At 71.1% G+C, this 115,343-nt stretch carries 99 protein-coding genes (2 of these 99 running past the window's edge); 45 read left to right on the forward strand and 54 right to left on the reverse strand.

All coding sequences use genetic code 11. The features are described from left to right. Positions 1-1,301 carry the 5' portion of an MFS transporter gene (locus tag ACQPZF_RS11550; RefSeq protein ID WP_433271099.1) on the reverse strand. The gene continues 37 nt to the left of window position 1, outside the view, so 1,301 of the gene's 1,338 nt are visible here — the first part of the coding sequence; it begins with the start codon at positions 1,299-1,301; its stop codon lies off the left edge, out of view. A 378-nt stretch (positions 1,302-1,679) separates the two neighbouring features. On the opposite strand from ACQPZF_RS11550, the gene ACQPZF_RS11555 reads away from it, so the two are divergent. From ACQPZF_RS11555 to ACQPZF_RS11590, 8 genes are all read left to right on the forward strand, one after another. Next, positions 1,680-2,663, forward strand: coding sequence for a hypothetical protein (locus tag ACQPZF_RS11555; protein ID WP_433271100.1), 984 nt, complete (start codon positions 1,680-1,682; stop codon positions 2,661-2,663). Continuing rightward, positions 2,660-3,457 carry a metallopeptidase gene (locus ACQPZF_RS11560; protein WP_433271102.1) on the forward strand — a complete coding sequence of 266 codons (798 nt, stop codon included), beginning with the start codon at positions 2,660-2,662 and terminating at the stop codon, positions 3,455-3,457. Before ACQPZF_RS11555 ends, ACQPZF_RS11560 begins: the two co-directional genes overlap by 4 nt. 65 nt (positions 3,458-3,522) lie before the next feature. Further along, on the forward strand, positions 3,523-4,014 hold the full coding sequence (locus ACQPZF_RS11565; RefSeq protein ID WP_433271104.1) for a DUF1269 domain-containing protein: 492 nt from the start codon (positions 3,523-3,525) through the stop codon (positions 4,012-4,014). A 46-nt stretch (positions 4,015-4,060) separates the two neighbouring features. After that, positions 4,061-4,282, forward strand: a complete 222-nt coding sequence (locus ACQPZF_RS11570) for a hypothetical protein (RefSeq protein ID WP_433271106.1) — start codon at positions 4,061-4,063, stop codon at positions 4,280-4,282. Further along, positions 4,273-4,965, forward strand: coding sequence for an AAA family ATPase (locus tag ACQPZF_RS11575; RefSeq protein ID WP_433271108.1), 693 nt, complete (start codon positions 4,273-4,275; stop codon positions 4,963-4,965). The genes ACQPZF_RS11570 and ACQPZF_RS11575 overlap by 10 nt, the downstream gene beginning before the upstream one ends. Continuing rightward, entirely contained in the window at positions 4,962-5,102 is a 141-nt protein-coding gene (locus tag ACQPZF_RS11580) for a hypothetical protein (protein WP_433271110.1), read from the forward strand. The genes ACQPZF_RS11575 and ACQPZF_RS11580 overlap by 4 nt, the downstream gene beginning before the upstream one ends. A 195-nt stretch (positions 5,103-5,297) precedes the next feature. Beyond that, positions 5,298-7,916, forward strand: a complete 2,619-nt coding sequence (locus ACQPZF_RS11585) for an AAA family ATPase (protein ID WP_433271112.1) — start codon at positions 5,298-5,300, stop codon at positions 7,914-7,916. A gap of 302 nt (positions 7,917-8,218) precedes the next feature. Next, positions 8,219-9,406, forward strand: a complete 1,188-nt coding sequence (locus ACQPZF_RS11590; protein WP_433271114.1) for a cytochrome P450 — start codon at positions 8,219-8,221, stop codon at positions 9,404-9,406. Positions 9,407-9,574: 168 nt separating this feature from the next. Here ACQPZF_RS11590 and ACQPZF_RS11595 read toward each other — a convergent pair whose 3' ends face one another. The 11 genes from ACQPZF_RS11595 to ACQPZF_RS11645 all read right to left on the reverse strand — a co-directional run bounded on the left by ACQPZF_RS11595 (position 9,575) and on the right by ACQPZF_RS11645 (position 22,391). Beyond that, the gene (locus ACQPZF_RS11595) at positions 9,575-10,585 is read right to left on the reverse strand and encodes a ketopantoate reductase family protein (protein ID WP_433271116.1); all 1,011 of its coding nucleotides are present in this window, start codon (positions 10,583-10,585) and stop codon (positions 9,575-9,577) included. Next, positions 10,582-11,319, reverse strand: coding sequence for an SDR family NAD(P)-dependent oxidoreductase (locus tag ACQPZF_RS11600; RefSeq protein ID WP_433271118.1), 738 nt, complete (start codon positions 11,317-11,319; stop codon positions 10,582-10,584). The genes ACQPZF_RS11595 and ACQPZF_RS11600 overlap by 4 nt, the downstream gene beginning before the upstream one ends. Continuing rightward, positions 11,316-13,100, reverse strand: a complete 1,785-nt coding sequence (locus ACQPZF_RS11605) for a M28 family peptidase (RefSeq protein ID WP_433271120.1) — start codon at positions 13,098-13,100, stop codon at positions 11,316-11,318. Before ACQPZF_RS11605 ends, ACQPZF_RS11600 begins: the two co-directional genes overlap by 4 nt. 20 nt (positions 13,101-13,120) lie before the next feature. Further along, entirely contained in the window at positions 13,121-14,776 is a 1,656-nt protein-coding gene (locus tag ACQPZF_RS11610; RefSeq protein ID WP_433271123.1) for a gamma-glutamyltransferase, read from the reverse strand. Then, a complete protein-coding gene (locus tag ACQPZF_RS11615) occupies positions 14,773-16,578 on the reverse strand; it encodes a dipeptide ABC transporter ATP-binding protein (protein ID WP_433271125.1) in 1,806 nt (601 codons plus the stop codon). The genes ACQPZF_RS11610 and ACQPZF_RS11615 overlap by 4 nt, the downstream gene beginning before the upstream one ends. Next, on the reverse strand, positions 16,575-17,390 hold the full coding sequence (locus tag ACQPZF_RS11620) for an ABC transporter permease (protein ID WP_433271127.1): 816 nt from the start codon (positions 17,388-17,390) through the stop codon (positions 16,575-16,577). Before ACQPZF_RS11620 ends, ACQPZF_RS11615 begins: the two co-directional genes overlap by 4 nt. Then, complete coding sequence (locus ACQPZF_RS11625; RefSeq protein ID WP_433271129.1) at positions 17,387-18,337, reverse strand: ABC transporter permease; 951 nt, start codon at positions 18,335-18,337, stop codon at positions 17,387-17,389. The genes ACQPZF_RS11620 and ACQPZF_RS11625 overlap by 4 nt, the downstream gene beginning before the upstream one ends. A gap of 4 nt (positions 18,338-18,341) precedes the next feature. Beyond that, positions 18,342-19,970 (reverse strand): ABC transporter substrate-binding protein, encoded by a 1,629-nt coding sequence (locus tag ACQPZF_RS11630; protein WP_433271131.1) that lies wholly within the window; start codon positions 19,968-19,970, stop codon positions 18,342-18,344. A 19-nt stretch (positions 19,971-19,989) separates the two neighbouring features. Next, a complete protein-coding gene (locus ACQPZF_RS11635) occupies positions 19,990-21,003 on the reverse strand; it encodes an Lrp/AsnC family transcriptional regulator (protein WP_433271146.1) in 1,014 nt (337 codons plus the stop codon). 274 nt (positions 21,004-21,277) lie between these two features. Continuing rightward, positions 21,278-21,529 carry a hypothetical protein gene (locus tag ACQPZF_RS11640; RefSeq protein WP_433271148.1) on the reverse strand — a complete coding sequence of 84 codons (252 nt, stop codon included), beginning with the start codon at positions 21,527-21,529 and terminating at the stop codon, positions 21,278-21,280. 271 nt (positions 21,530-21,800) lie between these two features. Next, on the reverse strand, positions 21,801-22,391 hold the full coding sequence (locus tag ACQPZF_RS11645) for a TetR/AcrR family transcriptional regulator (protein WP_433271150.1): 591 nt from the start codon (positions 22,389-22,391) through the stop codon (positions 21,801-21,803). A 116-nt stretch (positions 22,392-22,507) separates the two neighbouring features. On the opposite strand from ACQPZF_RS11645, the gene ACQPZF_RS11650 reads away from it, so the two are divergent. The 7 genes from ACQPZF_RS11650 (at position 22,508) to ACQPZF_RS11680 (ending at position 29,261) form a co-directional block, all read left to right on the forward strand. Beyond that, positions 22,508-22,735, forward strand: coding sequence for a hypothetical protein (locus ACQPZF_RS11650; protein ID WP_433271152.1), 228 nt, complete (start codon positions 22,508-22,510; stop codon positions 22,733-22,735). A gap of 414 nt (positions 22,736-23,149) precedes the next feature. Further along, entirely contained in the window at positions 23,150-24,583 is a 1,434-nt protein-coding gene (locus ACQPZF_RS11655; RefSeq protein ID WP_433271154.1) for an endonuclease/exonuclease/phosphatase family protein, read from the forward strand. A 206-nt stretch (positions 24,584-24,789) separates the two neighbouring features. After that, complete coding sequence (locus tag ACQPZF_RS11660; protein ID WP_433271156.1) at positions 24,790-25,179, forward strand: hypothetical protein; 390 nt, start codon at positions 24,790-24,792, stop codon at positions 25,177-25,179. A 13-nt stretch (positions 25,180-25,192) separates the two neighbouring features. Next, positions 25,193-25,345, forward strand: a complete 153-nt coding sequence (locus ACQPZF_RS11665; protein WP_433271157.1) for a hypothetical protein — start codon at positions 25,193-25,195, stop codon at positions 25,343-25,345. A 492-nt stretch (positions 25,346-25,837) separates the two neighbouring features. Continuing rightward, positions 25,838-26,257 carry a hypothetical protein gene (locus ACQPZF_RS11670; protein ID WP_433271159.1) on the forward strand — a complete coding sequence of 140 codons (420 nt, stop codon included), beginning with the start codon at positions 25,838-25,840 and terminating at the stop codon, positions 26,255-26,257. Next, positions 26,254-27,498 carry an ATP-binding protein gene (locus tag ACQPZF_RS11675; RefSeq protein WP_433271161.1) on the forward strand — a complete coding sequence of 415 codons (1,245 nt, stop codon included), beginning with the start codon at positions 26,254-26,256 and terminating at the stop codon, positions 27,496-27,498. The genes ACQPZF_RS11670 and ACQPZF_RS11675 overlap by 4 nt, the downstream gene beginning before the upstream one ends. After that, the gene (locus ACQPZF_RS11680) at positions 27,495-29,261 is read left to right on the forward strand and encodes a tetratricopeptide repeat protein (RefSeq protein WP_433271163.1); all 1,767 of its coding nucleotides are present in this window, start codon (positions 27,495-27,497) and stop codon (positions 29,259-29,261) included. The genes ACQPZF_RS11675 and ACQPZF_RS11680 overlap by 4 nt, the downstream gene beginning before the upstream one ends. A gap of 18 nt (positions 29,262-29,279) precedes the next feature. On the opposite strand, the gene ACQPZF_RS11685 is transcribed toward ACQPZF_RS11680, so the two are convergent. Continuing rightward, the gene (locus ACQPZF_RS11685) at positions 29,280-31,334 is read right to left on the reverse strand and encodes an acyltransferase family protein (RefSeq protein WP_433271165.1); all 2,055 of its coding nucleotides are present in this window, start codon (positions 31,332-31,334) and stop codon (positions 29,280-29,282) included. A gap of 374 nt (positions 31,335-31,708) precedes the next feature. After that, entirely contained in the window at positions 31,709-34,441 is a 2,733-nt protein-coding gene (locus ACQPZF_RS11690; RefSeq protein ID WP_433271167.1) for an ABC transporter substrate-binding protein, read from the reverse strand. 454 nt (positions 34,442-34,895) lie between these two features. Here ACQPZF_RS11690 and ACQPZF_RS11695 point away from each other — a divergent pair, with 454 nt between their 5' ends. Then, on the forward strand, positions 34,896-35,186 hold the full coding sequence (locus ACQPZF_RS11695) for a DUF4342 domain-containing protein (RefSeq protein ID WP_433271169.1): 291 nt from the start codon (positions 34,896-34,898) through the stop codon (positions 35,184-35,186). Between the two features lie 215 nt (positions 35,187-35,401). On the opposite strand, the gene ACQPZF_RS11700 is transcribed toward ACQPZF_RS11695, so the two are convergent. The 8 genes from ACQPZF_RS11700 to ACQPZF_RS11735 all read right to left on the reverse strand — a co-directional run bounded on the left by ACQPZF_RS11700 (position 35,402) and on the right by ACQPZF_RS11735 (position 44,251). Continuing rightward, positions 35,402-35,770 carry an STAS domain-containing protein gene (locus ACQPZF_RS11700; RefSeq protein ID WP_433271171.1) on the reverse strand — a complete coding sequence of 123 codons (369 nt, stop codon included), beginning with the start codon at positions 35,768-35,770 and terminating at the stop codon, positions 35,402-35,404. Next, positions 35,767-37,020 carry a SpoIIE family protein phosphatase gene (locus ACQPZF_RS11705; protein WP_433271172.1) on the reverse strand — a complete coding sequence of 418 codons (1,254 nt, stop codon included), beginning with the start codon at positions 37,018-37,020 and terminating at the stop codon, positions 35,767-35,769. The genes ACQPZF_RS11700 and ACQPZF_RS11705 overlap by 4 nt, the downstream gene beginning before the upstream one ends. Then, entirely contained in the window at positions 37,020-37,829 is an 810-nt protein-coding gene (locus tag ACQPZF_RS11710) for an alpha/beta fold hydrolase (RefSeq protein ID WP_433271174.1), read from the reverse strand. Before ACQPZF_RS11710 ends, ACQPZF_RS11705 begins: the two co-directional genes overlap by 1 nt. 219 nt (positions 37,830-38,048) lie before the next feature. Beyond that, positions 38,049-38,489: a hypothetical protein gene (locus tag ACQPZF_RS11715; RefSeq protein ID WP_433271176.1), complete on the reverse strand. Its 441-nt coding sequence runs from the start codon at positions 38,487-38,489 to the stop codon at positions 38,049-38,051. 87 nt (positions 38,490-38,576) lie between these two features. Further along, positions 38,577-38,951 (reverse strand): hypothetical protein, encoded by a 375-nt coding sequence (locus ACQPZF_RS11720; RefSeq protein ID WP_433271178.1) that lies wholly within the window; start codon positions 38,949-38,951, stop codon positions 38,577-38,579. A gap of 8 nt (positions 38,952-38,959) precedes the next feature. After that, positions 38,960-43,486, reverse strand: coding sequence for a DUF6531 domain-containing protein (locus ACQPZF_RS11725; protein WP_433271180.1), 4,527 nt, complete (start codon positions 43,484-43,486; stop codon positions 38,960-38,962). Beyond that, a complete protein-coding gene (locus tag ACQPZF_RS11730; RefSeq protein ID WP_433271182.1) occupies positions 43,483-43,791 on the reverse strand; it encodes a type VII secretion target in 309 nt (102 codons plus the stop codon). The genes ACQPZF_RS11725 and ACQPZF_RS11730 overlap by 4 nt, the downstream gene beginning before the upstream one ends. Positions 43,792-43,795: 4 nt before the next feature. Beyond that, positions 43,796-44,251: a YbaB/EbfC family nucleoid-associated protein gene (locus tag ACQPZF_RS11735; protein ID WP_433271185.1), complete on the reverse strand. Its 456-nt coding sequence runs from the start codon at positions 44,249-44,251 to the stop codon at positions 43,796-43,798. Between the two features lie 477 nt (positions 44,252-44,728). Between ACQPZF_RS11735 and ACQPZF_RS11740 the strand changes: the two genes are divergently transcribed. The 4 genes from ACQPZF_RS11740 (at position 44,729) to ACQPZF_RS11755 (ending at position 47,486) form a co-directional block, all read left to right on the forward strand. Then, positions 44,729-44,932 carry a DUF2795 domain-containing protein gene (locus tag ACQPZF_RS11740; protein WP_433271187.1) on the forward strand — a complete coding sequence of 68 codons (204 nt, stop codon included), beginning with the start codon at positions 44,729-44,731 and terminating at the stop codon, positions 44,930-44,932. Between the two features lie 518 nt (positions 44,933-45,450). After that, the gene (locus ACQPZF_RS11745) at positions 45,451-46,014 is read left to right on the forward strand and encodes a papain-like cysteine protease family protein (protein ID WP_433271189.1); all 564 of its coding nucleotides are present in this window, start codon (positions 45,451-45,453) and stop codon (positions 46,012-46,014) included. An 11-nt stretch (positions 46,015-46,025) separates the two neighbouring features. Continuing rightward, on the forward strand, positions 46,026-46,907 hold the full coding sequence (locus ACQPZF_RS11750; protein WP_433271191.1) for a hypothetical protein: 882 nt from the start codon (positions 46,026-46,028) through the stop codon (positions 46,905-46,907). 153 nt (positions 46,908-47,060) lie between these two features. Next, a complete protein-coding gene (locus ACQPZF_RS11755) occupies positions 47,061-47,486 on the forward strand; it encodes a hypothetical protein (RefSeq protein ID WP_433271192.1) in 426 nt (141 codons plus the stop codon). A 90-nt stretch (positions 47,487-47,576) separates the two neighbouring features. Here ACQPZF_RS11755 and ACQPZF_RS11760 read toward each other — a convergent pair whose 3' ends face one another. The 17 genes from ACQPZF_RS11760 to glgX all read right to left on the reverse strand — a co-directional run bounded on the left by ACQPZF_RS11760 (position 47,577) and on the right by glgX (position 68,577). Further along, entirely contained in the window at positions 47,577-48,764 is a 1,188-nt protein-coding gene (locus ACQPZF_RS11760; protein ID WP_433271194.1) for a BREX system ATP-binding domain-containing protein, read from the reverse strand. Beyond that, complete coding sequence (locus ACQPZF_RS11765) at positions 48,761-49,723, reverse strand: BREX system ATP-binding domain-containing protein (protein WP_433271196.1); 963 nt, start codon at positions 49,721-49,723, stop codon at positions 48,761-48,763. The genes ACQPZF_RS11760 and ACQPZF_RS11765 overlap by 4 nt, the downstream gene beginning before the upstream one ends. Positions 49,724-49,745: 22 nt before the next feature. Continuing rightward, positions 49,746-50,534 (reverse strand): hypothetical protein, encoded by a 789-nt coding sequence (locus ACQPZF_RS11770; protein ID WP_433271198.1) that lies wholly within the window; start codon positions 50,532-50,534, stop codon positions 49,746-49,748. A 227-nt stretch (positions 50,535-50,761) separates the two neighbouring features. Next, positions 50,762-52,684 (reverse strand): 1,4-alpha-glucan branching protein GlgB, encoded by a 1,923-nt coding sequence (glgB, locus tag ACQPZF_RS11775; RefSeq protein ID WP_433271200.1) that lies wholly within the window; start codon positions 52,682-52,684, stop codon positions 50,762-50,764. After that, positions 52,681-53,988, reverse strand: coding sequence for a maltokinase N-terminal cap-like domain-containing protein (locus ACQPZF_RS11780; protein ID WP_433271202.1), 1,308 nt, complete (start codon positions 53,986-53,988; stop codon positions 52,681-52,683). The genes glgB and ACQPZF_RS11780 overlap by 4 nt, the downstream gene beginning before the upstream one ends. Next, the gene (treS, locus tag ACQPZF_RS11785) at positions 53,985-55,856 is read right to left on the reverse strand and encodes a maltose alpha-D-glucosyltransferase (RefSeq protein ID WP_433271203.1); all 1,872 of its coding nucleotides are present in this window, start codon (positions 55,854-55,856) and stop codon (positions 53,985-53,987) included. Before treS ends, ACQPZF_RS11780 begins: the two co-directional genes overlap by 4 nt. A gap of 28 nt (positions 55,857-55,884) precedes the next feature. Next, on the reverse strand, positions 55,885-57,861 hold the full coding sequence (locus tag ACQPZF_RS11790) for an alpha-1,4-glucan--maltose-1-phosphate maltosyltransferase (protein ID WP_433271206.1): 1,977 nt from the start codon (positions 57,859-57,861) through the stop codon (positions 55,885-55,887). Then, positions 57,861-58,499 (reverse strand): TMEM175 family protein, encoded by a 639-nt coding sequence (locus ACQPZF_RS11795; protein WP_433271209.1) that lies wholly within the window; start codon positions 58,497-58,499, stop codon positions 57,861-57,863. Before ACQPZF_RS11795 ends, ACQPZF_RS11790 begins: the two co-directional genes overlap by 1 nt. Before the next feature lie 68 nt (positions 58,500-58,567). Beyond that, positions 58,568-59,257 carry an EthD family reductase gene (locus ACQPZF_RS11800; RefSeq protein WP_433271211.1) on the reverse strand — a complete coding sequence of 230 codons (690 nt, stop codon included), beginning with the start codon at positions 59,255-59,257 and terminating at the stop codon, positions 58,568-58,570. After that, the gene (locus ACQPZF_RS11805; RefSeq protein WP_433271213.1) at positions 59,254-59,880 is read right to left on the reverse strand and encodes a DJ-1/PfpI family protein; all 627 of its coding nucleotides are present in this window, start codon (positions 59,878-59,880) and stop codon (positions 59,254-59,256) included. The genes ACQPZF_RS11800 and ACQPZF_RS11805 overlap by 4 nt, the downstream gene beginning before the upstream one ends. Positions 59,881-59,885: 5 nt before the next feature. Next, entirely contained in the window at positions 59,886-60,311 is a 426-nt protein-coding gene (locus ACQPZF_RS11810; protein ID WP_433271215.1) for a nuclear transport factor 2 family protein, read from the reverse strand. A 29-nt stretch (positions 60,312-60,340) separates the two neighbouring features. Beyond that, positions 60,341-62,032, reverse strand: coding sequence for a thiamine pyrophosphate-binding protein (locus tag ACQPZF_RS11815; protein WP_433271217.1), 1,692 nt, complete (start codon positions 62,030-62,032; stop codon positions 60,341-60,343). 67 nt (positions 62,033-62,099) lie between these two features. Then, positions 62,100-62,933 (reverse strand): type 1 glutamine amidotransferase domain-containing protein, encoded by an 834-nt coding sequence (locus tag ACQPZF_RS11820; RefSeq protein ID WP_433271219.1) that lies wholly within the window; start codon positions 62,931-62,933, stop codon positions 62,100-62,102. 31 nt (positions 62,934-62,964) lie between these two features. Beyond that, positions 62,965-63,273, reverse strand: coding sequence for a muconolactone Delta-isomerase family protein (locus ACQPZF_RS11825; protein WP_433271221.1), 309 nt, complete (start codon positions 63,271-63,273; stop codon positions 62,965-62,967). A 25-nt stretch (positions 63,274-63,298) separates the two neighbouring features. Then, a complete protein-coding gene (locus ACQPZF_RS11830) occupies positions 63,299-64,348 on the reverse strand; it encodes an ankyrin repeat domain-containing protein (RefSeq protein ID WP_433271223.1) in 1,050 nt (349 codons plus the stop codon). A gap of 15 nt (positions 64,349-64,363) precedes the next feature. Continuing rightward, positions 64,364-66,496 (reverse strand): AGE family epimerase/isomerase, encoded by a 2,133-nt coding sequence (locus ACQPZF_RS11835; protein ID WP_433271225.1) that lies wholly within the window; start codon positions 66,494-66,496, stop codon positions 64,364-64,366. Then, positions 66,493-68,577 (reverse strand): glycogen debranching protein GlgX, encoded by a 2,085-nt coding sequence (glgX, locus tag ACQPZF_RS11840; protein ID WP_433271227.1) that lies wholly within the window; start codon positions 68,575-68,577, stop codon positions 66,493-66,495. The genes ACQPZF_RS11835 and glgX overlap by 4 nt, the downstream gene beginning before the upstream one ends. Before the next feature lie 308 nt (positions 68,578-68,885). On the opposite strand from glgX, the gene ACQPZF_RS11845 reads away from it, so the two are divergent. Further along, entirely contained in the window at positions 68,886-69,356 is a 471-nt protein-coding gene (locus ACQPZF_RS11845) for a response regulator transcription factor (RefSeq protein WP_433271229.1), read from the forward strand. 127 nt (positions 69,357-69,483) lie between these two features. On the opposite strand, the gene ACQPZF_RS11850 is transcribed toward ACQPZF_RS11845, so the two are convergent. Beyond that, on the reverse strand, positions 69,484-70,395 hold the full coding sequence (locus ACQPZF_RS11850) for a LysR family transcriptional regulator (protein ID WP_433271231.1): 912 nt from the start codon (positions 70,393-70,395) through the stop codon (positions 69,484-69,486). A gap of 123 nt (positions 70,396-70,518) precedes the next feature. On the opposite strand from ACQPZF_RS11850, the gene ACQPZF_RS11855 reads away from it, so the two are divergent. The 3 genes from ACQPZF_RS11855 to ACQPZF_RS11865 all read left to right on the forward strand — a co-directional run bounded on the left by ACQPZF_RS11855 (position 70,519) and on the right by ACQPZF_RS11865 (position 74,086). Continuing rightward, complete coding sequence (locus ACQPZF_RS11855) at positions 70,519-71,982, forward strand: DHA2 family efflux MFS transporter permease subunit (protein ID WP_433271233.1); 1,464 nt, start codon at positions 70,519-70,521, stop codon at positions 71,980-71,982. Between the two features lie 35 nt (positions 71,983-72,017). Next, a complete protein-coding gene (locus ACQPZF_RS11860; protein ID WP_433271235.1) occupies positions 72,018-72,908 on the forward strand; it encodes an aldo/keto reductase in 891 nt (296 codons plus the stop codon). Between the two features lie 116 nt (positions 72,909-73,024). Then, positions 73,025-74,086: an aldo/keto reductase gene (locus ACQPZF_RS11865; RefSeq protein WP_433271237.1), complete on the forward strand. Its 1,062-nt coding sequence runs from the start codon at positions 73,025-73,027 to the stop codon at positions 74,084-74,086. A 199-nt stretch (positions 74,087-74,285) separates the two neighbouring features. Here the strand turns inward: ACQPZF_RS11865 and ACQPZF_RS11870 are convergent, their stop codons facing one another. Genes ACQPZF_RS11870 through ACQPZF_RS11880 form a run of 3 tightly spaced genes read right to left on the reverse strand, consistent with a single transcriptional unit; the run spans position 74,286 to position 77,594 of the window. Then, a complete protein-coding gene (locus ACQPZF_RS11870) occupies positions 74,286-74,651 on the reverse strand; it encodes a hypothetical protein (RefSeq protein WP_433271239.1) in 366 nt (121 codons plus the stop codon). A gap of 19 nt (positions 74,652-74,670) precedes the next feature. Next, complete coding sequence (locus ACQPZF_RS11875) at positions 74,671-77,061, reverse strand: EAL domain-containing protein (protein ID WP_433271241.1); 2,391 nt, start codon at positions 77,059-77,061, stop codon at positions 74,671-74,673. After that, on the reverse strand, positions 77,061-77,594 hold the full coding sequence (locus tag ACQPZF_RS11880) for an RNA polymerase sigma factor (protein ID WP_433271243.1): 534 nt from the start codon (positions 77,592-77,594) through the stop codon (positions 77,061-77,063). Before ACQPZF_RS11880 ends, ACQPZF_RS11875 begins: the two co-directional genes overlap by 1 nt. 569 nt (positions 77,595-78,163) lie before the next feature. On the opposite strand from ACQPZF_RS11880, the gene ACQPZF_RS11885 reads away from it, so the two are divergent. Beyond that, positions 78,164-78,955: an SAM-dependent methyltransferase gene (locus ACQPZF_RS11885; protein WP_433271245.1), complete on the forward strand. Its 792-nt coding sequence runs from the start codon at positions 78,164-78,166 to the stop codon at positions 78,953-78,955. A gap of 149 nt (positions 78,956-79,104) precedes the next feature. On the opposite strand, the gene ACQPZF_RS11890 is transcribed toward ACQPZF_RS11885, so the two are convergent. Then, complete coding sequence (locus ACQPZF_RS11890; protein WP_433271247.1) at positions 79,105-80,328, reverse strand: serine hydrolase domain-containing protein; 1,224 nt, start codon at positions 80,326-80,328, stop codon at positions 79,105-79,107. 129 nt (positions 80,329-80,457) lie between these two features. Further along, a complete protein-coding gene (locus ACQPZF_RS11895; RefSeq protein WP_433271249.1) occupies positions 80,458-81,600 on the reverse strand; it encodes an alpha/beta hydrolase family protein in 1,143 nt (380 codons plus the stop codon). A 170-nt stretch (positions 81,601-81,770) separates the two neighbouring features. Between ACQPZF_RS11895 and ACQPZF_RS11900 the strand changes: the two genes are divergently transcribed. Together ACQPZF_RS11900 and ACQPZF_RS11905 are read left to right on the forward strand one after the other, a co-directional pair. Further along, positions 81,771-82,970, forward strand: a complete 1,200-nt coding sequence (locus ACQPZF_RS11900; RefSeq protein WP_433271251.1) for a sensor histidine kinase — start codon at positions 81,771-81,773, stop codon at positions 82,968-82,970. Beyond that, the gene (locus ACQPZF_RS11905; RefSeq protein ID WP_433271253.1) at positions 82,967-83,611 is read left to right on the forward strand and encodes a response regulator; all 645 of its coding nucleotides are present in this window, start codon (positions 82,967-82,969) and stop codon (positions 83,609-83,611) included. The genes ACQPZF_RS11900 and ACQPZF_RS11905 overlap by 4 nt, the downstream gene beginning before the upstream one ends. A 28-nt stretch (positions 83,612-83,639) precedes the next feature. On the opposite strand, the gene ACQPZF_RS11910 is transcribed toward ACQPZF_RS11905, so the two are convergent. Continuing rightward, complete coding sequence (locus ACQPZF_RS11910; RefSeq protein WP_433271255.1) at positions 83,640-84,776, reverse strand: hypothetical protein; 1,137 nt, start codon at positions 84,774-84,776, stop codon at positions 83,640-83,642. Between ACQPZF_RS11910 and ACQPZF_RS11915 the strand changes: the two genes are divergently transcribed. Together ACQPZF_RS11915 and ACQPZF_RS11920 are read left to right on the forward strand one after the other, a co-directional pair. Next, complete coding sequence (locus ACQPZF_RS11915) at positions 84,766-85,041, forward strand: hypothetical protein (protein ID WP_433271257.1); 276 nt, start codon at positions 84,766-84,768, stop codon at positions 85,039-85,041. The genes ACQPZF_RS11910 and ACQPZF_RS11915 overlap by 11 nt on opposite strands. A gap of 251 nt (positions 85,042-85,292) precedes the next feature. Beyond that, the gene (locus ACQPZF_RS11920) at positions 85,293-85,577 is read left to right on the forward strand and encodes a hypothetical protein (RefSeq protein ID WP_433271260.1); all 285 of its coding nucleotides are present in this window, start codon (positions 85,293-85,295) and stop codon (positions 85,575-85,577) included. Between the two features lie 83 nt (positions 85,578-85,660). Here ACQPZF_RS11920 and ACQPZF_RS11925 read toward each other — a convergent pair whose 3' ends face one another. Then, on the reverse strand, positions 85,661-86,509 hold the full coding sequence (locus tag ACQPZF_RS11925) for an alpha/beta fold hydrolase (protein WP_433271262.1): 849 nt from the start codon (positions 86,507-86,509) through the stop codon (positions 85,661-85,663). A 557-nt stretch (positions 86,510-87,066) separates the two neighbouring features. Between ACQPZF_RS11925 and ACQPZF_RS11930 the strand changes: the two genes are divergently transcribed. The 9 genes from ACQPZF_RS11930 to ACQPZF_RS11970 are packed head-to-tail and all read left to right on the forward strand — an operon-like array spanning position 87,067 to position 97,610. Then, positions 87,067-88,509: a hypothetical protein gene (locus ACQPZF_RS11930; RefSeq protein ID WP_433271264.1), complete on the forward strand. Its 1,443-nt coding sequence runs from the start codon at positions 87,067-87,069 to the stop codon at positions 88,507-88,509. Continuing rightward, a complete protein-coding gene (locus tag ACQPZF_RS11935) occupies positions 88,506-90,083 on the forward strand; it encodes a DUF4407 domain-containing protein (protein ID WP_433271267.1) in 1,578 nt (525 codons plus the stop codon). The genes ACQPZF_RS11930 and ACQPZF_RS11935 overlap by 4 nt, the downstream gene beginning before the upstream one ends. A gap of 13 nt (positions 90,084-90,096) precedes the next feature. After that, positions 90,097-90,810, forward strand: coding sequence for a vWA domain-containing protein (locus ACQPZF_RS11940; protein WP_433271269.1), 714 nt, complete (start codon positions 90,097-90,099; stop codon positions 90,808-90,810). Continuing rightward, positions 90,810-91,775 (forward strand): protein phosphatase 2C domain-containing protein, encoded by a 966-nt coding sequence (locus tag ACQPZF_RS11945; RefSeq protein WP_433271271.1) that lies wholly within the window; start codon positions 90,810-90,812, stop codon positions 91,773-91,775. The genes ACQPZF_RS11940 and ACQPZF_RS11945 overlap by 1 nt, the downstream gene beginning before the upstream one ends. Beyond that, entirely contained in the window at positions 91,772-92,716 is a 945-nt protein-coding gene (locus ACQPZF_RS11950; protein WP_433271273.1) for a hypothetical protein, read from the forward strand. Before ACQPZF_RS11945 ends, ACQPZF_RS11950 begins: the two co-directional genes overlap by 4 nt. 2 nt (positions 92,717-92,718) lie before the next feature. Beyond that, a complete protein-coding gene (locus ACQPZF_RS11955) occupies positions 92,719-93,552 on the forward strand; it encodes a protein DA1 (RefSeq protein ID WP_433271275.1) in 834 nt (277 codons plus the stop codon). Between the two features lies 1 nt (position 93,553). Further along, on the forward strand, positions 93,554-94,270 hold the full coding sequence (locus ACQPZF_RS11960; protein ID WP_433271277.1) for a hypothetical protein: 717 nt from the start codon (positions 93,554-93,556) through the stop codon (positions 94,268-94,270). Then, entirely contained in the window at positions 94,267-96,489 is a 2,223-nt protein-coding gene (locus ACQPZF_RS11965; RefSeq protein WP_433271278.1) for a hypothetical protein, read from the forward strand. Before ACQPZF_RS11960 ends, ACQPZF_RS11965 begins: the two co-directional genes overlap by 4 nt. Beyond that, positions 96,486-97,610: a hypothetical protein gene (locus ACQPZF_RS11970; protein WP_433271281.1), complete on the forward strand. Its 1,125-nt coding sequence runs from the start codon at positions 96,486-96,488 to the stop codon at positions 97,608-97,610. The genes ACQPZF_RS11965 and ACQPZF_RS11970 overlap by 4 nt, the downstream gene beginning before the upstream one ends. Before the next feature lie 77 nt (positions 97,611-97,687). Here the strand turns inward: ACQPZF_RS11970 and ACQPZF_RS11975 are convergent, their stop codons facing one another. Beyond that, complete coding sequence (locus ACQPZF_RS11975; protein WP_433271283.1) at positions 97,688-98,311, reverse strand: TetR/AcrR family transcriptional regulator; 624 nt, start codon at positions 98,309-98,311, stop codon at positions 97,688-97,690. A gap of 94 nt (positions 98,312-98,405) precedes the next feature. On the opposite strand from ACQPZF_RS11975, the gene ACQPZF_RS11980 reads away from it, so the two are divergent. Next, positions 98,406-98,717: a hypothetical protein gene (locus ACQPZF_RS11980; protein WP_433271285.1), complete on the forward strand. Its 312-nt coding sequence runs from the start codon at positions 98,406-98,408 to the stop codon at positions 98,715-98,717. 49 nt (positions 98,718-98,766) lie between these two features. On the opposite strand, the gene ACQPZF_RS11985 is transcribed toward ACQPZF_RS11980, so the two are convergent. Then, complete coding sequence (locus tag ACQPZF_RS11985) at positions 98,767-99,309, reverse strand: hypothetical protein (RefSeq protein ID WP_433271286.1); 543 nt, start codon at positions 99,307-99,309, stop codon at positions 98,767-98,769. Positions 99,310-99,700: 391 nt separating this feature from the next. Between ACQPZF_RS11985 and ACQPZF_RS11990 the strand changes: the two genes are divergently transcribed. Continuing rightward, positions 99,701-100,183, forward strand: coding sequence for a ricin-type beta-trefoil lectin domain protein (locus ACQPZF_RS11990; protein ID WP_433271288.1), 483 nt, complete (start codon positions 99,701-99,703; stop codon positions 100,181-100,183). 184 nt (positions 100,184-100,367) lie between these two features. Continuing rightward, entirely contained in the window at positions 100,368-100,877 is a 510-nt protein-coding gene (locus ACQPZF_RS11995; protein WP_433271291.1) for a tetratricopeptide repeat protein, read from the forward strand. 71 nt (positions 100,878-100,948) lie between these two features. On the opposite strand, the gene ACQPZF_RS12000 is transcribed toward ACQPZF_RS11995, so the two are convergent. From ACQPZF_RS12000 to ACQPZF_RS12010, 3 genes are read right to left on the reverse strand one after another with little or no spacing between them, the layout of a single operon-like run. Next, entirely contained in the window at positions 100,949-101,458 is a 510-nt protein-coding gene (locus tag ACQPZF_RS12000) for a (2Fe-2S)-binding protein (protein ID WP_433271293.1), read from the reverse strand. Further along, entirely contained in the window at positions 101,455-102,300 is an 846-nt protein-coding gene (locus ACQPZF_RS12005) for an FAD binding domain-containing protein (protein WP_433271295.1), read from the reverse strand. The genes ACQPZF_RS12000 and ACQPZF_RS12005 overlap by 4 nt, the downstream gene beginning before the upstream one ends. Continuing rightward, positions 102,297-104,645, reverse strand: a complete 2,349-nt coding sequence (locus tag ACQPZF_RS12010) for a xanthine dehydrogenase family protein molybdopterin-binding subunit (protein ID WP_433271297.1) — start codon at positions 104,643-104,645, stop codon at positions 102,297-102,299. The genes ACQPZF_RS12005 and ACQPZF_RS12010 overlap by 4 nt, the downstream gene beginning before the upstream one ends. 226 nt (positions 104,646-104,871) lie before the next feature. On the opposite strand from ACQPZF_RS12010, the gene ACQPZF_RS12015 reads away from it, so the two are divergent. Then, positions 104,872-105,495, forward strand: coding sequence for a hypothetical protein (locus ACQPZF_RS12015; protein ID WP_433271299.1), 624 nt, complete (start codon positions 104,872-104,874; stop codon positions 105,493-105,495). Here the strand turns inward: ACQPZF_RS12015 and ACQPZF_RS12020 are convergent. Further along, positions 105,431-106,303: a hypothetical protein gene (locus ACQPZF_RS12020; RefSeq protein WP_433271300.1), complete on the reverse strand. Its 873-nt coding sequence runs from the start codon at positions 106,301-106,303 to the stop codon at positions 105,431-105,433. The two genes, ACQPZF_RS12015 and ACQPZF_RS12020, sit on opposite strands and share 65 nt — an antisense overlap. A 625-nt stretch (positions 106,304-106,928) precedes the next feature. Here ACQPZF_RS12020 and ACQPZF_RS12025 point away from each other — a divergent pair. Both ACQPZF_RS12025 and ACQPZF_RS12030 read left to right on the forward strand, forming a co-directional pair. Then, positions 106,929-111,524 (forward strand): hypothetical protein, encoded by a 4,596-nt coding sequence (locus ACQPZF_RS12025; protein ID WP_433271302.1) that lies wholly within the window; start codon positions 106,929-106,931, stop codon positions 111,522-111,524. Then, the gene (locus tag ACQPZF_RS12030; RefSeq protein WP_433271304.1) at positions 111,521-112,024 is read left to right on the forward strand and encodes a FixH family protein; all 504 of its coding nucleotides are present in this window, start codon (positions 111,521-111,523) and stop codon (positions 112,022-112,024) included. The genes ACQPZF_RS12025 and ACQPZF_RS12030 overlap by 4 nt, the downstream gene beginning before the upstream one ends. 78 nt (positions 112,025-112,102) lie before the next feature. Here the strand turns inward: ACQPZF_RS12030 and rph are convergent, their stop codons facing one another. Beyond that, positions 112,103-114,703 (reverse strand): rifamycin-inactivating phosphotransferase, encoded by a 2,601-nt coding sequence (rph, locus tag ACQPZF_RS12035; RefSeq protein WP_433271306.1) that lies wholly within the window; start codon positions 114,701-114,703, stop codon positions 112,103-112,105. A gap of 250 nt (positions 114,704-114,953) precedes the next feature. On the opposite strand from rph, the gene vanH reads away from it, so the two are divergent. Beyond that, positions 114,954-115,343, forward strand: partial view of a D-lactate dehydrogenase VanH gene (gene vanH / locus ACQPZF_RS12040; protein WP_433274532.1) — the beginning only. It continues 567 nt past the right edge of the window; the window shows 390 of its 957 coding nt (coding positions 1-390); its start codon is at positions 114,954-114,956; its stop codon lies off the right edge, out of view.

Here is a 115,343-nt window from a genome sequence, read left to right on the forward strand (position 1 = left end):
AGGACCGCGACGCCGAACCCGACCACCGCGAACCCGCCGAGCACGGCCAGCGCCGAGGCGTACGGCCCGCCGCCGGCGACGGTCGACGCGACCGCCGACCCGGCCAGCGCCGTGCCCAGCGAGGACCCGAGGTTCGACACGGCCCGGGACACCCCGGACACCGCGCCCTGCGCCTCGGCCGGCCACGCCGACTGCACCAGGGTCACCGAGGCGGTGAGCATCGTGCCGACGCCCGCACCGAGCAGCAGCAGTCCGGGCAGGAATGCCGCGAACCCGGAGTCGTGGCGCACCGGCCACACCAGCAGCGCCACGCCCACGACCGTCACGGCGAACCCGGCGCGGACGATCCGGTGCTGGGGGTGCTTGCGCGCCAGGCGTTCCGCCACCGCCGCGGCGGCGAGCACCCCGGCGGTGGCGGGTGCGAGCGCCAGACCGCTGCGCACCGCGTCCAGACCGCGCACCTGCTGGGCGTAGACCGAGAGCACGATGAACGCGCCTTGCAGCACCAGCCACTGCACCAACTGCGTGGCCAGCCCGAGGACCGTGCGCGGATCGCGGAACAAGGCGGGCGGGCACAACGGGTCCGCGCGGCGGCTGATGTGCCACCCGAACCAGACCAGCACCAGGACGCCGAGCCCGACCACCGCCCACGCCGAGCGCAGGACGCCCAGCACCACCAGGAACATCGCCGCCCCCGACAGCACCGCGCCCGGCACGTCGAACCGGCTCGACCGCGGCGGCGGACCGGGGTCGCGCAGCCCGCGGGCGGCCACCAGGATCGCCGCGACCACGGCGGCCTGGAGCAGGAACGCCGACCGCCACCCGAACGCGGTGGTCAACAGCCCGCCCAGGAGCGGTCCGGCCGCCGCGCCCACCCCGCCCGCCGCGCTGACGGCGGCGAAGGACCGCGCCCGGCCGGCCACGTCGGCGAACGCCACCGTCACCAGGATGTAGATGGGCGGGATCATCAGCGCCGACCCCACGCCTCCCAGCACCGAGTAGCCCACCAGCAGCAGCCAGGGCCCGGGTGCGAGGGCGGCCAGCAGCGCGCCCGTCCCGTACACGGCGAGACCCGCGACGAAGCACGTCTTGCGGCCCCACACGTCGGTCAGCTTGCTGCCGGGCACCATGAGCGCCGCCATCGTGAGTGTGAACAGCGTGATCATCAGTTGCACACTGGACACCGAAGTGTGAAGGTCGTCGGCGATGGCGCCGATGGACACCGTCATGGTCGTCGCGGCGAAGCTCGCGATGAACTGCGCGAGCGCCAGCGGCGCCACCATTCCCCTTTTCGATCGCATATTCACCTTCTCTGGGTGATGCGGCGGCACGCGCCCGTCCACCCGTGATCCCGTCGCCGTCCGCGGTGAGCGCCCGGTCGTCGCCGACGGTCGCACCGGAGCGGTTCCGGCCGGCTCACCCGCCGCGGGTGGGGCTGCGCCGACGTTCACCCGCGGCAGGTGTCGCCGTGCCCCGCGTGCCGCCGTGACGCTGATGTCGCGGGGTGAGGGCTTCGGGGGGCTTCGCGGCCTCGGCCCTCATCCCGTGCCGGTGGCGCCGGTCCGGTCGTCGCGGAACGCGCGGTGGCGGACCAGCGGTCGGGGCGCGGTCCGAGGCGCCGCGCGCGACGGTCCGGCGCCACCGGACTCCCCATCCCTCCGGCGCGAGGAGAAGCCGCCGTGCGCACACCCGTCCTGCTCGGACCCCACCGGCTCGTCGACGTGGTCCGGCCCCTGCACCCCATCGCATCCGTCTACATAGGACGGTCAACCGGCACGCCGTGGGCGGACCGCCTGGCCGGACTGGTGGACGCGCTGCTGGCCGACGGTGCGGACGAGGCGACCATCCTGGACTTCCTGGTGGCCGCCTCCGACGAACCGGACACACCGGTGGCGGTGTTCGCGGACGGCGGGCACGTGCCCGCCGTGTACGCGACGCCCGGCCGGCGCGGCCCGGACTCCGCCCGGTTCGGCGCTCCCGCGCACGTGCTGCCCCTCATGGCGTGGGCGCAGGAACGGCCGCCCTGCGTCGTGGTCGACGCGCGGCGGGCCAGTGTCGAGGTCGTCACCGTGCCCGGTGGGCTGGAGGCCGGCGTGCGGGAGTCCGTCTGGTGCCGGCCGCGGGCCGTGGTCGACGTGTGCCGGGCGACCCTCGCCCGGTTCCCGGCGCGGTTGGTGGTCGTCCACGGCGACGAGCGGTTCGCCGAGTCGCTGCGCGCGGCGTTCACCCCGGACGCCACGGTGCGCCGGGTCCGGGAACCGGGCGGCGACAAGCTGGCGGAGGTGGCGCGGTCCACGGCGCGGCTGTGGGCGGCGCAGAGCCTCGCCGACTTCGCCGAGCGGTCCGTCACGTCCGGCCACGCCGTGCAGGGGATCGAGGCGACCATCGACGCCCTGGCGCGCGGGCGGGTGCGGGAACTGCTGGTGGGCAGCACCCCGGCCGAGTCGGCCACCGCCTGGTTCGGCGCGACGGCCCGGCACGTGCTGGACGGGAAGCGCTCCGCCCCGTGGGCGCGGCGATCCGGGCCGGCGGTCGACGTGGCCGTGCGGGCCGCTCTCCTCGGTGACGTGCCGGTGCGCATGTTGCGCCCTGGTGTGCCCGGCGCGCCCGCGGGCGGCGTCGGGGCGCTGTGCCGCTTCCCGCTCGCGGCGGTGCGGTCGTGACCGCCGAACTGGTGCCGCTGAGCACCGCGTTCGACGTGTCCTGGCGCGGGTACCGCCGCGACCAGGTGCGCCGGTACGTGGACGAGGCGGAGGCCGACATCCGGCTGCTGACCGCCGACCGGGACGCCGCGCAGCGCTGCGCGGACCTGCTCGCCGCCCGGCTGGAAGCCCAGCGCCGCGAGAACCGGTCGTTGCGGACCCGGCTGGACCTGGTGTGCCGGACGCCGCCGGACCTCGACGGCGCGGAGGAACGCGCGTGGCACGTCGTGCGGCTGGCGCACGAGGAGGCGGGCGAGATCACCGCGCGCGCCCGTGCCGCGGCCGAGCAGGCGTGGGCCGTCGAGCGTCGCGCCGAGGCATCCCGCCGCCGGCGGCACGAGGCGCTGATCGCGCAACTGGAGGCGCAGCGCCGGCACGCCGAGACCGAGCACCGCGCGCTGCTGGGCCGGGCCCGCGCCGAGATCGCCGGGCTGACCCGCGAGGCCGAACGGCGGCGGCGCGAGCTGGACGACCGCGCGACCCGTACCCGGGACCGCGTCCGAGAGGACTTCGAGCTGGCCATGTCGGTCCGGCGGGCGGAAGCGCTGCGGGCGCTGGTCGAGCAGGAGAGCGCGGCCCGCGCCGAGGCGGAGCGGATCGTCCGCGAGGCGCGGCGGCGGGTCGCCGTCCTGACCGGACACCGCGACCGCGTCGCCGCCCGGCTGCGCGCCGTGGCCGAGGTCCTCACCCGCGTCGACCCGGCGCTGAACCACGACCTGCCCGCACCCGGCACGCCGATCGCCTCCGTCGGGTGAGGCGCCGGACCACGTGCCGCCGCTGCACTGGCACCAGTTCCCCAACATGAGATCGGAAAGGTGACATGGCCACTCTGACCATTTGGAAGTTCCACTCCGCCGACGGGGCCGACGAGGCCGCGCGGACGCTGGAGTCGCTGGCCAAGAGCAAGCTGATCACCGTGCACGACGCGGCCGTCGTGTCGTGGCCGGAGGCCCGGAAGAAGCCCAAGGTCCGCCAGCTCCACAACCTCGTCGGGCGCGGCGCGTTGACGGGCGCGTTCTGGGGCATGCTCGTGGGCCTGCTGTTCCTCGCGCCCCTGGTCGGCGCGGCGGTCGGCGCGGCGACGGGCGCGGCGAGCGGCGGTCTGGCCGACATCGGCATCGACGACGACCTCATCCGCGAGATCCGGGAACGGGTCACGCCCGGCACGTCGGCGCTGTTCGTGCTCACCACCGACGCGGTGCTGGACAAGGTGCAGGACGCGTTCGCCGGCCCGGACCGGCCGGAACTGCTGTTCACCAACCTCTCGCCCGCGCAGGAGCAGGCGCTGCGCGAGGTCTTCGCCGACGACTGACGCCCGTCCCGGCGCGACCACGCCGGCTCTCCGTGGAGGTGTCCGCATGGGACGTCGGCACAAAGGCCGCCGCCTCGCCCTGTTGTGTGTCCTGATCGCCCTGGTGCCGCTGGTCGTCGAGCGGCGCGCGGGTCGGCTGCCCTGCGGCGCCGACAGCGTCGTGGTGGTGGCGGTGCTGCTCGCCGCCGCCCTCCCGCGGGCGGTGGTGCGCCTGGCCGCCGCGCTCGCGGAACCGACCGCACCGGCACCGGAGGCGTCATGTCCCTGACCGGTGTGCTCGCGCGGGAGCGGCTGTTCGCCGCGCTGGACCGGGTGGCGGGCCACGGTGGCCGGCCCGCCCCGGTAGCCCTCGTGCACGCGCCGACCGGGGCGGGCAAGACCGCCCTGGTGGCGAGCTGGGCCGCGCGGTGCGCCGACCGCGCGGCCTCCGGCGACGGCGCCGCGCCGCTGGTCGTCGTCATCCCGCTCGACGACCGGCACGGCGAGCCCGCGGCGCTGAGCGAGGCCGTGCACGACGCGGTGGTCTCCGCCGACGGGTCTCCGCTGGCGCGGCTGATCCCGCGCCCGCGGCGGACCGCCGCGCCGGTGTCGCCGCTGTGCCTGGTGCTGGACGACGCGGACGTGCTCGCCGGGCGGCCGGCGGCCCGCCTGCTGGCGACGCTGGCCCGCCACCCGTCGCTGCGGCTGGTCCTCGTCGGCCGCACGCCGCCGCCGCTGCGCCCGTGGCTGCGGGCCCGCGGCCGGCTGCACGAGATCGGCGCGGAGGACCTCGCGTTCACCGAACGCGAGGCGGCGGAGCTTCTGCGGGCGCACCGCGTCGTGCTGTCCCCGGAGGACCTCGCCGTGCTGCTGCGCCGCACCCGCGGCTCGGCTGCCGGGCTGCGCCTGGCCGCCACGTCGCTCACCGCCCGGGGCACACCGGTCGTCCGGCAGGTGGCGACCGCCCGGTGACCGGCCACAGTGGCGTGGGTTGCGTCACAGGTCTCCTGCTGGTGGACCAGTCCGGATCGGACCTCCGCGTGGTGTCCTCCGCCGGCCGGGAGACCCGTTCGGACGCCGCCGTGCGGGCGATCGCGCGGGACACGTGACCCCGTTCGCCAGATCTGGGCAACCTCCTGTGCCGGCACCACTCTCGTCACCCGCTGAGGGTGAGGAGCGCTCGTGATCCGAACCCCGATGATCGTTCCTACCGCCGCCGCCCGATCAACCGGTGGTCCACTCACGAGGCGGCCCGGCGATCGGGCACACCGGACCACCACCGGTAGAGCAGAAGGGCGTACAGCATGTCGGAGCGGCACGAACCAGCGGACACCGGCCACGAGCGGGAGCCGGGCCACCCGGTGGCGCCGCCGAAGCTGCGCGTCCCGCTCGCCGAGGCGCCGATGGTGCACCGGCGCAGGCTCGTCGCACTCCTGGACCAGCACACCGCCGCGACGACCGCCGCGCCGCCGGTCACCGTGGTGACCGGTCCGGCCGGCGCGGGCAAGACCACCGCGCTGGCGATGTGGACCCGGCGGCGCGAGACCGCGCGCGTGGCGTGGGTGACGCTCGACGCGCACGACAACACCTCTCCCTACCTGTGGTCGGCGGTGCGGGAGGCGCTGGTGGACGCGATCGGGGCGGGCGGCGACCTGCCGGACCTCCCGCCGCCGGCCGAACCGGACTTCCCGGCTCTGCTGATCGCCGTGCTGGAACACCTGCCGTCCCCGGTGCACCTGGTGGTGGACGACGTGCACCTGCTGGACGACCGGGCTGCGTTGCGGGGCCTGGAACTGCTCGTGCGGCACACACCCGGGCCGCTGCGGTTGGTGCTGGCGGGGCGGCACGTGCCGCCGTTGCGGCTGTCCCGGCTGTGGCTGGAGGGCAGGCTGCGGGTGGTGGGAGAGCGCGACCTCGCGTTCACCCGCGAGGAGGCCGAGGAGCTGTTCGCCCACCACGACCTGAGACTCGACGCGCGGGACCTCGACCACGTCCTGGGCCTCACCGAAGGCTGGACGGCCGGCCTCCGGCTGGCCGCGCTGACGGGCTCGCCGGCCGCCTTCAGCGGCGCGCTGCCCGCCGTCGCGGACTACCTCGTCGAGGAGGTGCTCGCGCCGCACGGCGAGCGGGCGCGGCGGATGCTCGTGGCGACCAGTGTGTGCGACGAGGTGTCGGCGGACCTCGCCGCCGCCGTGGCCGAGGAACCCGAGGCGGGCCGGCTGCTCCAGGACCTCCGTCGCACCCACGCCCTGGTGTCCGCCGCCGACACCGACGGATGGTTCCGCTACCACCCGCTGCTGCGCGACCACCTGGCCGCCGAACTCGACCGGACACGTCCCCGCGACCGCCCCCGCCTGCACCTGGCGGCGGCGACGTGGCACCGCGACCACGGCCGCCCGCTGGTCGCGCTGGAGCACGCCGTGCACGGGGAGCGGCCCGACCTGACCGCGGACCTCGTCGGCCGCCACGGCTTGGTGGAAGTGCTGTGCGGCAACGGACCCCGCCTGCACGAGCTGCTGACCGCGGTGGCGCAGCCGCTGTCCGAACGGCCCCTGGTCGCACTGGTGGGCGCGGTGGCCGCGCTGGACGCGGGCGACGTGGCCGCCGCTTCCTGGCTGCTCGGACACGTGGGCGAAGCCACGCTGACCTCGGACCGCACGCGGGCCCTGCACGCCGCCGTGCGCCTGCACCACGCGCGTTACCAGGGCGACCTGGCCGGGCCGCTGCTCGCCCTGTCCGCGACGCAGGCGGGCCGCACCGGCGACGCCGCCGTCGACGTGCTGGCACGGCGGGAACGCGGCATCGCCCACCTGTGGTCGGGCCGGCTCGATGAAGCCGAACAGGACCTGCGGCACACGCTGGACGCGGCCGTGCGCGGCGGCTTCGACCACGCGACCCTGGAATGCCTGGCCCACCTCGCGGCCGTGGCGGCGGCCCGCGGCGACGCGTCGGGGATGGCGCACCAAGCCGACCGGGCACTCGACGTGGCCGCAGCGCACGACTGGTTGGACCGCCCCGCCTGCGCGGTGGTCTACGCCGTGCTCGCCGCTCACGCACACCGGTGCCTGGACGACGCCACGGCCCGCGCGATGGCCACCCGCGCCGTGAACGCCCTGCCGGACGCGGCGGACCGGACGCTGGAGCTGGTCGTGGCCGCGGTGCACGCGATCACCTCGTTCGACCGGGCGGACGACCCGCACGCGGTGGTGGCGACGCTGTGGAAGCAGTGGCGCGGGTTCGCCGACGGCCACGTCGCCCCGCACGTGGTCGCCGAGGTCGCGCCCACCGCGCAGCGCATGGCGTTGCGCGTGGGGGAGGAGCAGTGGGCGGCCGACCTGGCGGGCTACGTGGAGTCGGTGATCGGCCCGTCCGGCGAACACGCCTTGGCCCAAGCCGTGCTGCTGGCCCACCGCGGCCGGGCAACCCAGGTCCACAAGCTGCTGGAACCGTTGCTGCGCGGGCAGTCCGACGCCGTCGCCCCCGGCACCCTGGTCGACGCCTGGGTCCTGGAGTCGACCCTCCTGGCCCGCGAGGGCAACGCCCAACAGGCCCACGACGCGCTGCGCAAGGCGCTGGCGGCGGCCGAACCTCTGCACGCGCTGCGGCCGTTCTACAACGCGGGCAAACCGGTCCGCGACCTCCTCGCCAGAGGCGCCGGCCGGTTCGGCAGACTGGACCGCTTCGCCACCGCGGTGATGACCACCGTCCCGACGGCGTCCACCGGCCAGCCCGAGGGCCTGACCACCCGCGAGCGCGCGCTGTTGGTGGAATTGCCGTCGATGCGCACGGCCGAGGAGATCGCCGACTCGATGTTCGTGTCCGTCAACACGGTCAAGACCCACCTGCGCGGCATCTACCGCAAGCTCGGAGTGAGCCAACGCCGGGACGCCGTCGTGGTGGCGCGCCAACGTGGTCTCATCTGATCGATCATCGGCGGACGCCGTTGTCCGATGTAGACGACCGCCATGGCCTGGCCTGCCCCCTCGCGACCCGACGATCCGGTCCTACAGGCCCTTGGCTTGACTCCAACGCCCCCAGTCAATGCGTAGTCGGTGACGGTGCGAGTCGATCGGCCCCCTGGTCGAGTGGTGTCGCTCCTCGTTCGGGTTGTGACCGGCCGGCCTGCGTGCACCTCGACCTCTGGTGGGAAGTCTCCGGTGAGCGGAGGCGTCCGCCGGGAGCGTCGGAGGCCGAGGTCGAAGCAGCTCACGGAGGGCATCGCGTGATGAGGATCGGTGACAGGCGCCGGTTGCGGCGCGATCCGCTGGAGTACGTCGAGGACCTCCGCCGGCGCAGCGCGACGGAGGTGATCCGGTTGCCCGGCGGCGGTTGGTGCCTGGGCGACCCGGAGCCGGCGCAGGTGCTGTTGCGTGCCCGGGAATTCAACGCGGGCAGGTCGGGGTTTTTCGGCGACCTGCTGCCGACGCGGGCGGTGCAGGTCGAGGTCGGCCATGCGGTGCGTGATGTCCTTCGGGCCCGCCTGCCGGATTACCGCGCGGCGTTGACCTCGGCGGTGGCCGGGCTGCCGTCGGTCAGCCGGTGGCCCGCGGCCGGGAACCGGCTGGTGTACCGCTGCCTGGCGGACCTGCTGCTGCACCCCGGCACACCGGCCGGCACGCGGCGGTGTGCGGACCGGGCCGCGGACGTGGGCGTGGTGTTCCGCGCGTCGCGGGTGTGGCGGCGGGCGCGGGCGGAGGTGGCGCGGGCCAAGGTGATCGAGGCTTTGACCGAGCAGGTGCAGCACCGCCGGCGACACGGTGTCGGCGAGCCGCGCGATGTGCTGGACGCCGTGCTGGGCGCGTGCCCGGACGATCTGGCGGACCGGACGGTGGCCAGGGTGCACCTGACGATGTTCCGCGCGGTCGCGGCGCCGGTGGCCGCGTCACTGGCCTGGTCGGTGCTGCTGGCCTGCCTGCACCACACCGCCGGTTCCTCTTGGCCGTGGCCCGCCGACCAGATCGTGCGGGAAGCGTTGAGGTATCGGCCGATACCCTGGATGCTCCGCCGCACCGTCCCCCGTCCCACCACCTTCGCGGGGACCTGTTTGCGCTCCGGCGATCTCGTCTCGGTCAGCCCTCATCTGCTGCACCACGACCCGCGTCGCTGGACCGACCCCGAGGTGTACCGACCCGAACGCTGGGCGCAGTCCGGCGGGCACGGCCCCTACATCCCGTTCGGCGCGGGCCCTTTCGCCTGCCCTGGCGCCTCGGTGGCGCAGACGCTGGTCATCGAGGCGTTGGCCGCGCTGGCCGAGGGCGCCCGACTGTCGGTCACCGGAGGTGACACGCGTGCGGTCATGTCCGAGGGCATCGTCCCCCGGCCCTTCACCCTGCACCGCACGCGGGCCGAACGAGCACCACGACACCGGGAGGAGGTGAGCGATCATGGCCGCGATGCTGCGACGCGTCTTTAACACCAAGCCGGAACGGCGTTGGTACTGGTACTAGGCAGCCGGATTCGCGACCCGGCCCCGGTGACCCGGGCGATCTTCGACATCCCCGGTCACCGGGGCCGGCGGGTGCGGGGAGCACCCAAGTGCCGGGCACTGGCCCAGTTCCACACCGCCCTCGGCACCTCGGGTTCAGCGCACGTCGGCGAGTTCGTCCAGCACGGCGGTGCCCATCGTGCTCGCATCCCGTTCGGCCCGGTGCACCGCGTCGACCACCGCGCGCACGTGCGGGACGGCGACGTCGTGCCGGTCCGCGGCGTCCAGTACCGGCCCGAGGATGTGGTCCACCTCGGTGGGCCGGTGGTGGATCGCCAGGTCTCGCCACACGCCGGTGCGGGTCTGCTGATGTGCGACCCAGTAGGTGATCTGCGCCTGCCAGGCCGCTTCGACGCTCTCCCGGTCCGCCTCGGTGTCCACGGTGAACAGGGTGGGGTCGAACCCGTCGACGGTTTCGCATCGCACGCCCGCCGCTCGGGCGACTCGCTCGACTTCCCCGACGAGACGGCCGAACAGTGGGCGGTGCTCGTGGCGGGCCAGCAGGACCGGCACGTCCTCGTCCGCCACCGCGGTGGCGAAGTACACCGCCGCGATCGCCGTCTTCGACCACAGGTGGCCGAAGATGTTGTCGGTGACCTCGGTCGGGTGGAACTCGCCGAGCAGCCGTGCCAGCTCGCGCACCCGCTCGCTGGTGGCGCCGTCGGGTTCCCCGATGCGGAAGGTGCCGGCGCCGCCGTAGACGATGTGGCCCGGTTCCTGGTAGAAGCCGCCGAACGTGACCAGTGCCCCGACCGTCCGGTGTAGACCGACGGCGCCTGCGATCGGGTACTCCTCCAAGCCGTTCTGCAGCGACACCACGTACCCGTCTTCGGCCAGCAGAGGTCCGATCACCCGCAGCGCGTCCTGCGTGTGCCGGGACTTCACGGCCAGCAGCACGGTGTGCAGCGGCTCGGCCAACTGGTCCGGACGCACCGCGCGGGGCCGCGCGACGAACTCCGCCTCGCCGGAGATCCGCAGCCCGCCGGCGGCGATCGCGGCCACGTGCTCGGCGTTGGCGTCGACCAGGACCACCTCGTGCCCGGCCCGGTGCAGGTGGGCCCCGACCAGTCCGCCGATGGCGCCCGCGCCCACGATGTGGATGGTCATGTCAGGTCCCTCGTCAACGGTAGGTGCGGGCGGCCGGTGTGCGAGCCGCCGCTGACGTCGATGATCGCCCCGGTGGTCCACGACGCGCGGTCGGACAGCAGGAACGCGCAGGCCTCGGCGATGTCGGCCGGGTCGCCGGTGCGGCGCAGCGGTGTGGCCGCGAGGGTCTGCGCGAAGTAGTCGGGCACGTCCGGGGTGTCCGGGTGGATCACCTCGTCCAACACCAGGCCTGGTGCGACGGCGTTCACCCGGATCCCGTGCGGACCGCCCTCGATCGCGCTGACGTGGGTGAACATCTCGACCGCGGCCTTGGAGGAGCAGTAGTGCCCGCCGCCGGCGCGCGCGGACCGGGCCGCACCCGAGGAGACGATGACGATCGAGCCCGCGGTGCCGCGCGGGATCCACCGCCGGAACAGCTCGCGGGTGATCAGCATGACCGACCGGACGTTCACGGCGAAGACCGTGTCCCATTCCGTCACGGTCATCTCGCTGATCGGCAGGTTCGGGTAGATGCCGTGCGCGAGCACGACCCCGTCCAGCGGCCCCGCCGCCTCCGCCTCGTCCACCACGGAGAACAGGTCGGTGCCGGCGAGGTCGGCCCGGACGTCCACCCCGGAGGCCCGGTCCTGGGTGATCACGCGTGCGCCGCGCTCGGCGAGCAGGTTCGCCGTGGCCCGCCCGATCCGGCCCGCGGCACCGGTGACCAGGTACCGCGGTCCGCTCGGCCCGGTCATGCGAGGGCGCCTTCCAGGAAGGACACGACGTCCCGCAGGCCCGCGGTGACGCGGTTGCGCTCGCGCAGCAGTCGGGTGTGCAGGAAGCGGAACGGCGCGCCGGCGGGGTCCAGTTCGGCGAGTCGGGGTGCGTCGGCCAGTCCGGGGAGTCCGCCGACGAACAGCGCGGGGTCGTGCCGGAACCGGTCCCCGCGGGTGTAGTCGAGCGGCACCAGCAACCGGGACAGCCGGTGCACGATCGAGTTGAACCGGTCCGGGTCCGCCGATTCCCGCGTGGCCCACACGCTCGCCGCCAGTTCCCGCGCACGCAGCCCCCGCTCGACGGCGACCGACAGGTCGAGCCGCCCGCCGGAGGCCGTCTGCAACTCGCGCAGCCGCTCGACGAGCGCGTCGCAGGTGCGGGTGAAGTCGAGCGGCAGCACGGGATCGGTCAGCAGGCGCCACACCGCGTGCAGGTAGATGCGGGTGTCGCGGGCCAGCAGCACCGGGTCGATCTTGTCCAGGGTGTCCTCGCGGGTGTGCCACCACCACCCGGTGCCGTTGCCCTTGCGCGGCCCGCCGCCGAACACGGCTGCCTGGGCGTTGAGCAGCGCCGGGTCGATCGGCTGCTCGCTCATGTTCGCGAAGATGGCGGGCACCCCGATGCCCCAGAACGACTGGTCGCCGGCACGGTGCATCCGGCGGCCCGCCCAGTCCTGGCCCGCCTGCGTGCTCAGCGCCTCCTGGGCCAGCTCGCCCAGTTCGGCGGCCGAGGTCGCGTCGGCGACCACCGTGTTGCCGTTCCCCCCGGTCGAGTCGATGTTGACGTGGACGACGGCCCGCGCCTCCAGCTCCTCCCAGTGCTGGTCGGCGTACCAGGCCGAACCGGAGTAGCGGCCCTGGGAGTGCCCGGACCAGAAGGCCAGGCGCAGCCCCCGCCGCCACCGGTCGCGGTGCGCGGCGGCGATCCGGGCGACCTCGACCATGGTGGCGTTCGCGGTTCCGTTGTCCATCAGGCCGTGGTGCCAGGTGTCGTGGTGGCCGGTGAAGAACACGAACGGTTCGGCCTCCCCGCCCTGCTCGCTGGGCAGGTCCGCGACCAGGATCGGGGTGGGCCGCCAGCCGGTGTCGATCTCGGTGTGCACGGTGACCTCGCCGCCCGCCGCGGCCGACTCCCGCAGACGGGCGCCGTCGGTCGCGGAGACCGAGCACACCGCGGTGCCGGGCAACTGGTGCACGGTGTCGTCGCCGGGGCTGCCCCAGACCGGGGACACGCACATCTCGTGCAGCTTGTCGTGCGGGCTGACGTGCACCTGGGCGATCGCGCCCCGTCGGCCGGCCTCGATGGTCTGATCCGGTCCGGGCACGCCGTCGACCAGCACCACGCACCCGGTGACGTCCAGACCGTCGTAGTCGTCGGCCGTGCCCCGGCCCACCGCCACCAGGCGCCCGGTCACGCCGGTCGGGGGCGTGGAGCGGGAGAACGACACGGCGAGCGCGGCGAGGGTGCCGCCCGTGACGTCCACCCGGGCCGACACCGGAAGGCTGATGTAGGCGTCGTGGCTGATCAGCCGGGTGGCGAAGCCCAGGTCGTCGAGGACGCCGCGCAGGTAGGCGAGGCTGTCCAGCTCTCCCGGGGTGCCCGCGTGCTTGGTCCAGCGCGCCATCGGCGACAGCACGGCCATCAGCCGCTCGGCGGAGACTTCGCCGGTCACCCGGAGCACGTCCGCGAGCCGGTCGGCCCGGCCGTCGTGGGCCACGAGCGTGGCCGGCGCGCTGTGCCCTGTCTCGGTGTTGTTCACTGTGGACGGTCCTTTCGGGTTCACAGGGCGGCGGCGCTGCCCGCGCGGCGCGGTCCGGCGGAGCCGAACAGCTTGCCGTCGTCACCACGCCAGCTCATCTGGTACGAGCCCAGGTGCCAGTCGTAGGCGGGCAGCGGCGACATCAGCAGCCCGAGCGACATCACTCCCCGGGTGACCTCGTCGGGCACCCGGCTTTCCATGGAGAACTGGTAGTCCTCGCCCAGCGGGTAGAGCCGGGGCGCGTCCTCGGCGGCGTAGGGGTCCATCCCGTAGTCCAGGATGTTCGACAGGACCTGCGGCACCGTGCAGTAGACGCTGCCCGGGGAGCCCAGGCCCAGGACGGGGCGGCCGTCCTTGAAGACCAGGGTGTTGCCGATCGCGCACCGCATCCGGGCGCCGCCGGTGAACCAGCCGCCCAACCACATGTCCATCCTGTTGATCCCGTTGCTGCCGATCATCGGCACCCCGCCGATCACCTCGCCCGGGATGCCCGAGCCCTGGAGGGTGTTCATCGACTGCACCCAGTTGCCGTGCTGGTCCACGATGGACAGTTCGCAGCTACCGGCGGACTGGGCCGGGGTGGGCGGGGTGAGCTGCCCGATCGCGGCCAGCCGGGCCGCGCCGCCGGTCACCTCGACGTGCTTGGCGAGGTCGACGGTGGGCCTGCTCCGGCGGATCAGCTCGGCCACCATGGCGTGGAAGTCCCGGGACATCAACACCTCGGCCGGATTCTCGAAGATCCGCGGGTCGTTGACGAGGTTCGCCTCCTTGTCGGCTCGCCGCAGCGCGTGCGCCAGGTAGTACAGCGCTTCGGCCGACTCGGTGTAGTGACCGACCGAGGTGATGTCGAGTTCGTCCAGGATGCCCAGCACCATCGAGCAGAACACCGCCTGCCGCTCCGGCGGCGAGAGCTGCACGATCTCGTGCCCGCGGTGCTCGTAGCGCAGTCCGCTGCCCCATTCGGGCCGCGAGACCGCCATGTGCTCGGCGGTGATCGGCCAGCCCAGTTCGTTGGCGCGGCGCAGGAAGTCCTGTGCCCAGCCGCCGGTGATGAAGTAGTCCGGGCCTTCCTCGGCCAGCCGCCGCATGGTGCGGTGCAGCTCCGGTTTGGGCCACCGGTCGCCGACCTGGGGCAGGTGCCCGCCGGGTGCGAAGTGGGCCCGGCCGGAGGGGGTGTAGAGGAAGAAGTCGTACGACTGGGCCATGACCAGGTGCTCGAAGGAGTCCACCACGTGGCCGACCTCGGCCCAGTGCACCGCGGGCGCGCACAGCTCCGCCCAGGGGCGGGTGGCGAACCGTTCGTAGAGCGCTTTCATGCCGGGCATGAACCCGGGGATCACCGCGTAGGGCCCGGCCCCTGTCGCCGAGTACTGGCTGCGCGGCGGCGGCACCCGGTGGAAGGGCGGCAGGTCCGGCGCGATCATGCCGTGGCTGTTGAGTTCGTGCACGGTCCCGGTGTCGGCTTCCCAGAACAGCATCGTGAACATGCCGGCGTGGTTGGTCAGGTCCTGCTGCACGACGGCCTGCACCAGCGACCCGGCGATGACGGCGTCCACCGCCGTGCCGCCGCCGGCCAGCACGTCGCGCATCGTGTCCGTGACGATCGGGTGCTGGCTGGAGCACACCGCTCGTTCGCCGGACACCGGGGTCTTGGGGCCCACACGGCCGTCGGTCACCTGGTGGCTCCTTCCTGATCGAGTCCGAGCACCGAGCCCACGAGGCGGGCGGTGTACTCGTGCCCGGGGTTGTCGAGGACATCGGCCGTGCGGCCCTGTTCGACGATTTCGCCCTGGTAGAGCACCAGGACGCGATCGGTCATCTGCCGGACGACGGACAGTTCATGGGTGATGAAGAGCATGCTCATCCGGTACTGCTGTCGCAGCAGCCGGAGCAGGGACAGGATCTCGGCGCGGACCGACACGTCCAGTGCGGCTACCGGCTCGTCACAGATCAGCAGCCTGGGGCGCAGCGCTACGGCCCGCGCGATCGCGATCCGCTGCCGCTCGCCACCGGAGAGCTGCGCGGGGCGCCGCCGCGCGTGCTGCTCGGTGAGCCCGACCTGCGTGAGCAGTTCGGCGATCTCCGCCCGGTGGTCGGCATCGCGGTCGCGGGCGGTGATCGCCTCCCGCAAGGTGGCGCCGACGGTGCGGACGGGGTTCAGCGACGAGTACGGGTCTTGGAAGACCACCTGCACGAGATGGGCGACGCCGCGCGACTGGGCACGGCTGAGCCGCTTGTAGTCGGCCAGGTCGAGCCCACCCAGCTCGATGCTCCCGGAGTCCGGGTGGACCAGCCCGAGCAGTGTCCGGGCGATGGTGGTCTTGCCCGATCCGGACTCGCCGACCAGGCCGACCGACTCGTGCGCGCCGACGTCGAAGGACACCCCCTTCAACGCCTGGGAACGTTGCCTCGCGCCGGCCAGGTCCCGGTAGGACTTGCGCAGTTCGCGCACGGTGAGCAGGACACCGGAGGCGGCCACGTCGACGTCTCCGGTGCCCTGCGTGTCCTCCTCGGCCGTGCCGAGGAGCTCCGGGCCGATCTCCTCGACACGCAGGCACGCGGTCGTGTGACCGGGCTTGGTGGCCCGCAGCGCCGGCCGCTCGGACCGGCAGGTGTCCACGGCCCAGGCGCAGCGGGACGCGAACCCGCACTGCCCGCCGACCGAGTCCGCGGGCGGCACCCGCCCGGGAATGGACTGCAACCGCTCGACCCGGCGGTCGATCGGCAGGTACGAGCGCAACAGCCCGGCCGTGTACGGGTGCTGCGGGGTGCGCCGCAGCTCGTCGGCGGGGGCCTGCTCGACCAGGCTCCCGGCGTACATGACCATGATCCGGTCGCACACCGAGAACGCCACGCCGAGGTCGTGGGTGACCAGCACCAGGGCCATTCCCCGTCTGCGCCGCAGGCGATCGAGCATGGCGAGGATCTGCGCCTGCGTGGTGGCGTCCAGCGCGGTGGTGGGCTCGTCCGCGATGAGCAGCTCCGGGTCGCCGGCCAGCGCCGCGGCCAGCGCGACGCGCTGCCGCATACCGCCGGAGAGCTGGAACGGATAGCGGTGGGCGGTCCGCGCGGGGTCCAGGCCGACCTCCTCCAGCCGCCCGTAGACCTCGGCGCGCAGCTTGGCGCGGTTGCGGCGGAGGGTCGGCAGGCCCTCCGCCACGTGCGCGAACGCGGTCTGCACGGGGTTGAGCATGGAGAACGGGTCCTGCATCAGCAGGCTGATCCGGCCGCCGCGCACGGTCCGGAGGTCGCCGTCGGTCAGCCCGAGCAGCTCCGAGCCGTCGAAGGTCACCGAACCGGTCGCGCTCACCTCGCGGGGGAGCAGGCCGACCAGGGCGCGGACGGTGAGCGACTTGCCGCTGCCGGACTCGCCGACGATGCCGACCGACGTCCCCGCCTCGACGGCGAAGGCCACGTCCCGCACCAGCCGACGATCCCGGTGGCTGATGTCCACGCTGTCCACCGTGAGCAGACTCATCGTGCCTCCCGCCGTGCCGTGAGCCGGTCGTAGACGCTGTCCCCCAGCACGGTCGCGCAGGTCGCGGTGAGCATGATCAGCACGGCCGGCGCCAGTGACAGCCACGGCTCGGACAGGATCTGCTCGCGCCCGTCGGCGATCATCACACCCCATTCCGCGCTGCCCGGCTCCCCGCCGATGCCCAGGAAGGCCAGTGCGGAGAAGGCGATCAGGGCGACGACGAAGTCCAGCAGGAACGTGGCCACCACGGTGGGCACGATGTTGGGCAGGATGTGCCGGAACATCACCGTGCGCGCGGGCAGCCGCAGGCTCTGCGCGGCCTCCACGTACGGGAGTCCACTCTGGACGCTCGCGGCGCTGCGGATCATGCGGATCGCGGTCGGCATGGACAGCAGCGACAGCACCAGCACGGTCACCGGGTAGCCGCCCGAGGAGATGCCCACCACGACGATCGCCACCAGCAGCGCCGGCAACGCGTACATCACGTCCACCAGCCGGCTGATCACCGCGTCCACGGGGCCCCGGTAGTACGCCGCGGCCAGGCCGAGGCAGATGCCCACCGCCACCGCGACCAGGGCCACCACGAGCGGGCCGATCACCGCGACCCGGGCGCCGGAGATCACCCGGGACAGCACGTCCCGGCCCAGGTCGTCGGTGCCCAGCCAGTGCTGCGGACTCGGCCCGCCGGAGCTGAGCATCAGGTCCTGCGCGTTCGGCGGGTACGGGGCGAGCGCGTCGCCGGTGACGACGCAGACCAGGATCACCGCGAGCGGCACGGCCGCGGCGATCGCGGGCAGGCCCAGCCGCCTCACGACGCCACCTGCCGGGTCCGGATGCGCGGGTCGAGCAGCCCGGTGAGCACGTCGACCGCCAGGTTGACCAGGATCACGAAGGCCGCGGCGACCAGGGCGATGCCCTGCACCATCGGAATGTCCTTGGTGTTGACCGAAACCACCAGCAGCGACCCGACCCCGGGCAGCGAGAACACCGTCTCCACCAGCACGGCGCCGGACAGCGCCGCGATCAGCACCACCCCGGAGGAGGTCACGATCGGGACCGCCGCGTTGCGCAGCGCGTAGGCGACCAGCACCCGCGCCGGCGCCACACCCCGCGCCCTGGCGAAGGTGATGTAGTCCTGGTCCATCACGTCGAGCATCGCCGCCCTCGTCTGCCGCAACACGATCGCCATCAGCGCGGTGGCCAGCGACACCGCCGGCAGGACGAGGTGCCGGATGCTGTCGCCGAAGCCCTCGCCCGCTCCGAACACGGGGAACCAGTCGAGCAGGACCCCGAACACGTACACCAGCAGCAGACCGACCGCGAACGGCGGCGCGCTCATCCCGAAAGCGGCCACAGTGGACACCACGCGGTCCGTCGTGGTGCCCCGCCGCAGGCCTGCCGCGGCGCCGAGCGGGATGCCGATCACCACCACGAGCAGCAACGCGAACAGCGCCAACTGGAACGACATGGGCAGGGTCTGGCCCAACGCGTCGATCACGTCCTCGCCCGACCGCACGGAGGTGCCCAGGTCCAACTGGACCGCCGAGGCCAGCCATCGCCCGTACTGCACCGGGAATGGGTCGTCCAGGTGGTACTTCCGCGTGGTCGCCTCGATCAGCTCCGGCGTGGTCGGCGCGGTGCCCATCAGCGTCGCCAGCAGCGACCCCGGCGCCAGCGCGAGCAGGCTGAACACCAGGAACGACACCAGCAACAGCATCCCGACCATCGCGGCGAGCCGCCGGAGGAGAAACCTGGTCATGGCATCACGCCGTCGCCCGGACGCGCTGGATCCAGGTCCCGTCCAGGATGTCGGACTGGTTCACCGGCGCCGAGAAGGTGAACCCCTTGCCGAGCGCGACCACGAAGTTCGGCGCGTACAGCGGGATGTAGGGCAACTGCTCGGAGATCTGCGTGAGCACCGACTGGGTGGCCGCCCACCGCGCGTTCCGGTCCACGGAACCGGTCAGCGCCTTGACGTCGTCCTCGATCTTCGGTGTGGTCCAGTTGGCCAGGTTCAGGCCCGGCGCGGCGATGCCGGCCTGGCCCACCACCCGCGGCAGCACCGCGTTCGGGTCCGGGATGGTGGCGATGAGCTGCATCGACTGGATGCCCGGCGTGTCGTGGGCGAACACCCGCTTCGCCCACACCTCGGGGGACTCCGGTTTCGGCGTGATCGTCACACCCAGTTCCTTCATGTTCTCCTGGAGGTTCAGGATCGTCGGCTCCGCCCACGGCGAGCTGGTGGTGTAGGGGATGGTGACGCTGAACCCGCCCGGCGTCCCGGACTGCGCCAGTTCGGCCTTGGCCTTGGCCTTGTCCAGGTCGTACTGCGGCAGGGTCGCGAGGAAGCTCTCGGCCGTCGCGGGTGATCCGGCGACCCCTTCCAGCAGGGTCTGCGGCACCAGGCCCCGGAGCACCACGCCGTTGGCGCCGTAGACCGCGCGGGACACGCCCTGCCGGTCGATCGAGTAGGCGACCGCACGCCGCGCGTGGATGTCGTCGAACGGCGGCTGCGACGTGTCCAGGGTCAGGTAGCTGGTGACGTTCGCCGGCAACTGGACGGTCTGCGCTCCGGAGATGCCGTTCCACTGCCCGATCTGCTTGACGTTGGTCACCTGGGCGCCGTTGATCGAGTTCGAGCGCATCGCCAACTGGCCGGTGTTGTCGTCCTTGATCGGAACGAACGAGACCGCTTTGGCCTTGGGCGGGTCGCCGGCGTACTTGGCGTTGCGCTCCATCGAGATCTTGTCAGGACCGCTTGACTTGAACACGTACGGTCCGGAGCCCACCGGCAGCCCGGACGGCGTGCCCAGTCCCGAGCCGGCCGCCTCGGCGGCCTTCTTCGACTGCACGTAGGAGATCACCGCGAGGTTGTCGCGCGCCGTCGGGTCGGGGAACTTCAGCTTCACGGTGACCGTCGTCGGCCCGGTCGCCGTGATGCTGTCGATGCTCTTGACCCGCCCGGCGGTCTGCGCGCCCGCCTTGGCGTCGGTCACGTGCTGAAGGCTCCACACGGCGTCTTCGGCCGTCACCGGGGTGCCGTCGGAGAACTGCGCGCCGGGCGTCAGCTCGTACACGACGGACGTCGGATCGGGCTGGGTGACACTCGCGGCCAGCGCGGGGCGGAAGGTGCCGTCGTTCGACACCCGTTCCAGCGGTTCGGTCACCAGGCTGAGCACCTGCTGGGTGTTGACCGTCGCGTCCTTCGCCAGGTCCAGTGACACCGGGAGCTGCTGCAACGCCCAGACGAAGCTGTCGAACTCGGTCTCCACACCGGCTGCGGTCCCGGTGCCGGGGCCGGGACCGGGGCCACCGGCGCACGCGGTCACGAGCAGGCCCGCGGCTGCGGCGGCCACGACCATCTTCCGTCTGCGGCTGTCGAGAATCGTCATCGTTTCTCCTTTTGCGGCATTACTCGCCGTCCGAGCCGGGCACCCCGACCGGGAGGAAGGCCCGTTTGAGGGTCCGGACGTTGATCGACACCCGGGTGCCGCGCACGCCGGGGAGGTTGCCGAGCACCTCGGTCCGGAACCGGAGCAGGTCGGCCTGGGTGGGCATGATCAGCTCCACCAACAGGTCGCTGTCCCCGGCGGTGGCCGCCACGTACCGCACTTCCTGGCGCGCGGCCAGCGCGCGCACCGCGTCCGCCAGAGCCGACGGCGCGAGGTCGACCCAGGCGAACGCCTGGATGTGGAAGCCGAGCAACCGGGCGTCCACCAGGGTCATCGGGTGCACCCGGCCGGCCGCGATGAGCGCGTCGGTGCGGCGGCGCACCGCCGACTCGCTCAAGCCGGTCGCCTGGGCCAGGTCGGCGAAGCTCATCCGGCCGTCGACCCGCAGCAGCTCGGCGATGGCCTCCTCCACCGGGTCCAGCGCCATCGGCTCCTCGTCCGGAGCCAGGTCCAGCAGCGGCAGGCGCACGCCGGGAATGTCGGCGACCAGTGAATGGCTCCAGTCCACAGTAGACTTGAACTCCCGCAACACCGGTTCCGACATCGACTCGAAGGTGGCGTCCACCCCGGTCAGCGTGTCCAGCAGGATCGTGGCCAGGTCTTCGGTGGACGGGGTGATGAACTCCGCGAGCAGCCCGTAGCGACCGGTCAGCACGGCGACCATGCGCACGTCCTGCCTGGCGACCAGGTGATCGGCCAGCGTCCGCAGCGACTTGTTGGTGACCGCGAAGTACACGGTCACCGGGAAACCGCGGCCGGTGCGGATCGAGTCCACCACGACGGTGGTGCGCAGGGCGCCGGATGTGGTCAGCGCCCGTACCCGGCGGGCCACCGTGGACTCGGAACTCTCCACGGCCCTGGCCAGGTCCCGCCAGCTCACCCGGGGGTTGGCCTGCAAGGCGGCGGCCAGGCGCGCGTCCAGGGACGCCCGCTCCCACCACCCGGCGGGCGTTCTTCCGTCTGGTGAACTCATGCGGGCACCGTACGTCCGATGACGGTATCCGTCTATAGTCGATGCGAAAGTGATGAGATCCGCAACGCCCTCTAGTGCAAGTGATGACCTTGCGGAGCGTTCCATCCGACGGAACGGTCATCAGGAGCCGGGCGCCGGCCCTTGCCGGCGCACCGGAAAGAGCGAGGCCGAGGCCGGGGTGGTGTCCCGATGGTCGGCGGCTCGCCAACTGGTGTGAGTCGGTCCGAAGGCGCAGTGCGGACGGAGAGTCGCCGCGGACCCGGCATGCGTCCGCTCAGCGCCGGTCTTCCCGGATGTGGGTGTAGCGGCCGGGCATGACGATGCAGTACAGGCCGCCGGTCTCGTTGGTCATGCAGTAGACCGGTCGTGTCGAGTCGTCGCCGGTCGTGTCGCTCTGGTCGCCGATTTTCTGGATTGTGATGCGCTGCGGGTCCTTGGGTGGCGGCGCCGGCACGGTGTCCTTGTCCCACGGGTGCCACGCCAGCAGGCCTCCGCCGATGCCGGCGACCAGGATCGCGGCTGCCAACAGGCCATTGCCGGCCCGGGGTGGTGTGGTCGTGGCCTGCGGCTGAGGCGGTGACGGCTGCGGTACAGGGGTCTCCGAGTGCGACATGCCGGACAGTCAACACCATCGCATTCCCGATCGGACAGGCTTTGCACACCGAACACACGGCCAACACAACACTGCCTGCTGATAGGTCTTTGCGGCCGGACTCGGCGTCGTAGAAGTGCGCGACGACGCAAGTACGAACCCGGACGTCGAAGTGTGCGCGTGTGGCGAAGGACGGGTAGGTGCTTCACGTGCTCGTGAAGATGCGGTCGAGTTGGTGGTCGATAAGGGCTACGGCTCGTTCGGGAGTGTGCTGCCCGAGCAGGACGCCGGCTTGCAGCCCCTCGGCGCCCGCTACGAGGAACGCGGCCTCCGCCGCGGGGTCGATGTGCTGGACTACCTCGCTGAGTTGCTGTCCCCGGGTGAGCAAGCCGGCGACGAGGTTCTCCAGTGCATCCGGTTCGTTCTGTGCCGCTTCGGCAAGGTCTGGGTCGGTCAGGAAACGGACGAAGTACGCGGCGTACACGAGATGCCGGTTCCGTCGTTCCTCGTCCAGGGGGAGCAGTTCCAGCAGCACTCCGCGCACGACGGTGCGCGTGCCGGGTGGCTCGCCGGACGTCGTCAGGCGTTCTCGGGCGCGTCGCTCGGCTTCGGTGTTCAGGATTTCGAGCGCGCCGAGCAACAACTGGCCGCGTGTGCCGAAGTAGTACTGGAGAAGTCGGGCGGAGACGCCGGCTTCAGTGGCGACCTGCCTCAGGGTCACCTGTTCCAGGCCGCCTCGGGTGGCCAGTCGCCACACGGCTTGCGCGATGTGGCGACGACGCAGGTCGTGGTCCACCTGTCGGGGCATGCCGCTCGTCCTTCCCGAGAATCCCCGTGGGGACGTTGTGGTGCGATCGTACCAAGACCTGTTATGGTTCGATCGCACCACAACATCGAGTAGGAGATGACGACATGCGAGCGCAACCTCTGGCAGGCCTGATCGTGGGCATGGTCCTGCTGGTCCTCGGAGCACAGGGCGGTATCCGGCTACTGGCTGACCGTGCCAATGCCGGACTCCTCGGCTGGGTTCCCGGTGGGTTCCCGGTGTGGCTGTCCTGCTACGTCGTGATCACCGCCGTCGGTGTGCTCCTGGCCGGCTGGGGTAGCGGCAAGGTGAAGCGGGCGGAACGTGACGGTTGATCGGCCGGAAGGTGTCACCGGCGCCGGCTCGATCGACGCTGTGGCCCGACACATCGATGCCGGCTGATCTTAGTGCCTTCGGGCGGAAGTTCCGGCCACCGCATAGTGGTGTCGTGCTCGGCATGGAGGTGCGACGATCCGACATGTTCAGGGGGTTCGCACGGGTGTCGCGCATGGTGGCGCGCATACGGTGCGCTGGGGCTTCGTGTCCTTCGTCGTTAGTGCGACTTCGTGTGCCCTCGTGCTGGACGCAATTCCAGGGGAGGGGTCATGACGAGGACTCGTCGGGGGAATCGGATGATCGTCGCAGCGACCGCTGTGGCGTTGCTTCCACTGTGGACGTTGCCGGTCTCGGCGACCCCGCAGGAGGTTGATTTCCCGAGTAGGACAGCACCGGACCTGGCTGCGGCGCGAGTGTGCAACATCGGAAGTTGCAGTGCGGAGGCGACGCTCACCGTCAACGGTTCCGGCCGCGAAATCCTCACTGTCAAGGACAACCACGCGGACGACAGCTCCGCGGTCGCGGTGTACTGGGTCGAAGGCCGCACCGGCCCACCCGTCTACGTTTGGGCCCACGGCGCCGGGACCACGACCGTTCACCAGATCGAGCCGGATGTGCCGGCCGGGAAGTACGTCAAGTTCCGCGCCTGCATCGGCGAATACGGCGCTCGGCAAGTCCTGTGGGACACCTGTGGAGAGACGCAGCAACCCGCCGGGGTGACGGCCTCGCCCGACCAGCCCGCCTCCACCTTCGCTTCGCGGTCGACCGCGCCGTTCCTGGAGGATCGGGTCAAGGTCATGACCTGGAACCTGGGCGCCGGTGCGGAATTCGAGGAGATCAACGGCTGGGCGGACACGATCGCCGCGCACCGGCCCGACATCGTCGGTGTGCAGGAGGCGTGCAAGAACGACATCGACGGGGTGGCGAAGAGGCTTCGCGAGACGCACGGACTCGACTACCAGCTCGAATACGGGATGGTGGAGAGCAAGGCCTACTGCGGCATACCGACGTCCGACTTCGGCCAGGCGATGCTGTCGCTGCGCCCCATGACCGACGTCAAGATGGTCAGGTACGCGACTCAGAGCTCCGAAGAGAAACGTGGCTACATGTACGGCACCGTCGATGTGGACGGCGCGTTGGTCCGGGTCTTCAACACCCACCTCGAAGAGCCGGGAACGCCGGAACTCACCGCGCAGGCCAAGGAGTTGGCCGAGGCGACCATGGCGGTGCCCCGAGCACTCGTCCTCGGCGACCTGAACGCGTCGCCCGAGGTGGGTCGGGAGACCACGTACCGACCGCCGGACCAGCACCTCGCCCTCGTGCCGCTGTTCAACGCCGGCTTGCGCGACATCGATCGCAACTGCAACCGCAACACCAACCCGGGTTGCGCGGGCACCCGGATCAACTCGGGCCGCAAGTACGACTACATCTTCATGCGGCTGCTGACCGAGACCGCGCGGCCTACCGTGCCGGACACCACGTTCTCCGATCACCGCCCGGTGATCGGGACCGTCCGACTCAGCCCGGACTGGGCGGAGGCGTCGGCCTGCAACTACAATAGCTGCGTTTCCAAGGTCACCTTCCAGCCGGACGGCGAACACCTGTACGTCGAGGACGCCAATGCGAACGGCCTCTCCGCCGTCGGCGTCTACTGGGTCCAGGGCAGAGGCCGCAACCACACCGTGGTCTGGAACTCGCACGGCCACGACAGCCCGGACAATCCGGTCGACGCCAATCTGGAGATCGCCGAAGGGCAGTGGGTCATGTACCGGGCGTGCAGCGGTGACGGAGGCACCCGGACCGTCTTCTGGGACACGTGCGGCAACGTCCACTTCGCGTTCGCCTGACAGGTGCTGGCCGAACTCGGGTTCGCCGGCCACGGCGGTCATCTCCGCGATTCCGGGTGCGGGCGGGATCGGCGAGTCCTGTGGATGAGCCGGATTCAGTCGGTGAGGCGGAACGCCAGCAGGGTTTCAGGTCCGTTTCAGGGCACGTGGCGATAGTGCGGCGAGCGCGGTGCTTCCGCCGCCCTGACGGTCCGTGGAGGTCGAGCATGATCAGGAAGTGGCTGACGATGGCGGTCGCCTTGGCGTTGTCCGTGGCACCACCGGTGGCGCAGGCGTCACCGGTGGTGCCCAACGCTGTCGTCGCCCTGCACTGGGCTCCGGTGCACTACCAGGACACCAACGGTACGAACTACGACGCCGACTACCTCACCAAGGTCGATTTCGACGGGGACTGGTTCGCGGACAACAACTGGGAGAACCAGGACGACGACCCGTCCCGGCTGACCGGCGCGGTGTACTACTCGGTCGTGACGACCGGGACGCACTGGTTCCTCGTCTACGGCTTCTTCCACCCTCGGGACTGGAGCAACGTTCTCGTTCCCGGCGTAGAACTCCCCGGCGACGTTCGCGCAATTCGGTGTCTTCAAAGGCGATGACGGCAAGGACGACGTGGCCAACGCGCCATGGGGTTGGGACGACCACGACGACGGTTCCGCACTGCAGAAGGGCCTGCTCGCCACCGACCCGGCCAAGCTGGTCGAACGCTACTTCGACGGCACCGGCAACTTCAGCCTGACCTACATCAGCAACGGGTACCTCTGACCGGCACGCTCGGCGCGGGAGAGCAGCCCCGCGCCGAGCAGTGTCCGGGGAGCCGCCGGCGCTTCGGTCGGCGTCAGCCGTGAAGCCCGGATCGCCGGGTAGACGCCCGCGTGGCGGCCTGGCAGGCGTGGCGTGAATCGGCGGGTGTGGTGCGAACGACCGATGCGGCCCGCTCGTCACTCGAATAGCTTGTCGGTCGCGAGTGCGGGTGCTCTGGGATGTAAGGGTTCCCGGTAAGCAGTGGACGTACCGGCACGCTCCGCTGGTCACCCGGGATTCGGTCTACCTCCATCCGTACTCGCTTGGGGCGATGGTCGTGGACGTCGTGACCGGTGAAGTCCGCTGCTTCAGCCAGCCGGGGAACCGATGGCTTGACCCGCGTCGGGTCACGTGACGGGAAGGCGCTGTGGCAGACACATCGAGTCGTGACCGCCACTGTGGACAGCGGAGCAGACGAGAGAGAACCGAATGACCAGAGACGACAACTCCGAGGTGGTCGCCGAGTTGGACCGCCTTGATGCGGCGGTCAAAGCAGCGCCCGCGGGAGACACGACGGCGCAGATCGCGCTGTGGCGGCAGGTGACCGCGTTGGAGCACTGGTTCTTCATCGCGCGGGGCTCGGCCGACCGTCCCCGTCCCTATGCCGTGGCCGCCGAGCAAGGGCCGATGATCTGCCTCTACAGCAGCGCCGCACGGGCGAATGAAGCCACCCGCACCCTCGGACTGGTCGACTCGGGGAGTGGCGCGGCGCCGTTGTTCAGCATGCCGGTGTCGGCTGCGATCGACTATGTCGCCTCGTTCGGCAAGGCCGGCGTCTTCGGTGTGACGCTGGACCATCCGCGGCTCGGTCACTACATCCCGCTGGCGAACCTGGGTCTGCTCAAGGGCTGGATCGAAGGGGCCGGGCAGTGAACGGCGCCGATCCGGGCGACAGCTTCGTCGAGGTGATCGCCCGCGAGGTGGAGGCCGACCCCGGCAATCTGGCGTTGCGTGAGGACTTCATCACCCTACTGCTGGAGCAGGACCCGGGCCGCGCCGCCACCGAACTGAAGGCGTTCGAGGCGCTCGGCGGTGATCCGGCGCGGGTCCGCCTGCTGCGTGCCCGGCTGATGGCGGCGCGGTTGCGGACCTCGAACCCGCCGCCGCCCGCCGAGACCGCGCCCCCAGCCGCGTCGTCCGCACCGACAGCACGGTCCGCGGGAAGCGAACCGGTTCCGACCCCGGCCCACCAGGACCGTCAGGACAGCAGCGCTGCCGTGTCAGAGTCGCTGTGGGACGCCGAACGCCCGGCCGTGACGCTGGCTGACGTCGCGGGCCTCGCCGAGGTCAAGCGGCATCTCGACACCGCGTTCCTGGCTCCGCTGCGCAATCCCGAGATGGCGGCGGCGTTCGGGCAGAAGCCGGGCGGGTCACTGCTGATGTACGGCCCACCCGGGTGCGGCAAGACGTTCATCGCCAGGGCGATCGCCGGCGATCTCGGTGCGTCCTTCCTCCACGTGACCCTCGCGGACCTGCTCGGCAAGTGGGTCGGGGAGAGCGAGAAGGCAATCCAGAGCGTGTTCCGCAACGCACGCGCGGCAGCGCCGTGCGTGATCTTCTTCGACGAGTTCGACGCGCTCGGCGGACGGCGTACCTCCGGTGGCGGCGGGTCGCAGACGATGCGGATGCTCGTCACCCAGCTACTGGAGGAGCTCGACGGCGTGGCCGGCGTGAACGACGGGGTCTACTTCCTGGCCGCCACGAACCGACCTTGGGACATCGACTCCGCGCTGCGCCGACCGGGCCGGATCGACAAGACGGTGCTGGTGCTGCCACCGGACGCGGTCGCCAGGGCGGCGATCGTCCAGGGCGCGCTGGAGGGCAAGCCTGCCGACGGCGTGGATGTCCTCGCCGTCGCGGCGGCCACGGAGGGGTTCTCCGGTGCTGACCTCAAGCACTTGACGACCACCGTGCTGCAGCAGGCCATGGTCGAGTCGATGAGCGGCGGTGAGCTGGTGCCGGTCACCACCGACGCGATGCTGGCCGCGGTCGGCGGCATCACCCCGTCCACGACGTCCTGGTTCGACCAGGTGGCGCCGGTGCTGGAGTACGGCGTCGACGACGGCACTTTCGACCAACTCCGGGTGTACCGGGTCAAGCGAGGCATGCGATGAGGAACTCCGGCCGCACGGCCGCCGACGACAACGACGCCGTGGAGCGAACCCTGGACCTCGCCTGGGAGCTCTTCGCGGCACAGCCGGCGCATCCCAAGGTCGCCGAGCTGGCGTTGCAGGTGCTCGCGGCCCAGCCGGAGCGGAGCAGCGTGTCGCTGTTGCTCGCCAACCACCTGGAGGTCTGCGGCCAGGCCGGCGAAGCGCGGCGTCTCTACCTCCAGGTGGCTGGTCGCCGCGACCACCAGTTCGTCAACGCGGCTCGTGCCCTTCGACATCTCGCGTTCGCCGAGCACGATCATCCCGAGGCGCTGCGCTGGGCGCGCACAGTGCTGGGCGAGGACCACGAGGAGTGGGGCGACTGGACGGAGCTGGGCTTTGCCAAGGCACTCTGCGGGGAGCACGAGGACGGGTGGCGCCAACTCGACGAGGCGGTGGCGCTGTGCTCTCGGACGGCACCGGACGAACTCCCCAACGCGCTCGGGAAACGCGCGGCGTATCTGCTGGGGAGCTTCGCACCACCCGACCGGTTCGTCCCCGCGGCCGAGGAGGCCGTCCGGGCCGATGCGGCGAACTCCTGGGTCGCTCTGATGCTCGGCTGGTCCTACCTGGTGCAGTACCGGTTCGCCGACGCCGAACAACTCGGTCTGCGACTGCTGCGCGAGAACCCGACAGAAGACCTGCTGCAGGGCCTGGTGGGGACGGCTCGGACGATGCTGCGGATCGTCGAGAACGCTCACGCCCAGGACATCACGCTGGAGGACATCCGCCGCACGGGGGCGATCGAGCTGGGGTGGCGGCAACTCCGCGACAAGATGCTCGGCACCGACCTGGCTTCCGCGCTGGCGGCGTTGGACGACGTGCTGCCCGCCGACCTGCGCGCCACTCTGCGACCAGGAGCTTCGATCTCCGATGTGCCCGAGAGCGACAAGCTCGGCTCCGTGGCCGCGGAGGACCTGGTGGCCTGGCACGACGGCCAGCAGCCGGGCTCCGGTGCCGCCTGGGGGCTGGCCGAGCCGTTCCGCCTGCTGTCAGCGGCCGAGATCATCGCCATGAGCGCCGAGATCGAGGCCGACCCGGCAGCGCACCCGGACTGGCCCGAGAACGAGGTCTGGGAACAGGTGATGACCGACGACGCCGGGGTGTACCTGGTCGTCGTCGCGCTCGGGGCGCTGGTCAAGCGTCGACCCGGACATCCCGACGAGCCCGTCGCCGAGTCGATGGCCGACTGGATCTGGGACCGGGTGGTCGACTTCGGTGGTCGGGACCTGCGACCAGCACCTCGGCGGACCGAGGCTCTGCCGACCGACCTGCCCCCTGTCCCCGGGACGTCGTTGACCGGCGTCATCGCGACGATGTACGCCGCTCTGGGTGCGTCCGAGCGCTCTGCACCGTATGCGGAACTGCGCAGGCTCTTCCCCGACTCGACCGTCCGGCAGAGTGCGCTGGACCCGGTGGACTCAAGTCCGGACGGCGTCGACATCGCCTTGCTCGACGGGCTGGTGAAGAAGATCACGGTCGATGTCGCGCTCTGCCCGAGCGCTGACCGCGTGATCTCCGGGCTCGACCTCGACGGGCAACGGGGACCGGTCGATGCCTACGTGCGGGCGCACGGCGCCCTTGCGCACAACAGTTGGGAGAACCGCGCCATCAACGAGGTCACCGTCAACTACGACCTCGCCGAGCATCGACTCGGCTTGCAGTGGGAGACAGGGAGACTCGCCCGGATCTCCGTGTCCGCCGCCGGCCGGCCGGCCGATGGCTGAGGTCGGGTTCCACCGGGGCTAGTGGTTGTCGCCCGCCTGACCGAACCGCCCGTCGAGCGCTCGTTCGAGGACCGGGGACATGGTGCTCATGTAGGTGGCGCTGACATGGCTGTCGTCGAGGTAGACGTAGACGTTGCCGACGACCGGCGGACAGGTGTCCCCGGGGCAGAAGTAGTCGCTGAAGTCCAGGAACTCCACATTGGACGGCAGGTCGGGGATGCGTGCGTACGGTGGTTCGGGGCTGAGCAGGTCGGCGCGGGGAGTGCTGCACCGGGGTGCCTCGGCACCGTGGGTGTTCGCGCACTCCGAGGGTTTGAAGGGGTGTCGGGGGTTGTCGCGCACGGCCGCGACGGCGATCCCGGCTTCCTCCAGGTTCCGCCACTGGGCGACGAACCCCGGTGGCGTCTCCTCGGTGTGCCCGTACCGGACGTCGCGGGTGCCGTTGGCCAGCACGAGGTCGGGTCGCAGGGACAGGATCTTGTCGACGGCGTCGGCGTTCCACTTGAGGCACTTGGCGTCACCGGGCATCGCGTTGGACTCGGTGGAGAACGGGCAGGCGCCCTTGTTCATGGCGATGACCTCCCAGTTCCGGCGCCGGGCGACCTGGTCGAGAGCGGCGAGGTACTGCTGCATGTGGGAGTCGCCGACGACGACGATCCGCTTGTCGGGTTCGCCGGTGACGGGGCTGTGGCAGGACGTCAGTTCCTTGTTGTGGGCGGCCGTGGTGCAGGTGCCGCCCTCGATGCCCGCGAAGTCCTTCGGCAGGGCGACTAGCGGCGGCGCGACGGGGGGATGCTCCGCACCCCAGTACTCGAAGCCCGGTTCGAGGGCCATGGCGCCGGGGTGATCGGGGTCGTCGACGACGGCGGCGTGGAGGGACGCCTTGCGCTCGGCGACCACCTGCCAGCAGCCGGCCGCCACGAGGACGGGAACCAGCGCGAGTGCGGCGAAGCGATAGGCGCCCCGACCCGTCGCCACGCCGATCGACGATCGACGGACCGGCCTCTCCACGAGGTGGTGGGTCACCACGGACAAGACCAGCGACAAAGCGATGACGGCCGCACCGCCGTGCGGACCGGGTTCGGTCTGGTCGCGGACGACGAGGTAGAAGACCAGGACCGGCCAGTGCCACAGGTACAGGGTGTAGCTGAGGTCGCCCAGGTAGCGCGCGGGACGGGTGGAGAGCAGCCGGTCGGCGCCGAACACGCTCCCGCTGCGGCCCGCGGCGATGACCGCCGCCGCGCACAGCGTCGGCCACAGCGCGGCGTAACCGGGAAAGGCGCTGCCGACGCGGAGGACGAGACCGCAGGCGACGAGGCCCGCCAAGCCGGCCCAGCCCAACGCCGGCCGCACGGAAGCGGCGGGGGTGAACGCGTTGACGCCCAAGGCGAGCAACCCGCCGAGCGCGAACTCCCACGCCCTGGTGAGCGAGTGGAAGTAGGCCAGCGGTTGGTCGGTGGAGGTGAGCACCACCGACCAGGCGAGCGAGGCGGCGAACACGACCGACAGACAGGCCGCCACGGCTCGGCGCGGCGCGTGACCACCGCGGCGGGCCACCGCGACGACCAGGGCGATCAGGAGCGGCCAGACCAGGTAGAACTGACCCTGGATGGACAGCGACCAGTAGTGCTGGACGACGCTGGCCTCGTTGTGCTGCTCGAAGTAGTCGGCCGAGTCCGTGACAAGCTGCCAGTTCTCCAGGTACAGCGCGGCGGCGACGACCTCGCGGATGGTCTGGAACCACTGGTTCTCGGGCAGCAGCACGAAGCCCGTGACCAGGACGACCGTGAGAACGGTCAGCGCGGCGGGGAACAGCCTCGTGACCATCCGCCCCCACAGCGGCCGAAACGCGATCCCGTCGCCCGCCGCCGCGCGCAGCAGTTGGCCGGTCACCAGGAAGCCGGAGATGAGGAAGAACACGTCCACGCCACCCGACACGCGGCCGAGCCAGACGTGGTAAACGACGACCAGGATCGCCGCGACGCCGCGCAGCCCCTGCAACTCCGGGCGAAATCGGCCGGCCGCGGCCTCGGACGCGTGGTTGCGGGCGCGGGCTGCGGTGAGGACGGGCACGGGCGACTCCAGGGACGGTCGGTCACGGACGCCGACCAGACTTCCCGGCACGCCAGCCGTCCGCGTGGAACACGGTTCGGCGGGCCTAACGCTACCGAGTCGGGCACGCGACGGCCAAACCGGCAGGAACGCGCCCGGCCAGGGGACAGGACCACCGCCCCTTGGATCAAGTCGTTCCTGATCGGCGCGATACTGTCCCCGACCGATCCGGTGTTCGCCGTCGGCGACTGGGCGGTCGCGGTGGTCGCGATCCTCTTGGTCCGGCCCGCCGCGGTGCTGCTGTCGCTGCTGCGAACATCTTTGCCGATCCGGGAACGGCTGGTCGCGGCGTGGTTCGGGCCCAAGGGGTTCGCCTCGGTCGTGTACGTGCTCGCTCAGCCAGCGGGCAGGACGCAGGATTCGTCGCAGGTCGCGCGGAGCGCGGGAGGGTCGCCCTGCGTGACGCGGAGGACCGAGATCCGCTTCTGGCGCGGGACCTGTCCTCCCTGGAAGTTGATCGGCCCGCTCTTGCCGTTCAGCACCGGCCGACTGCTCGGGTCGGGATCGGGGCCGGGGATCCCCGGGAGGCGGCCGATGTCGCTGATCGTCTTCCACAGGTCGCCGGATGACGGCCTGGTGACGGGGAACAGCTCCTTCATCGCGTGCGAATAGAGGTCGAGGGCGTCGTAGGCCAGTGTCGCCTGGCCGTCGACGAAGGAGCGCGGGTTGGCATCGCACTCGGCTTTGAAGATCTGCTGCATCTTCCGGTAGATGTCCTCTTTCGCGTTGCAGTACTCGGCTCCGACCGCGAAGGACAGCACGTCGTACTCGACGCTCGGGTGCTTCCCGCGGAGGTCCGCGTCCGCGGCGTGCCGCATGACGTCGTCGCCGGCCAGCAGGGCCAGTTGTTCGGGGCACGTGCCGGCGATACCGTCCAGGAGGTCGGAGAACTCGCCGGGGCGGCCCGCGTAGACGACGAGCGTGTCCGCCGTGCTCGCGCAGAGCTGCTGTCCGACGGCACGGGCGTCCGTGTGATCTTTTTCGGTGGTGGGCTGGTAGACCAGGTCGTCCACCACCTCCCTCGTCTCTCCCAGACTCTTGTCCGTGAACCGGGCGCGGAAGCTCCTGGCGAGATCGGTGGAGTAGAGGTCTTTTTCGTCCGCCGAACGCACGATCTGGACCTTGTTCTTGCCCTGGTAGTGCTTGTTCGCGTATTCGACGGCGACCAGGGCCTCCCGGTCGTTGGTCGGCGAGATCTGGAAGTACCTCGACGACGCCGCGGGGAACTGGTTCGCCGACAACGTGGCGGCTACGGTGGGCAAACCCTGCCCGCCCAACTTGACGACCGTTTCGAGGGTCGTCTGGCGGCTCTGCGCCAGGCCGAGCACACCGACGATGGTCGGGTCGCGGCGCATCCAGGTCTTCAGGTGCTCGACCAGTTGGTCGCCGTACTGCATGGCCCGGCCGGCGTTGCCCAGCAACACCCTGATCAGCGGGTGCCCGTTGCCGTTGTCGTCCAGCAACCGGGCCTGCATCGCCGCCACGCCCATGAGCCGGGCGGTGTTCGTGGCCAGCAACTCGGGCTGGCCGCTCATCGCCGACACGTACACGACTGTCGCGTAGGGCCGGTCCTGGTTGTCCTTTTTGGCCTGCTCCACCTTCTCGTTCTGCTTGGCGATCTGGTCCTGCACGTGCATGAAGCGGTCCCTGAGCCCGCTGCTCCCGCTGTCGAGCAGGGGGATCGCCCTGCTGCTCACCCCGACGCAGTCGGCGGGGTCGAGCCTGGTCAGCGTCTCGAAGTTCGAGTCGCCCGGCGACAACCCGCAGTGCCGGTCGCGTTCCTCGGCGGCGGTGGTGATCCGCCAGTACCCGCCCGCCGCCACGGCGCCCAGCAGGAGCACGACCACCACCACGAGGACCGACGTGCGCGACCAGATCGGGGCCGGCCGCACGGTCAGCGTCGCGAGCGGCGGCACCTCGCCGGGTTCGACCTCGACCGGCGGCACCCGCAGCGGCAGGAACCACGCCGTGGGCCGGCGCGCCCGGCTGTTGGTGGCGAGCTTGCGCGTCCAGGTCTCGTAGGCGCGCCCGGCGTTCTCCACCCACGCCGGGGCCCGCTCGTCGGCCGCCGCCGCGTCGGGCGGCACCTTCTCGCTGCCGCTGATGATGATCAGCGGGTCGAACGAGCCGGTGTCGTTGCGCACGTCGTTGATCAGTTTCAGCAGGGCGTAGCCGCCGTTGTCGCGGCGGATGCCGTCGAGCAGCACCACCGGATACACGGTGCGCCGGGCCGAGCGGACCCGCCACAGCGAACGCCGGTACCCCCGGCGGACGTCCTCCAGGAACGCGTTGACCAGGAGCTTGGCGAGCTGCCCGGCGTCCTCGTGCGGCTCCGAGCCCCGACCGGGCGCGAGCGTGCCGGTGAGCCGTTCGGCGAAACCGAGGAACGTGCCGGGATCGTGCGGCGCGAGGTAGGGCTGGCGCAGCAGCCACCGGTACTCCCGGCCCGGGACCAGACCGCGCAGCTTCGCCCGGAACAGGAACGCGGGCAACAACTTCAGCGCCACGCGCGCCCACCACGGCGCGGCGTCGGCGGCGGTGTCGAACGCCTCCCTGGGTATCAGGTCGTCTTCGCTGCGGCCCCGCAGGTCGCGTTCGCGCAGTCGGGTGAGGAGGCTCGTGGCCGACTCGTGCTCGCCGCCTTCGGCGTGCTGGTTCATCAACCAGTAGACGAGCCGGAAACGCGGGAACACGTGCCGCCCGTAGCGCCCGTTGGCCGCGCCGGACAGCTCGCGCGCCACCTCCGCCAGCACCGCGCCCACCTCCGCGACCTGGTTCGGCGACAGGTTCTCATCCTCGGCGTCGGGAAACTGGTGGTAGGCATGCGGAACCCGGCCCGGGTAGGCGCCGCGCAGGTGCGCGCGCAGGACCTTGAGGAGCCCGGCCGACCTGGGCTCGCGGACCAGGCAGACCAGCGGGATGCCCCGGTCGTTCCCCGGGCGGGCGCCCGGCCGCCCGCCGGGCAGTTCGCCGAACGTGGGGCGCTCGGTCAGGTCCTGCACCAGCTTCACGAGTTCGTCCATGACCTCGACGGACGACGTCGGCTCGGCGGCGTGGATTTCGGTCACCGTTCTCCTCTGACGTGAGGTCGACTCCCGAACGAGGGGAATCCGACTGTAGGCCGCGCGCCGCACCTGCGTTCGTCGAAGGAGAAGTGCGGCTCGCGAATTCCGCAGAACTGCGGAATTCGGTGTTCATGGGATCGGGTCCGTTGTCGGGATTTCGCCAGATTCCCTCCATCAGAACGGCACGTGCTCCGGTTCGCGACAGTGTGTACGGGATGTGTATGAGGTGCGACACGAGGGTTCGCAGATACATGCCCCGGGGGTGCGGCGCCCGCGCTGCGGTGAGGCAGATGCCGGGCAAAGTCGGCTTCGCGGTCCCTGGCGCAGGACCGGTGGCGGCGGTGAGCGGTCTGCTGAGGGATGAATCAGGCGGGGGTCAGGGGAAACCCTGATGGCAGGGTGTCCGACCGCGGGCACGCTGGAGGCGTCAAGGGACAGTCGCAGTTCGAGGAGAGTCATGAGCGAATCCAAGCCCGAGTCCTCCCGTGCCGCCGTCGACGCTGTGGTCGACGCGGTTCGCGGGTTGGTCAACGAGGGCATCAACCGCCGTGTGGTCGTGCGTGACAGCAAGGACGATGTGGTGCTGGAGGTGCCGGTGGCTCTCGGGGTGGTCGCGGCGCTGGCCGCTCCGGTGGCCACGACGATCGGTGCCGGTGTCGCGCTGATCGGCAGGTGCGGGATCAAGCTCGAGAACCGCCAACAGCCCGGTAACCGGCCCGCGACGAGGGTCGACACCGGGCAGGTGTAGCCGGCGGTCGCGGTTGCCTCTGCAGGGACGTGAATGCGGGCGGGACGCCGAGGGCCGGTGCCGTCGTCAGTGGTGGTGACGGCGCCGCGCTTGGCGCTGTGGCCGGGGACCGCTGACCTGGCCGGTCGGCGACCCCGGTCACTTCCGGGTCGTGCTGGATCGCCGCGGCGGGCATTTCATGCGCTACTCGCGCACCGCCGGCGGTGCCACCGTCGTCAGCGTTCCGCGTTCGGTGCGGTGGCCCACGCCTCGTGCGCCTGGTCGGTGGTGCGGTAGGCGAGGAAGACAGCGGTGAGACCGAGCAATCCGAGGGTTCTGGTCAAGTGGGGAGGCACGCCCGCCAGAGCGAACCCGGCACCGGTGGTCAGCGCACGTTCCCGGGCCGCGATGAGGGTGGTGATCCCGCTGGAGTCGCAGTAGAGCAGCCCGGCCAGGTCGAGGACCAGTTGATCGCCGGCGTGGAGTGCGAGGTGCTGGACGGCATCGTGCGCGGCGGGGGCGGTGGACGCGTCGAGTTCCCCGGTGAAGGTGAGGACCGGCCCGCTTCCGGTGGTGCGTGCGGAAGCGGCGAAACCGGTGTTCACGGCTGGGTGTCCGCTGGTCGGGGGATGCCGAGGGCGAGCAGGGCGGTGTCGTCCTCGACGCCGTCGCTGAAGCCGGCGAGCAGGTCGGTCAGCGCGCTGATGGCCTCCGGCGCGGTGACTGGTGCCGACGCGGCGAGGAAATCCAGCAGTTGCTCCTCGCTGTAGCGGGCTCGATTCCGGGTGGGACGGGCTTCGGTGAGGCCGTCGCTGTAAAGCAGCAGGGTGTCGCCCGGACCCAGGTGCACAGTGACACTGGTGAAGGTCGCGTCGGGCAGCGGGCCGACGAGCATTCCGCCCGGGGTGAGGAGGAACTCCGCGGTGCCGTCGGCGCGCACCACGATCGCGGGTGGATGACCGCCGCTGGCCAACGTGATGGCGCAGCCCGTGGCATCGGGAACGAGCCAGCCGTAGATGACGGTGCAGAAGCGAGGGTCGCCACCGCGGGACTGCTGGTGCAGCACGGTGTTGAGGTTGTCCAGCACACCAACCGGGTCAGGGTCGAAGACCGCGGCGGCGCGCAACGTGTAACGGGTCAGCGAGGTCACCACGGCCGCGCCCGCGCCTTTGCCGGACACGTCGCCGAGGAACAACCCCCACGTGCCACCCGCGAGTGGGAACACATCGTAGAAATCGCCACCGACCTCGTCGACCGACGCCGGGTGGTAATAGGCGGCCACTTCCATCCCGGGCACCGTCATCAGCACCGGCGGCAGCAGGGTCTGTTGCAGGGTGGACGCCAGCTTTCGTGCCCGGTCACGTTCCTCGTCGGCCTGCTGACGCGCACGCAGCAGTTCTTGTTCGTAGGCGCGGCGGTCGCGGGCGTCGAAGATGGTGATGCGGATCAACTGAGCTGCTTCGTCGGCGCCCTTCTTGACCGTCGCGGTCACCAGCACCGGCAGCCGCTCTCCGTCCGTGGTCTTCAGCTCCAGTGCGAGGCCACCGGCTTCGCCGTGCATCGCCAACGTCGGGGCGATGTGGGTCTCGTAGTACATCCGGCCGCCGACGGTCAGCAGATCCGGGAAACGGCGCCGCCCGACCAACTCGTCACGCCGGTAGCCCAGCCAGGTCAGCAGCGTGGTGTTGACCTTGGCGATGGTGCCGTCCATCAGCGTCGAGAGGTATCCGCACGGGGCGTGCTCGTAAAGGTCCTCGGCGCTGTCTTCCAACAACGCCGAGAACGTCGTCCCCAGGGTGTTCTCGTCGTCGGATGGACCGTCGTGACCGCCGTCAGCGTCACCGGTCTGGCACATCACGGCGCGTCCGCGAACGCCACCACCGCCGCGGCGGTGGCCTCGGGGGCGCTCAATTGTGGACAGTGCCCGGTCGCGTCCAACGTGACCAGTTCGCTGCCGGCGATCTGGTCGTGGACGAACTGGCCGACCTCGGGCGGCGCGATCGCGTCCTGGGCGGTTTGGATCACCAGGGTCGGGACAGTGACCTTCGGCAGATCGGCGCGGTTGTCGGACAGGAAAGTGACCTGCGCGAACACCCGGGCGATCGCCGGGTCGGTGCGGCAGAAGCTGTCCGCCAGCTCACCGCCGAGTTCCGGCCGGTCGGGATTGCCCATGATCACCGGCGCCATGGTCGCCGACCAGCCCAGGTAGTTCGAGTCCAGTGAGCCGAGCAACTCGTCGATGTCGGCGCGACTGAACCCGCCCCGGTAGTCACCTTCATCGACGTAACACGGGGACGGGGTCAGCAGCACCAGCTTCGCGAACCGCTCCGGCTCCCGATTAGCCGCCAGGACCGCGATCATCGCCGACACCGAGTGCCCGACCAGCACGACGTCACGCAGATCGAGCTCGGCACAGAGGTCCAGAATGTCCTGGGCGTAGGCGTCGAGCGTCGCGTACCGCTCGGCCGACCACGCCGAGACATCCGACTTGCCCGCGCCGACGTGGTCGAACAACACCACCCTGAATCGCTCGGCCAGCACGGGGGCCACGAGCCGCCACAGATTCTGATCGCACCCGAAACCGTGCGCGAGCAGCACCGTCGGCCCATCGCCGCGGCCGATCACCGTCACGTTGTTCCTGCGGGCAGCGTCCACGATGCCCATCCTGCCACCGACCAGCCGGACCGGACACGGCTGAGCGCTGCACACGCCGCATCACCCTGTGGCTGACCGCTGAGGGTGCGGCGATCCGGGTGCGTACTCGGCGGTTGTGCCCCGCCACGGCACCCTTGAGGTCGTGCGCGAACCGCACCGTGATGGACAGGCCGCCCTCGGGGCGGGCGCGGGTGGTGAGGGTGGCGTGGTGCGCTTGGTGATCCCCGGTCAGCGGCGGCCGGTGGCCAGGATGACGAGGAACTGGCCGCCGCCCGCCTCGACGTCGGCGGTCACCGGCAGCCCTGGTACCAGTCGGGAGAACCGGTCCACCAGCCAATCCGCCGCCGCCTGGGCGTCCGGCCTGGTCGGACAACGGGCCACCATCTCGCGGCCCCCCTTGCGCTCCAGCCTCCCGGCGACGGTGATCAGCGGCGCGGGTTCGACCACGTGCAGGCGGTCCGGCCAGGCGATGACCACTTTGACCGCGCCCTTGCGGGTGTTGCACCCGCGGTGCGCGAGCCGCTCGGCGACCTTGGCCTTCCGGTCGGCGGTCCGGCTGTCGACGCTGGGCCCCCGCGGGTCGTTCACCGACATGTCGGGGTCGACCGGTTCGTCGCACACCCAGCACCGCCAGCCGTCGCGCTCGGCCACATCATCGAGGAGGCTCACCCGAGCAAACTAGCCTGCCGGCCCCCCGCCCCGCGCACCAGTGCGGTCAGCACCACGCGATCACCCCTGGAACTCGCGGAGAACATGTCAATGTGCCGCCAATGATTGGTACTCCTGGTACATGGCGGCCAGCTTGTGTGGGTCACGGGCATCGGTGAGGAATCCGTCGACCAGTGCGAATAGCGTGTCGACGGCCCGCCTGTGCTCCTCGGCGCTTACCGGGTCGGTCGTTCGTCCCGATTCCTCCACCTCGAAGGCCAGGCGTAGGCAGAGGGCCGACCAATCGAGACTGGAGTTGTACCCGAGGCGGACCAGAAGCCACTCGCGGAACCCGCGGAGCAGTGCGAAGTCATTGCCAAAGTCGCAACCACGGATAAAATTGACCGCCGCCGGGTAGGAGCCGTCCAGGCCGTACATGCCCGGCCTGGCGTGGACTCCTTTGAGCAGGTTTTGGAGGTGCAAGCAGGCTCCTAGAATCCGAAGTCGATCACATCCGAGTATTCGAACTGCGCCTTGTACTCGTCAATGGGCAGCCCATTTCGCGGCGTGAAGGCATCATACACCCTGCCCTCGTGCACCACCGCGTAGTGGTGGTCCCATCGGTTGTACTGGTTCTGGTAGGGCCCCAGCAGCGGATACGGCGCCTGGGGAGTGATGTGGTGGATTTCCCCGCCGCCCAGGCTTCGCTGAATCTGATCTGCTACTTCTCGGCAGTCACCGGGCCCGTCGGAGATCTGGTCCTGACTGCGCGGCAATCCGGGAACGTCATGCTGTGGGCAGGTCGAGGACAACCCGTGCGGATCGATCCAGTGAACGGGGTTCGGGACGTACGCGTGGTGATTCGGCGAAGGGCTCAGGCCGAGCGGGTCGGGCGACTGGTAGCGCGCGGTGCCTGGGTCGTAGTACCGGAACAGGTTGTAGTTCAACCCCGTCTCGGGATCGTGATATTGCCCGGGGAACCGCAGCGGTGTGCCGGTATGACCGGTAGCGCGTTGCAGTGCCTCTCCCCACACCGTCGTCTGCGCCCGCCAAGGTATGTTCCCATCGGGGTCTACGAGTTCGCTGGGCGTGCCGACGACGTCGGTGATGATGGAGTAGAATTGCCGGTCGATCCAGGTGTCCGGCGCATCGCGGAAGGCATGGCGCTCGACTTGGACAAGGGCCCGGAACGTTCCAGGTTGCCAGTCCCAACTGATGCTCCGAGAATCATTGTGGATCTGTTCGGCAATCGTCGTCCCGTCCCACACGAAGTCGATCCGCTCGACCACCTCGTCACCGGACGGGGCGAGGCGCTGTTTGGCCATGCGCCGCCCCAGCGGGTCATAGAGGTAGCGCCATCGCGTGGCGTCCGGTGTCACGACGCCGATCAATTGGTCCTCGGCGTCCCACGTGTAGTGCCACGCGTCCGGCTTCGAGGAGGGTCGCTTCCGCCGGCGCAACACGACCCTGCCCTGCCGGTCGTGCTGGTATCGCGTGTTTCCCGCGGTCAGGACCAGCGTTCCACGATATTGCCGGGCACCGCGACCGTCCGGATCCCCGGTGGGTCCGTCGGCGAAGGTGACATTGTTCGAGGCGTCGTACCGGTACTGCTCGTTCCAGCCGTTGCCGCGTACCGTCGTGATCTGGCCGGTGGCGGTGAGGTCGAAGTGCCGGATTCCCATCGAGTCCTCGACGGAAGTCACATACCCGTCGCGGCGGTAGTGGTACCGGCGCTGCGAGACCACACGTGCCTGGTGCGATTCTGCCTGGTGCGGTCCTGCCTGGTGTGGCACCCGGACGAACTGGGACACGGTCTGACTGGACAGCCGATAGCCGACTTCCCATGACTGGGCGAACACGACGTTCCTGCCGAACCGCCGCTCGATTTCGTGCCCTGCGGCGTCATAGTCGAAACTCAGCGTGTGATCGGCCGTGGTCAACCGGGTGGGCCGGCCGCGGCGATCGTATGCCCACGAGCTTTCCAGGCCGGTTCCGGTCGTCCGGCGCACCCTGTTGCCGAGTGCGTCGTAGCTCGACGTGACCACACGGCCGTTGACCCGGTCCTCCACTACCCGGCCGAGCGGATCACGCCGGAACGTCACCTCGGCGTGCGCATTGACGGCTCGGACGATCCTTCCCGCGGGATCGTATTCGAACGTCGACACGCCGCCGTCACTCGTGCGTTTCTCAACGAGGTTCCCCACCATGTCGAACCGACGGGTGACCGTTTGGCCCGTGCCGTTCGTCCGACTGATCGGCTGACCGGCCTCGTCGTACGCGTACCGAACCTCGCGCCCGTTGAAATCCACTTCCCGGATGAGGTTCCCAAGCGGGTCACGCTCGTATCGCCATACCTTCCCCTCCGGGTTGACGACCTCGGAAAGTCGCATTTCCGTGTCGTACTTGTACTCGATACGCGCGCCACGCGGATCTGTCTGGGCCAGTGGCAGGCTGAAATGAGTCGTCTCGGTTCTGGTGACCTGGCCGGCTGCGTCGACGTGCTCGACGTGGTTGCCTTCGGCGTCGTAGTTCCAACTCTCCTTCGCGCCGCCCGGAACGATCCGCCACAACAGCTTCCCTTCAACGGTCCAGCCGAACCTGACAACCTGCCCGAGCGGGTCCGTGATCGCGGCGACACGGCCGAACTGGTCGTAGTCGTAACGGGTGACCGCTTCCATCGGATCGATCACCTCGACCGGGAGACCCGCCGCGTTGCAGCGGATCAGTCGAGTGTTGCCGAGCGCATCGACCACCTTGCTCGGCGATCCCGTCGCATGGTATTCGGTTCGCGTGACCGCTCCGGACGGGTCCGTCACGGCCACCATATTTCCGCGTTCGTCGTACTCGTGCCGCCACACCGCACCATCAGGATCGACCACGACCGTCGGCAGGCCGAAAGAGTTGTATTCCGCACTGGACCGACTGCCGTCCGGTCGGACCACCCCGGTCTGGTTGCCCAGATCATCGTAGGAGTAGCGCGTGGTGCGCCCCAGCGGGTCAGTCCTGGCGAGAAGCCGGTCGTACGGATCCCATTCCTGCAGGGTCTCACGGCCAAGCGGATCAATCTGGCGCACCACCTGGTGTGCTTCGTTGAGATGGTAGCTGGTGGCATACCCGAGAGAGTTCGTGTACGTGGTGACCCGGTGGCGGATGTCGTAGTCCCACGTTCCGGCGAGAGCTCCACCCGAACCTTGCGAGGACACCACGCGGCCGTCGGCGTCGTAGTCATACTGGTACCAGTCGCCACTGCGGTCGACCCAACGAACGACCCGACCGGCGTGATCGTATTCGAATTCAAACGACCGACCCGACGAATTGGTGACCGCGACGAGTTGCCGTCGGTCGTCGTACCGGTACCCCACCAGCGGGAGGTCGCCTCTGGCGGCGCGCAGGACCAGTTCCGTGATCAGGCCGTCCTGGGCGTGCACACCGATCCGGTAGCCACCGGAGCTGCGGATCTCGACCGGCGAGCCGCTCGCGTCGTAATCGAAGTCGATCCGGTTGCCGTTGCGGTCCGTGATGGCGGATATCTGCCGCGTTCCCGTGCCACCGGGAAAATGCAGGACGCGCCCCTTGCCCGGTTGAGCGACGGTGTAGTCCCCGCTTTCGGTGCGCATGAGCGGCCACCGCGGGCCGTTGTCGGCGAACACTTCGCCGCCGACGAACGGCGGATGCGGGTAACTCAGCCGAACTCCGGTGGAATCGGCGAAATAGACGGCGTCGTCCTCGACCTCGATACGTTGATCGAGCGTGGAAGCCCAGGATCGACCGAAGAACCGGCCGACCCGGTACGACGAGAAGTGGGTCCGCTCGACCACCAGTGGGAGGACGCCCGCCAGTTCGACGTCGGTCTGGTCCATGAACATCTGGCCGGTTGCCAGGTCGACGGGGTCACCGGAGCCGGGAACGCAACCCCGCTCGCGCGAGTCGGTCTTCGGGTCTCCCCGGTTCTCCTTCATCGATGGATCGGACGGGTCTTTCTTGGCACTGGGGGAGGTGCCGTCCGGGGATTTCGAGCCGGTCGAAGGGCTCGAAGTCGATGGTGAGGTTCCGCTCGGCGCCGAGTCGGGACTCGTGGGCGTGCCCGATGGCGTGGTCGCCCCGGAGGGCGAGGTGGTGCCCGAGGGCGAGGTCGTTCCGGAGGGAGAGGTGGTGCCGTCGGGTGTGCTCGACGGGCTGGTGGTGCCGTCGGGTCCTTTCACGGTGGGCGCGTCCGGCGCGCTCGGTGCGCTCGACGGGCTGGTGGCACCGGGGCTGCTCGGACCGTCGGCGCGGCGGCCCAGTTTGCCCAGCTTCGCCATGATCTCGCCGAGCTTGTCCAGGACTTTGCGGATGCGCGGGGTGACGTTGCCGATGGTCTTGACCAGCTTGCGGACCAGGTCGGCGATCCGGTTGCAGACCTTGGCGATGGTCGAAGTGGCCTGGGCGACGATCAGCGGCGTGGCCAGACCGAGCGTGGCCACCGCCTCCAGCGCCCAGGTGATCAGTTTGCCGACGACCTCCGCGACCAGGTCGCGAATGATCTCGCGGACGGCGGCGACGACCTCTCCCATGATCATCACGCCGGTGCCGACGCCGTCGGCCAGCGTGCCCGCGCCGGCGATGGCGTCCGCGGTCTGCGCGGCGTGCCCGCGGTAGGTGTCGGCGGCCTGCCCCTGCCAGCCGGGCGCGTCCTGCGCGGCCAGTTCCTCGGCGACCCGACCGACCTCGGCGGCGACGTTGCTCCAGGTCTCGCTGAACGAGCGGATGACCGGCGGGTCGCCGGCGAACCAGTCCAGCGCCTCCTTCAACGGCTGCACGTGCTCGATCAGCCACGAGACGCCGTAGGAGGCCACCGTGCCGATCGGGTCGAGCACCATCGACAGCACTTCCAGCCCGACACCGACCGCGCCCAGCCCGGCCGCGACCCAACTCCCGTCGGAGATGCCCTGCGCCAGGTCGCCCGCGGACTCGGCGATGCCGATGCCGGTGACCGCGGTCGTGTCGCTCTTCGCTGTCGCGACCAGCGGGTTGTTCACGTGTTCATCCCGTCGAAGCGCGCGGACTCGCCGGATTCCTGGTCGTCGTAGGCGCGCGACGTCTCGCGCAGCTTCGCCGCGTTGTCCGACACCGTCTCCGCCGCCTTCGCCAGCGCCTCCACACCCATGTCCTCGAACGGCTGCAACAACATCGCGAACGGCTGGCACACCACGCCGTACGCGGAGTCGTTCATCGCCACGGTCCGCGCCGCGTCGGCAGCCGTCCGCAGCCGGTCCGCCAGACCTTCCACCCGGCCCGCTAACGCGGCGATCTCGCCGGTGAGCGCCTCGTACCCGCCCGTCATCGCGTCACCTCAGGTAGCCGTCGTCGCTGAAGTCGCCGTCATCGCCGTCATCGCCGCCACGCCGGCGGGGCGGTGCGGCGGGCGGGTCGTCCGGTTCGGGCCGCGGGAAGTTCTCCTCGGCGACCGCGACGATGTGCCGCCCGGACTCGGTGTCGCCGACCGTCTCGCCCACGATCCGCGCCAGCTCGGCCGGATACCCGGCCTGCGCCTTGCGCATCGCCTCCATGACCGCCGCCGAGATCTGCTCCGGCCGCAACCGTCCCACGTCCGCGGTCATGGTCACGGCGCTGGGAATCCCGTTGGCGCCGACCGTGACGCTGACCGCGCCGCCTGCCGCCGACGCGGTGATCGAGATCCGCTCGACCTCCTGCCGCATCGACGCGTACCGGGCGGCCTTCTCCTCGGCGTTGCGCTCCCAGTCGTCCACCAGGTTCTGGACATGGGCCAGCGGATCGGTCATCGGCTCCCCCTCCGGTGACGTCGAGATCAGGCCAAGCTACTACGTACGTGACGAAATCTTCGGCGGTATGTTCGCAAGATGCCCGGTTCGGCTCAACCGGTTGGCCCAGACCGATGCATAGGGCCTGTCTGGAGTCGTGATCATTTGCCCGCGTCGCACCACCGGCCGACCGCGCCCGCTGTGGTGTGCACCTGGTTGCACGTCGGGATGGCTCGATCATTTGCTCGGTGCGTTATCGCGGCGCGATTTCGGAGGCTGGCAGGTCGTGCAACTTGGTCGGGAACTCCGGCAACGTCGCCGCCACCACTTGCGCGCGAGAGACGGGCTTCGACTCCGGCCGTTCAGCATTCAGCACGACGCGCGATCGGGTGGTGGCGCGTTTCGGGCTGGGGCGGTGGGGTATCGCAGCCCGGTATGCCGACTCGTGGGGTGGCGGCACCGAGTCGGCCCATCGACGGCGCGAGGTCTGGAGGAGCGATGGCCGCGACCACCACTCGGAAGTTGCTGGCGGAGTGTCTGTCCGAGGTCGATTTCCCGGCGGACAAGAACGATCTGGTCGACGCGGCGATCCGCAAGGGCGATCCGACGGCGGTGCAGGCGCTGCGGGAGGTGCCGGCTGCCGAGTACGCGGACCTCGACGAGGTGCTCCGGGCGGTCACCTTTGGCGAGGGCGGTGCGTGAGACCGTTCGCCGGACCGCTCGGGGGCGAGTGTCGCGGCCGGGGTTCGACCGCCTTGCGGGCTTGGGCTTCGGTAAGGCCGTGGTGCCGGAGGTAATGGCAGGGGGGAATTTGGATTTGCCTGTCCCGGCAGCTTTGCAACCAACTTCCGTTCCAGGCTGCGCAGCCACCGGGGCACCGCAATGACGTCGCTCGGGTAACAAGCCGATCGGGCGGACACACCACTCGACCGTGACCGTGGTGCCCGGCCACCGTCACTTTTCGGTGGTCGATGGCACCGTAAAGGGTGTGGCTTTGCCACCTTCGTGAGGTGCTGTGCGGGAATCATGACAGACCGAACGCACGTTGTTGATATTCGACGGTCCGCCCGCATGTGCCCCTGGGTTCCCGTTTTGCCCCGAATGTGGTGGGTCACTCTTACGGGCGTATTCCTGCGTTGCCTCTGGGTTGCAACGGCGATTCACGCTGTCATAACCAGGTAGTCGCCCGGCACTCGTCGTGCACAGGGGAAGGCAGGAAGATGGGCAGGTTCAAGATCGCGACCGCGGCGTCGGCCATCGTGCTGACGGCCTGCGGGATGCTCGTGGCCGCCGGAGGTATGGCTCAGGCGGAATCGGCATACGACGACATCGCCATGCTCAAGCAGGAGAAGACCCAGTGGTGCTGGGTCGCCTCCGGCCTGACGATCGCCAAGTACCACCGGCTCGGCAGCACGCAGGCGGACTTCTGCAACCGGGCCCAGCCCTACTACGGCTGCAACAACCAGCCCGCCACGCTCGGGGACATGGCCAAGGCGTGGGGCAGCCTCGGCATGGCGCACACCGGCTCGGACCTGAGCACCGCGGCTTCGTTCAACCAGGTCTACACCGACGTCAAGGCGGCCCGCCCCCTCGGCGCACGCATCGGGTGGACCTCCGGCGGCGGCCACATGAACGTCGTCTACGGCTTCGACACCTCGAACAACACCATCGGCGTGGCCGACCCCTGGCCGGACACCACCACCTACACGTGGTGGAACTACAACGACTACGTCAACAACAACTCGTTCAAGTGGACCCACTCCCGCATCGGCATCTCCCGTTAAGGCAGGGCGACATGCGTGACACACCAACGTCCGGCGAGCGAACCGCCTCGCGGCTTCCCCGCCTGACCGCTGTCCTGGCACTGACCGCGTCCGCGCTGCTGTTCGGCACCGGCACCGGCACCGGCACCGTCCACGCGACCCCGGCCCAGGACCCGCTTCCGGCGGACATCCCCGACTACCAGGCCGCACTCGACACGGTGAAGTCGACCGACGTGCGCAACGCCGTCTGCCGCTTCCTGAGCGTGCCGGTGCCCCGCGGCGGGTCCGAAACACCGCAGCCGATCCCCGACAAAGCCGACCCGTGCGAGGGCCTTCCGACTTTCGTGGTCAAAGACCCGTTGGCGGTCAACGAGATCACGCCGGGCTTCGTCGCGGGCACGTCCCCGCCCGTCGCCTCCGAGGCGGTCAAGCTGAGCCGCTTGGTGTCGTCGCTGAGCATCAGCGTCAACGACCGCCAGGCCACCGTCATGCTCGCACCCACCGACGGCGGCGGCTGGCACCTGTCGGCGGTGCGCGACGGCGACAGCGACGCCGTCTACGCCGGCAAAGCCGCGCCGGGGAGTCTGGTGTTCGCCGAACCGCAGATCCGCGGCTGGTACGAGCTGAAGCTCCTCGCGGTCACGCCACTCAATGACCAGGCACGGGAGGGCCTGGGCGGCCGGTCGTCGATGTCGCTGGCCGATTACCAGAAGCTGGTCAAGACCCGTTACGCCGACAAGCAGACCGGATCGGAGTACGACACCAAGGGCTTCTCCAGCGGCTACGACACCGGCAGCAGGGAGGCCGAGGGCGCGTCCTCGGCACCGCTGATCGTCGGCGGTGCGAGCGCGGCGCTCGTGCTCGCGGGCGGCGCCTTCCTCCTTTACCGTCGCCGCCGCGACACGACCGGCTGAGTCCGACCACCAACCCCGCGGACGGGTTCGAGAATCCCGCGCTGCTTCAGGCCGTCAGCGGGTGGAGAGGGGCACGTCGTCGATGGTGGATGTTGTTCGGTACGGTGGCGACACCTGAGGATGTGTCCCGCACACCACGGTTTCTGAGATCACATGACCCGGACTGCACACGTCTACCGCCGCGGCGAGTTCATCTTCGTGGTCACCATGTCGAAGACCGTGGACGGCCTGTGGATCAGCAGCGACCCGTGCTTCAAGCTCCCGTTCGACGCCGTGCCGGCGGAGCTGGGCGTGGTGGTCGCGAAGTCCCTGGGCGCATCCAGGCAGGGCGTGCCGCACCCGTCGTTCAAGGACAACGCGCACTTGCGCCCGTTGCTGGCGGTGTGCGGGCTGAAGTCGTGGTTGACCTTCGTGAAAGGCGCCGGGTTGGCCGTCGTGCGGCACGAGGGCGACATGGTGGTAGTTCAGCGCCACGCCAATCGGGGCCGCAGCTTCGTGCCGGACGACACCGACCCGGTGACCGCGCGGGACGCCGATGCGGGTGGACTCGGCGCTGCGGTCATCCGGCAGCTTGGCTGACGTCACCGGTGACGACCTGCACATCACCCGAGCCGACCACTGGGTCGACTTCGACCGGGAGCCCGCCGGGAACGCGGGCCGTCGCGCGGGTCAGGCGTGCGAGTAGTCGTGCGCCTCCGTGTCCAGGAGCGTGTCGGGGCGGTAGTCCGGGTCCAGGCGCAGCAGGTCCCACTCGTTGATCCAGCCGCGGATGTGCTGGCGGAACTGGTGGGTGCTGGCGCCTGGCAGTCCGCGCACGTTCGGCGGGTTCCAGTTGAACGCCGTGCCGTGCAGCTCCCGCACCCGGCGGTAGACCTGCCGCAGGCGGTCGGCGTCCGGTCGGTCCAGCAGCAGGGTGTCCCGGTCGATGACGCGCATGCCCTCCGCGACCAGTTCGGCGGGCTGTTCCGCCCACTGGGCGCGCCCGGCCAGGCTGCTCCGGTCGCCCTTGCCGTCCAGGACTGCGGCGGCGAAGTCCTCGGTGATGGCGAACACCGACCCGATGGCCGCCGGGCCGCCCAGCGATCCGCCGGTCCACCGGGCGATCTCGGCATAGGACCGGGCGCGCTGGGCCGGTGTGCAGCGGCCGATCAGTTCCACCTCGTCGAAGAGCACGATCCATCCGCAGTAGCCGGCGGCGGCCATCAGGCGTTGCGCGAACCGCAGGCGTTGGCGCGCCAGTTCCGCCGGGTGCACGCGGCGGAACCCGGTGGCGGGCAGTCCGTTCGCGCGCAGGGCCCGGGTCAGGTCGGCGGCGGGCAGCGAGTCGCCCGACCAGAACCGCACCACCGCGTCCGTGAGGACGTCGTCCACGCCGTGGGCGTGCGCGTGCAGGTGCAGGGTCGCGGCGAACCGGCTGTCCAGGCCCGACGCCGGGTCTTCGGCCCACCGCCGCAGGTCCGCGTGGGCCCGGTTCGCGGGTGACAGCTCGGCGGCGATGTCGGCCAGCAGCGGGCCGCGCCGTTCGCGGGCGGCGGCGGTGGCCAGTGCGGCGCTCGCCACCTTGCACGGGTCCGAGAGCAGCGTCTCCTTGCTGATGACCACCATGCTGACCGCGAAACCCTCGCGCAGCGCGCGCTGGCGAAGCGCGGCGAGCAGGTGGCTCTTGCCCGCGCCGAAGCCGCCGCCGACGCTCAGCCCGGTGGTCGCGCCGCCGCGGACCGCGGTCAGCAGCCGGCTGAACGCGTCCTCGATCCGCGGCTGACCGCTGCCCAGCAGCTCCACGACGGTCTGGTTGGGCGCACCGGCGCGCAGGCACTCGATGGCGTTGCGGGCGGTGAAGGCGTCGACACCGGTCACGACACCGGCCCGCGGACGTCCGTGATCCGGACCAGGCTCGCCATCGGGTTCGCCCGTCGCCGGTCGCTGATCTCGCTGACCACGCGCTGGTGCAGCGCCCGGTACGCGGTCAGGCCGCGCTGCCGGTCGTGCGCCATGCCGCCGGGCAGGACCACGACCAGCAGCACGCCCGCCAGCTCGTCCAGCGAGTCGATGAACTGCCGCAGCACCTCGTAGGCGTCCAGGGTCATGGCCTTGGTGTAGTGGTGGCCGTCGCGCTGCGGGGGGCGGCGGGTGACGCCCAGCCGGGTCACGTCCAGCCGCAGCACCAACCCGGGGTTGCCCGCCCGGCGCACCCAGTGGCCCAGCGAACCGAGCAGGTGTCGCGCGTTGTGCCGGACGATCCGGCTGCCGATCCCCAGGGACCGCAGCCGGACGGGCGACACCTGCCGGCCGGTGAGCCAGTCGAGGACCGCGGCGTGCTCCAGCGCGTCGACTTCGCCCCAGTCCAGCTTGGCCTGGCACAGCCGCAGCACCGCGACGCGGAAGTCGCGGGTCAGCCGCGGGTCGCCGAGGACGGACCGTTCGAGGTACCGGCGCATGCTGCGGTAGAGCTCCGCGGGCACCAGCGACTGGGCCTCGGCCACCGCCCGCACCGCCAGGGCGTCGAGCCCGGTGTGCAGGCCCAGTTGCCGGTAGCCGCGTTGGACGAAACGCGCGGCCAGGTCGTCCCAATCGATCGCACGGGACAACGCGACGTAGATTTCGTTCACCAGGTGCACGCGCACTCGGCGCGCGTCCAGGCCGAAGTGCAGATATCCCTGGTCGTCGGCCGCGGAGGACAGCTCGGCCATGAATCGTGAGCCCGCGTCGGTATTGTCGTACGCCACGAACTTGACCGCTGATCCGCCGTCGCCGACGAAACTCTCCAAGTAGTCTTTGCGTAATCGCTGCACGTACTCGCCCGTGTCCAAGAGCACGTTGCCCCCAACTGAAATCCGTTCACTCGACGGTGCTGAAGGAGATACCCCAGTAATGTCTTCGTCCGCCGCCGGGGATGACGGCGGTCAGCACACCCGCCTGTTTCGTGCCGCTGCTCGCGCTCCAGCGCAGCTCCACGTTCGAGCCCTTGGGCCGGACCACCTCGCTGTGGTCCAGCCGGTAGAGGTCCTGGGCGAAGTCCTGCTTCGGGTAGGCGGCGCGCTGTCCGGGCAGCAGGGTCAGCACCGACCAGAGGTCGACCAGCCGGACCACCGTGCCCGTGGCCGCGCCGCGCTGGGTGGTGATCAGCCCGTAGGCGTCGAGCAGGCTGCGCAGGAAGGACTCCGGCCGGTACCGCTGGTCGGTGCGGTGCGCCCGGGAGATCGCCTCGGCCACCACGGAGGGCCGCAGCCTGGTCTCCTGCCTGCGGCCCACCTGGAGCACGGTCTTCCCGGCGTGCACCCGGACCACGGACGGCGGGCACATCAACAGGCCGTCCTCCTCCACGGGTGCGAGCCCTGCGGCGGTCGCCGCGTCACTCAGCTCCCGCAGGTACGCCGCGGAGGCGAGGTGGGCCTCGAAGTCGGCGGCCAGCAGTGCGTCGAGGCGGGCGAGCGGGTCCGCCAGCACGTTCGCGGCGTCCGCGAGCGGCTCGTCACGGACGCGCAGCGCGCGGACGTCGCCTTCGGCGGCCCGCTTCCGGAGCCGCCGAAGGTCGCGTTTGAGGCGGTCGACCGCCGCGAGGGCGTCGTCGACCGCGCCGAGCATGTCGAGAACCACGTCCTCGAACGACTTGCCCTGGTCGAACATGAGCCCTGACCCCCAGAAGGCTTTTGCCAACGATCGCAGCCATGCGGCGCGCGGGTCGCAACCGCGCAGTGCAGGCGAATACCCCAGTAGTAGATCCCCTGCCCTTTTTCTACCATCGCACCCAAACGTGTACCACTTCAGTGGTGGATTTCCCCCTATTGGCCTAGCGTGTGCACGGAGCGTGAGGTAACTCCGGGCGCGTATCCGGGTGCGTGCCACGAAAGGCTTCAATGCAGGCCGGGATCGTATTCGAGCAGTAATACCGAATTAGGCGGTATCTCCCAGGTCGCGGACACCGGGAGGCCCTGCCACGGTATTCCGTCCGCGGTCACGGCACGGCGGGGACCGTGCGTCGAGCCGCCGTACTCGGCCGCGTCGGTGTCCAGCACGACCCGCCACCGGCCCGGCTGGGGCAGCCCCACCCGGTAGTCCGGCAGCGCCACGCCGGACAGGTTGGCCACGCACACCACCGCGCCGCCGGCCGGGTCGCGTCGCAGGAACGCCACCACGTTGCGGTCGGCGTCGTCGGCGTCCAGCCAGGCGAACCCGGCCGGGTCGTGGTCCAGGGCGTGCAGCGCCGGCCGGGTGCGCAGCAGCCGGTTGAGGTCGGCCACCAGGTGCGCGACACCGGCGTGCGCGGGATCGCCGAGCAGGCCCCAGTCCAGGCCGCCCGCCTCCGCCCACTCCCGCACCTGCCCGAACTCGCCGCCCATGAACAACAGCTTCTTGCCGGGGTGGGCCCACATCCAGGCCAGCAGCGCGCGCAGGCCGGCCGCCTTCGCCGCGTCGTCACCGGGCATCCGGCTCCACAGCGAGCCCTTGCCGTGCACCACCTCGTCGTGCGAGAGCGGCAGCAGCCAGCGCTCCTCGGCCGCGTAGGTCGCCGGCAGGACCAGCTCGTGGTGGTGGCCGGCCCGGCGCACCGGGTCGTGCCCGAAGTAGCCCAGTGTGTCGTGCATCCACCCCAGGTTCCACTTCAGGTCGAAACCGAGCCCGCCGGACTCGACCGGCGCGGTGACACCCGGCCAGAGCGTGGACTCCTCGGCGATGACCAGCGCGTCCGGCCGGTGCCGGCGGATCGCCGTGGTGAGTTCGCGCAGCAGCGCCACGGCCTCCAGGTTCTCCCTGCCGCCGAACTCGTTCGGCTCCCACTGGCCTTCGCCGCGCGAGTAGTCCAGGTACAGCATCGAGGCGACCGCGTCCACGCGCAGCCCGTCGACGTGGAACTCCTCCAGCCAGTACAAGGCGTTGGCCACCAGGAAGTTGCGCACCTGCGGCCGGCCGTGCGCGAACACGTACGTCCCCCAGTCGGGGTGCTCGCCGCGTCGCGGGTCCGGGTGCTCGTACAGCGGGGTGCCGTCGAACCCGGCCAGCGCCCAGTCGTCGCGCGGGAAGTGGGCGGGCACCCAGTCCACGATCACGCCGATGCCGTGCGCGTGCAGGTGGTCGACCAGGTAGCGGAAGTCGTCCGGGTCGCCGTAGCGGGCCGTCGGCGCGTAGTACGACGTGACCTGGTAGCCCCAGGAGCCGCCGTACGGGTGCTCGGCGACCGGCATCAGCTCCACGTGGGTGAAGCCGAGCCGTCCGACGTGGTCCGCCAGCCGGTGGGCCAGCACCCGGTAGCTCGCCGCGTGCCGCTCGTCCTCGGACAGCCAGGAACCCAGGTGCACCTCGTAGACGCTCAGGGGTGCGGCGACCGGGTCCACCTGCCGGCGACGGTCCAGCCACGCCGCGTCCCGCCAGGTGTGCCGCGACCGGTGCACCACCGAGGCGGTTCCGGGCGGGCGCTCGGCGGCGAAGGCCAGCGGGTCGGCGTGGTCGTGCAGCCCGCCGTCGGCGGACCGCACGCGGTAGCGGTAGCGGGCACCCACGTCCGCGCCCGGCACGAACACCTCCCACACGCCGTGGTCGCGTCGGCGCATCGGCACCCCGTCCGCCCAGCGGTCGAAGTCGCCGACCACCCGCACGGCACGCGCGTTGGGGGCCCACACCGCGAACGTGGTGCCGGCCACCGGCCCGCGCGCCGTCCGGACCACGCGCGGGTGAGCCCCCAGCACCTCCCACAGCCGCTCGTGGCGGCCCTCGCCGATCAGGTGCAGGTCCAGTTCGCCCAGCAGCGGGTCGCCGTGTTGCAGCGGGATCGCGTTCATGCCTCCTCCTCGACGCCCGCCGCCCGGCCGATCGAGTCGAGCGGGACGGGCAGCCAGTCCGGTCGGTTGGTGTGCTCGTAACCCACCTCGTAGACGGCTTTCTGCAGCTCCAGCGCGCGGAGCAGCACGCCTTCGGCCGGCGGGCCGGACCCCGCCTCGGCGTAACCCGCGCGGAAGGCGGCGCGGCAGCGTTCCGCCCAGCCCCATCCCGCGCCCGCGTGGTGGGCGGCGTAGTCGAACGACCGCAGCACGCCCGCCACGTCCCGCAACGCCGGTCGCGGCGCGGCCCGCTCGGCCAGGGGCGCCGCGGGCTCGCCCTCGAAGTCGATGAGGACCCAGTCGTCCCCGGACCGCAGCACCTGCCCCAAGTGCAGGTCGCCGTGCACCCGCTGGAGCGCCACCCCCGGCAGGTCCGCCACCCGGTCGTAGGCGGCCGAGATGGCGGGCGCGTAGCGCTCCAGCGCCGGCACGGCCGCGCGCACCTCCGCCAAGCCGCGCCGCAGCCCGGCCACCAGGTCCGCGACCCGGTCCGGCCCGCCCGCGACCGACCCGAACGCGGTGCGCAGGTCCGCGTGCGTCTCGGCCACCGCCCGGCCCAACGCCCGCGCCTCGGCGGTGAAGTCGGCGTCCGCGCGCGCCGCGGCGGTGGCCAGCGCCCACCCGTCCGGCGCGTCGGGCAGGAATCGCTGGAGGAAGCCGAGCAGCACCGGCTGCCCCGCCAGGACGCCGTGCACCGATCCCAGCGGCGCGGCCACGTGCCGGGAGCCCGCCGCCGCCAGGGCGCGGTGCAGTTCCAGGTCCGGGTGCGTGCCGGGAGCCGGCCGCCGGTACAGCTTGAGGATGTAGTCGCGACCGTAGACCAGCGAGGTGTTGCTCTGCTCCACGCCGATCGGGCGCGCGGGCAGACCGGTGCGCAGCGACACCCCGGGCTCGGTCCCGAACCGGAGCGCGCCGACCGCGCCGCCCCCGGCGACCAGGTCCAGCAGCCGGCCCGCGAGCCGCGGATCACCCGTCGCGTCGTAGACCGCGGTGCCGCCCACCTCGGCCACCCGGTGCGGGACCAGGTCGTCGGGCAGGTCCCGGCACAGCCCCAGCGGGACCTGGTAGTGCTCCCGCGTGCCGTCGAGGTCGGCGGCCACGAGGCAGTGCAGCAGCACCGGGTCGTCCGGCCCCCCGTCGCCGCCGAGCGGGACGGCGTCGAGGACGTCCACCGAGCGCAGCGCGCGGTCCTTGGGGAACCAGCGCCTGCCCGGCAGCCAGGCGCGCAGCGCGGCGGCGAGCGGCGCGCGTCCGATGCCGGTCACCGCGGCCCACCTCCCGGTTCGCCCAGGGCCAGGCCACCCGCCGCCGCGTCCTCGGCGACCGGGTCGGGCACCTCCTCGGGCGCGGGGTCGTGCCTGAGCTGGAACCAGTAGAAGCCGTGCCCGGCCAGCGTGAGCTGGTAGGGCCCGGCACCCACGACGGGGAACCGGACTCCGCCGGTCAGCTCGATCGGCACGCCGCCCTCGTGCTCGGACAGGTCCAGGCCGACCGGCTGGGGGCGCCGCGACAAATTGTTCACGCACACCACGACGTCCTCGCGGCCGTCGGGTCGGGTCCACCGGCGCCGGTAGGCCAGCACCGCCGGGTTGGACACCTCCAACTCCTCGAACGTGCCCAGGCCGAAGGCCGGGTGCGTGCGGCGCACCCGCACCATCGTGCGCGTCCAGTGCAGCAGGGACGTGGTGCTGTTGATCTGCGCCTCGACGTTGACCGACTGGTAGCCGTAGACCGGGTCGTTGATGACCGGCAGGTAGATGCGGCCGGGGTCGCAGCCGGAGAATCCCGCGTTGCGGTCCGGGGTCCACTGCATCGGGGTGCGGACGGCGTCCCGGTCGCCCAGCCAGATGTTGTCGCCCATGCCGATCTCGTCACCGTAGTAGAGAACGGGTGATCCGGGCAGGGACAGCAGCATGGCGGTGAACAGTTCCTGCTGGTTGCGGTCGTTCTCCAGCAGGGGTGCGAGGCGGCGTCTGATGCCGATGTTCGCCTTCATGCGGGGGTCTTTGGCGTATTCGGCGTACATGTAGTCGCGTTCCTCGTCGGTGACCATCTCCAGCGTCAGTTCGTCGTGGTTGCGCAGGAAGATGCCCCACTGGCAGCCGTCGGGGATCTGGGGTGTCTGGGCCAGGATCTCCGAGATGGGGAACCGCGACTCGCGGCGCACGGCCATGAAGATGCGTGGCATCAGCGGGAAGTGGAACGCCATGTGGCACTCGTCGCCGCCGACCTCTGGGTTGCCGAAGTACTCCACGACATCGCTCGGCCATTGGTTGGCCTCGGCCAGCAGCACCCGGCCGGGGTACTCGTCGTCGACGAGCATTCGGCAGCGTTTGAGGAAGTCGTGGGTGCGGGGGAGGTTCTCGCAGTTCGTGCCCTCCTGCTCGAACAGGTACGGCACGGCGTCCAGCCGGAACCCGTCGATACCGAGGTCGAGCCAGAACCGCAGCACGTCCAACATCGCTTGCTGCACATGGGGATTCTCGAAGTTGAGGTCCGGCTGGTGGGAGAAGAAGCGGTGCCAGTAGAACTGGCCGCGCACCGGGTCGTAGGTCCAGTTCGAGGTCTCGGTGTCCACGAAGATGATCCGCGCGTCCGGGTAGCGCTGGTCGTCGTCGCTCCACACGTAGAAGTCGCCGTAGTGCCCCTCGGGATCACGACGGGACTCCTGGAACCACGGGTGCGCCTCGCTCGTGTGGTTGAGCACCAGGTCGGTGATCACCCGGATGCCCCGCCGGTGCGCCTCGTCCAGCAAGTGGACGAAGTCGTCCACCGTGCCGAACTCGGGCAGCACCGCGCGGAAGTCGGAGATGTCGTAGCCACCGTCGGCCAGCGGCGAGGCGTAGAACGGCGGCAGCCACAGGCAGTCGACGCCCAGCCACGCGAGGTAGTCCAACCTGGACGCCAGCCCCCGCAGGTCGCCGGTGCCGTCCCCGTCGGAGTCGGCGAAGGCCCGCACCAGCACCTCGTAGAACACCGCGCTCTTGAACCACTCGGGTTCGCGCGGGGCGAGCGCCGCGTGGCGGAAGTCCTCCGCGCTCGGTTCGGTCAACAGGCCGTCGGCGGTCAGCTCCGCCCCGGTGTGCGGGACGTCGCGCAGGTCGGGCGGCCGGGCGAATCGGTCTTCCGGCATGGTTTCTGGAACTCCTCTCCGCTCCCGGTCACTCCGCCGCGTCCGGATCGGGGCGCACGTGCGCCACGTGCGCGACGTCCTGCGCCGGGTCGACCCGCAGGTAGACCGCCTGGCCCCACCGCCAGACCTGGCCGGTCACCAGGTCCTCGGCCTCCACCCGCTGGTCCCACGAGAACCCCAGGGCGGGCAGGTCGAGCCACAGCGTGCCCTCCTGTGGCCGCTCCGGGTCGAGGGTGACCACGCACAGCACCGCGTCCCCGGTGGCGGGATCGGTCTTCGAGTAGGCGATCAACGCGTCGTTGTCCACCGCGTGGAACCACAGGGTGTCCAGCCGGGTCAGCGCCGGGTGCGCGCGCCGGATCTCGTTGAGCCTGCGCAACCACGCCTCCAGCGAACGGCCCCCGGCGACCGCGCGGCCGAAGTCCCGCGACCGCAGCTCGTACTTCTCCGACGACAGGAACTCCTCCGAGCCCTCGCGCAGCGGCTGGTTCTCGAACAGCTCGAACCCGGAGTACACGCCCCAGGAGGGCGACAGCGTCGCGGCCAGCGCGGCCCGCTGGGCGAACACCGCCGGCGGCGCGTGGTGCAGGTGCGCGGGCAGGATGTCCGGTGTCGTGGGGAACAGGTTCGGGGTGGCCACGTGGGCGTGCTCGACCAGGCTCTCCCCGAACTCCGTCAGCTCCTGTTTGGTGGTGCGCCAGGTGAAGTACGTGTAGTACTGCGTGAAACCGAGACCGGCCAGCCCGTAGAGCCGGGCCGGGCGGGTGAACGCCTCGGACAGGAACAGCACGTCCGGGTGGGCGTCCTTCACCGTCCGGATCAGCCACGCCCAGAAGTCCGGCGGCTTGGTGTGCGGGTTGTCCACCCGGAAGATCCGCACTCCGTGCTCCACCCAGTGCAGCACCACCCGCAGCACCTCGGCGTAGAGGCCCGCGGGGTCGTTGTCGAAGTTCAGCGGGTAGATGTCCTGGTACCGCTTGGGCGGGTTCTCGGCGTAGGCGATCGTGCCGTCGGGCCGGGTGGTGAACCACTCCGGGTGCTCGCGCACCCACGGGTGGTCCGGCGCGCACTGGAGCGCCAGGTCCAGCGCGACCTCCAGCCCCAGTTCGGCCGCGCGCGCCACGAGGGCGTCGAAGTCGGCCGTGGTGCCCAGATCCGGGTGCACGGCGTCGTGCCCGCCCGCCGCGGAGCCGATCGCCCACGGCGAGCCCACGTCGTCCGGTCCCGCGCCCAGCGTGTTGTCCGGTCCCTTGCGGTTGACCGTGCCGATCGGGTGGATCGGCGGCAGGTACACCACGTCGAACCCCATGTCCGCGATGCGGCGCAAGGCCTCCGCCGTCGTGGCGAACGTGCCGTGCAGGGGTCGCCCCGCCGCGTCCACGCCACCGGTGGAGCGCGGGAACAGCTCGTACCACGCGCCGAACCGCGCCCGCTGCCGGTCCACCCACAGCCGCCGGGTGTCGCCCGCGGTCACCAGTTGCCTCACCGGGTGGTCACGCAGCACCGCGGCGACCTCCTCGCCGAGCGCCGCCGCGAGCCGCACCGCGACCGGGCGGTCGGCGGCACGCAGGTCGGCGGCGGCCGAGAGCAGGGTCGGGGACACCGCGGCCGGCGCCTGCTCCGCGGCCCGCGCCAACAGGCCCGCGCCGGTCTCCAGGTCGTTCGCCAGGTCGTCCGCGCCCTGGCCGGCGGCCACCTTCGCGGTCACCGCGTGCCGCCAGGTGGCCCACGGGTCACCCCAGCCCTCGACGTGGAACGTCCACTCGCCCTCCGCGTCGGGCACGATCACCGCGGTCCACGTGTCCAGGCCGGCATCGCGGGGCGCCATCCTGGTCCGCCGCGGCTCCGGATCGTCCGGGCCGCGCCACACGACGGTGGCGGCCACCGCGTCGTGGCCCTCACGCCAGACCACGGCGTCCACCGGCACGTGCTCGCCCACGACCGCTTTGGCCGGGTACCTCCCGCCGGCCACCACCGGGAACACCTCGTCCACCACCACGCGCATCAACGGTCACCCCTCGGAGCTGCGATCTCGGCCAGGTAGAGCACCAGCAGGAACGCGTAGAGCGCGAGGCTGGCCACCGCGCTGACCAACCCGACCAGCGCCGCCACCAGGTACAGCAGCGGTCCGACGGCGAACCGGCGTCGCATCACCGCCGCCTGCGCGGGCGTGATGTCCGCGCCCAGGAGGCGGTGCCCGGCGGACGCGTAGGCCCAGATGGCGTTGAAGAACACACCGCCCACGGCCAGCGACAGGCCGTAGAACACGGCCGCGGCGCGGTCGCCGGCGCCCGTGCTGATCGCCTCGGCGAGCACGGCGGTGGAGAACGGGAGGAACGCGACGTTCAGCAGGAGCAGGAGGTTCAGCACCATCAGCACCCGGTCGACGCGCTTGATGTAGGTGAACATGGCGTGGTGGTTGAGCCACACCTGGCCGATCAGCAGGAAGCTGATCACCAGGGCGGCGAACTGGGGCCAGAGGCCGAGCAGGTCCGCGCCGAGGTGCTCGCTCGGCTCCGGCGGCCGGATCTCCAGGGCCAGCAGTGTGATGGAGATGGCGAACACCGCGTCGCTGAACAGCTCCAGCCTGCTCGCGCTCATGATCGGCTGATCCGACCGGTCGTGGGGGGTGGGGTTCGGCATGGGTCTTCCTCACGGGTCGCCGGGCACGGGGCGGGTCGCGGAGGTGCGCGACCCACCCCGTGCGCCGGTCAGCGGGTGCCGGGCCGGATGATCCAGTTCTCCGCGACCGCCATCGGGTGGATGTAGCGGTGCTCGGCGATGGTCCGCAGCTCCTGGAGGGCGGTGGCGTACTCGGGGCTGCCCAGCGCGGCGGTGAGCGACTCGACGTCGTCGAACCAGAGCTGGTGGGCGATGTCGAGCGGCGCCTCGCCCACGGCGTACATCACGTCGCGCGCGTGGCACTGGACGTAGCGGCGCAGGCCGGGCACGGCCAGCACGCGCGGCGCGAACGTGTCGAGGTTGTTGCGGCGGAAGTAGTTCAGGTCCATCCCGCCGCGCCGCTTGGCCAGCACGACCAGCTTGACGCCGTTGTCGCCCTCGGGCTGCCCGGTGCGCATCAGGTACGACTCGGTGTCCAGCACCAGCGTGCGCCAGAACGCGGCCCACTTCGGCTCGTCCGGTCGTGCGCCCTCCAGGTACTCGCGCGACTGGAGCGAGGCCAACTGGTCGGCCTCGTCGTCGACCCACATCTCGGCGATGCCGCTCCACAGCGGCTCGCCGCTCTCGCCCGGCAGGGCGATCCTGGTGTCCACGACGTACTGCTTGATCTGCGGGATCTTCGACGCGTAACGCACGGCGTGCACGTCGACCCAGTAGTCCTGGAAGTCCTTTTCGGACATACCCGGTTTGGGTGCCGCGAAGATGAGCTGGTGGATCATGTCCCCTCCTGGTTGGTGCTCCCGGTGCCGCCCGCGAGCAGGTCGACGATCCGGCGGGCGAACAGGTGGCAGTGGTCGCCGGTCCGACCGGTGACCAGGTCCCCGTCCACCACGACGTCGCGGTCGACGTACCGGCCGCCCATGTTGCGCAGGTCGCCGAGCAGGTTGTTGTGCACGACCGCCCGCCTGCCCCGCACCACGTGCGGGATCGGGGCCATCAGCCACATGCCGTGGCAGATCACGCCTTTGAGCAGGGCCGGGCGGTCGAACGCGCGGAGCATCACCTCGGTCGCGGGCGGCAGGCTGTCGACGTCCTCGGTGTAACGCAGGCGGTCGGCGACCATGCCCGCCGGCACGATGACCGCCGCCAGGCGGTCCAGCGCGTCGTCGGTCAGGTCGGCGAGGTCCTCGTGGACCTCCAGCGGCGCGCGGTGCTCGTGGCCGAGGAACGTCAGGCTCTCCCGGCCCCACAGCCGACTGACGAGGCGGACCCGCGCGCCCTCCTCGGCGAACCGCCACCGGTAGTAGGCGATCTCGGGTTCGTAGTAGTCGCTCTCGACCAGCACCGCGATCTCCCGGCCGACGAGGCGCGCGGCGGTTCCCGCCGTCGCGTCGCCGTCCACGGCGGTCACTCCCCGCCGCGGCGGAACGCGGCGACCATGGGCGCGGTGTCGATGAAGATCCGCCAGTGCGCGATCCGCCCGTGCCGCACGGTGAACCACTCGACGTAGTCGGTCTCGAACACCCGGCCGGTGTCGCGGGCGTGGGCCCGTTCGTGGATCAGCGCGGCGGCCCGGTCGCCCTCGACCACCAGTTCCACCAACCGCATCTCCTCCACCTCGCCCAGGGCGTGGAAGGTGGCGAAGGAGCCCTGCACCTGCTCCGGGCCGCGGAAGCGCCCCGTCCAGGGCAGGAGGTCCGCCAGTTCCGGGACCGACGGCTCGTTGACCCACTCGACGTCGTCGGCGAGGAGGTCGAACGCGCCGGCCAGGTCGCCCTGTCCCAGCGCGTCGAACCACTGTCGGACGACGCGTCCGGTGTCGTTGCTGCTCACGGTGATCCCTTCCGGTTGTGCGTGTGGGTTCAGGGCTGGTCGACCTTGCCCGCGACGACCAGGTCGATCAGGAACGGGCCGTCGTGGGCCAGCGCCCGGTCGATGGCCGGCCCGATCTCCTCGGGCCGCTCGACCCTGGTCGCGGGGACGCCGAGGCTCTCGCTCAGCCGCACGAAGTCGATGCGCGGGTGGCCGAGGTCGAACGAGGTCGGGAAGGCGTGCTCCGGGATGCCGCGTTCGGCCCAGTACTGCCCGATGTTGAGCTTGAGCAGCTCGTAGCTGTGGTTGTTGCAGATGACGAGCTTGGCGGCGATGTCGTAGCGCGCCGCGGTCCACAGCGCCTCGGCGGTGTACATGGCGCCGCCGTCGCCGACGAACCCGATGACGGTCCGGTCCGGGTTGGCGAGCTTCAGCCCGACCGCGCCGGGGATGCCCACGCCCAGCGATCCGCCCCGGGTCTGGAAGTAGTGGCCCGGACCGCGGGGCACCAGGTAGCGGAACAGCTCGGGGGAGCTGGTCAGCGCCTCGTCGAAGTAGACCGTGTCGGCGGGCGCCCGCCGCGCCAGCTCCTCGGCGAACCGGAAGGCGTGCAACGGGACCTCGTCGCGCACGGCGGTGTCCGCGGTGACCGCGTCGGCGTGCTCGCGGGCGTTCAGCTCCGCGATGGCGCGCGCCCGGCGTCGTGCCGCGACGCGCTGCTCGTCGGTCTGCGCGTCGGCCAACGCCTCCGCCAGCATCCCCAGTCCCGGCTTGAGATCGGCGGCGATGCCCACGTCCACCGGGAAGTTCTTGGCGATCTCCCAGGTGTCGGGGTCGATGTGGACCACCGGCGTGCCCTCGGCGAACACGTCGGACAGCGCGGGGAAGACCTCGGGGAACACGTAGGTGCCGCAGATGAGCACGGCGTCGGCGCGGCGCGTGATCGGCGCGCTGTGCGAGCCGAACATGTGGCCGAGCTGACCGCGGAACAGCGGGTGGGCGGGATCGAGGTTGACCTCGGCCCAGTCCGCGCCCCACACCTCCGCGCCCAGTGCCTCGGCGACGGCGGCCAGTTCCGGCTGGGCGTCGGCCGCCGTCACCCCGTCGCCGGCGATGATCATCGGCCGCTCGGCGCCCACCAGCGTGCGGGCGGCGTGGTAGGCCGCCTCCCACCTCGGGCTGACCCGGGTGTCCAAAAAGGACGTGGGAACGGGGCGCTCGGTGGTGACCGCGTCGAGCACGTCCATGGGCAGCGCCACGAACACCGGCCCCATCGGCGGGGTCGCGGCGACCTTCATGGCCCGCCGCAGCACCCGCAGCACCGAGTCGGGGTCGACCACGCGGGTGGCCCACTTCGTCACGGGTTCGGCCATGGCCACGAGGTCCGCCGCCATCTGGGCGTCCATCGCGTCGTAGCGCAGCCCGGCGTCACCCGCCAGCACCACCAGCGGGCTGTGGCCGCGCTTGGCCTGGTACAGCATTCCGATCCCGTTGCCCAGGCCCACTCCGGTGTGCAACTGCACCACGGTCGGCCGTCGGGTGGCGCGGGCGTAGCCGTCGGCCATGCCGACCGCCGCGGTCTCGTGCAGCGTCAACACGTACTGCGGACCGCCCGGTCCCGCCGCCTCCAGCGAGTCCAGCAGGCCCTGCTCGACGGTGCCCGGGTTGCCGAAGACGTGCCGCACCCCGTCCAGGCTCAACTGCTCGACGACCGCGTCGCGCGCGAGCATTTCTCCGCTCATGGCAGAGGTTCCTCCTGTCTGGGGAGGCCCGCCCCCGCCTGGGGGGCGGGCCGACCCCGGGTGGTGGCTAGCGGTGGAAGCCCCACTCGCGCAGGCCGTCGTCCAGCACCTCCACCAGCTTCCGGCCGGTGAGGTAGGAGTCCGGCGTGGTGCGGCCGGTGATGAACGGGTAGTCCACGATCACCGACCGCTCCTTGCCGAAGTTGCCGTGGAAGCGGCCTTCGGGCGCCGTGGCGTCGCGCAGGATGTACTCCAGCGGGTACGGCGGCGGGCCGATCACGAAGTCGGTCCGCATGAACCCGGTGTAGTCCTTGTAGTCGTACTCCACGTTGTGCCCGGTGACGTGCTTGCCGCGGATGATGCTCTCCCGCTCGTTGATGTCACGGGCGAACGCCAGGCACGCCACGCCGTAGCACTCCGCGGCGATCGGCAGGTCGAGCTGGTGGAAGGCCAGGATCAGGTCGTGCACCCGGAAGTTGTTGACCATGTCCACCAGCGGGCCGCTGCCGCCGACCAGGAGCAGCGCGTCGTACTCCGCCGCGACGCTTTCCCGCACCGCGACCAGATCGCTGTTGTACGCCTCCAGCTCGCGCAGGAAGTCGGACGAGCTGTGGTAGGGCCGTTCCGGCAGCCACTCCTTGAGGTTCAGCGGGTCGGCCAGTCGGTCCGACGAGTCCAGCACCCGCACCTTCTCGGCCATCTCGGGCGTGGTGACGGTCCGACCCAGCGGCGGGTCCACCAGCGTGGGGTCCATGCTGACGGTGATCGCCACCGGCCTGCGCCCGGTGGGGGTGGCGATGCGGACCTGGTAGCCCGCCTCGTCGAAGACCTCCAGCGGGGCGACGAGTTCCTCGCCCCAGTAGCCGTACTCCGAGACGACTACGAGCACGCGCTTGCTCATGTGCACCTCTCCTGTGATGGTTGAACCGGGTTCAGACCCGGTAGTGCTGACGGACGTCCTCGCCGAAGCCGGCGTAGTCGCGCAGCGGCCACACCACCTCGAACTCCAGGTACTCGCGCATGGGCAGCCGGCCCAGCGCCGTCCGGTCCAGCTCCTCGATGGACGGGACGTCCACGACGGCGATGATCCGTTTCTGGGCGGCGACCTTCCAGATGCCCACGGTCATCCCGGAGTCGACGGTCGCCAGCGCGGCCTCCACCTCGTCGGCCTGGACGTCCCAGAGCTCGTCGAGGGACGCGCGCCCCTCGTGGTTCCACCTCATCTGGACGTAGAACAGCATTCCGATCCTCCTTTGTGGACTGCCCTCAAGGTCGGGCAGTACTGGCGAGACGGGTGGTCAGCGGGTGTCCGGGCCCGAACACCTCGACGGCGATGTCGACCGGGCGCTTGCCGTCGTGGCCCTCCAGGTCCAACCGGACCCCGGCCTCGACCAACGCCCACGCGCAGCTCTCGTAGCCGTGCCACACCGCGTCGTGCAACGGGGTGTAGCCGTTGGTGGCGCCCTGGAAGTCCACCGCCACAGCGGGGGCGTCCAGGATCGTCGACGTGATGTCGGCGCGTCCGTTGTAGACCGCCTTGTGCAGCGGGACCGCGCCGAACACCGGCTCGACCGCGTTGACGTCCGCGCCCGCGGCCAGCAGCATCCGCACGATCTCGGCGTGCCCGTCGCGGGCGGCGACCAGCAGCGGGGTGTGGCCGTCGTTGAAACCGTTGACCCGCGGGTACCGGACGTCGGGCTCGGCGCCGTCGGCCAGGAGATCCCGCACCACGTCGGTCTCACCGGCCGCGGTGGCGTCCAGCAGCGGGTGCTCCAGCACCTGCCGCTGCGCGCGCTCGCGCCACGCCTTGATCAGCTCGTCGGCGCGCACCAACCGGTCCTTGCCGACCACGTTGACGTTGATCTCGTAGTCGAGGTGGTCGGCCATGGAGAACCCGTAGTGCGTGGCGAGGTTGACGCCCGCGCCGCGGTCGAGGAGCACGCCGACGATGTCGGGTTGCTTGAACCACAAGGCTTCCATCAACGGGGTGTGGCCGGTGGTCGGCACGACCGCGTCCACGAACGCGCCGGCGTCGAGCAGGTCCGCCACCACCGCCGCGCTCCCGCCCTGGCACGCCTTGTGCAGCGCGGTGGCGCCCGCGCCGCGGTCGGCGGCGTGGACGTCCGCGCCCGCGTCCAGCAGGGCCCGCACACTGGCGCGGTCGGCGCGTCCGGCGGCGGCCATGAGCGCGGTCAGACCGGTGGCCGGATCACGGTGGTCGGGGTCCGCGCCCCGGTCGAGCAGCGCGCGCACGCGTTGTCCGTCGCGGTCGCGGATCGCCTGCCGCAGTTCGGTTTCGAGGTTGTCGGTGACCATGTTCGGTTCCTCCGCTCAGGGTGCTTCGGGTGCGACGGCGATGCCCGCGTCCCGCAACGTCGTGCGCAGGGGCTCGGCGGCGGCGATCACCAGCTCGGTGTCCGCGCGGACCTGCGCCGTGGTGAACAGCAGCTCGTTGACCGCCGGCTGGGCCATCCGCGCCACGCCGCGCAGGTCCAGCTCCACCCGCCGGACGGGTGCGGCGAGCGCTTCCGCCAGCGCGGCGCGGAAGTCGGCGAGCGCCGTGCTGTCCAGCACGCCGCGGCTGCTCACCGTCGCGACGTCGCCGACCACGTCCACGCACGTGTCGTGCAGCAGGTCGGAGGGCACCAGCCGCACCCGCACCCGCACCGGCCGGTCGCGCTCGGGCAGTCGCACGGTGAGCGCGTCCGCGTCGTAGTCGTGGTGCGGCCGGTCGTCGACCCACACGTGGCTCAGCCGCACGGAACCGGGTGGCAGCAGGTCGGGGGCGACCCGCAGGACACCGTCGGGGAAGGCGTCCGGGCGTGGCCGGAAGTGCAGGAGCAGCGGCTCCCGGGTGATCAGCAGCCCGGTGTAGACGGCCGCGAGGTAGCACAGCTCGATCGCGTGGTACCCGGACATCGAGTGGCTGCCCTTGAGCCGTTCCGTGCCCACCAGGTACGGCACGCCGTTGGCCAGCACGTTGAAGTACACGCCGCCGTCGTCGTGGTCGAGGAAGAAGGTGTTGTAGAACGACTGGCTCTCGCGCGCCAGCCGCAGGTGCTCGGGGTCGCCGAACGTGCCGCCCAGCACGAGGTAGGCCAGGATCGCCTGCTCCTGCTGCCACCACGCCTTGCGGTCGTGCCAGGCGAACCGGTGGAACCGCGAGCCGGGCTCGCGCACCCGCTCGACCACGTCGTACCAGCCGCCGCGCCGGGTGTCGCCGCCCGCGGCGGGCATCGTGCGGGCGATCTTCCCGGCCAGCGCCACGTGTTCGGGCTCGGGGCTGAGGTTGTTGATCCGCGTGAGGTTCCAGGCGATCTTCAGGTTGTGCCCCACGACGGCGCGGTCCTGCTGCCAGCCCCAGGACCGGTCGGCCGACCAGTCGGCGTGGAACCGCTCCTGCACGAACGGGCTGTGCTCGTCGTCGGGGAACCGCCGCGCGATGGTCCGCGCCGTCTCGGCCAGGAACTCGGCGAGGTCCGCGCGACCGGTGGCCAGGTAGGCGTTGATCAGGTAGGCGGGGGCGTGGTCGCCGATGGAGTTCCAGTTCTTCCGGCCGCGGTTGTCGCCCAGGTCGGGTGACCGCGGGTCCAGCGTGATCGGGTCCAGGTGGGAGAAGTAGCCACCCCGGTCCGGGTCGGCGAAGTGCCGGCGGAACAGGGCGATCGTCTGGTCCAGGTCGGCGGCGATGCGCGGGTCGCCGGTGACGCGGTAGGTCTGGGTGGGGCCGGCCAACGCGTAGATCTGCTCGTAGATCGGGATCGCGTGGTAGTCGTCGCCGAAGCTGGAGGCGTAGATCCGCCGGATGCCGGCCGGGGTGACGTCGATGCCGTGGTACCAGTAGACGACGCCGTTCTCCGCGTCCAGCACCCGCATGTGGTCCCGCAGGTACTCCACCCCGGACTCGGCGGCGTCGAGGAACCGGTCCTCGCCGGTCAGCAGGTACGTGGTGGCCAGGCCGTAGACGAGCCGGGAGATGGTGTCGGTCTCCTGCCGGTAGTCCGCGGAGACGTAGTCGGGCGTGTGGGTGCCGGCCAGGGTCAGCTTGGTGCGGTAGCCGCGCCAGTCGTACCGGCCGTCGGGGAACTGCCCGCGCAGGTAGAAGTCGGCCACCGCGCGGGCCTGGTCGACCCACCAGCCGACCCGCTCGAACACCGGCCTGCCGTCGACGTCGTTGGGGAAGTGCAGGTGCCCGGCCTCGAACCGGGCCCCGTCGGCCTCGGGGTAGTAGATCCCATAGGCGTGCAGGTACTGGCCCGGCACGAGCAGTTCGCCGGTGCGGCCGGTGGTGTCGCGGTAGTCCTCGCCGAGGTTGCGCGTGATCGAGGACGTGAGGTCGTCCGACCGGCGCGCGGCCAACACCCGGCCGTCCCCGGTGCGCATTCGGAATTCCCGGTCGCCGACCTCGACGACATAACCCGTGACCAGGTCCGAGAAAGTGAAGTCGATGGGATCGTCGGTCATGCTCCTCTGCCTCCCTGGGGCATCGAGACCAGGATCGCGGAACTGTGCCCCTGCACCCGGTAGCTGTTTTCCCGGAACGGTTCCAGCGCGTCCGGAGGACGGATGTCGAACGGTGCGGGTAATGCGGTGTCGACGCACTGCCCCCAGTCCGCGCCCGGCACCTCGGGAACCTCGAAAACGAGATCGAGGTGGTACATGTTCAGCATCACGTGCAAATCCGGCTCACCGTCGAAACCGGCGATGGTGAAAGCCAGCGCACGGGCGTCCGGGTCGAGCCAGCCGGGTTTTCCCAGTTCCGTGCCGTGCCACGAGATTTCGAGCAGGCCGCGCTCATTGCGCCGGTCGCCGTAGAACCGCGGCGCGCGTAAAGCGGACGTCCGCTTCCGCAGGGCGATCATTTCCCGGAAGAACCGGAACACCTCGGCGTTGGTCTCGCGCAGCGACCAGTCGAACCACGTCGTCGGGTCGTCCAGGCAGTAGGCGTTGTTGTTGCCCCACTGCGTCCGCCGGAACTCGTCGCCGCCGAGCAGCATCGGCACGCCGCGGCTGAGCAGCAGCACCGCGGCGAAGTTCTTGATCTGCCGCACGCGCAGCCGCTCCACGACGACGTCGTCGACCGGTCCCTCGTGCCCGCAGTTCCAGCTCAGGTTGTCGTCGGTGCCGTCGCGGTTGTTCTCGCCGTTGGCCTCGTTGTGCTTGTGGTCGTAGCCGACGAGGTCGTTGAGCGTGAAGCCGTCGTGCGCGGTGATGAAGTTGATGCTGGTCAGGGGCGAGCCGCCGGCCGTGGCGAAGATGTCGGCGCTACCGGCCACGCGACTGGCCAACGCGCCGACCACGCCGCCGTCGCCACGCACGAACCGGCGCACGTCGTCGCGGTAGGGACCGTTCCACTCGCACCAGCGGTGGCCGGGGAACCGGCCCACCTGGTAGCCGCCCGAGGCGTCCCACGGCTCGGCGATGATCTTGATGTCGTCCAGCGCCGCGGACAGCTCGATCAGCGAGAGCACCGGCGGTTCGGCCAGCTCGGCGCCGTCCGCGCCACGGGTCAGCTCGGTGGCGAGGTCGAACCGGAACCCGTCGACGTGCATTCGGGTCACCCAGAATTCCAGGCTCTCCAGGATCATCTTCACCACGACGAGGTGGTTCGCGTTCACCGAATTGCCGCAGCCGGTGTAATCCAGGTAGTACCGCGGGTCCTGCGGGGAAAGGTGGTAGTACGTCTCGTTCGCGATACCGCGGAAACCGATCGTCGGACCACGCTCGTTGCCCTCGCTGGTGTGGTTGTAGACCACGTCGAGGATTACTTCGATGCCCGCGCGGTGCAGCTTCTTGACCATGTCGCGGAACTCGTCGACCCGCCGCGCCGGGTCGGTGGTCGCGCAGTAGCCCGAGTGCGGCGCGAAGAAGCCGAACGGGTCGTAGCCCCAGTAGTTCCGCAGCGGTGTCCCGCCGGGGCTGGTGCGCAGCACCTGGGTTTCGTCGAAGTCGAACACCGGCAGCAGCTCGACCGCGGTCACGCCCAGCTCGACCAGGTGCGGGATCTTCTCCACCAGGCCGGCGAACGTGCCCGGCGCGCTCACGCCGCTGGTCGGCGAGCGGGTGAAGCCGCCGACGTGCACCTCGTAGATGACCGTGTCGGCGAGCGGGGTGCGCAGCGGCTCGTCGCCTTCCCAGTCGTAGTCGTCCAGGTCCACCACGACGCTGCGCATCGACCGCGCGGTGTTGTCGCCCGGACCGATGGCGGCCGTGCGGTCCCACAGGGTGTTGTCGTTGGCGCGGGCGTACGGGTCGAGCAGCACCTTGTCGGGGTCGAACCGCGCGCCCGGCCGCTCGCCCGCGGTCGGACCCGACACCCGGTAGGCGTAGTGCTGACCGGGGCGCAGCCCGGCGACGTGGCAGTGCCAGAACTGGTGGGTCCGGTTCAGCTCGGGCGACAGCACGATCGTCCGCGCGGGCCGGACCGACTCGGCCGAGTCGAACAGCAGCAGCTCGACGCCCGTCGCGTGCTCCGCGTAGAGCGAGAAGTTGACCCCGTCCGGCTCCGGCGTGGCGCCCAAGGGCTGCGCGCGGCCCCGAGTCACCGGTGAATCCCGGAGCGGCCCGCTGGCATTGGCGGTCATTCGTCGTCCTCGTCCCGGTCGGCATTCCGAATCGATGCTCAATGCTGGCAATTACCGAGGACTGCCGACAACGGGCGGAATGACGAATCCGGGAAGTACCTTGGGACGATCGCGATGGGCAAAAAGTATTAGCGTCACAGCTTCCCGAGGACATTGACCGGAATCGTGCGGTGGAGTTACATGTCCGACATCGGGCTTTCTTCTGGGGGAAATCCCATTCCCTTTCCGGACGCGTCATCCCATGTGGAGGTGCTGTGCGATCGGTAGTGGTGAGCAGGAAGTACCTGAGCCGGACGGGGCTGCTGGAGGTCCTGGGCAACGTCCCTGACGCGGTGCTCGTCGCGCAGGTGGACGACTTGGACGCGGCCCGCGAGTACTGCGAGCGCGGCGACACCGACCTGGTGCTGGTCGACCCGGCGGTGGTGGCGGACCACCGCGACGAGGTGCTCTGGGGCGATGCGCGGACGCACCCGGGGGAGGCGGTCGCGGCCTTGCGCGCCGCGGTGCCGCGGGTGTCGCAACTCAGCCCGCGCGAGCTGGACGTGTTGCGGTTGCTGGGTCACGGGCTGTCGAACCGCGCGGTGGCCGGGGCGCTGGCGCTCTCGGAGCGCACGGTGAAGGCGCACGTGGCCAAGATCCTGACCAAGCTCGGCCTGGAGTCGCGCCTTCAGGCGGGGCTGGTCGCGCTGAAGTACTTCGCGCACTTCGAACGGGGCGACGGTGCGGCGGCGGCGAGCTGACGTGGGGCGGGTGACGGGCCGCGAGGTGGGGCGGGTGTCGGGCCGGGGGATGGGGCGGGTGACGGGCCGCGAAGTCGAGGGGGTGTCGGGTCGCGAGGTGGGGCGGGTGACGGGTCGGGGGATGGCGCTAGGCAGGCACGGCGTGCAGCCGCGACTCGCCGATCACCTCGACCGCGACCTCGGCGAACGCCCGGACCAGCGCGGTCTCCTCCGCGGTGCGCCACACCAGCGCCACCTCGGAGTCCGGCATGTCGCGGACCGGCACCAGCACCACGTCCGGCCGCGCGTTGTAGCGCGACACCGACTCCACCACCGGCGACACGCCCAAACCCGCAGCCACCTGCGCCAGGAGCTCCTGGAACGTGGCCACGGCCTGACCACGCGGGACGCGCCGCCCACTCGGCGTGCGGGCGGGCGCGTGGAACTCCCACCAGTAGTCCGGAGCCGGTCCGGCGACGTCGACCACGACCTCCTCGGCCAGGTCCTCGACGCTGACGGACTCGCGCCGGGCGAACCGGTGGCCGCGCGGCACGGCGAGCATCCGCGGCTCGGAGAGCAGGACCGGTCCCACCGTCAGGTCGGCCTCGCGCACCGGCAGCCGGGTGATGAGCACGTCCACGTCCTGGGAGCGCAGCGGCCCCAACGGGTCCGCGCAGTGCACCTCGCTCAACGTGACCAGGCACGCCGGGTAACGGGACCGGAAGCGGCCCAGGATGTCGGCGGTCAGCTCGTTGGCGGCGGAACCGAGGAAGCCGAGGCGCAGCGCGCCGTCGACCTGGCGCGCCGCGGCGGAGACCCGGTCGAACGCGCGGTGCAGTTCCTGGTAGGCCGGGCGGACCTCCTGGTAGAAGCGCTCCCCGAGCGACGTCAGCCGCACGCGCCTGCTGGTGCGCTCGAACAGCGCCGCACCCACCCGGCGTTCGAGCAGCCGGATCGTCTGGCTCACCCGGGCGGGTGACAGGTGCAGGCGCTCCGCGGTCCGCCGGAAGTGCATCTCCTCCGCGAGCACGAGGAAGCACTCGATTTCGCGCAGTTCCACGTCGACCTCCCCGGGATCGTTAAGTCCAGCTTACCGGGCGTTGCCCACTCCGCGGTTGTTCACCGGGTGGACCGCCACCACGATCGACAACAGGAAATCCCATCCAGCGAGAGGTGTTCCGCCATGTCCGCGTCCCCCACCACGACGGCAGGCTCCGATCCGGCAGCCGCCTCGGCCAGAGGGCTGACCGGCCGCCAGTGGCTGATGCTGGTGGCGGTCATGACCGGCACGTTCCTGTCGATGCTCAACGACTTCATCGTCAACGTCGCCACGCCGGCGATCCGCGCCGACCTGTCGGCCACGTTCGCCGAGATCCAGCTCATCATCGGCGGCTACGTGCTGGTGTACGGCCTGCTGCTGGTCCTGGCCGGACGGTTGGGCGACATCCACGGCCACCGCAAGCTGTTCCTCGTCGGCGCGGTGCTGTTCAGCGTCGCCTCGCTGGCCTGCGGCCTGGCCCCGAACCCGTTGATGCTGGTGGTCTTCCGGGTCGTGCAGGCGGTCGGCGCAGCCCTGCTGTACCCGCAGGTGCTGTCGATCCTCCAGCTCAGCTTCACCGGCAGGCAGCGCGCGACCGCGTTCGCCGTGTACGGCGCGACGATCTCGCTGGCCTCGATCGCCGGCCAGCTCATCGGCGGTGTGCTGGTCGAGGCGAACCTGTTCGGCCTGGGCTGGCGCACGGTGTTCCTGATCAACGTCCCGGTGGGCCTCGCGACCGTGGCCCTGGCGGCGATGTCGCTGCCGCGCACCCGTGCCGCCGTCCGCCCCCGCTTGGACCTGCCGGGTCTGGGCCTGCTGACCCTCACCCTGGCGCTGCTGACGGTCCCGCTGATCCAGGGCCGCGAGTTCGGCTGGCCCGCGTGGATCATCGTGATGCTGGTGCTGTCCGCACCCGCACTGGCCCTGTTCGTCGCCTACGAGCAGCGGCGCACCGACCGCGGCCGGTTCGCGCTGGTGCCGCCGTCGCTGTTCCGCATCCGCAGCTTCAGCGCGGGCAACGCCATCGCGCTGGTCTTCTTCGCCGGCAACAGCGGCCTGTTCTTCCTGCTGCCGCTGCAACTGCAGAACGGCCTTGGCCACTCGGCGCTGTACGCGGGCCTGACCTTCAGCCCGCTCGCGGTCGCCTTCGGCCTCGGCTCGATCCTGGCGCCCCGCATCCAGCGGCGGATCGGCGACCACGTGCTCAGCGTCGGCTACGCGGTCAACGTGGTCGGGAACATCGCCCTGCTGGTGTGCGTGATCGTCGCCGGGTCGGGCATGACCGGCTGGCTGCTCGCCCCTGCCCTGTTCGTCGTGGGTCTGGGGCAGGGCCTGGGCGTCAGCCCGCTGATCGGCGCGGCGCTGCACGACGTGCCCGAGGGCGACGCGGGCTCGGCCTCCGGTGTGATCCAGACGCTGATGCAGATCGGCGTGGCGTTCGGCGTCGCGGTGATCGGCCTGATCTTCTTCGCCGTCCTGGGCAGCGCCACCGACGCCGAGAGCTACAGCACCGCGTTCACCTGGGCGATGGTCGCCAGCCCGGTGCTGTCCCTGGTGTCCCTCCTGCTGGTACCCGCCCTGATCGGCAAATCCCGCCAGGCCGCGTGAACGCACCGGCGCAGGCACGACAGGAAGGAATCCCGATGTCCACCACGAGGACCGGTGCGGACCGGCCCGCCGCCGCGAGTGCCGTCTTCCCCTTGGGCGGCGACCTGCCGGTGCACCAGCTCGGCTTCGGCGCCATGCGCGTGGTCGGACCCGGTGTCTGGGGCCCACCGGCCGACCGCGACAACTCGATCCGCGTGCTGCGCCGCGCGGTCGAGCTGGGCGTCGACCTGATCGACACCGCCGAGGTGTACGGGCCGCACGTCTCCGAAGAGCTGATCCGGGAAGCGCTGCACCCCTACCCCGACGAGCTGGTGCTCGCGACCAAGGGCGGCATCCACCGCCCGAGTTCCCAGCAGCTCACGCCCAACGGCACGCCGGAGTTCCTGAGGTCGGGCGTCGAGGGCAGCCTGTCCCGGCTCGGCACCGACGTCATCGACCTGTACCAGTTGCACCGCATCGACCCGAGGGTGCCGGTGGAGGAGTCGGTCGGCGCGCTCGCCGAGCTACGCGACGAGGGCAAGATCCGGCACCTCGGGCTGTCCGAGGTGAGCGTCGCCGAACTGGAGCGGGCTCGCGCGGTCACCCCGATCGCCTCGGTGCAGAACCGCTACAACGTCGCCGACCGGGAGCACGAGGACGTGCTGGAGCACTGCGAGCGCGAGGGCATCGCGTTCCTGCCCTGGTTCCCGCTGGACACCGGCAAGCTCGCCGCGGCGGACGGCGTGCTGCGACGCCTCGCCGCCGAGACCGCGGCGACGCCCGCACAGCTCGCCCTGGCGTGGCTGCTGCACCGCTCTCCCGTGGTGCTGGCGATTCCCGGCACCGGGTCGCTCGCGCACCTGGAGGAGAACTGCGCCGCCGCCACCGTCGAGCTGGGCGACGACGTGTTCGCCGAGCTGTCCGCGTTGACACCGGCGCGGGCCTGACCGCCTTCCACGCGACGACCCGACCGCCTTTACGCGACTACCCGACCGCCTTTCACGCCACGACCGCCTTTACGCCATGACCCGACCTCCTTCTACGCCACGACGAAGGGAAGACCGTGCGCTACACCCTGTTCGGCCGGACTGGTCTGCGCGTGTCCGAGCTGTGCCTGGGCACCATGACGTTCGGCGACGACTGGGGCTGGGGAGCCGCCCGTGACACCAGCGCCCGCATCCTGGAGCGCTACACCGAGGCCGGTGGCAACTTCATCGACACCGCCGACAACTACACCGACGGCACCTCCGAGACCATCCTCGGGGAACTGCTGGAGGGTCGGCGCGACGAGTACGTGCTGGCCACCAAGTACACCTCGATGACCCGCGCCGGTGACGTCAACTCGGCGGGCAACCACCGCAAGAACCTGGTGTCCTCGTTGGAAGCCAGCCTGCGCCGGCTGCGCACCGACTACGTGGACGTGCTGTGGGTGCACGCCCGCGACACCTTCACCCCGGTGCACGAGGTGATGCGTGCCCTGGACGACCAGGTGCGCGCCGGCAAGGTGCGCTACGTCGGGGCGTCCGACTGGTTCGCGTGGGAGATCGCCCAGGCCAACACCCTGGCGGAGCTGAAGGACTGGACTCCGTTCGCCGGTGTGCAGCTTCGCTACAACCTGCTGGGCCGCACCGCGGAGCGCGAGTTGCTGCCGATGTCCCGGGCCTTGGACCTGGCCGTGCTCGCCTGGGGTCCGCTCGCCGAGGGCGCGCTGACCGGCAAGTACCTCGACAACGCGAACGAGGGCAGGCTCAGCCGCGTCGAGTCGTGGAACCCGAAGGGCGACAACGCGGACGACGTCGTCCGTCAGGTGGTGACCGTCGCCAAGGAGGGCGGCTGGTCACCGGCGCAGGTCGCGCTGGCCTGGCTGCGCAGCAGGCCGGGGGTGGTGATCCCGGTGCTGGGCGCGACCAAGGAGGCCCAGTTGCTGGACAACCTGGGCAGCTTGGACGTCGAACTGGACGGCGACCAGCTCGCCCGCCTGGACGAGGTCGGCGCACCCTCCCTCGGGTTCCCGCACGAGTTCCTGCGACACCCGATGATCACCGAGGTCGTCTACGGCGACCGCTGGCGGGACGTCGAAGACCGCCGCAGCACGGTTCGCCGCACGGCGAACGACGCCGGTTGACCGACCGGAGAAGCCCGAGCGGCGCCGAACCCCCAGTCCAGCGCCGCTCGACCCCCGGGGCGGGTGCCCTTCCCCCAGTCGCCCGCCCCGGCCTTCGGTCGGACTTGCCGGTTCTCCGCGTTCGACGACCAGGGTCGCCGCGATTACCCGCCAGGCATGGTCGGCCCGCGCGCCGCGTCGGCCATGACGGCGGCCGTGCTCACCGACGTTGCCGCCACGCTGTGAACGCGTGCAGCAGTTGAGTGGTCGTGGTGCGTAGATCGAGCAGCGGCGAGGGGATCGTGCGCGCGCTGTCGGGTTCGCGCTCAAGACTGCCGATCATCGTGAACAGCGTGGTGAACGCGGTGTTGACGTTGTCGAGTGTGGAGCGGTCCGAGGTGTCGGCCTTGCCCCAGAGTTCCGCGAGCAATTCCAACTGTTCGGCGAGCTGTGCGCAGGTCGGTGGAGTGGGGACCGGATGGACGGTGATGCGGCCATGGACGGCGCCGACCTGGATGACCAGGTTGTTCGGACCGTTGTGGGCGCGGTTGGTCGTGCTGGTCCGGTTCGGGTGTGGTGTGGGCATGGGGTGGTGGTCTCCGTGGTCAGGCTGCTGGAGTGGGTTGTGGGACGAGCGCTTCGAGGCGGTCCGGGGTCAGGGGGCCGCCGATGTGCTCGCCGAGCCCGAGGTGGGCGTCGAGGTGACGGGCGCTGCGGAGCTGTTCCGCCGTGTGGATGCCGTTGACCATGACGGTGTGGGTGAGGTCGAGTCCTCGTCGGATCAGGTGGGCGGCGACGGTGTGCTCGGATTCCCGTTGGTCGGGCGAGTTGAGGGCCGCGGTGTACACGGGGGAGATGACCACCGTGGAGATGGTGAGGTTTTCGAGGTGGTCGTAGGAGGTGATGTCGTTGCCTCGTCCGGCCAGCGCGACCGGCACGCTCATGCCGCTCAGCCGCAGGAGTCGTCGTTGTGACCGCCCGTTCGCGTCGATGATCGCCTGTTCGGGCATCGACAGCAGTATCCGGTCCGGTTGCAGGTCGTAGGTGTCCAGCACGGCAGTGAGGTCGTCGAGGAAGCGGTCCTCGACGGCGAGGCGCGGTGACACGTTGAGGGTTATCTGGGGTGCGAGGGCGCCGAGGCGTCGTGCCCACTGGCTCGCCTGAGCGGCGACCGCGTCCAACTGCCAGCGGCCGTAGTCGTGCGACAGACCGAGGACCTCGGCTTCGGCGAGCAGGTCGTCGGCCGGAATGGTGCCGTGTTCGGGGTGGTGCCAGACGGCGGTGGCCTCGGCGCCGGCGAGACCGCCGCCGTGCAGTCGGACGATGGGCCGGTAGGCCAGGCCGATCTGGTGGTGGTCGAGTGCGTAGGGGATCTGCGGGACGAGGTGGCGGTAGGCGCTGTGGTGGTCGTAGGTCGAGGTGACGGTGTCGGGTGGTGACACCCGGGTGTGTTGCCGGTCGAGCATGGTCTCCGCGTCGAGCAGCAGTCGGTGGGCGGTGGACACGGGGTTGGCCCGGGCGAGCCCGACGGCAGGCGCCAGGGCCACGTGGTGGCCGTCGACGGACACCGGCGCCGACGTCCAGTCGAGCAGGCGGCGGATGACGTCGCCGACGGCGCCCCCCGTGGGCGAGTCCGTCAGGGCGACGGCGAACCGGTCCTGGTCGATCCGGGCGGCGATGGTGCCCTGCTGGTCGGACAGGACCGCGGTGATGCGGTCGGTCAGGGTGGCGACGATCCGGTCGGCGGCCGGTTGGCCGAGCGCGGCGCCGGCGGTGGCCAGTCCGTCGAGTCGCAGCGCGCACACGGTCACCCCGGTCGGCGCCGAGGCGAGGTCGAGGACGGTGCCGAGAAGGCGCAGGAAGTGCCGGCGGGCGTGCAGGTTCATCACGTGGTCGCGGCTGTTCCCCCGAAGGAGGTGCTGCCGCCAAGCGTGGAACTCGGTGGCATCCTCCAGGATCAGCAGGACGCCGTTCCGGGAGCCCGGCGCATCACGGCTGTCACGGTGCCCCGCACCCGCCTCGTGCCTCCTGCGTCGGGCCAGCGCGGCGGCGACCCAGGCGATGACGTGCCCGTCGGGCGTGGCGACGGCGAACTCGGCGGTGCGCGATCGTCCGGGGTCGGCCGTGACGCTGCCCAGGCACGACGCCAGTGCCCGCCGCCCGGTGTCGTCGGCGACCGTCTCGAACAGCGACCGGCCGACCAGGTCTGCCCGCGTCCGGCGCAGCAGGCGCAGCAACGCCGGGTTCGCGTCCAGCACCACCCCGTCGCCGTCGAGCACCCCGCAAGGGCTGCGCGAGGCGGCGAAGGAGATGTCGAACAACGCGGGATCACCCACCTGCGCGGCCAGGTTGTGGTCCTGCGCGGCCAGCCACGCGTGGGTGACGGTCCGCTGCTCGTCGAACAGCCGGTCCCGGGCGCCGTCGGTGAACCCGGCCACGAGAGCGGCCACGGCCTGCGCCCGCCCGACCGGGTGGTCCCGGCCGGCCAGGCGTTGCACCCGCTCCAGCCACGGGATGATCCGTTCCAGCGCGTTCTGGAAAGCGTCGGAGGTCAGCCGCAGCTCCCGCGCCAGGTCCTGGCCGATCCGCTCGGTGGACACGCCTTCCGCGGCAGTGTCGGAAGCGTGCGCCAGCAGCGCTTGGCCCAGGTGCGCGAGCCGGTCGCGGAGTTGGCGTGGGTGCACCGGCACGTTGCCGCCCCTGCTGACCGCCTCGACCCAGTCGGCCACGGTGTCGTCGAACCTGACCGGCCGGTCGGCACCCTCCTGCTCCGGGAGGCGCGGCGGGTGCGGCACCTCCGCGTCGACCGGTTCCGCGGGCGCCCGGCCGGCGTTTCGGGCTTCCTCGGCGAACAGGCGGGTCAGGATGTCCTGCATCTCCTGTTCCGACGGTGCCTGGGGCCACAACTTCTTCAGCTTGGCCAGGTCGGAGGTGAACAACCGGCGCAACCGGAACTGCTCGGTGCCCGGCAACCAGGACATGATTCTCTGCAACATCACGCGTCTCCTCCGTCAGCGGTGTGAGGGTCGGCCTCGGCGGCGTCGCCCGCCGACCCGATCAACCCCCTGAGTCGTTTCCGGGCCTGTGACAGGTAAGTCGCCACGCTGCTCCGGCCCAGTCCCGTCTCGGCGGCGATCCGACCGTTGTCGAGTCCGGCCAGGTGGAGCTGCATGACCGTCTGCAGGCGCGAAGGGAGCTGCTCGATGCCCTCCTCCAGCAGTTCGCCGGTGAGCGGCCGGTCCGCTTCGTCCGCCCAAGTCGTCAGGTGGTGCTCCTCCAACGGGACCTGGCGCACTCCGGGACGCGTGCGTCCCTTCTTGACCGCGTTGGCCAACACGACGCGGGCGTAGCTGTACGCGGACCCCTCGATCTCGTCCCATCGCCCCAGCACCTTGCTCAGGGTTTCCTGGACGAGCTCGTCCCGGTCGGATTCGGCGACACCCAGGCGCGCGGCGAGCAACTGCAGGCGCTTGTAGTTGTCGTTGAAGAACGCCGCGAACTCCGCCCGACGGTCGGACCGACCTGTCACCGCGAAGCATCCCGTCCCGCCCCACGAGGGCAACTGAACCGCCGTGACGGCCTCCGGCCGGCGACGGCCAGGTGGGTTCCGGCACCGTCCTGTCCGGTGTGCTGCCGGGCCGGTCGGCCCGGGGCTAAGAGTCGTGTTCGGCGGCGCGGATGTCGGCAGTCGGAACGCCGTTGCCCGGCGGTGGCGGTCGTGCGCGGGCACGTGTGGAACGAACCGGTCGCGACGAACGTCGCGAACCTCGGATCGGACACTGATGGACCTCTTCGGGACGATGGAGTCGCCGGGGCCCAACGCTTGCAGGTCGGGCTACGGCCGTACGACTCTCATCAGTTCCGCGGTGGAGGTTTCTTAATGCCGACTGAACCAGGTTCACCCGATCCAGTGAGGAAGGTGCACGGACAGCACGCAGACCTACCGGCCACCGGAGTGACGGCCGTCACCGTATGGGCTATCCGGCTACGACGGCCGTCATGTCCGGCCTCAACCGTCCACGGTGCTTATGCGCCGTTCGTCGTGACCCACCCCGGCCCGACGCCCACCTATGATGATCAACGCCGGAAGGAGCTGCGGTGTCCACCGACGACCATGCCGCCACAGCCGACTTCGCCAGACCCAACGCCGCCCGCATCCACGACTGGTTCCTGGGCGGCACACTGCACACACCCCGTGACCGTGCCGCCGGTGTCGCCGTCCTCGACCGGGTGCCCGACCTGCGCGCGCTTGCCCGCCACAACCGGGCATTCCTGCGGCACGCCGTGCACCACATGCTCGACCGCGGTATCAGGCACTTCCTCGACCTCGGCGCCGGCCTGCCGACCATGGGCGCCGTTCACCAACTCGCCCGCGCCCGCCAGGTCGACGCCACCGTGGTCTACGTCGACAACGATGCCGCCACCACGACCAGCACCACGCTCCTGCTCGAAGACACCCCCACCGCGCAGGCCGTCGAGGCTGACCTGCGCCGTCCCGAGGTTCTGCTCGACCGGCCCGAACTCCAAGAGGTCCTGGCCCAGCCCCTCGGGTTACTGGCCGTCGACATCCTGGACACCCTGCCCGACCATGACCGGCCTGAAGCGGTGTTGCGCCACTACATCGACGCCCTCGCGCCCACCAGCGTCATCGCCCTCACCCACGTCCTCCGCTGGCCCGTCCCGGAACCCGGTCCGGGCACCGACCCGATGCCCCTGTGGGCGGTGAAGCACCCCCGTGACCGACACACGCTCGCTTCCTGGCTCCACGGCCTCCCACCGCAGTCCCGGATTCCGACGACGCTCGATGACCACGCCACGCCCGACCCGACATCGCGCTCACCGGGGCCGTCGGGTTACGAGGTCGCCCAACTCCTGATCGCCACGACGTAACCCCCGACCGCCGCCCGGAAGCCGGACCGCGCACCGCTGTCGGGCGCCCGGTAGCGGTGTGCGGCGGCACTGTGTTGCGGCAGGCGGTTCCCTGCACCTGTGGAGGTCGTCGCCGGGATCGGGCGCCTGGTGACCTGGCGGTCTCGGTGTCAGTCCAGGCAGGAGCGGACGGCCTTGGACAGGTCGGCCGCGCGCGGGTCGTCCGGGCGGAAGTTCCACAGGTTGGTGACGTAGCCGAAGCCGACGCGGGCGTCGGGGTCGGCGAAGCCGATCGACCCGCCGGAGCCGGGGTGGCCGAAGGACCCCGGTCCGGTCATCGGCATGGGCGGGCAGGCCCGCCAGAAGCCGAGCGACATGTTGAAGGAGCGGTCGGCCGGGATGTCCAGCCCCGGCGGCAGGCCGTGCATGGGCGTCTTGTCGGTCTGGATCTCCGTCATCCGCTCGACCGTGGTCGGGGTGAGCAGCCGCACGCCGTCGACGTCGCTGACGGTGGCGGCGTACATCCGTGCGATCGAGTGCGCGTCGGCGATCATGTTCGCGGCCGGGAACTCCGCCGCGCGCCAGGCACGCGTGGTGAAGTACGAGGTCGTGTTGTCCAGGGCGCCGCCGAGTTCGCCGGCACGGGCCTGGACCGAGTCCGCGCCCCACACGGCGTTGACCCATGCGGTGACCGTGTCGGCGTCGAGCCCGGTCACATTGATCATTCCGGCGAGCAGTTCCTCCACGCTGAACGGTGCGGCGTAGTGCAGTCGGGAGACGCGGTCCTCGTGCTCTTCGGGGAGTCCGATCCAGGCGCTGAGCCCGAGCGGGGCGGCGACCTCGTCGGCGAAGAACGTGCCGAGGGACTTGCCGGTGATCCGGCGCACCACCTCGCCGACGAGGAACCCGTAGGTGACGCTGTGGTAGACGTGCTCGGTGCCGGGCTGCCACAGCGGCTTCTGCGCTTCGAGCGCGCGGATGACCGGCTCCCAGGCGCAGGCCTGCTCGAACGTCAGCGGTCCGTCGACGATCGGCAGGCCGACCTGGTGGGACAGCAGCCAGCGCACCGGGATCTCCTCTTTGCCGGCCGCGCCGAACTCCGGCCAGTACCGGGTCACCGGGGCGTCCAGGTCCAGCTCACCGCGCTGGACCAGCATGTGCGCGCAGATCGCGGCGGCGCCCTTGGTCGTGGACGCGACCTGGACGATCGTGTCGTCGCGCCACGGCCGGCCGGCGTCGCGGTCGGCCAGGCCGTCCCGCAGGTTGACCACGGGCCGGCCGTCCACGTAGACGCTGCACGCCGCGCCGACCTCGCCGTCGCCCTCGAAGTTCTTCCGGAACACGTCGGCGACCTTGCCCCAGCCGTGCTCGACCTGCTCGGAGGTGGTGTTCATCGGGATGGTCCTCTTCCTCGGAGAGCTGGAAGCGGGGGGACCAGGCGGTCTCCCCTCGGTTGCGGCTCGACCGCGATCGCCGAGCCGCAACCGAGGACCACGATCATGAACCGCCCTGACACCGAGCAGTCACCGCTCTGACACGGACTCACCGGGGTCGACGTGGTTTCCCTGGTTCCAGAACTTGATCTCGGGGTGGTCCGCCACCGGCCCGTCCAGGAGCGGCTGGTGGCCACCGCGCAGGTGCTTGTCGAAGAACGCCGTGACGTACGCCCTGGTCAGCTCCATCCCGCGCAGTCCGTCGAGCAGTCCGGGCTCGCCCAAGCCGAGCTGCTCGCCGAGCACGCCGACGTCGGTGAAGGAGGCGTGCCCGGCGGTCGCGACGCTGATCCAGCGCTTCCAGCTTGTCAGGTTCGGCCAGCTTTCCGCCCAGGTCTTGTCCGGGCCGGCCGGGGTGTACTGGCTCTCGCGGCCGAGGAACAGGAACGGCCGGTCGATGCCGGACGCGGGGATCGGCGACCACAGCCTGCCGTCCATGTCCACGCCCGCCCGGATCCGCTGGTCGTCCACCATCGCCGTCGGCGTGCTGTAACCGCCGATGGAATGCCCGGCCATCCCGATCCGCGTCCGGTCGATCAGCCACGACCACGGTGACGACGGCCTGGTCAGCCGGTCCAGGAGGAAGGACACGTCGGCGGAGCGCACCGGCGGGAGCAGTGTGGAGTCGGACCCGCAGGCGGTGCACCCGGTGAGGCGGCCGTCGGGGAAGGCGGTGCCGTGGGATTCGTAGTTGTGGCCGACCACCGCGACGACGAAACCCCGGCCGGCCAGCTCTTCGGCGAGCCCGGTCAGCGTGGTGCGCGGCTTGCCGAAACCGGGCGACAGGACGACGAGCGCGTGTTTCCCGGGCCGGGGCGGGGCGTCGACCCGGGCGCTGGTGCGCACCTCGGCGACCCGCGCGGGGTCGACGTCGGGGACGCCGGACTCGGTCAGGAACGCCTCGGCTTCGGCCAGGGTGAGGTACGGCCGCCGCGGGCCGATCGGCAGCAGGGCCGGGTAGAACATCGACACCATCAGCTCACGCGGCCCCGTCGGCACCCAGGGGTCCTCGCGCGAGTCGTCGACCAGGTGCAGGTCGGTGGAACCGACGGGCTGCGACCCGGTCGGCGGTGGCAGCGTCAGCCGCCGCGCCGCCGCGGCCGGGCTCGCCATGCTTGCTGCGGCGGCCATGGCCAGGACGGCGGCGAGGGCCGCTCGGGGAAGCCTTCTCATGGACCTTCCTTCCGGTAGGCGGACTTTCGTCACCAGCCTGCGGCGTGGCGTCGTAGTCGCGCATCGCCCGGAGAGCACGCTCGCGGCCCCTGCCGGTCTATCGCAGGTCGTACGCCGATGTCTGCCTCCGGACGGATCCGCCGCGCCCGGTTCCGGGCTACGCTCGGCCGGTGCTGGCCGTACTCAGTCGTCACCAGAAGGCCGTGGACATCGGGCTGACCGCACTCGTCGGACTGTCCACTGTGGTCAGCGGCAAGGACCCGGAGGGCTTCGGGTGGTGGTTGCTGTCCTTGGTCGCCTTGGCCGCTCTGCTGGTGCGGCACCGCAATCCCACGATCACGTTCGCGGCGGGCGGCGTGGTCGCGCTGGCGCACCTGGCCATGGGCAACGATGTCCACCCGGTCGACGTGGTGGCGCTGATCGGCCTCTTCTCCGTCGCGGCGTGGGGGCCACGACGGCATTCCCTCGCCCTGCTGGCCGCGAGCCTGCTCGTCGCGGGGGCGTGGTCGTGCTACGCCGCCGAAGCGAACTCGCGCCCGCCGGCTCAGCCGCCGCCGCGGATCATCATCATCGACACCCTGGCGCCGGTCGCCGACGTCGAAGACGACCAGGTCCAGGACTGGGGCGGGTTCCCGGGCATGGGCTTGTCGCTGGCCGTGGCGTGGCTGGCCGGGCTGAACACCCGACAGCGCCGGATCCGGCTGTCGGTGCTCGAACAGCGGACCGCCGATCTCGTCCGCGAGCGGGACACCCAGGCCGCGCTGGCCGTGGCCGCCGAACGCGGGCGGATCAGCCGCGAACTGCACGACGTCGTCGCGCACGCGCTCTCGGTGGTGGTGTTGCAGGCCCAAGGCGCGCAGGCGGCACTGGAACGGCAGCCCGAGCGGTCGCGGGAGGCGCTGGACGCCATCGTCGGCACCGGGCGGACGGCGTTGAGCGAGATCCGGCGGCTGCTCGGCGCGCTCGGCCAGGACTCGCCTGCCTGGGAGCCGCAACCCGGCGTCGAACGCCTGCCGCGGCTGGTCGCGGACATCCGGTCCGCGGGCACGCCGGTCGAGTTCCGCGTCGAGGGCGAACCGCGACCACTGTCGTCCACAGTGGACTTGGCGGCTTACCGGATCGTGCAGGAGGCGCTGACGAACGTGCTGAAACACGCCGGCCCGGCGGCGTCGGTGACTATTGTGACGCGGTACGGGCCCGACGCACTGGAGATCGAGGTGACCGACGATGGCAGCGCGGCGGAACCGCCGTCCGGCGCCGGGCACGGCCTCGAAGGGATGCGGGAGCGGGTGAGCGTCCTGGGCGGCGCCTTCGACGCGGGCCCGCGCCCGGACCGCGGCTTCGCCGTCCGCGCGACGTTGCCGACATGACGATCCGGGTGGTCATCGCCGACGACCAGACGCTGGTGCGGACCGGGCTTCGGATGATCCTGGACAACGCCGACGACATCGAGGTCGTCGGCGAGGCAGGCGACGGCGCGGAGGCCGTCGAACTGGTGGCGGGCACCGATCCCGACGTCGTGCTGATGGACATCCGGATGCCCGGCACGGACGGCGTCCAGGCCACGACCGCGATCACCGCGGCGTACCGCACCCGCGTCCTGGTGCTGACCACCTTCGACCTCGACGAGTACGTCTACGCCGCGTTGCGGGCGGGAGCGAGCGGCTTCCTGCTCAAGGACGCGCTGGCCCCGGACCTGCTCTCCGCCGTGCGCGTCGTCGCCGCGGGTGAGGCCACGCTCGCGCCCACCGTCACCCGGCGTCTGCTCGACCGTGTCGTCACCGGCCTGCCCGCACCGGCGCCCGACGACAAGCTCGCGCTGCTGACCGGCCGTGAACGCGAGGTGCTGCAACAACTCGCCCGCGGCCTGTCGAACGCCGAGATCGCCGAACTGCTGTACCTCTCGCCGGGGACGGTGAAGACGCACGTCGGCCGCATCCTGACGAAACTCGGCCTTCGCGACCGCGTGCAGGCCGTCGTCTTCGCCTACGAGTCCGGCATCACCCGCTGATCGCGGCGGCGGGTCGTCCTCGTGTCGGTTACTGCCGGCGGTGCCAGTAGGGGATGCCGTCGGGGCCGTAGAGCACGAGGTTGGAATCGTTCTGCACGACCAGGCGGTCGGCCGCGGTGCCCCCGGTGCGGGTGTTCCACTTCGCTTCACCGGCGGGGGTGTAGACGACGAGGTTGCCGTCGGTCTGGAGCGCCGCGTAGGTGGCGCCGGAGCCGTAGGTGTGGGTGTGCCACAGCGCCTCGCCGGTCGCGGTGTAGAGCACCAGGTTGCCGTCGGGCTGCATGATCAGCCGGAACCTGCCGTCCTGCGACGTCCGGGACTGGCCGATGGTCAGGCGCTCGTCGCGTGCCAGCCGATCGCCGTCGGGCTCGCCGGCGATATCGATGACCGAGATGTACTCGTTCGCCTGCTGGAGCACGTAGGCCTCGGTACCGCTCGGTGTGATGGCCACGGACGACGGGTAGCGGCCGACCTGCGTTGTGCCGGCGACCGTGTTGGTGGCCACGTCGATCGCCGTCAGGGTGTGCCCCTCGAAACCGGTGACGTGGACCTGGCGACCGTTCGGTGCGGCGGCCACGTCCAGCGGCTTCACGGGTGCGTCCACGGCGGCCCCGACGTAGTTGCCGGCCGTGTCGATCATGTACACCTTGTTGCCCTGGTAGCTGGTGACATACGCGCGCCGGCCATCCGGCGTGATGGCGATCCGGTTGGGAGCGGTGTCCAGCGGCACGGTGGCGATCACGCTGTTGGTCGCGGTGCCGACGACCACGACGCTCCTGCTGTCGAAGTCCGCGATGTACACGCGGGAGCCGTCCGGCGTGACTTCCACGTCCGTCGCGCCGCTGCGGCCGACATAGACCGGGCTGACGGTGTTGGTCGCGGTATCGATCACCGACAGGTAGTCGAAACCGATGGCGTAGGCCGTTTTCCCATCCGGCGCGACGGCGACCGCTCGCGGGGACTTCAGCGGGGCCACCGAAACAGTGCTGACGACCTCGCTGGTCGCGGTATTTATCACCGACACCGAGCCCTGATCGGTGTTGTAGTCGCCGACATTCGCGATGTAGGCGGTGCGACTGTCCGGGCTGAAGGCGATGCCCTCGGGCTGCGTGCCGACGTTGATGGTGCCGGTGACCGTCTTGCTCGTGGTGTCGATGACCGACACCGTGCGGTCGTATGCGTTCGTGACGTACGCGAGGGATCCGTTCGGGCTGACCGCGACCGAGATCGGATTCCTCCCGACGCTGATGTTGGTCGGCGAACCGGCGGCCGTCGCCGCGGTGGGTGCCGATGCGATCAGGCCTGCGGTCAGCAGGACGCTGAGCGCGACCGATCTCGTCCGGGTTGCTCGTGCCCGACCTCGCATAGCGCGTTGCCCCCTTGGCTCGTTCTTCGTCGTGCGGCTGGTCTGTGCCGGCCTACCCGGCTGAGCGTCGGCCTCGAATCTAGTCCGTCGGAGTCCGGTTGTCGGTTGTGCCGACGACTCGGTCAATGCCGACTCGCATTCCCGCGTGGAAGTGTTCGGGTTCCCGGCACCCGGGTGTCGGCCCGTCGGCAACGGCCCGCGGGGCAGGACGGAATGGCGGATCGCGGACGCCGTCGAAGAGACCTGGACCGTGGCTGTCCGCGTTGCCCGAAACGGTCGTTTCGGCCGGTGTGCCGGACTGCCAGGATCGCGGTCATGAGATCACTCGTCTTGTCGGCCGGCGTTGTCACGGCCTTACTGCTCCCGGTGTCGTCCGCCGCCGCCGCCGACTACACGGTTCCTCGGTCCTCCACGCAGACCGCCACCGCACGAGGCGGCAACGAGGCGATCACGCTCGCCGCCGAGCGCGCGAAAGGCGCCGTCCTCGCCGTCGGCATCGACTGCGTCGGCTGGCGGTACTCGATCGTCAACCTCGTCGAGCACCCGAGCACCTCCCTGTACTCGGCGACCGTGAAAGCGAGCGCAGTCTGCGTGGTCTGACCCCCGACAGCACGTGGCACCGGCGGCGAGCGGCGCGGTGTGGACCCTTGTCCGGGCGGCGGCGGTGCAGCCGTGTTCGTGGATCACGTGCTCGGCAGGTCGAGCATGGCTGCGGCGACCTCGCCGGCCGCCGAGTCGGGCAGTGCCGTGGCCATGTCATCGAGGACGAGCAGCCGCGCGCCGGGGATCTGGGCGGCGAGCGCTTCGCCGTTGCCGACCGGGAAGAACCGATTCGCGCGGCCGTGCACGACGAGCGTCGGCACGGCCAGATCGCCGAGCCGCTCGCGCCACCGCGGCGTGCAGTCGAGTCGGGAGAACACCATCCCGAGCTGGTTCGCCGCGTGCGCCGAAGGGGCGCTCGACGGTGTGCGGTCCCAGATCCGCGCCGCGGTCGCCCGCGCCCGCTCCGGGTCGTCGCCGAGCAGCACGGCCCGGTCGGCGGCGTGCGCGGCGACCGCGGCCCGGCCGCTCCACTCGGGCGTCGGGAGCGAGAACAGCGCGCCCATCGCGTCCGCGTCGTGGTCGGGCAGATCGTCATCGACCGGGCCCGGCGCGACCGGGCGCGTCCCGACCAGGGTCAGCGCCGAGAACGCGCCCGGGTGGTCGAGTGCGGCGACCTGCGCGACCATCCCACCGACCCCGATGCCGCCGAGGTGGGCGGTGGCGGCGCCGAGCGCGGCGACCAGCATCGCCGCGTCGGTGGCGAGATCGCGGAGCGTGTAGCCGGGCGCCTCCGGGTCCACGGTCGTCGAGCCCCCGCAGTCGCGCAGGTCGTAGCGGACCACCCGACGTCCGCCGGCCGCGAGCCGTTCGCACAACGCGTCCGGCCAGGAGAGCATCGTGGTGCCGCCGACCAGCAACACGAGCGGATCGGCATCGCGGCCGAAGACCTCCACACCGAGCTGGACACCGTTGGCCCGCAACGAAAGCATGCGTCACCGTAGCAAGGGTCCGATCCCGACTACGCCGCAGCGCCCGCCTACGCCGAGTGCCGACTGGCGATGAAGACCTGTTGACCGATGACCGCCGCGGCCTTCCGCGGCCCGGAACCGCATTCTTCATGATATGGAATTCGCGGCTCTCGGTCGATTGTGAAACTTTGTACGGTTTTCGGGTGCGCGCCGGCGTATCGCCGCGTATTCGCGTCACCACCGGCAGTGATGAACCGTCCGGCCGCGCATTGCGGTGATCGAATCGTTATCCCTATTGCCTTCAGGTGTGTTTCCCCATGTGGTGGGTGTGACGGTCGGTAACGGTCGGACGGCGAAACCCGGCATTATCCGGATTTCCTACGCGGGTTGACACTACTTTTGCGGATAACGCGACGAATGGTCGCGATCCGCCCATCCCGATTGCGGTAGCGTCCCGGCCCAGTTGATTGCCGGATGACCGCACGGACCGTCGGCGACCGACGTGTCGCGGCCCTGGGGGGCAATGGGCTTCCGTGTTCGGACGAATAAAGCGACGGCCGTTGGTGAAGGGGTGTGACATGGGCAATTCCGTGCTCGACCCCGCCATGTCCGTGGACCTCGCGGACCTGGGGGAATTGGGCGTCCGGTTGGGGAGCGGCGGCGAGGCGGCGGTGTACGACCTGCCCGGGTTCCGGCTGCCCGACGTGCGCGGTGAACTGGTGTTCAAGCGCTACCGCGTGATGCACGCCCAACCCGAGGCGCTGCGGCGCGTGGTGGCCGCGCGCACCGCGCTGCCCGCGGACCTGCGTGCCCGGCTCGACGCGATGACCGCCTGGCCGGTGCGCGTCGTGGTCTCCGCCGCGCAGGCGGTCGGTGTCTCGGGTGCGCAGGCGGTCGGTGTGCTGATGCCGCGCATCCCCGCGCCGTTCTTCGACCTCGTGCAGCGCAGCGCGGGGGAGCGGCGCGTGTTGCGCGAGGTGCAGAACCTCTTCGTGGACGAGGCGCGTGCCCTGCGCGTCGGCAGGCCGGCGCCGACCCCCGAGCAGCGGCTGCGGATCTGCCGGGACTTCGCCGCCGCGCTGGCGTTCCTGCACGACCGGATGAACATCGTTTTCGGGGACCTGAACCCCAAGAACGAGGTGTTCCGGCTCGACGCCGAGCCGATGGTGATGTTCCTGGACTGCGACGCGGTCCGTCCGGCCGGCGTGGTGTCGAGGACGCGGCAGCTCGACTCGCCCGACTGGGTGCCGCCCGAGGGCGGCGTGCTCAGCCGTGCCACCGACCAGTACAAGCTCGGCCTGTTCGTGTTGCGGTGCCTCACCCCGGGCCACTTCTCCTCCACCGGCACGGACCCGGCCGTCGCGGTCGGTGTGCTCGACGCCGAGGGCATGGACCTGTTGCGGCGCGCGCTCGGCACGGACCAGCGGGCCCGCCCGGCGGCCGGCGACTGGGTCCGGTACCTCCGGCGGGTGCTCGGGCAGGCCGCCGCGCCGCCGGTGCTCGGCGAGGTGCGGCTGGACCGGGCGTTCGTCCTGTCCGCTCAGTCGGTGGTCGTGGAGTGGGAGGCCCGCGAGGCCCGGCACGTCGAGGTCACCGCCGGGGCGCGGACCACGCGGGTGGACGGCCGTCCCGGTCGGGGCACCACGTCGGTGGTGCTGGAGCGGTCCGGCCCGATCGAGGTGCGCGCGCTCAACGACCTCGGCGAGGACCGGCGCGAGGTCGGGCCGGTGACCGTCGTGCCCGTGCCGGACGTGGCGACGCTGCCGGTGCCGCTGCCCCAGGTCCCGTGGCCGGACCAGGACCCGGTCGGCCTTCTCCTGCCGGTGCCCGAGCCGCCGTGGCCCGCCGCCGTGCGGTCGCCGTTGCCGCTGCCCGCCGTCGGCGGGCACACCGTGCCGCTGCCGCCGCTGCCGGCTCCGTGGCTCGCGCGGTTCCCCCTCGACCTGCCCGCGATGTTGTCCGAATCGCCCGCCCTCGAACTCGACGCGGGCGGCACCCACCGTGGAAGAGATGGCCGATGAGCCTTTCCCTGGCGCTCGCCAGACTCGCCGGCGCCCGCACGTCGGTGTTGGAGAAGAGTCCCGGCGACGTGAACAAGCACGCCGCGATGGGCGGTGTCCTGCTCAGCACGTCCACCGTCGCCGCCGTGTCGGCGTTCTTCGCGCTGCACTCGATCCTGGAGCTGCCGGTGTACGCGGCGGTGGTCGCCGGGCTGGCCTGGGGTGTGGTGATCTTCAACCTGGACCGGCTGCTGATCGTCACCATGACCAGGAGCAACGGCCTGTTCCTGAACATCCTCGCGGCGCTGCCCCGGATCGCGCTCGCCGCGGTGATCGGCGCGATCATCTCGATGCCGCTGGTGCTCAAGATCTTCGAGCCGGAGATCAACTCCGAGCTGATCGCCATGCAGGCCGAGACGACCAAGGCCAACCAGGAGAAGTACGACGAGGCGTACCAGCAGATCACCGAGCTGGAGACCGAGGAGGCCCGGCTGCTGGCGGTGGTCTCCGGGCAGGCGACCGCGACGGTGTCCGACGACCCGGACGTCAAGGCGGCGAAGTCCAGGCTGGACGCCGCCGAGAAGGCCTTCCTGGAGGCCAACGCGTCGGCGCAGTGCGAGTTCGACGGCACGTGCGGCACCGGCGTGCCGGGCGACGGCGAGTCGTACCGGCAGAAGAAGCGGCTCGCGGACGACGCGGAGAGCGCGCGCGACAAGGCGCAGCGGGAGCTGGACGACATCACCGCCAAGGTCACCGAGCGGCTGGAGAGCGGCGCGGTCAACCTGACCGAGCAGGCCGGCAAGCGCTTGCCGCAGGTGCAGGCCGACCTCCAGCGGCTGCGTGCCGACCGGGCGGACCTCGAACAGCGCGGCAGTTCCGCGACGGTGGCCGACACCGGTCTGCTCGCCCGGCTGGAGGCGCTGGACCGGATCACCGAGGGGCGGCGGAGCGGGGCACAGGCGCACATGGCGCTGTTCCTGCTGTTCCTGTGCGTCGAACTGCTGCCGGTGATCGCGAAGCTGCTGTCCGGCCTGGGGCCCGAGACGCTGTACGACCGGATGGTGCGGCGCGCGGACGACGGTGCGGACAACGACGACAAGGTGTGGGCCGACCGTGACCGGGACATCGCCGAGGCCCGTGCCGACCAGCAGGCGGACGTGGAGCGGCAGCGGCTGGCGGCGCAGACCGCCGCGCACGCGCACACCACGAAACTGGTGGCCGACCAGCAGCTCCAGCTAGCGGTGCACGCCATCGACGTGTGGGCCAAGGTGGCCGAGCAGCGCACGAAGGCGGAACTGCACCGCTGGTACCGGCAGCACGTGGGGATCGACGACCCCGAACCGACCACGCCGCTGCCCAGGGTGAACCCGACCCTCCCGACGGTCGGCGGCGCACCGACCGGCGCACCGACCGGGGCACCGACCGGCGCACCGACCGGGGCACCGACCGGGGCATCGGGCCCGAACGGCTCCGCCTCGCCCGGCGGGGCTTCGGCGGACAGCGCCCAGACCATCCGGTTCGCGCCGGTCCGGATCCAACCCGCCCACGGCGGCGCGCGCGTCAACGGCACGCCGTCCACCAGCCCCAACCCCTGAACGGAGATTCCCGGTGGAGAGAGACAAGGCCAAGCTCCTGCCGTTCTACCTCGTCATCGACGTCTCGCTGTCGATGAGCGGCGACAAGCTCGACCAAGCCAACAGGATCATGCCCCAGGTGACCGACGCGTTGGCCGACGCGCCGATCCTGTCGGACAAGGTCCGCTTCGGCGTGATCGACTTCGGCAGCGACGCCCAGGTCCGGTTGCCGCTGTGCGACCTGCTCGACGACAGCGTGACCCTGCCCTCCCTCACCGTGCGCGGCGCGACCTCGTACGCCGCCGCGTTCCGCCTGCTGCGCGCCGAGATCGAGAGCAACGTCAAGCAGCTCAAGGCGGACGGCTTCATGGTCCACCGCCCGGCGGTGTTCTTCGTCAGCGACGGCCTGCCCACCGACCACGTGGACGACTGGCGCTCGGCGTTCCGCGACCTCACCGAGAACTTCCCGACCTACCCGAACCTGGTGCCCTGCGGCGTGGACGAGGCCGATCCGGCGACGCTGGCGACCGTGGTCTACCCGCCCTCGGGCCCCAAGGCCATGCAGCTCTACCTGATGGGGCAGGGGCAAAATCCGGCCGACGCCATCGCGGCGATCGCGGAGATCCTGATCTCCAGCATGCTGGCCTCCGGGCAGAGCATGGCGCAGGGCGGCTCCGGGTTGCTGCTGCCCGACCGCGAAGACCTGCCGCCGGGCATCACCGCGCACTCCTCGGACGACTTCGTCTGATGGACACCGCGACCGGACACCACGCCGACCCGCCCGCCGCGCCCGCACCGGACTGGCGCGGCGGGGTGCGGCCGTACGAGGTCGGCGACCCGGGCCGGGCGGCGGCGAACGTCGTCCCGGTGCCGGACCCGGCCGGCTGGGACCGGCGCGACACCGTGCTGGACGGCTTCGTGTTGCTGGACGGGCCGAAGAAGCCGATCGCCGAGGTGCGCGCGGCGAGCGTGCGCGGGCTGTCGCACCGGCACTACGGGCGCGTGCGGCAGGACGAGTACGGCTTCCGCCGCACCGACGACGGCCGCTACTTCGTCATCGGCGTGGCCGACGGGGTGTCGTCCGGGCCGATGTCGCACAAGGCCGCGATCTACGCGGCCCGGTGGGCGACCGCCAAGCTGGCGGCGGCGCTGGCGTCCACGGAGCCGCAGGGGTTCCCGTGGGGCGCGTTCGTGCGGAGCGTCGCGAACCGGATCGAGCGGCGGGGCCGGGAACTGCTGGGCCGCGAGGACGCCGACCTCCGCGAGGTCGCCGGGCACCTGGCGACCACCGTCCTGTACGCCGTGGTCGACCTCCGGCCGGTCGACGGCGCGCACACCGTGCACCTGCTGTCGATCGGGGACACCTCGGCCTGGGTGCTCCGTGACGGCAAGCGGTGGGAGCCGCAGGCGGCGGTGAAGAACGACGGCGCGGAGCTGCACTCGGGCTCGGTGCACGCGTTGCCGGTGCCGCCGCCGGCCGAACCGGTCGCGGTGCGGACCACCGTCGCGCCGGGGGAGGCGCTGGCCGTCGTCACCGACGGCGTCGGTGATCCGCTCGGGCACGGCACCGGCGCGGTCGGCGCGTTCCTCGCGGACGCGTGGGCCGTGCCGCCCGCCTCGGCGCTGGACTTCGCCGCCCAGGTGGGGTTCGCGCGCAAGAGCTTCGACGACGACCGCACCGCGGTCGCGTTCTGGCCCGTGGCGCGGACGTGACCGAGCACACCGTCACCGCCACCGAGATCGGGCCGCTGGGCGCGCTGCTCGGGTCCGGCGGTCAGGCGAGGGTGTACAGCGCGCCGCACGCGGCGCTGCCCGATGTGCCGGGCCCCTTGGTGTACAAGCAGTACAAGGTCGGGCACGCGCCGCCGCAGGGGCTGGCCGCGGTCGTGCGACGCCGGTTGCGCATGGACGAGGACCTGCGCGGGCGGCTGGACCGGTCGACCGCGTGGCCGGTGCGCACGGTCGAGGAGCGCGGCGACGTGCTCGGCGTGCTCATGCGGCTGATCCCCGCGGCGTACTTCGAAGACCGGGTCATGCCCAGCGGCGCGTCGGCCCGGACCCTGCGGGAGGTGCAGCACCTGTTCGTCGACCCGGAGCGGTCGCTGCGGCTGGGGATGCCGGTGCCCGGCCTGGCGGGTCGGCTGCTGGTGTGCCGGGACTTCGCGCTCGCGCTGCACCTGCTGCACCGCGCGGACCTGGTGGTCGGCGACATCAACCCGAAGAACGCGGTGTTCCAGCTCGTGCGGCGGCCGTGCGTGATGCTGGTCGACTGCGACGCGATCCGGATCAAGGGCGCGGTCGCGGTGGTGCGCCAGCTCAACGCGCCGGACTGGGAGCCGCCCGAGGACACCCTGAACCAGGCGACCGACCGCTACAAGTTCGGGTTGTTCGTGCTGCGCTGCCTCACCCCCGGCCCGTTCGCGTCGACGGCCCGCGACCCGGCGCGGCTGGAGGGCGTGCTGACCGGTGAGGGCACGCGGCTGGCGCGCGCCGCGCTGGGCGACGATCCCGCGCTGCGGCCGAGCGCACAGGAGTGGGGCCGGTACTTCGACTCGCTGCTGTCCCCGCCCGAGCGGGTGGCGCCGCCCGCACCGCAGCAGACCGGCGGGTGGCGGCGCGACCCGCGCACCCGGCGCTGGGTTCCGGTGACCTGAGCATGTCCGGTGACGTGAGCATGTCCGGTGACGTGAGCATGTCCGGTGACGTGGGCGTGTCCGGTGACGTGGGCGTGTCCGGTGACGTGAGCGCGTCCGGGGACCTGTGCACGGTGTGCGGCCGGCCGGCGGCGGACCGCTACGTGGTGTCCATGCGGGGCGAGGTCACCTGCGTCCGGCACCCCGAGGTCGGCCGGTGCGTGCTGTGCGCGCGGCCCCGGCACGTGGGCGAGCGCGGGTGGGCCGCGTTCACCGCGTCGACGGTGCGCTGCCCCGCGTGCCGGCGGCAGGCGGTGGAGGACCAGGCGACCGCCCGCGCCCACATCCCGCGCGTCCGGGAAGAGGTTGCGGCGCTGGGCATCCGGCTCGACCGGCGGGTGAAGGTGACGCTGGTCGACCCGGATTCGATCAACACCGACCCCGACGTGCTGTGCCTGGGGCGCACGCACACCTGGATGTCCCGGCAGGAGAGCGGCGTGCTCGGCATCGAGATCGCGCGCGGCCTGACACCGGTGCACTTCGGCGCGACGGTGGCGCACGAGATCGGGCACGCGTGGCTGTTCGAGCGTGGGGCGCGGGAGCTGACGCCGGCGGTCGAGGAGGGCGTGTGCGAGCTGTTCGCCGGGGCGTGGCTCAAGCGGCAGGGCGCCCCGTTCGCCGACGCGGTGCGCGAGGCCGCGCTCAAGTCGCCGGACCCGGTGTACGGCGCGGGATACCGGCTGGTGCGGGACGCGGTCGTGGCGCACGGGATCGCGGCCGTGCTCGACGCGGTCTGCGCGCGCGGTGAGCTGCCCGGGGCAGAAGTCAGGACGGACCAACCGCAGAGGAGAAGATGAAGTGGAGACCGAACCCGTCAGCCGCTCGATCCTCGTCGTGGACGTGGAGCGGTCGAGCGACCGGACCGACCCGGAGAAGGCCGAGCTGCGTGCCGCGCTCTACCGGGTGCTGGAGCCCGCGTTGGCCGCGGCCGAGTCCAGCGGTGTGCCGCACCGGGTCGACGACCTCGGCGACGGGGTGCTCGTGGTGTTCGACTGCGAGGTGCTGCCGGTGCTGGACCCGCTCGTCGAGTCCGTGCTGGACGAATTGGCCAAGCGCAACGCCGACCGCGGTCGGGCCGAGTGGACCCGGCTGCGCGTAGCCGTCCACTTCGGACTCGTGGCGCGCGACGACCACGGCTGGGTCGGGGAGGCGATGACGACGGCGTTCCGCGCGGCGAACGCGGAGCAGGGCAAGGCGGTGCTGCGGCGGGCGGAGCACGGGCAGGCGGTCGTGCTGGTCACCGACGACGTGTACCGCGCGGTGGTCCGGCAGGGGTTCCGGGGGTTGCGCCCGGAGTCGTTCCGCCCGCTGGACGAGCCGACCGGCCGGGTGTGGGCCCGCGTGCCGGGCTACGTGGCGCCGCCGGTGCCCGGTGACGGGCCGGAAGCTGTCGCGGCAACGGGAACCGGGGCCGACCTGAACGTGACGTTCACCGGGAACTCGATCGGCTCGGTGTTGAACGCCCCGTCGATCCCCTCCGTGGACGCGCGCACCTACTTCGGGAGCGCGCCGTGAGCGACGAGCAGCCCGACGAGGAGGAGAAGGCGCCCGAGCCGGCCGAAGGGAAGCCGGAGGAGCCGAAGCCGGACGGGACACCGGACCAGCCCGAGGAGAAGGCCGAGGACGCGAAGGCGACCGCGACGGACCCGTCCAAGGCGCGCCACCTGCACCAGAACAGCCGCGCGCTGGAGAACGCGGTCGCCGCGCTGCTCGGCGAGCGGGGCAACGTCGGCAACGTGTTCGTGGCCAACACGATCGGCTTGGTCGAGGCCGGCTCGACGCTCGGACCCGGTGGGCACGGCTCCGTGCCCACCGGGCCCATCGCGCCGGACGTGCTGAACTCGATCACCGCCACCTACGTGTCGCCGGAGAACTACCGCGAGCTGAGGGAACGGTTGCGGGACAACGGCATCCTGTTGCTGCGCGCTTCCTCGGGCTGGGGGCGCACCGCCACCGCGCTGCACCTGCTGGCCCGGGAATGCGCCCGCGGCGTGGAGAAGCTCAGCCCGGACATCGATCTGCGCCTGCCGTCGACCCCGGTCGAACTGGCCGCCGACCACGGCTACCTGCTGGAGGCGCTGGAGATCGGCCAGGCGGCCTCGCTGTCGGCGTTCGCGCTGGACCAGTGGAAGCGGCGGCTGGACGAGGCGGGCGCGCGGATGGTAGTCCTGGTCTCCGCGCACACCCCGTTGCGGGAACGGGAGGTCGACAGCTTCCTGGTCGACGGCGCGGCCCGGCTGGACGACCGGGCGCTGGTGCTCAGCCACTTCCAGGACGGACTGCGCCGGGCGGGCAAGCCCCAGCAGGACCTCGCCGACTTCCAGGAGTTCGCCGAGCTGGTCGAGGAGGTGGTGGGCCGGTCGCTGAGCGCGCACGACCTCGGCGAGTTCGGGCGCGGCCTGTGCTCGGTGGTGCTCGGCGAGCGCGAGCTGGCCGACGTGCGGCAGCGCTACGCCGCACACGCCGAGTCGCGTTTCCGCGAGTGGTTCGACGGGCTGACCGACAACGAGCACCGGGCGTTCGCGATCGGGCTCGCGGTGTTCGACGGGCTGCCGCTGGCGACCGTCGCGGAGAACGCGACGAAGCTCGCGAAGGCGATCCAGGCGGCCGAGGCGCCCGATTACCGGGACCGCACCCGCAAGGTGTTCGCGGTGTGCACGCTGTCGCTGGCCGAGCAGGTGGAAGCCGAGATCACGACCCGGGTGGAGGACGGCGACCTGGGCAGCCTCGCCGTCGACGTGGTCGGCTACCGCGACCCGCACCGGCCGCGGCGGGTGCTCGAACACGTCTGGCTGGAGTACCCGGAGGCGCACGCCGTGGTGCGTGACTGGCTGCGCGAGTCGGGCAGCTCGTCGGATCGGGACGTGCGGTTCCGGGTCGGCGTCGCGGTCGGACTGCTGAGCCTGTCGGAGTTCGAGCACGCGCGTCGGCACGTCATCGAGCGCTGGGCGGACAAGAACGCCGCGTGGGAGCGACACGCGGTGCTCGGCGCGCTGCGGCTGCCCGCGATGCAGCCGGAGATGCAGCCGCTGTTGGCCCGCATGATCGACCAGTGGCTCCAGGGATTCACGGTGACCGGCCGGCGGGTCGCGGCCGTGGCCGCGCTGGGCGTGCTGCCGATCATGACGACGGCCGAGTCGCTGAAGCGGCTGCGCCGGGCCGCCGACACCGAGACACCGGCCATGGTGATCGCCATCGCCGACGCGATCACGAACCTGGTGGTGGAGCACGACAAGCTGGACGCGGTGCTCGGCGAGCTGATCAAGTGGTCGGTGTCGACCAAGCCCGCGGTGCGCGCTACCGCGCTGATCTGCGTGGTGCAGCTCAGCGTCTACCTCCAGGTGTCCGAGGACGGCAGCACCGAGCCGTGGCCGGGCCTGCTCTGGGTGGCCGAGGTCGATTCGCGCGCCGCCGAGCGGGAGGACCGCGTGGTGGTGGGCACGCGGCGGGTCACCCGGCGCGAGGCGGTCGTCACGCTGGTCGCCCGAGCCATGGAGGCCCCGTTCTACCTGGACGAGATGGTGGAGGTGTTCCGCCGCTGGGTGAAGACCGCGCAGCGCGACGCCACCCAGCGCGCGCCCGTGGGCAGGCTGTTCGCCGACCTCGCGCGGAAGACCGGCGACCCGGCGACGCTCCGGTTCCACCTGGAGGAATGGGCCCGCGCCCGCAACGGCCCCCGCGACGCCGTCGCCGATCTGCTCGCCGCACTGGACCAAGAGGAGGACCGACCGTGATCAACCGGAACCCGAGCCACACCGCGCCGCTGGTCACCCGGGTGGACGTGACGTACCGGGAGCTGTTCAAGAAGCGGCCGGTGCCCAGCTCGAACCAGGCGACGGTCTACCTCGACCGGCACGGCAACTACCAGCACCTGACCCACCAGCTCGGCCTCGGCGACGGCGCGGGTCTGCGCGCGGTGTTCCTGGTCGACACCTCGGTGGTCAACCGCACCCTCACCGTGCGGGTGCCCAGTGCCGAGCGGGCGTACAGCTTCCTCGCGCAGTTCACCGTGTCGTGGCGGATCACCGACCCGGTGGCGGCGGTGGAGACGAACCTGACCGACGCCGAGTTCATCGTGAAGTCGCACGTGACCGGGAAGCTCCGGGAAATCACGGTCCAGCACCCGATCGAGGAGGTGGCAGCCGCCGAACAGGAGGCGCACCAGGCGTTCGGGCTCGCGGGCAAGCGGACGCTCAGGCAGGGCGTGGGGCTGCTGGACTGCGGTGTGGCGCTCAGCCTGGACGAGAGCACGGCGGCCGAGGTGCGCCGGCGCAAGGAGCACGCGCGGGCGCTGGAGGCGCGGCTGCGGGCGACCGAGGCGACCCGGCAGGACCTCGGCCTGCGGGCGGCCGAGCAGGAGATGCAGCTCGGCTTGGAGGCCCAGCGCGCGAGGTACGAGCTGGAGCGGCAGCGGCAGCAGCAGGCGCACGAGCTGGCGATGAAGCGGGCGGACATGGAGTTCTACGCCGACGCCATCAAGAGCGACCAGCTCAACCTGGTCGGGCTGAAGCTGGCCGCCGACCCCAACCAGGTCAACGAGGTCATCGCGCTGTTCATGCAGCGGCACAAGCTGGACTTCGAGAGCGCGCGCGGGATGCTGAACTCGTTGCTGGAGAACGGTCTGGTCGGCCGGAGCAACGTGGCGGACATCATGGCGAAGGCCACGGCGGTGATCGCGAACCGCCTGTCCGACACGCCGTTCGCGATCGGCCTCGGCGAGAACCCGGCCTCGCTGCCGGGTGGCGGCCCGCTGGGGTCGGTCGCCGGCTCCCGGCCGGCGGCCACGCCGTTGAACGCGGCCGACCTGTTGGGCGCGGAGGATTCCGACGACTTCGACGATGAGGACGACGTGTGAGGCGGGCCTGTGCGTGCCTCGATGGCGAGGAGCCGCTGTCGTGCCCGCGTGCTTCCGGATCGGGTGTGTGAGGGCGTTCAGGGTGTGCGCTCCCGCGGTGCTGCGGACGGCGGTTGTGGCCAGAGTGCGCGGATTCCGCGTCGCAGCGCTTGGAGGTCGACGTCGCCGAGGACGGCCTGCCGGAGAATGGTGCCCTGCAGGGTCGCGAGCAGGACGTCGGCGATGTCCTCGGCCGGGGCCGTGGCGGGGATCGCGCCCTGCTCCCGGTAGCCGTTCACGAGGCTGGTGAGCACACCGCGGACGGCCTGGAAGATCGGCTCGACCCGGGCCGCCAGCGGTCGGGAGCGAATCGACTCCGCCCATATCTGGACCAGCAGGCGGGCCGAGTCCCGTTGTGCGTCCAGCGGCGAGTCGTGCTGGAACACGGCGGTCAGCGCCTCGTCCAGCGGCGGCAGCGGGCGTCTGTCCAGGAGTCGGTCGAAGGTCTCGGTGACCTCGGCGAGCGCCTGCTCGCAGATCGCCGCGATCAGCTCGTCCTTGGAGGTGAAGTGGTTGTAGACCGCTCCGGGTGACATGTGTGCCGCGTCGACCACGTCCTTCATGGAGGTGGCGTGGAAGCCGTTGCGCAGGAAGCAGCCGCGGGCGCCGTCGAGGATCTGCCGGCGTCGGGCGGCCCAGCGTTGCGGGGTCAGGCGGGGCATGCGCCCACCCTAAAACGAACGATCGCTCGTTGTGCGGGTGGGTCGACGCTGCTATCGTGCAAAACGAACGATCGCTCTATTTGAGGAGGCTGTCGTGGGGGTCATGCTGGTCAAGCAGCGGGTTGTCGACATCGACCGTTGGGCGCGCTGGTTCTGGGATCCGGCCCTGGACGCCGCCCGCCGCGAGCACGGCCTGGTGGTCACCGGCTCCTACCAGGCCGTGGACGAGCCCCATACGGTCGTGGTGGTGATGGACATGGCGAGCGCCGACTCGGCGCGGGCCTACGAAGCGTCGGCGACGCTCGCCGACGCGCGGGAGCGGTGCGGCGCGGTCGGGTTCCCCGATGGCGTATGGATCGCGCCGACCGTCATCGAGAACCCGTACGCACCAGGCACACCACAGTGAGCCTCGGGCCGTCGTCGCCGTCCACGGCCACGACAGTCCGGGCGTCTCGCTAGTCCTCCAGGCATTGACCGTTGGGCAGCAGGCCGGTGATGTCCCGACCACTGGTTCCGCCGGGCACGGCGGACAGGTACCCGATGACGCAGGTGTCGCCGCCGAGTTTGAACGCCGACAGCAGGGAGCCCACGGGCGCGGGATCGCCCTCGCCCGCGATCCGGACCACGAAGTCCCGGTGGCCCGCCTGCTCCAGGTCCCGCGTCAACTGCTCGACATCCGCCTGCGTGGGCTGCCGACTCGGCCGTGCGCCGTGGCAGGGGAACCCCCGTTCGGTGAAGCACTCCCCGGACAGCCGCACCACCCGGTCGATCGGCTCGTAAGCGGCCTCCGCGGCGGCCCGCTGCGACGCGCTGATCTCCGCGCGCCGCGAGGAGTCCTCGATCTCCCGGTCACAGTGCTCCGCGGCCTCCGGGCCGGTGCCCCACACCATGCAGGACCCTCCCGCCGAAGGCCCGGCCACCTGACAGGCGGCCGTCAACAACAACCCGCCGACCACGATCAGTCGGCGCGACAAGGAATACACGGCCCGGTAGGTCACTGGCCCGACTCTATCCATTCACTCGCGGTGTCGGGTCGCTTCGCGGTGACCGGCTCACCGCCCCGCAGGCCGTCCGCGAAGTCAAAGATCTGCTCGCCGACCTTGCAGCAGAGCGAGCGGTCGGGCGCCGGCAGGCCCCGAGAGCCCGTGCCCGGCTCTCTTGACGCCAGGCAAGCAACCGCTGCGGCGATCCGCCATCGGCGTCACCCCGCCGTGCCCCACACGGTGGGTTGACGGCACTCGCCACTGTCACGTCCGTGACCGGCACAACGCCCACTCCGACCGGACCGGGTCATTTATCGCCACCATAGTTGTCTCCGCCGCTCGCAGATCCGGTCCGACGCGTTTACTCGACGGTGTACGCGAAACACCCACGCCGGAAGGAATGCGAATGAAGTTCAAACGAATCCTCGGCGCCGTCGCCATGGCTGCCTCGGCACTGCTCATCGCACCGACCTCCAACGCCGACCACCTCGACGCGCCACAGGACGAGTGGGAACTCGAAAGCGTCGCCCGACCGGGCGATGTGTGGGACCAGACCAACTGGGCCTGGGATCCCCAGTATCCGATCATCGCCCACCCGCGCCACGGAGAGGACAACCAGACCTGGTTCATCTCCGACGACGGCACCATCAAGAACAAGAAGTACGGGTGGTGTGCGACCTCGATCGACGGCAAGCTGGCAGGCCGACCCTGCGGCAGCGTCGGAAATCAAAAGTGGAAGGGCAAGTCCCCCGACGGCTACCATTCCTGGCAGTTCGAGTTGGATAACACCGGCCTTTGCGTCACGCACAACGGCGTCTACAAGGAATTGATCCTCACGCGGTGCGAGTCCGAGCGGCGCGACCAGCGCTGGATCATCCACAAGCGATAGCCGAGAGCGCAGCGGCCGGGTGCGTCCCGGTCGACACGCGCGATCAGCGCCACGCCGCCAGAACCGTCGCCGCCGACCGGGCACCTGTCATCACCCAGCCCGGCGGCGGTCGGCGGTCGTCCCGTGTCCGGCGGTTGTCCGGGCCCACCGCCACCTGGACCGGTTCCCCGACGGGCAGTTGTTCGTGGACCTGCACGGCTTCAGCGCCACCGGCCCGCCGACGACCCCGGAGGACGCGCTGAGAAGATTCCTCGACGCCTTCGGGATTCCCCCCGACCGCGTCCCGGCCCGCCTGGATGCCCGTGCCGCGTTGTTCCGCAGCCTGGTCGCCGACCGGCGGATGCTGGTCGTGCCGGACAACGCCGCCACCACCGCCCAGGACTTGCCCGACGCGCTGGAACGGGTGGTCGACTTCTACTCGCACACCGCCTACACCGGCCGGCACCACCATGCCGTCGAGCACTACCACCGAGCCCTCGCCCTGTACCGCGACGTCGGCAACACCTACGAGATCGCCGCCACCCTGGACAACCTCGGGCACTCCCACGCGGCCCTCGGGCAACACCCCCGCGTCCGAGAGGTGTGGAGGGAAGCGCTCCAGCTCTACCGGGAGCAGGGTCGCGACACCGTCGTCGAGCGGGTGCAACGGCAACTCGACGGCCTCACGGCACCCGGAGAGCACGGTCATCCGTGATCAGCACCGCCGCACCGGGTCCGCCGTGAGCTGCCGAGCCGTCGTCCGGCCGCGTGGTCCGTCGGGCGGCCCTAGTGCGACCGATCCTGGTGCGGTGGAGGGATGGCCTCGTGTTCCTGCCGTCGCCCGTCGTCGTCGCGTGCCGCGGCGATCGCGGTGACGATGGTCTGGTAGCCGGTACAGCGGCAGAGGTTGCCCGCGATCGCCGTGCGGATCTCGGCTTCCGTGGGCGACGGGTTGTCCCGCAACAGTTCCGTCGCCACCGCGAGCATCCCGGGCGTGCAGAAGCCGCATTGCAGGGCGTGGTGGCGGCGGAAGGACTCCTGGAGCGGGTTCAGGGACGTGGTCGCCAGGCCCTCCACGGTGGTGACGGCGGAGCCGTCCGCCTGCGCCGCCAGGACGCAGCAGGACCTGGCTGTCGCACCGTCCAGCAGGACCGTGCACGAGCCGCACGCGCCGTGCTCGCAGCCGACGTGCACCCCGGTGAGACCCAGGTCGTGGCGGAGGAAGTCGGCGAGCGTGCGGCGTGGTTCGCAGTCGGCCGCACGGGTGTGGCCGTTCACGGTGAGGGTGATCTTCACTCGGCTACCGCCTGTCGTAGTGCCCTGCGGGTGAGAACGGCCGCCATGTCGCGGCGGTAGGCGGCCGGGGCGTGCACGTCGCCGATCGGGTCGGTCGCCGCCGCCGCCGCTTCGGCCGCCGCTGCCAGCACGTCGGCCGTGGGGACCTGGTGTCGCAAGAGGCTTTCCGCCTGGTGGGCCCGGATGGGGGTCGGCGCCGCGCCGGCCACGGCGATGCGGGCGTCGGTGACGACGCCGTCGTCGAGCGTGAGCGACGTGAAGACCGCCGTCACCGCCAGGTCGTTGGGGCGGCGGCTCAGTTCGGCGATGCCGTGGCCGGTCGCCGACGGCGACAGCGGCACGCGGATCCCGGTCAGGAGTTCGTCGGCCGCGAGCGCGGTGCGGTGCGGGCCTCGGAAGAAGTCACGGGCGTCGATCGTCCTGGTGCCACCGGGACTCCGAGCCGTGAAGACCGCGTCCAGCGCGAGGAGGACAGCCGGGAGTTCGGCCGCCGGGTCGGCGTGCGCGACGCTGCCGCCGACCGTGCCCCGGTTGCGCACGGACACGTGGCCGACGTGGGTCAGCGCTTCCGCCAGCAACGGCACGACCCGGCGCACGACCGGGGACGTCTCGGCGGCGCGGAGCCGGGTCAGCGCGCCGAGCACCAGCGACGAGCCGTTCTGCTCGATGCCGGTCAGCGGGAGCCGGGACACGTCGACCACGACCTCCGGTCGCCGTGACCGCGTGTTCAGCAGCGGCACCAGGCTCTGCCCGCCCGCCAGCACGACGGCGCCCGGCCGGAGCGCGCCCACCGCTTCGTCCACCGTGGACACACGAAGGTATTCGAACGGCGCGGCCTTCACCGGTTGCCCCCCTCGCGGATCGCCGCCAGCAGGTCCGGCGGTGTGATCGGCAACGTCGTGATCCGCACCCCGAACTCCGACAGCGCGTCCTCCACGGCGTGCGCGATCGCGGCCCCGCCGCCGATCACCCCGGCCTCGCCGGCCCCCTTGAAGCCGCCCGGGATGTGCTCGGCGGGTGTCTCCATGTGGGAGATCCCCACCGGTGGCACCACGGTCGCCGTCGGCAGCAGGTACTCGGCGAACGACTGCGTCAACGCCTCACCGGACGCGCCGTAGGCCAGCCGCTCGTACAGCGCCCCGCCGATGGCCTGCGCGGCGCCGCCGGCGAGCTGGCCGTCCACGATCATCGGGTTGATCATCGTGCCGCAGTCGTGCGCCATGAGGTAGCCGAGGAGGTTCACCACGCCGGTCTCGACGTCGACGGAGGCCAGCACGGCGGTGCAGCCGAACGCCGTGGCGACGTTGACCGGGTCGTACACCTCGCGCTCGTGCAGCGTCGGCGGCTCGTCGTCCGGCAGCACGCCGTGGGGCCGCCGGTACGCCGCGTCGCCGATGTCGGCGAAGCTCACGGTCCGACCCGGGACGCCCGCGACCGACACCACGCCGTCGGTGATCACGAGGTCGTGCGGTGAGGCTTCGAGGACGTGCGCGGCGATGCGCAACACCTTGGCGCGCAAGCGGGTGGCGGCGTTGAGGACGGCCGCGCCGCCGACCGCGGCGGCCCGGCTGGCGGCGGTGCCGTACCCGGTGTAGGGGCTGGAGTCGGTGTCGCCGGCGACGACCGTGACGTGGTCCAGCGGCACGTCGAGGGCGTGCGCGGCGACCTGCGCCAGCGCCGTGTGGATGCCCTGCCCCATCGAGGTCTGTCCGGTGTGGACGGTGACGTGCCCGGTGGAGTCGATGCGCACCACGGCTTCGTCGAAGCCGGAGTGGTCGAGGCCCGCCATGTTGACGATCCGGGACGGAGCGAACGCCGACACCTCGTTGTGGAAGGAGTAGCCGATGCCGACGTGCGCGCCGCGCGCCCGCGCGTCGGTCACGAAGTCCGCCCACCCGGCGCGCCGCACGGCGTCCAGGCACAGGTCGAGGCACTCGGCGTACCGGCCGCTGTCGTAGACGAAAACCGGGCTCTGGTAAGGGAAGTCGGTCACGAAGTTGCGCCGCCGCACGTCGTGCGCGTCGAGGCCCAGGCGGCGGGCGAGGGCTTCGACCAGGTGCTCGTGCACGAAGTTCGCCTTGGGCAGCCCGTACCCCCGGTACGAGCCGTACGGGGTCTTGTTGGTCACGACGCCGACGACGTTCATCTCGTACGCCGGGATCGCGTACGGCCCGGTCATGACGGCGGCGGTCGTCCAGCACGGGCTGAGGCCGACGGTGCTGAAGTTCGCGCCGAGCACGCCGTGCAGCGTGCCCCGGAGGCCGGTGATCGTGCCGTCGGCGCGGGCCGCCAGCTCGACCTCGATGCGCTGCTCCCGCGAGTGCACGGTGGCGACGAAGCTCTCCCGCCGGTCCTCGACCAGCTTCACCGGCCGCCCGGCCGCACGGGACAGCACGGCGGCCACGACCTCGTCACCGTAGAAGTCGAATTTGTTGCCGAACCCACCGCCGATATCGGGCACGCGCACCCGCACCTTGTCCGCCGACAGGCCCAGCACCTCGGCGAAGAGTTCGCGGGCGAGGTGCGGGGCCTGGGTGTTGAGCCACACGTCCAAGCGCGAGGTGAACGGATCCCACGTCGCGACGACGCCCCGCGTCTCCAGCGGCGTGCCCATCTGCCGGGCGAAGCGGAACGTCTCGCGCAGCACCACGTCGGCCCGCGCGAACGCCGTCTCCACATCGCCCTGCGCCACGGTGGTGCGGCCGGCGACGTTGTCCGGCCAGTCCTCGTGCAGGCGGGGCGCGTCCGGCGCCAGCGCCTGCTCCAGCGTCGTGACGGCGGGCAGCGGCGCGTACTCGACCTCGATCAGCTCCAGCGCGTCCTCGGCCGTGGCGCGGTCGACGGCGGCGACGGCCGCCACCCCGTGTCCGGGGTAGAGCACCTTGTCGACGGCGAGCGGGTACGCGACCGTCTCCGGCGCGTCGGGCCCGAGGCGCCAGATCACCGGCTGCGGCTTGCGGACCAGTGACCGCACGTCCGCGCCCGTGACGACGGCGAACACGCCGGGGTGCGCGGACGCCGCCGTCGTGTCGACGCGCACGATCCGGGCGTGTGGGTGCCGGCTGCGCAGGACGGCCGCCTCCAGCACGCCCGGTGGCCGCACGTCATCGATGAACACCGCCCGCCCGGTGAGCATCCGCACGTCCTCCGCGCGGCTCACGCGTGCGCCGATCAGCCTTCCGCCCACGGTCACTCCTCAAGGTCATCGATCTCCACCTTGGCACCTGCCGGCGGGGCGGGGAAGTACACAGTCGATTACCGGTGGCGGAGGGAGAGCGGGACGACGAGGCAGCCCGATTGCCCGATCGTTCCTCGTACGGGGCTTTCGCCGAACCGCCGACCGGAGACCGCGTCCACTGAGGTGTCCGCCCACAAACGGGTTACCGAACCAGCGGAACACCTTGGAGAACGCGATGACACTCACCCGGAACCGCAGGAGCGTGGCGCGCTCGCTGGCTTTCGCCGCTGCCTTGTCCAGTGGGGCGCTGGCTCTGACGTCGTGCGGAGCCGCGCAACCCGGCGCGTCGCCCACGCCGGCCGGCGCGACCACGAGCACCAGCCCCGTGTCGGGCTCCGCGCCCCGCGGCAACATCACCGCGCCGTCGGGCGAACTCGAAAACGCGGCCCGCGGGTGGTGCGAGAGCGCCGACCTGGAGTTCGAGGTGGCCGAGCACGTCTCGCCCGAAGCGACCGGCAAGCTGTTCGCCATCCACCTCACCGCGGCCGACAAGACCTACTGCACCATCGGCGGCACGCTGAGCGACATCAGCTTCACCACGGAGGACGGAGACCCGATCGACATCGAGATCGGCGGCGGCCAGGACCCGGAGCACACCGAGATCAACCTCGGGGACCGACGCGAGGCGGTCGCCTACATCCGCACGACCGGCGCCGGCAACAACCCCGGGCTGCCCGTGGCAGCGGTCAGCTTCACCCTTCCGGGAAAGGGCGTCAAGGGCGACGGCGTGACCGTCACCTGGCCCGCTCCGTTCGACGGCCCCATCCTGGTGACGAACCTGATGGAACCGGTCGGCTGATCGCCGGCACAGGACGCCGAGCCCGTGCCGACGGAGGAGCGGCGGGCGACCCGGGGAGCCGACCGGCGGGCACGGCTTCCGGTCGTCGATGTCGGGGCCGGGGTGCAGCGCCATCAGCCGGAACAGCCGCGCCGCCCTGGCGGGGAGCTTCTCGTACGACCACGCCCAACCGGCGGACGAGGAGCTGGTGGGCTTCGGCCTCGGTGAGCAGGTCCAGCGTCAGCGGACGCGCGCCCGCGGCCACCAGGTCGGTGAGCCTTCTGCGACTGGTTATCAGCGCCATACAACCCGCCCCCGCCGGCAACAGGGGTCGGACGTGCTCGGCGCTGTTGGCGTTGTCCAGCACGATCAGCATCCGCCGTCGCGCGGTTATCGTGCGGTACAAGTCGATCTGCGCGGCCACGTCGGGCGGAACCCGCTCGGGCGCGACTCCGAGCGCATCCAGGAAGCTCCGCGCCGCCTCGGCCGGGCCGACCGCCTGGCCGGTGGGGTCGTAACCGCGGAGGTTCAGGTAGAGCTGCCCGTCCGGGAACCGGTCCGCGACCTGGTGCGCCCACTGCACCGCGAGCGAGGTCTTGCCGATCCCCGCGGTTCCGTCGACCGCCGAGATCACGACCGCATGGCTGTCGTGGTGCAACATCTCCGACAACCGCGCGAGTTCACCGGACCGCCCGGCGAAGTGCGGCGTCGCACCAGGCAGTTGCCGGGGCACCCGCGCCGCGGGCTCCGCCGGCGACACCACCTCCTGCCGGGCGTATGGATCATCGGGCAGGCAGATCCAGCCGTTGGCGGCGGTCTCCTTCACCATCACGCGAACCGGGCCACACCGTGTCCATCGAAGGTGACCTCGCCGGCGTGCACCCTCGAACTGGCCGCCGCCCGGTTGCGGACGTTGGCACTGCCCGACCTGGCAGACGGGCTCTCCGACCGGCGCGGCGTACGCGAAAGACTGGGAGCTGGACGCGAAAACCGCCACAACCGCAACCGATCCGCCCGCGCGGGATGTACGGCACCGTCAGGAGTTAGCGGACTTCGTTGCCCAGCAGGGAAACGGCGCACCGGCCGATGTGGACAGTGGGCGATTCGAGAGTCTGTCCATAATGGACAAACCGGCCGCGCCGTTAGGCCGACCCGGCGACTGCGTGTTCCGCTGACCGAAGGAGTCCGCGCGCATCCGGTGCGAGTACGAGGGATGCGACACCCGTGCCGCCGGTCGGGTGCGCGCCGTGATCCCGCTGAACTTCCGCACCCACCCGGTTCTTGACACATCCCTCACATTCTGGCCAGCATGGCTTAGGGGATCAGCGTCAATCCGTGGGGGATCGAGCCGAACTTCCAGGCGCGGCAAGCAATTACCCGTCATGGGGAATAGACGGGCAGTCGAGCCGGCCATCACCCGCACTGCGCGCTGACGGACGACGAGGGGGGCTTCGATGAACGCTGCGCTCACGGATCTCGGCCCGGTGATCATGACACTGGCCGTCGCGCTGGTGATCTTCGTCCGGGTCAGACGACGGCCGCGCCCGCTGCTGAAGGCGCTGCTGGGGATGGCGGTCGGGCTCTGGATCACCGCTGTCGGCGTGTCCATGTGGCTGGTGGGGGAGGCGACCGCGGAACGGCTGCCCGCGGCTCCCGGCAACCCGTGCGCTACCGGCCAGACGCCGAAGGCGTTCGACGTGTCGCTGATCAACGTCCCGATCTTCCTCAACCGCTTCGGCGACGTGGTGCCCGAGGGGCGCATGTACGTGCTGGACCAGAACATCTCCACCGTCCGCGCGAACTTCGCCCACGCCGCCGACCCGTCGCGGGCCGACGAGAACGACCTGATCGAGCCGCTGACGGTGCGGGTCAACCAGGGTGACTGCGTCGAGATCCGGTTCACCAACCGGCTCCACGAGCCGGCGCCCTCGTTCGACCGCGACGCCTCGATCTTCACCCTGCCGGGCGAGACGCTGCGCGCACCCGGCGCGCACACCCCGAACCCGCGCGAGTTCGCGCCCGCCGCGACCCGGCCGGACAACGACTTCGACCCGAGCACCGCGCCGCACGCGTCGATGCACTTCGACGGCCTCGACTATGACGTGACCGGTTCGGACGGCACGGTGGTCGGCAACAACCCCGACTCCACCGCGGCGCCCGGCCAGACCGCGACCTACCGGCTGTTCGCGCAGGCCGAGGGGGAGTTCCAGTTCAAGGACGGCGCGGACTTCTCGTCCCAGCAGACCCGCCCGGTCGACATCGACGGCAAGGTGCGCTTCATCGGCTCGCACTCGTTCGGCGCGTTCGGCGCGATCGTGGTCGAGCCGCCGGGCGCGACCTGGGTGGACCAGCGCACCGGCGCACCGCTGTCCTCCGGCACCCGCGCGGTCATCAAGCAGCCGGACCAGCCCGACTTCCGCGAGCACGTGCTGTTCATGCACGACGAGGTCGAGGCCGAGCCGGGCGTCCTGACCCGCCTGTGCCGCGACGGGTCCGAGGACGAGGAAGTCGGCAACGAGTGCGTCGAGCCCACCGCGGCGCAGTTGGCCAAGCTCACCGAGGGCGCCCTGCCCGGACTGGGCGGCGGGGACGCCGACGCGCTGGTCAACGACGAGGTGCCGGTGAAGCTGGAGTGGTTCGCGTTCAACTACCGCTCCGAGCCGGGTTTCAACCGCGAGGAGGTCGACTGCCCGGCCGCGGTGCGCGCGGGGCAGGGCTTCGACGCGGCGGCCTGCGTCGGCGAGGAGACCTCGCTGTCCTCGTGGGCCTACGGCGACCCCGGCGGCGGTGACCTCGTCTTCGCCAACTACCGGGGCGAGCCGATGCAGATCCGGCTGCTGCACCCGGCCGAGTTCGAGACCCACACCTTCCACTGGCACGTCAACCGCTGGCCGTTCGACCCGAAGGACGAGGGCGGCCTGGCCGCGGTCAGCAACCCCGCCCACCGCACCACGACCACCAACCTGCTGGACGTGCAGGCGGTCTCACCGGGCGCGCACTACGGGCTGGTCGCCCAGGGCGGCGCGGGCTCGGGGCACCTGGGCAAGCCCGCCACGTTCGGCGACGTGATCTTCCACTGCCACCTGTACCCGCACTTCGCCACCGGCATGTGGGGGCTCAACCGCACCCTGGACAAGCGGGAGACGGGCGCCCGCACCAACCCCGACGGCACCCCGATCCCGGCGCTGCTGCCGCTGGAGGACTTCGACTACCAGCCCGCGGTGGCCGGCAGGCAGGACCCGCCGAACCCGGCCGCGTCCGCGCCGGGCTACCCGCACTTCGTGCCGGGCGCGTTCGGCCACAAGGCGCCCAAGCCACCGCTGGGCGTGTCCAGCCGGTCCGCCACGGGCACGTTCCCGCCCACCGCGCTGGAGAAGGCCGCGGCCGACCCGAACGCCCAGGTCGCCGGCGGGTTCTTCCAGGACCCGTGCCCGGCCGGGCGGCCGACGAAGACCTTCGACGTCGCGGCCGTGGAGATCAGCCAGCCCTACCACCCCGACCTCGGCTGGCGGAACCCGCAGTCCCGGGTGTACGTGTTGCAGGAGGACAAACAGGCGGTGCTCGCCGGGAAGAAACCCGAGCCGTTCGCACCCATCCTGAACGTCGGCGACTGCGTCGTGTACCACCTGACCAACGAGCTGCCGGAGCAGTTCGGCGGCACGGTGTTCGACCGCGCGCAGGTGACCAACGAGGTGGGCCTGCACCAGCACATGGTCCAGTTCGACGTGCTGTCCTCCGACGGCGCGGCCAACGGGTGGAACTACGACCAGGGCGCGGACACCGGCCAGACCATCACCTACCGCAACTTCGTGCACGAGAACACGTCGACCAACTCGTTCCACGACCACTTCTTCCCCAACGTGCACCAGGACAACGGCCTGTTCGGCGGGGCGAGCATCCACCCGCCCGGCTGCACGGCGGGCTACCCCAGGACGTCGGACCCCATCGGCGTGCCGAAGGTGGGCACCGTCTTCGACCTGGAATGCCAGCCGACCACGGACTACCGGGGCAACCCGACCGACGGCCGCGACTACCGCAACTTCTCGCTGTTCGTCGAGGACCACGTGCCGATGTTCCGGCCGAACGACCCGAACACCGCGAACGACGACCAGTTCGTCACCCCCGAGGGCGTGCCGATCTTCCCGGCGAAGTTCCCGTCCAGCACGGACGACCAGGGCGCGATGGGCATCAACTACCGGCTGGAGCCGTTCGAGCACCGGCGCGGCGCCGACCCGGCCGACCTCTTCACCCTCGGCCCGCACCGGGTGCCCTACACGCCGCGGCTGCGGGCGAACGGTGGCGACCTGGTCAAGTTCCGGCTCTTCCAGCTCTCCCAGGAGGAGTCGCACGGGTTCACCCTCGACCGGTTCCGGTGGAAGCACGAACCACGCGATCCCGAGTCGAACATCGTCCAGGCACAGCACATCGGCATGTTGGAGGCGTTCGAGGCGGAGGTGCCGCTGAACGACGTGCTCGCCGACTACCAGCACCCGTCGCTGTTCCGGGAGTACATGTACCACTACACCGGAGCGGACGACTGGTTCCTGGGCACGTGGGGCACGCTGGAGGCATCCGGCTGCCGCAAGCCGCCCAAGTCGGGCTGGGACCTGCGCGCCCTGGCGGACAACCCGGGCGGTGACTGCCCGCAGCTTCCCGTCACCGCACAGCCTCCGGCGGCTCCCGCCGACTTCCCCGACCCGTGTCCGTCGGCCGCGTCGGTGAAGCGGTTCACGGTGGCGGCGATCAACCACGACATCCCCTACAACCAGGCGGGCGACCACGACCCGAACGGCCTGATGTACGCGCTGGAGGCGGACGTCCCCGCGATCCGCGCGGGCACCAAGGCGGCCGAGCCGCTGGTGATCCGCGCCAACTCGGGCGACTGCGTCGAGGTGACGCTGAAGAACCAGCTCGACCCGGCGAAGATGCGACCGCACTGCCACGAGGCGATCGAACCGGGCCAGCTCGGCTTCAAGCAGGGTGTGCTGACCTACCCGGCGTGCCTGGACCAGCCGCCGGGCAACGAGGCGAACGTGCCGGGCTTCCAGCCGTTCCCGGTGGGCGCCAGGGTGTCGCTGCGACCTCAGCTCGTCGACCACGCCGAGGCGTCGGCGGGGTCCAACATCGGCGGCAACCCGGACAGCACGGTCGCGCCCGGCGGCCAGCTCACCTACCGGTGGTACCTGCCGCAGAACCTCACCGGGATGGCGCTGCTGGAGGACCGCGGGGACGTGCAGAACCACCTGCACCACGGGCTGTACGGGGCGCTGGTCATCGAACCGGCCGGGTCCGCCTACCTCGACCCGGTCACCGGGCAGCCGCTGACCAGCGGCGCGCGGGCGGTGATCACGCACCCGACGCAGCCGGACTTCCGGGAGAACATCGTGCTGCTCAACAGCGACCTGTCGCTGTTCCGGTCCGACGGGCAGCCGGTGCCGGACAACTTCGACCTGGTCACGACACCGGGTCGGGAGGCGGACGACCCGGAGGACCAGGGCGAGTTCTCCGTCAACTACCGCAACGAGCCGTGGTCGCACCGCTTCGCCCGGGACCGGAACATCACCGACATCTTCAGTTCCGCGGTGCACGGCGACCCGTCGACGCCGCTGTTCCAGGCGTACGCGGGTGACAAGACGGTGTTCCGGGTGGCACAGGCCGTGGGCGACCCCCGGTCGACGAGTTTCGCCCTGCACGGCCACCTCTGGCGCCGCGCGCCCCTGGACCCGCAGTCGCAGCTCGCGGCCAACCAGGGGCAGTTCAACCCCGGCGTGGTCTACGACATCGTCCTCGACCCGGCGGTGACCGGCGGCGCGGGCGGACGTCGTGCGGTGGCGGGCGACTACCTCTACCGGTCCAACACCCTGGCCCGACACCTGACCGGCGGGCAGTGGGGCCTGTTCCGGGTGCACGCGGCCCGGCAGGCCGGGCTGATCCCGCTGCCGGACCACCCGGTGGGGCCCACGCCTGCGTCGTCGGGCGGCCCGGTGAGGCTGCCGGACGCCCGGATGCCCGACCGGTCGGCCCTGGTCGAGCGGCGGAGGTCGCGGTGACCGGCGGCAGGGCCGGGCGGCGTGCCGGCGCGGACCGGAGCCAGTTCTGGCAGGGCGCGGTGCTGGGACTGTGCATCGGGGTGACGCTGGCCCTGGTGCTGGGCATCGTGGCGTTCGTCGCGACCCGGCCGACGGCCTCGCTCGCGGCGGCGGACACGCCCCCGCAGCAGGCCGGCGGCCCGGTCCAGGCGTCGATCGACATCACCGCCGAGCACTTGGGCGATCTCAAGGTGGCGGTCGAGGCGCGGGTGAGCGCCCCCGGTTCGTACGACCCGATCACCAAGGGGCAGGTGGTGGCCTACACGGACATGGTGGCGATGCCGATGATGCACCGGCAGGGGCCGATCGTGATGGCCGAGGTGGCGGGGCGGCCGGGGGTGTACCAGGCGCAGGCGACCGTGGACATGGTCGGCGAGTACAACGTGACCGTGGAGGTGAAGCAGCCGATGGCGGCGAAGGCCGACCGGCGGATCGACGTGCAGTCGGTCAGCCCGAAGTGAGCCCGGGGCCGTCCACCTCGTCCCGCTGTCGATCGTCCGGCCCGCTCCCTGCTCTTCGGCTGGCTCGCGGTCGGTCGATCACGTCGCGGGGAGGATCTCGATGTGCCCGTCGGTTCCGTTCACCCGGATGCGCTGCCCGTCCTGGATCAGGCGGGTGGCGTGTTCGACCCCGACGACGGCCGGCAGCCCGTATTCCCGTGCGATCACCGCGCCATGGGTCATCAGGCCGCCGACCTCCGTCACCAGGCCCGCGATCGCCACGAACAGGGGTGACCAGCCGGGGTCCGTGTGCGCCGTGACCAGGATGTCGCCCGGTGCGAGGTCGGCTTCCGCCATGTCCAGGATGACCCGGGCCCGCCCTTCGACGGTCCCGGCGGACACCGGCAGGCCGACCAGCGCACCGGGCGGCAGGTCGTCGCGTCGGTACGTTCCGGCGACGGCCTCGCCCTCCGACGTGAGCACCCGGGGTGGCGTGAGCGCCTGGTATGTCCCGAACGCCTCCTTGCGCCGACGGATGAGCCCGTCGTCAACCCGGTTCGTCCGCACGACGTCCTGAAGTTCCTCCAGCCTCAGGAAGAAGATGTCCTCCTTCTCCCCGAGCACGCCGGCCCGGACGAGGCGCTCGGCCTCGTCCAGCAAGGCCTGCTTGTACAGGAAGTAGCGGCTGACCATGCCGTACTTCGGGTACTCCCGGTACCCGATGAAGGTCCGGACGCGATCGATCTTCCGCTTGGTCTCCTCGGCCTTCCGCTCCCCGTCCGGCAGGGCACGCAAGCGCTCCAGCAGTTCCTGTTCCTTCTTCCACGCCTCCTGCCGCCCTTGCTCGAAGCGGCGCTCACCGGCGCCCGGCTCGAAGTTCTTGATGTTGGCGAGGAGCAGGGGCAGGAGCGTGGTGGGGCGTTCGCTCCACCGCGGCCTCGTGATGTCGATCTCGCCGACGCAGCGCATGCCGTACTTGTCGAGGTAGGCGCGGATGGCGTCCCGCGCCGCCGGCCCGCCCGCGAGGTCGGCCAACTCGTCCAGGAAGCCCTCGTCCTCGACGTCGTGCAGGAAGGCGACGACTTCCGGGTGCGGGCGGATCACGTCCGCGACGTCGAGCAGCGCCAGCCCCATCTCCGACGTGACGTTGTGGGGTACGGACTGGGTGAGCGTGTCGGCCGCGTTCTTCTCGCCCAGCCACTCCTGCAGGTGCTCGTTGAGCCACCACGTCGTCTGCATCCCCGCCATGATCACCTGGTGGCTGCGCGGGTCGAACAGGACCCGCCGCAGCTCCTGGAGGTCCGCCAGGATGAAGTCCAGCAGCTCGGCTCCGGTCTTCGTCCGGATGTCGCGTTCCACCGCGGCGACGGAAGCCTCACTACGGCCGATCAGCTCGGTGACGAGGGTCGGATCGGTCTCGATCGTGGCCGGCGCGACGCCGGGGACCTGCCCGCCGGGGCCCTCGTCCGGGAAGGACGGGAGGAAGCCGTCGCGTTCGACCACGGTCCGCAGCGCGTCCCCGATCAGCGGGTCGGACTTCCCGGTGACCTCCAGGAGGCCGGCGCGGGTCGCGGGCGACGCCAGCATCCGGGTGACGTCGACGAACAGACGCCCGCCGGCCTCGGCCATGGGACGGGGGGTCGTCGACTGCCACAGGGAGAGCCCCAGGGGCTTCATGGGGTCGGTCATCATCTGCTGATGGCCGACGGAGACGTAGACGTGGTTCTCGCCGTCGTCGGTCTCGGGGATGGGGAACAGCGTGGTGATCGGCCGGCTCTGGACGACCTGGAAGCCGTCATCGTCCAGGCACCACTCGATGTCCTGGGGCCGGCCGAAGTGCGCTTCGATCCGCCGGCCGAGCCGCACGAGCTGCACGACCTGCGCATCCGTCAGCGCCGGCTGCTCCCGCAGCGCGGGCTCGATCGCCTGTTCCCGTGTTCCACCTCCCGGCGAGGCGTGGATGGCGAGCTGCTTGGTGGCGACCGCCTTGGCGACGATGTCGCCGTCGCGCACCCGGTAGCTGTCGGCGTTCACCAGGCCGGAGACCAGGGCCTCGCCGAGGCCGAAGCCGGCCTCCACGGAGGCGACCTTCCGGTTGGACGTGACCGGGTCGGCCGTGAACAGGACGCCGGCCGCGTGCGGGAAGACCATCCGCTGCACGACCACCGCCAGGTGGACCTCGCGGTGGTCGAAGCCGTTCCGCAGTCGGTAGGTCACGGCCCGCTCGGTGAACAGCGACGCCCAGCACCGGCTGACGTGCCGGAGGACCGCGGTCGGCCCCACGACGTTCAGGTACGTGTCCTGCTGGCCCGCGAAGGAAGCTGTGGGCAGGTCTTCCGCCGTCGCGCTCGATCGGACGGCGTAGGCGGCCCGTTCGCCGAGCCGCGTGAGCGCGCCGGTGATCGCCGCCGCCAGGTCGTCCGGGATGACGATCCGCTCCAGGGTCTGCCGGATCTCCGCGCTGCGCGTGCGAATCGCCTCCCGGTCGTCCGGGTTCAGGCGCGACAGCCGATCCAGCCGGTCGCCGAGCGACGGCGCGTCCTCCGTGATCCGCCGGAAGGCGTCCGTCGTCACGCAGAACCCGGCCGGCACGCGGATGCCCCCGATCCGTGAAAGCTCTCCCAGGTGCGCGCCCTTGCCGCCGACGACGGCGACCTGCGTCCGGTCGATCTCCCGGAGACCGAGCACGTAGCTGCCCATCCGTTCGCCTTCCCCGTCCACTCGGCGCGAACCACACCGGCGCTGCGCCCGATCCCTTGACGGACCGTAAGCACGCCCTCGACGCTACCGACCGGTAACATATCGTCCGCATATCGTAAACCACATACGTGCCGGCAACATCCCGCAGGTTTGACTGGAAGTCATGACGTCCCGCGAACCGGCACGTGCCGCGGCTCGCCGCCCCCGATCGCCGCTGCCCTGGTCTTCCTCGGCCGCTCCGACCAGGGGAATCACGGTCTACGGCTGCGAGCAGGACGAGGCCGTGCTGTTCCGCGAGTTGGCGCCGCGCTTCAACGTGGTGCCGACCATCACCGAGGCGGCGGTATCCGAAGCCAACGTCGAACTGGCCTCCGGGAACCGGTGCGTCAGCGTCGGCCATAAAGCTGAAATCACCAATGCCACTCTTCGCGCGCTCGGTCGGGCCGGCGTCACGTACATCTCCACCAGGAGCATCGGGTACAACCACATCGATGTGGAGTACGCGCGGAGCGTCGGCATCTTCGTGGGAAACGTCGCCTACTCGCCGGACAGCGTGGCCGACTACACGCTGATGCTGATGCTGATGGTGGTGCGACACGCGAAATCCGTCATCAGGCGTGCGGACGTCCATGATTACCGG

Origin of the sequence: Actinosynnema sp. CS-041913 (genome assembly GCF_050942485.1) — a bacterium.
GTDB lineage: Bacteria > Actinomycetota > Actinomycetes > Mycobacteriales > Pseudonocardiaceae > Actinosynnema.

Excerpts from the sequence above, each read along its gene's own strand:
- ACQPZF_RS11625 (WP_433271129.1), bottom strand. The coding sequence starts at position 18,337 with ATGACCAGGTTTCTCCTCCGGCGGCTCGCCGCGATGGTCGGGATGCTG.
- ACQPZF_RS11800 (WP_433271211.1), bottom strand. The coding sequence starts at position 59,257 with ATGATCCACCAGCTCATCTTCGCGGCACCCAAACCGGGTATGTCCGAA.
- ACQPZF_RS11790 (WP_433271206.1), bottom strand. The coding sequence starts at position 57,861 with ATGCGCGTGGTGGTGGACGAGGTGTTCCCGGTGGTGGCCGGCGGGAGG.
- ACQPZF_RS11730 (WP_433271182.1), bottom strand. The coding sequence starts at position 43,791 with ATGACGGGCGGGTACGAGGCGCTCACCGGCGAGATCGCCGCGTTAGCG.
- ACQPZF_RS12020 (WP_433271300.1), bottom strand. The coding sequence starts at position 106,303 with ATGGTGAAGGAGACCGCCGCCAACGGCTGGATCTGCCTGCCCGATGAT.
- ACQPZF_RS11825 (WP_433271221.1), bottom strand. The coding sequence starts at position 63,273 with ATGCTGTTCTACGTCCAGATGAGGTGGAACCACGAGGGGCGCGCGTCC.
- ACQPZF_RS11990 (WP_433271288.1), top strand. The coding sequence starts at position 99,701 with ATGAAGTTCAAACGAATCCTCGGCGCCGTCGCCATGGCTGCCTCGGCA.
- ACQPZF_RS11745 (WP_433271189.1), top strand. The coding sequence starts at position 45,451 with ATGGGCAGGTTCAAGATCGCGACCGCGGCGTCGGCCATCGTGCTGACG.
- ACQPZF_RS11830 (WP_433271223.1), bottom strand. The coding sequence starts at position 64,348 with ATGGTCACCGACAACCTCGAAACCGAACTGCGGCAGGCGATCCGCGAC.
- ACQPZF_RS11735 (WP_433271185.1), bottom strand. The coding sequence starts at position 44,251 with ATGACCGATCCGCTGGCCCATGTCCAGAACCTGGTGGACGACTGGGAG.
- ACQPZF_RS11705 (WP_433271172.1), bottom strand. The coding sequence starts at position 37,020 with ATGTGCCAGACCGGTGACGCTGACGGCGGTCACGACGGTCCATCCGAC.
- ACQPZF_RS11795 (WP_433271209.1), bottom strand. The coding sequence starts at position 58,499 with ATGCCGAACCCCACCCCCCACGACCGGTCGGATCAGCCGATCATGAGC.
- ACQPZF_RS12025 (WP_433271302.1), top strand. The coding sequence starts at position 106,929 with ATGAACGCTGCGCTCACGGATCTCGGCCCGGTGATCATGACACTGGCC.
- ACQPZF_RS11680 (WP_433271163.1), top strand. The coding sequence starts at position 27,495 with ATGAGGAACTCCGGCCGCACGGCCGCCGACGACAACGACGCCGTGGAG.
- ACQPZF_RS11630 (WP_433271131.1), bottom strand. The coding sequence starts at position 19,970 with ATGACGATTCTCGACAGCCGCAGACGGAAGATGGTCGTGGCCGCCGCA.
- ACQPZF_RS11590 (WP_433271114.1), top strand. The coding sequence starts at position 8,219 with ATGAGGATCGGTGACAGGCGCCGGTTGCGGCGCGATCCGCTGGAGTAC.
- ACQPZF_RS11755 (WP_433271192.1), top strand. The coding sequence starts at position 47,061 with ATGACCCGGACTGCACACGTCTACCGCCGCGGCGAGTTCATCTTCGTG.
- ACQPZF_RS11870 (WP_433271239.1), bottom strand. The coding sequence starts at position 74,651 with ATGCCCACACCACACCCGAACCGGACCAGCACGACCAACCGCGCCCAC.
- ACQPZF_RS11565 (WP_433271104.1), top strand. The coding sequence starts at position 3,523 with ATGGCCACTCTGACCATTTGGAAGTTCCACTCCGCCGACGGGGCCGAC.
- ACQPZF_RS12015 (WP_433271299.1), top strand. The coding sequence starts at position 104,872 with ATGACACTCACCCGGAACCGCAGGAGCGTGGCGCGCTCGCTGGCTTTC.
- ACQPZF_RS11585 (WP_433271112.1), top strand. The coding sequence starts at position 5,298 with ATGTCGGAGCGGCACGAACCAGCGGACACCGGCCACGAGCGGGAGCCG.
- ACQPZF_RS11945 (WP_433271271.1), top strand. The coding sequence starts at position 90,810 with ATGGACACCGCGACCGGACACCACGCCGACCCGCCCGCCGCGCCCGCA.
- ACQPZF_RS11905 (WP_433271253.1), top strand. The coding sequence starts at position 82,967 with ATGACGATCCGGGTGGTCATCGCCGACGACCAGACGCTGGTGCGGACC.
- ACQPZF_RS11820 (WP_433271219.1), bottom strand. The coding sequence starts at position 62,933 with ATGAGCAAGCGCGTGCTCGTAGTCGTCTCGGAGTACGGCTACTGGGGC.
- rph (WP_433271306.1), bottom strand. The coding sequence starts at position 114,703 with ATGGGCAGCTACGTGCTCGGTCTCCGGGAGATCGACCGGACGCAGGTC.
- ACQPZF_RS11635 (WP_433271146.1), bottom strand. The coding sequence starts at position 21,003 with ATGAGTTCACCAGACGGAAGAACGCCCGCCGGGTGGTGGGAGCGGGCG.
- ACQPZF_RS11915 (WP_433271257.1), top strand. The coding sequence starts at position 84,766 with ATGACCGACACCGTGCGGTCGTATGCGTTCGTGACGTACGCGAGGGAT.
- ACQPZF_RS11600 (WP_433271118.1), bottom strand. The coding sequence starts at position 11,319 with ATGACCGGGCCGAGCGGACCGCGGTACCTGGTCACCGGTGCCGCGGGC.
- ACQPZF_RS11875 (WP_433271241.1), bottom strand. The coding sequence starts at position 77,061 with ATGTTGCAGAGAATCATGTCCTGGTTGCCGGGCACCGAGCAGTTCCGG.
- ACQPZF_RS11750 (WP_433271191.1), top strand. The coding sequence starts at position 46,026 with ATGCGTGACACACCAACGTCCGGCGAGCGAACCGCCTCGCGGCTTCCC.
- ACQPZF_RS11815 (WP_433271217.1), bottom strand. The coding sequence starts at position 62,032 with ATGAGCGGAGAAATGCTCGCGCGCGACGCGGTCGTCGAGCAGTTGAGC.
- ACQPZF_RS11695 (WP_433271169.1), top strand. The coding sequence starts at position 34,896 with ATGAGCGAATCCAAGCCCGAGTCCTCCCGTGCCGCCGTCGACGCTGTG.
- ACQPZF_RS11890 (WP_433271247.1), bottom strand. The coding sequence starts at position 80,328 with ATGAACACCACCTCCGAGCAGGTCGAGCACGGCTGGGGCAAGGTCGCC.
- glgB (WP_433271200.1), bottom strand. The coding sequence starts at position 52,684 with ATGAACGCGATCCCGCTGCAACACGGCGACCCGCTGCTGGGCGAACTG.
- ACQPZF_RS11595 (WP_433271116.1), bottom strand. The coding sequence starts at position 10,585 with ATGACCATCCACATCGTGGGCGCGGGCGCCATCGGCGGACTGGTCGGG.
- ACQPZF_RS11835 (WP_433271225.1), bottom strand. The coding sequence starts at position 66,496 with ATGACCGACGATCCCATCGACTTCACTTTCTCGGACCTGGTCACGGGT.
- ACQPZF_RS11615 (WP_433271125.1), bottom strand. The coding sequence starts at position 16,578 with ATGAGTCTGCTCACGGTGGACAGCGTGGACATCAGCCACCGGGATCGT.
- ACQPZF_RS11575 (WP_433271108.1), top strand. The coding sequence starts at position 4,273 with ATGTCCCTGACCGGTGTGCTCGCGCGGGAGCGGCTGTTCGCCGCGCTG.
- treS (WP_433271203.1), bottom strand. The coding sequence starts at position 55,856 with ATGCCGGAAGACCGATTCGCCCGGCCGCCCGACCTGCGCGACGTCCCG.
- ACQPZF_RS11860 (WP_433271235.1), top strand. The coding sequence starts at position 72,018 with ATGTCCACCACGAGGACCGGTGCGGACCGGCCCGCCGCCGCGAGTGCC.
- ACQPZF_RS11920 (WP_433271260.1), top strand. The coding sequence starts at position 85,293 with ATGAGATCACTCGTCTTGTCGGCCGGCGTTGTCACGGCCTTACTGCTC.
- ACQPZF_RS11710 (WP_433271174.1), bottom strand. The coding sequence starts at position 37,829 with ATGGGCATCGTGGACGCTGCCCGCAGGAACAACGTGACGGTGATCGGC.
- ACQPZF_RS11955 (WP_433271275.1), top strand. The coding sequence starts at position 92,719 with ATGTCCGGTGACGTGAGCATGTCCGGTGACGTGAGCATGTCCGGTGAC.
- ACQPZF_RS11975 (WP_433271283.1), bottom strand. The coding sequence starts at position 98,311 with ATGCCCCGCCTGACCCCGCAACGCTGGGCCGCCCGACGCCGGCAGATC.
- ACQPZF_RS11770 (WP_433271198.1), bottom strand. The coding sequence starts at position 50,534 with ATGTTCGACCAGGGCAAGTCGTTCGAGGACGTGGTTCTCGACATGCTC.
- ACQPZF_RS11660 (WP_433271156.1), top strand. The coding sequence starts at position 24,790 with ATGATCAGGAAGTGGCTGACGATGGCGGTCGCCTTGGCGTTGTCCGTG.
- ACQPZF_RS11930 (WP_433271264.1), top strand. The coding sequence starts at position 87,067 with ATGGGCAATTCCGTGCTCGACCCCGCCATGTCCGTGGACCTCGCGGAC.
- ACQPZF_RS11650 (WP_433271152.1), top strand. The coding sequence starts at position 22,508 with ATGCGAGCGCAACCTCTGGCAGGCCTGATCGTGGGCATGGTCCTGCTG.
- ACQPZF_RS11855 (WP_433271233.1), top strand. The coding sequence starts at position 70,519 with ATGTCCGCGTCCCCCACCACGACGGCAGGCTCCGATCCGGCAGCCGCC.
- ACQPZF_RS11570 (WP_433271106.1), top strand. The coding sequence starts at position 4,061 with ATGGGACGTCGGCACAAAGGCCGCCGCCTCGCCCTGTTGTGTGTCCTG.
- ACQPZF_RS11895 (WP_433271249.1), bottom strand. The coding sequence starts at position 81,600 with ATGAGAAGGCTTCCCCGAGCGGCCCTCGCCGCCGTCCTGGCCATGGCC.
- ACQPZF_RS11925 (WP_433271262.1), bottom strand. The coding sequence starts at position 86,509 with ATGCTTTCGTTGCGGGCCAACGGTGTCCAGCTCGGTGTGGAGGTCTTC.
- ACQPZF_RS11935 (WP_433271267.1), top strand. The coding sequence starts at position 88,506 with ATGAGCCTTTCCCTGGCGCTCGCCAGACTCGCCGGCGCCCGCACGTCG.
- ACQPZF_RS11740 (WP_433271187.1), top strand. The coding sequence starts at position 44,729 with ATGGCCGCGACCACCACTCGGAAGTTGCTGGCGGAGTGTCTGTCCGAG.